Origin of the sequence: Tropicimonas aquimaris, assembly GCF_042676185.1 — a bacterium.
In the GTDB taxonomy this organism is placed as follows: domain Bacteria; phylum Pseudomonadota; class Alphaproteobacteria; order Rhodobacterales; family Rhodobacteraceae; genus Tropicimonas; species Tropicimonas aquimaris.
This window is the reverse complement of the sequence record NZ_JBHTJT010000007.1, coordinates 216,482-327,465: the sequence shown is the minus strand read 5'-3', so window position 1 is coordinate 327,465 and position 110,984 is coordinate 216,482. Positions and strand designations below refer to the sequence as shown.

The following is a 110,984-nucleotide window of genomic DNA, read 5'->3' as shown; positions in this document are numbered from 1 at the left end:
TCTCAAGCCGCCGTTCTGGCATGATGGCGCCGAGCCGGGCTACCTGCTGGGCACCGACGCCCTCGGGCGCGACTACCTCAGCCGCATGATCTATGGCGCGCGGATCTCCGTCGCGCTCGGCTTCGGCGCGATCCTGATTTCCGGGCTGATCGGCATCACGCTCGGCATGGTCGCGGGCTATTTCGGCGGCTGGGTCGACACCGCGATCTCCGCCCTCATCACCACGCGGCTTTCGCTGCCGGTCGTGCTGGTGGCGCTCGCCATCGTCTCCATCGTCGGCGGCTCGCTGACGGTGGTGCTGCTGGTCATCGGCCTGCTGCTCTGGGACCAGTTCGCGGTGGTCGCCCGAACCGCGACGATGAAGCTGCGCAATGCCGAATACGTTGCCTCGGCCCAGGCGATGGGCGCCTCGCGCTTCCACATCCTGACCGCCGAACTCCTGCCCAACATCTCCGCCCCCTTGATCGTGGTCGCCACCGTCGAGATGGCCAACGCGGTGCTGATCGAGGCGGCGCTGTCCTTCCTGGGCCTTGGCGTGCAGGCGCCGCTGCCGTCCTGGGGGCTGATGCTGTCGGAGGGCAAGAACTTCATGTTCTTCAGCCCCTGGGTCATCACCCTGCCGGGGCTCTGCCTTTTCTTCCTGACGCTCTCGATCAACCTGTTGGGCGACGGGCTGCGCGACATCCTGGGAGCCCGCCGATGACCCTCGACACAACTACCGCCGCTGGCGCCATTACCGTGCGCGACCTGCATGTGCGCATCGGCGAGGTCCATGCCGTGCGCGGCATTGAGTTCACGTTGTCCGCCGGCCGGACGCTCGCGTTGGTGGGCGAGAGCGGGTCCGGCAAGTCCATGACTGCGCTCGCGCTCATGGGGCTGAACCCGCCGGGCGCGCGGGTGACGGCCGAACGGCTGGCGCTGGACGACGGCACGGCGCCGCAGAACGCCCGCGGCGACCGGATCGCCATGATCTTCCAGGAGCCGATGACGGCGCTCAACCCCGTCTTCACCATCGGAGACCAGCTTTGCGCCGTCTATCGGCGGCACCGCGGCGGGTCGATGCGCGCGGCGCGGGAACGCGCGGTGGAGCTTCTGGACCGTGTCGGCGTCCCCTCGCCCCAAACCCGGCTCGGCCAATACCCGCACATGATGTCCGGCGGGCAGCGGCAGCGGGTGTTGATTGCAATGGCGCTGATGTGCGAGCCCGATTTCCTGATCGCGGACGAGCCAACCACAGCACTCGATGTGACGACACAGGTGAAGCTGCTGGATCTGCTCGCCGGACTCCGCGACGAGTTCGGACTCGGGATGCTGTTCATCACCCATGACCTCGGCGTCGTAGCCCGGATCGCCGACGATGTCGCGGTGTTGAAACATGGCGAGATCGTCGAGACCGGCCCCTGCACCCGAGTCCTGACCGCGCCAGACCATCCCTATACCCGGAGCCTGATCGACAGCCTGCCGCAGCCGGTTCCGCCCACGGCGCATGACGGCGCGGCGCCGGTCCTGTCGGCGCATGGGCTGGGCCGGGTCTATCCTCCCCGCGGCATGTTCGGCGGCACGCCTTTCCGGGCGCTCACGGACGCGTCGCTGAGCCTCTCGAAGGGCGAGGTTCTGGGCATTGTCGGGGAAAGCGGCTGCGGCAAGAGCACGCTCGCCCGCATCCTGATCGGGCTCGACCGCCCGACCGAGGGCCGGGTGGAGCTTGGCGGCGAGGACATGCGCAACTTGCCGCAAAAGCTGCGCGCCCGGCAGATCCAGCCGGTGTTCCAGGACCCGTTCGGCTCGCTCAACCCGAGCTGGACGATCCGGCGCATTCTCGACCTGCCGCTGCGCCTGCACACCGGTCTCGACGCCGCCGCACGCAAGGCTCAGGTGCTGGAACTGCTCAAGGACGTGGGATTGCCGGCACGGGCCGCCGAGGCCACGCCCCGCGCCCTGTCCGGCGGGCAGCGCCAGCGGGTTGCGATTGCCCGCGCGCTCGCCGCGGAACCCCACATCCTGATCTGCGACGAACCCACCTCGGCGCTCGACGTGTCGGTGCAGGCTCAGGTGCTGGAGTTGCTGCGCGGCCTGATCCGAGAGCGCGACCTGTCGATGGTCTTTATCAGCCACGACCTCGCGGTGGTGCAGGCGATCTGCGACCGGGTCATCGTGATGGACGCGGGCCGGATCGTCGAGGAAGGCGCGACCGACCGCCTTTTCGCGGCGCCCCGGCACGCGCGGACACAGGCACTCAAGGACGCAGTGCTGGAACTGCCGGACACCGGCACAACCTGAGACGGGAGAGACCAGATGGACATGGGGATTGCCGGCCGGCGCGCGCTGCTGACCGGAGCCAGCAAAGGCATGGGCCGCGCCTGCGCAGAGCGGCTGGCCCGCGAGGGCGTGGCGGTGACGCTGGTGGCGCGGGGCGCCGAGGCGCTAGAACGGACCGCCGCCGAGATTCGGGCCGAGACTGGCGCGGAGGTTGCCACCGTCGCGGCCGACATAACCACAGACGCCGGCCGCGAGGCTGCTCTGGCCGCTTGCCCGGAGCCGGACATCCTGCTCAACAACGGCGGCGGCAAGCCGCCCGGGGATTTCCGCGACTGGCGGCGCGAGGACTGGATCTCGGCGCTCGACATGATGATGCTGGCGCCGATCGAGATGATCCGGCTCACCTTCGACGGGATGGTGGCGCGTGGCTACGGACGGATCGTCAACATCGCCGCGCGCGGCGTGAAGATCCCGCAGGTCGAGCTTGGCCAGTCGAACGGCGCACGCACAGGGCTCGTGGGCTTCTGCGCCGGGCTGGCGCGCGAGGGAATCGCCCGGAACGTGACGATCAACACCATCCTGCCCGGCATCGTCGAGAGCGACGGCCAACGCCAGCACGTCGCCCGGCTGGCGGAGACCACGGGTCGCAGCTTCGACGAGATCTGGGAGAGCCGCGCGGCCTCCAGCCCCGCCAAACGGTTCGGCCGGCCGGAGGAGATCGCGGCGCTCTTCGCCTTTCTCGCCTCGGATCATGCCGGGCTGATGACGGGGCAGTCGATCCTGATGGACGGGGGCGACTACCCGGGCCTGCTCTGACCCGCTCCGGCGCCGAAGATTTCTGGCGCCGGGCTGATCTGGTTCAAGGACAAGCGCGCCCTGCGGGTGGAGCATGACGGCGGTCCGCCACCGGAATCGGTTCCCCGCATGACCCCGGAAATCGCCTTTGTCCTTGTGCTCTTCGTTGCCGCCGCGATCCTGCTGGCGACAGAACGCATCCCGCCCGACGCGGTTGCGCTCCTGCTGCTTGTGCTGCTGGTCGCCTCCGGGATCATGGACGTGACCTCGGCGCTTCAGGGGCTCGCCAGCGAAGCGATCCTGATCCTCGCATGCGTCATGGTGCTGTCGCGCAGGCTCTCCGACTCCGGGATCATGAGCCGCCTCACCACCCGCCTCGCAGGCAGCAGCGGGCGCTCGCCCCGGGGCATCATGGTGCGGTTGATGCTGGCCTCCGCCGGTCTTTCTACCGTGGTGAGCAACACCAGCACGACTGCGGTGATGATGCCGCTGGCGCAGGATGCGGCCCGCCGGGCGAAATGTCGGCCGGGGCTGCTTCTGATGCCGATGGCCTTCGCCTCCATCCTCGGCGGGTCGGCAACGCTGATCGGCACCTCGACCAACCTCGCGGCGAGCAGCGTGGTGACCAGGCTCGGCCTCGAGCCCTTCGGCCTGTTCGAGTTCTTCTGGGTGGGGCTTGCGGTGACGCTCGCCGGCGTGACGCTGATGGCGCTCCTCGGCGACAGGCTGATCGCGGCCGAACCCGGAGATGCCGCCGACGCGCCTCCGGAGCCGCTCTTCATGGCCACCATCGCGATCGACGAAGCCGTGGTCGGAGACGGCAAGGCGCTGTCGGAGCTGGGCCTCGAGGAACTCGGGGTGACGCCGCTCGCTGTCGACACCAGCAAGGGCCGGGTAGCCGCCCATCCCCGACGCAAGCTTCACGCCGGCGACAGGGTGATTGTCCATGCCGATGCCGAGGCGCTGGCCCATCTCACCGGCAGCGGACGATTCAGCCTGTTCGGGATCGGCGCCAAGCCGCCCGGACGCCAGTTCGCGCAGGCGGTGCTGCTGCCCGGCTCCCACTGGATCGGCGCCTCGGTGGCGCGGATGCGGCAGGAGATCGGCGACGACATCACCGTTGTGGGGCTGCGTCGGCTCGGGACCGAGCAGGTCGCCCGGATCGGTCGCATGCGCCTGCGCGTGGGGGACATACTGCTGTTGGCCGGCACCGGTCAGGCAGTCGAACGCGTCCGTGCGGATATCGACATCCACCTGCTCAGTCCCGACGCCCCGCCCCGGCCCACGCGCCGGGAGGGGTTGTTCACACTCGGGGCGATGCTGTCGGCGATCCTGCTCGGCGCCACTGGGGTGCTGCCACTCGGCATCGCGCTTCTCGCCGCGGTGCTCGGGCTGGTGCTGACCGACCGCTTCTCCACCCAGGACGTCTTCGGGATGATTTCCTGGCGCGTGCTGATCCTGATCGGAGGCATGTCGAGCTTCGGCGCCGCGATGCTGGAAACCGGAACCGCGGAATGGCTGGCGCACCTGATCCTCGACTGGGTCGCCCCGTTCGGGATGACCGCGGTGCTGCTGACGTTGTCGCTGCTGACGGTCGTGCTGACGCAACCGATGTCGAACGCGGCGGCCGCGCTGACGATCCTGCCGATCGCGCTGGCGCTGGCGCCAACGCTGGGGGTCGACCCGCGGCCGCTCGCCGTGGTGGTGACGCTCTCCGCTTCACTCTCCTTCATCGCGCCGCTGGAACCCGCCCTACTGCTGGTCTACGGCCAGAGCCGGTACAGGCTGCTCGACTTCGTTCGCGCTGGCCTGCCGCTGACGGCGCTCTCCGTTCTGATCGTCGTCGGACTCGTGCCGCGGATCTGGCCGCTCTGAAACCGGTCGTCAGCCCCTGCGGGTGATGTCGCGCATCGCCTCGAGCAGGCGCTCGACCTCCTCCAGCGAGTTGTAATGGCAGACCGAGACCCGCACGCAGGCCTCCAACCCCATCGGCGCGAGAATGTTGGCCGAGTAGTGGTCGGCCTTGCGGGTGTGGGTCCGGACACCGGCCTGGTTCAGCGCCTCGACGATCTCCGGCGCCTTCAGCCCGTCGACGGCAAAGGAGACCAGCCCCTCACGTAGCGGGTTCTCGACGCCGCCGACGATGGTCACACCCGGGATCTGCGCCAGCCCGGGCAGGTTGCCGGTACCGTGCAGCATGGCGTCGGTGAGCCGTTTTTCATGGGCGTGGATCGCTTCGCCAGCGGCGACGATCCGTTCGCGGGGGGCGTCGCTCTCGGTGAAATGGCTGCCCAGCCAGTCCAGATAGGCGACGACATCCGAGAAGGTGGCATAAGCGCCGGTGTCGCGCGTGCCCATCTCCCAGGACGCGCCTGGCGCATCGATCAGCGCGTCGCGCGGCAGCCCTGCGAGCCGGTCCGACACCCAAGCCACGCCGTAGCCGTGGCGCGAGAACGCCTTGTAGGGCGAGATCACGTAGCCGTCGACGCCATAGGCGGCAAGGTCCAGCCGACCGTGTGCGGCGTGCTGGATACCGTCGACGATGATGAAGCACTCGGGCGCCACCGCCCGGATGCCGGCTGCGATCTCGGCAACGTCGACGCCCATGCCCGTCACAGGCGAGGTGTGCAGGATGGTCGCAACCCGCGTGTCGGGCGTGATCTGCAGCCGGTAGGCGGCCAGATCCACGCTCCCCCGCGACACGTCATGTTCCACCAGAACATGCGCCTTGCCGCCGACCGGCGCATAGCGCGCGCAGGCGCTGCGGGAGGCGGGGTGCTCCAGCGTCGAGCCGAGGACGCTCCCGCCCTCCGGGGTGCCCAGGCAGGCCGTGCGGATCAGGCGGAACAGCAGCTCGGTCCCGCTCTCGCCCACGAAGAACTGGCCTCCCTCGGGGTTGAAGAAGCTCTGCATGTCCTCGCGCGACCGGGCGATGACGGCGACCAGCGCGCGCGAGGCGACGTTTTCGCGTCCCTGGTTGTCAGGGATCGCGGCATAATCCGCCGAGGTCTGGACCACGGACTTGAGCGTCAGCGCGCCGCCGGCATTCTCGAAGAACACCCGCTCGCCCTGGAAGGGATCGCTGTCGACATGGGCGAAACGGCTGCGGATCTGGTCCAGAAGACCGGGGATGGTATCGAACATGAAAGCTCCCGTCTGATGCGCCCGACCGGTTCCGGTGCGGACCGGAGCGACGATGACGGGCTTTTTCCGGCGTTATCGCATCGTGTCTCGCCGCGTCAACCGAGGCTGGCATCCGACCGGATGGCGCAGACACATCCGCCGATTGCACCGCGTGGCCCACTGGGCAATAGTCATAGGAAATTTTGGCACTGGTCCGGCCGGCAAAGGCCGGGCGCGCGCGGAAACGAGATTGAAAACCCTGCCTTCAGACCGACAGGTCGGGGGATGTGATAGGTGAACTTGGGAGCCGGACCGGGCATCCGGATCATGAAGCCAAGTGGCGAGTGCCCAGTTTCAGAGATATTTCAGGGAGATGAACACATGAGTCTGGTCAGCACATTGGCAAAGGTCGCCGCCGGCGTCGTGATCGCGAAGGGGGTCAAGGGCATGGTTTCGGGCGGTGGCAGCCAGACGGCGCAACCGACCGGGGCAGGACAGGCCTCCGCCGGGGGCGGAATCGAGGACATGCTCGGCCAGATCCTCGGAGGCGGCAGCGCGCCGGGAGGCGGGTCGGCCGGCGGGCTTCAGGACATGCTCGGGCAGGTTCTGGGCGGCGGGACCACCAGCCGTGGCGCAGCGCCCGGCGGCAGTATCCAGGACATGTTGGGTCAGGTCCTGGGTGGTGGTGCCGCACGTGGCGGAGCCTCCGGCGGGAGTCTTCAGGACATGATGGGCGCGATCCTCGGCGGCGGCGCGGGTGCGGCCGCCGGGCGTGGTGGCCTGGGCGGGGCGCTGAACGAGTTGAGCGAGCTCTCCCGGCCGGGCGGCGGAAGCGCCGGCGGTGGCTTCGGAGACAAGCTGAACCAGTCGCTGCAGAACTTCGGCGAACCCGACGAGCCTCCTACGGCGGCGGAAGAGGATCTCGCCGCGGTCATGCTCCGCGCGATGATCCAGGCCGCCAAATCCGACGGCACGTTAGACGACACGGAAAAGAAGCGGCTGCTGGAACGGCTCGGGCAGGTCAGCCAGGAAGAGGCCGATTTCGTGCAGGCCGAGTTGCAGCGCCCTGTCGATCCCACCGCGATCGCCCGGTCGGTTCCACGGGGTGCCGAGCATCAGGTCTACATGATGGCGGCCATGGCGATCGACCTCGACCACAAAAGCGAGGCGAGGTTCCTGCATGAACTGGCTCAAGGCATGGGCCTGAATGGCCAGGTCGCCAACGCGATCCACGACAAGCTCGGCCAGCCGCACCTCTACAGGTAGAACGCCGCAATCGGCACCGGGCGGGGCTTACCCTGCCCGGGCCATCCCCGGCTCACCAGGGAACAGCCTCGCCGGCCCAGTCGAAGAAGCCGCCGTTTTCGGCAGGCGTGAGGCCGTCGATGACCCGAAGCAGGTTATCCGCCGCCGCCTCCGGCCCGACATTTCGATGGCCGGGATAGGCCTGGGTAAAGGGCGTGGCGACCGTGCCGGGATGCAGGGCGACCACCACGGCCTCCTTGCGCTTACGTCCGATCTCGATGGCTGCGGTGTGGACGATCTGGTTCGCAGCCGCCTTCGAGGCGCGATAGGCGTACCATCCGCCCATGCCATTGTCCCCGATGGAGCCGACCCGCGCGGTCAGAACCGCGACCACGCATCGCCCTTCGCGCGGCAAAAAGCGCGGCGCGTGGCGAAGGATCAGAGCAGGGCCGATGGCGTTCACCGCCATCACTTCGGCCATTGCGTCCGCGTCGATCTGATCCAGCGTCTTTTCCGGCTGCCCACCTTCCGGGGCGAGGACACCGGACGCGACAAATACGAGACCAAACGGACCGTCCTGCCGATTCAGCACTTCATCCACGGAAGCCTGATCCGTTACGTCGAGCCCGTGCTCCCTGCGCGAGAGGCCCGTCACCGACACCCCGCGTGCCGCAAGGGACGCCGCAACGGCAGCTCCGATGCCACCCGAATTGCCGATGATCAATGCCCGTTCCACCTCACACCTCCACGTCTGCCCGCCGCCCTCGTCAGTTAAGCAACGCCTCGATACGCCGGGTGATCTTGCGGGATTCCGGCTTGGTAACGGAGCCCCAGGTCTCCACCACCGATCCGTCTGGCCCGACGAGGATCTTGTTGAAGTTCCAGTTAGGCACGAAACCCGTCTCCGCGCGGACCGACTGGTAGAACGGATGCGCGTCCGGACCGCGAACATGGGTGATATCGGCCATGGGTATATCGAGGCCAAAGGTTATCTCGCAGAAATCCTTTACCTCCTCGGAGGTCGACAGCTCCTGACGGAAATCGTTGGAGGGTACCGCCAGCACCACAAGCCCACGTTCGCGATAGCGGTCATAGAGTGCTTGCAACCCGTCATACTGGCCGGTGAAGCCGCAGCGGGAAGCCGTGTTGACCACCAGCACCGGCTGGCCGCGCCATTGCTCCAGAGAAATCTGCCCGCCGTCGATCGATGCAAAGGTGCCGCCCACCGTGCCGGCAGAGGCGATTTTTCCGAGGGAAATGAAAAAGGCCAAGAGAAGGATCCGTCCCATGTGTTTCTCCTGCATGTCTGAAAATGTTTACGTGCGCAGGACGGCACTGGATCACTCGGGCCCGGCGTCGCGCGCCTTGGTGAACGGATCAAGGAGCGGTCCCACCGCCACTCGCGCGCGCAGCCGTGTCGCCAGCAGGAAGATGCCACCGATCTTGCGTTGCAGGTAGAGCAGATCCATCGGAACCGCGGGCGGCGGCACGCGGTCCTCGGCCAACGCCTGTCCCTCGGACCGGAGGCGGGTGAGCAGGTCGCTGTCGCCGAAATCCAGCTCGTCGCGGCGCAACTCGTCAAAGACCATCCGGATCATGGCCAGGATGCGCGCCCGGTGTTGCCGCGGCATTTCGGCGGGAAGTGCCCCGAGTGCCTCGAAGGCCGCTTCGATCCCGCCGGAGTCATCCGCCAGCCCCGCGACAAGGATCTCACGGCACCGAGCGACGATCTCCGGGTCGAGCCGGCGGGTGGCGCCGAAGTCGAGCAGCACGACCCGCCCGCTCTCGGGATTGTAGCGGTAGTTGGCGAAATTCGGGTCGCTCTGGATCACGCCGAAGCGGAAGATCTCGTCGAGCAGCAGAGCGATCAGGTCTCGCGCCACCCTGTCGCGATCCGTCTGCGGCGCCTCGGCCAGCCAGTCGATGCTGCGGCTCGGATGGTAGCTCATCGCCAGCACCGAGCTGGTCGACCATTCCTCGGCCACGGTCGGGATCTCGAAGCGCGTGGTCTCGCCAAGGAGCCGCGCGTAGGCGGTAAGCTGCTCCGCCTCGAACCGGTAGTCCGCCTCCAGATGCAACTGGCGCTTCGCCTCGGCCAGGTAGGGCGAGATCTCGAAGCCGGCCGGCAGCAGGCCGGAAACCCGGATCAGCGTGCCGAGATTGTCGATGTCGCTGTCGATGCTGCGCGCGACGCCGGGATACTGGACCTTGATCGCCAGCTCGGTGCCGTCGCGCAGCTTTGCGCGATGCACCTGGCCGATGGAGGCGGCCGCGATGGGGCGCGTGTCGAACTGCCGGAAACTGCGCCGCCAGTCGCTGCCCCACGCGTCGCGGAGAACCGTCTTGAGCTGATGCGGCGGCATCGGGTCCGCAGCGGCGCGCAGCCGGGAGAGGATCGTGGCCAGCTCCGGCGAAAGCACGTCCCCGGCGTCCATCGAGAGCAGCTGGCCGACCTTCATGGCCGCGCCCCGCATCCGGGCGAGGTCATCGGCGATGCGCGTTGCGTTGGCCGGGGTGAGCAGGAGTTGCCGCAGGTCCGGCCGCTCTCCCCGGGCGACGCTGCGGGCACCGGCCGCCGCCATGTTCCCGGCGATCCCCGTGGCCATCATGCCCAGCCGATGCAGGCGCGCGGCGCGGCCGGCGGGCACCGGGTTGGGCAGGAATGGACGGCGAGATTGCATCGGGCGCTCCGGATCTGGGTCGGGCCGGGGCGTCACGCGCCCGCGGCCTCCACTCCCCAGATAGGGCGCAAGGCCGGGCCGAACAGCCCGGCCCGCCCGTTTACCAGGGGCGTCCCGCCACCGCGATCAGACGCGCTGCGTCAGCATCGGCGCGGTAAAGGCCGCCGCGTAGGCGCGTGCCGGCTCGAGGTAGGCGTGGACGCTTTCCATGCAGCGCGCGAAGTCCGGGTTGGCCTCCGATTGCTCGGCCATGACCTCGGCGACGGCCCCCTTCAGGGCCTCCATCACGTCGTCGGGGAAGGTCTTGAACTCCACCCCGGCTTCCTGAAGCGACTTGAACGCCATTGCGTTGAAATACTCGAACTGACTGACGGTCTCGGATTCCGCGGCGCCGGCGGCGTTACGCAGGATCGCCTGCAGATCCGGCGTCAGGCTGTCCCAAGCTTCCTTGTTGACCACCACGTGCAGGCCTGCGCCCGGCTCGTGGAAGGCCGGCGCGTAGCAATAGGGCGCAACCTTGTTCAGGCCGAACGCCTGGTCGAGCATCGGGCCAACCCACTCGGCGGCGTCAATGGCGCCGGACTGGAAGGCCGGGAAGATCTCGGTCGGCGGCATCAGCACCGCGTTCACGCCGAGCTTGCGCATGGCCTCGCCACCGAGGCCCGCGATCCGCATGTTCAGGCCCGACAGGTCGGCGACGCTGGTGATCTCGTTCTTGAACCAGCCCGCGGCCTGAACTGTGGAGTTGCCCGAGTAGATCGGGATCAGGTTCCGCTGGGCGTAGATCTCGTCGTAGAGTTCCTGCCCGCCCCCGTAGCGCAGCCAGCCGGAGAGCTCAGCGGCGGTGAAGCCGAAGGGGATGTTGGTGAAGATGTGCAACGCGGAGTTCTTGCCGGCGCTGTAATAGGGCGTGGTGTGGCCGATCTCGGCCGTGCCCTGTTGCACCGCGTCCTCGACAGCGAAGGGCGGGACCAGCTCGCCGCCCGAGTAGAGCTTGAGCTGCAACCGGCCCTCGGCCATGGCGTTCACCCGCTCGACGAAGGTCGCGCCGTTCGTGCCGACGCCGGGGGCCTGCGCCGGGAAGGAGGTCGGGCATTTCCACTCGATGATGCCCTGTGCGGTCGCGGGTGCCGCAAGCGCGGCGGCAGGAGCGGCAGCCCCGGCCTTGAGGAATGCACGACGTTTCATGGTTAGGTCTCCAGCTAAGTGTGTCGGAAGCGCGCGCCCCGGATTGGCTTGTCAGCCAAACAGCACATTCGGCAGCCAGGTCGCAAGCGTCGGCCACAGGAAAACGATGCCAAGCGTGAGAATCTGGATCAGGACGAAGGGGACGATCGCCTTGTAGATGGTCGAGGTCGCGATATCGGCCGGCGCGGCGGAGCGGTAATAGAACAACGCGAAGCCGAATGGCGGCGTCAGGAATGAGGTCTGGAGGTTGAGCGCCACCAGCACCGCGAACCAGACCGGATCTACATCCTGCAGCAGGATCGGCCCGACCAGCGGCACCACGATGAAGACGATCTCGACGAACTCAAGCACGAACCCCATGGCGAAGATCACCAGTAGGGTGAAGATCAGCATGCTGGTGTGATCGCCCGGCAGGCCGGTCAGAAGCTCGTGCACCCATTCGTCGCCCTCGAAGCCCCGGAACACGAGCGAGAGCATGGAGGCCGCGAGAATGATGCCGAAGATCATCGCCGAGGTCGTCACCGCCTGGGACAGCGCCGCACCAAAGACGCCCGCACGCACCAGGATCACCACCGCCAGCAGCAGCCCGGCCACCAGCAGCACGGTGAGCAGCAGCGCGAGGAGCGAGCCGGCGCCGAGGCTCACCTGGGCCGCCGAAAGATCGACCCGCCCCACCCCGGTCAGCCGCAGGGCCACCAGCGCGAAGCCTACCGCCGCGGTGGCGGACATGACGTGGCGCAGCCAGCGCGGCGCCGGAGGCGTGGACGGCTCGCGCTGTGGCGGCGCGTCGGGATCGACGTCCGGCCCGCCGGTGGCGCTCACGCGCGCCGCGGTGATCAGGAGCGTGCCCGCTACGCCGATGGCCGCTGCCTCGGTGGGGGTTGCGACGCCGGCAAGGATAGAACCAAGCACCGCGAGGATCAGCAGCACCGGCGGCAGCACCTCCCGCACCACGTCCCATGGCGAGACGTCCGGTTCGGTCTCGACCATCGGCGCGCCCTTGATGCCGGAAAGCCGGAAGGAGACGTAGATACCGTAGAGCAGAACGAGCAGCAGTCCGGGCACCAGCGCGCCCGCGAAAAGGTCGCCCACCGTAACCGCATCGGGTGCGAAATTCCCGGCGCGCTGTTGCGCGTCGAGATAGGCGTTGGACACCTGATCGCCGAGCAAGATCAGCACGATGGAGGGCGGAATGATCTGTCCCAGCGTACCTGAAGCACAGATCAGCCCGCTCGCCGTTGCGTCAGGCACGCCGACGCGGCGCATCGCGGGAAGGCTGATCAGTGTCAGCATCACGATGGTCGCGCCGATGATGCCCGTGGAGGCCGCGATCAGTGTCGAGATCAGCAGCACGGCAAGCGCCAGCGCCCGGGGCGTGCCGCCGAGCACGCGCCCGACCTGCATCAGCATCCGTTCGGCCACCCGCGAGCGTTCCAGCATCACCCCCATCAGCACGAAAAGCGGCACCGCGACGAGCAGCGAGTTGGTCATCACGCCATAGGCGCGCTGCGGATAGGCCCGGAGAAAGCTCAGGTCGAAGGCGCCGAAGCCGGAGGCGATGTAGGCCAGCACCACCGGAACGCCGGCGAGCACCAGCATCACCGGAATCCCGGAGAGAATGCCGGCCAGCAGGCTGAGGCCGAGCATGATCAGCCAGAAATGTTCAATCATGGGCGTGGCTCCCGAGGGACCGGGCCAGCTCCGCAAGGCCCTGCAGGATCATCAGGGCGCAGGCCAGCGGCAGCATCGACTTGACGAGATAGAGCCCCGGCAGCCCGCCCGTCTCGGCCGAGGCCTCGCGGATCGACCAGCTGTAGGCCACGTCGGGCCAGACCCACCAGATGGTGAGCGCAAAGACGGGGATCAGGAAGACCACGATGCCGAACCGGTCGAACCAGAGCTGGCCGCGCGGCGACTGCCCGGACCGGAACACATCGACCCGGACGTGGGAGTCGAGCGCCTGCGCCACCGGCAGGCCGAGCACGACGAGCGTGGCGAAACTGTAGGCGACAGCGTCCTGGAGCTCGATGAACCCAATGCCGAAGACATAGCGCAGTATCACCACGGCGAGCTGGCCGATGAAGATCATCCCGAGCAGAAGCTGGCAGATTCGGCGTGTCACCTCGTGAAATGTCGCGGCGCTCTGGATCAGTAGGTTCATACAATTCCCCTTGGCTGGCCGTCACTTGCCGAAAACCGCCCCGAACCGCAAGGCCGGAGCGGAGGGAATCTCGGCTGTGTGAAGGGAGCGGCTCCGGCGGTTCGGGGCGCGGGGGCAGGAAGCTCCCGAAACCGGTGGAGGGAGCGGCGGATTGCGTGGGCCGGGTCCTGCCCGGCCCCAGCAGGATCAGTGGTTGTTGCGCAGCGCTTTGGTGCGGGCGATGGCGCGGTATTCCGGTGCGCCGTCGAGCACCATGCCTTCGGCGAAGGGCCGCACCTTCTCGCGGAAGAGCGCCTGCCACGGGCTCTGGCTCTCCGGCGTTATGGCGTCAATGATGGTCTCCATCCCGGCACGCCGCGCCTCCCATTCGGCCGCGTCGACCAGAGCGTTCACGGTGCGGGCGTTGAGGTCGACCCGGATGGTGTCGCCATCCTTCAGCAGCGCCAGACCGCCGCCCGCCGCCGCTTCGGGCGAGGCGTTCAGGATCGAAGCCGAGCCGGAGGTGCCGGACTGCCTGCCGTCCCCGATGCAGGGCAAGGCGGTGATGCCCTGCTTGATCAGGTAGGAGGGCGGACGCATGTTCACGACCTCGGCACCGCCCGGGTAGCCGATCGGCCCTGCCCCGCGCATCACCAGGATGGTCCGGTCGGTGAGCCCGAGGCTCGGGTCGTCGATCCGGTGGTGGAAATCCTCCGGCCCGTCGAACACCGCGACGGGCCCCTCGAAGGCATTCGGATCGTCCGGGTTTTCGAGGTAGCGGGTGCGGAATTCCTCGCCGATGGCGGAGGTTTTCATGATCGCGCTGTCGAAGAGGTTCCCCGAGAAATTCAGGAAACCGGCATGCGCCACCAGAGGATTGGCCGGCGTCCGGATCACGTCGGTGTTGGTGATGGCGGAGACGCGATAGATTTCGCCGATGGTCTTGCCGGAGACGGTCAGCGCGTCCGGATGCGGCAGCATGTCGTTGCGCAGCAATTCCCCGATCACCGCCGGCACGCCGCCGGCATGGTGGAAATCTTCCCCGAGGTATTCGCCGACCGGCTGCATGTTCACCAGCAACGGCACCTCGTAGCCGAATTTCTCCCAATCGGCATTCGTCAGCTCCATTCCGAGATGCCGGGCGATGGCGTTGAGGTGGATCGGCGCGTTGGTCGAGCCGCCGAGGGCCGAACAGATGACGATGGCGTTCTCGAAGGACTTGCGGCTCATCACCTGGTCGGGGTTCAGCTCCTCGTGGACCATGTCGACGATCCGCCGCCCGGTCTCGTAGGCCATCTGGCCGCGCTCGCGATAGGGCGCGGGGATTGTGGCGGCGCCGGGCAGCTGCATTCCGAGCGCCTCGGCCAGGGAGTTCATCGTGCTGGCGGTGCCCATGGTGTTGCAATAGCCGTTGCTGGGCGCCGAGGAGGCCGCGATGCTGAGGAACTCGTCCCCGTCGATCCGACCGGCCGCCAGTTCCTGCCGCGCGTACCAGATGACACTGCCCGACCCGACCCGCTTGCCCTTGTACCAGCCGTTCAGCATCGGGCCGACCGAGAAGGCGATGGCTGGAATGCCCACGGTCGCCGCCGCCATCAGCAGCGCCGGCGTGGTCTTGTCGCATCCGATGGTCAGCACCACGCCGTCGATCGGGTAGCCGAACAGCGATTCCACCAAGCTCAGGTAGGCGAGGTTGCGGTCGAGCATGGCCGTCGGCCGCTTGCCCGTTTCCTGGATCGGGTGGACCGGCACCTCGAGCGGCACGCCGCCGGCGGCGATGATCCCGTCGCGGGTCCGCTTGGCCAGTTCGAGGTGATGCCGGTTGCAGGGGCTCAGGTCGCTGCCGGTCTGCGCGATCGCGATGATCGGCTTGTCGGAGCGCAGCTCCTCCTCGGTCAGCCCGTAGTTGAGATACCGCTCAAGGTAGAGCGCCGTCATCTCGAGATCGTCGGGATTGTTGAACCACTTGCGGGAGCGCAGGTCTTTTTTCTTCTCGGTCACGTCGGGATCCTCCGGGGATCTGGGAAATGCCAGGAAAGGCGACCCGGACATCGCCAGCGCTGTCTCGGCCGAACCGACGGCGCCTCTGGCGAGTTCGAGCGCGGGACCCTCCCCATGTCGGGCGGGGATCCCCACCCTTCGGCTGATGAGCTCCGGAGTAATGACAGCGCTGTCATTAGTCAAGCTTCCCCGGCTCCAAATTTGGTGCTAGACCATCCCCATGCCTGCGAAAACCAAGCATTCCAATCGGGTTACGCTCGATGATGTCGCCCGGGAAGCCGGTGTTAGCGCCATCACGGTTTCCCGCTGCATCCGTGCGCCCGAAAAGGTTGCCGCGCCCTCCCGGCTGCGAATCCAGGCGGCGATCGACAGGCTGGGCTATGTGCCCCACATGGCGGCCTCGGCGCTGGCGTCGCGGCGGACCAACGTGCTCGGGCTGATCGTGCCATCGGTGACCAACTCCGTTTTTTCCGACGTGCTTCTCGGCGTCTACGACGCGATCGAGACGACGGGCCTGTCGGTGCAGATCGCCAATTCGCGCTACAGCCCCAGCGAGGAGGAGACGCTGATCCGGACCTTCCTGGCCCAGCGGCCCGCCGGGCTGATCGTGTCCGGCGTGGACCAGACCCCGACCGGGCGAGCCTTGCTGGAAGCTGCCGACTGCCCGGTCGTGCAGATCATGGACGTAACGGACGATCCGATCGACATGCTCGTCGGTTTCTCCCATTTCGACTCGGCCGCCAGCGTCGTCCGGCACTTCATGGAACAGGGCTACCGGCGCCCGGCGATCCTCTCGGCCCGGATGGATCCACGCTCCCAGGTCCGCGTTTCCGGGTTCCGCCGCGAGGCAGAGCGGCTCGGTATCTTCGATCCCCGCCGGGTGGTGACCACGCAGGGCCGCTCCTCGGTCGGCACGGGATGCCAGCTCTTCGCCGACCTGATGGCCCGCGCCCCCGACGCCGATTGCGTGTTCTGCAACAACGACGACCTCGCGCTTGGAGTCCTGTTCGAGGCCGCGCGGCGCAACATCCGCGTGCCGGAAGCGCTCGGCGTCTGCGGCTTCAACGACCTCGAGATCAGCGCCTACGTGAACCCGTCGCTCACAACCGTCGCCACCCCGCGCTACCGGACCGGGCAGGAAGCGGTGCGCCTCGTCGCGGTCGCCCTTGGCCCCGGGGTGGAGGAGGCCGAGCGCCACCTGCGCCTTGAGGCCAAGCTCGTTGTTCGCGCCTCCAGCCAGCCCGGCTGGACAGGCCCGACCGCCCCCTGATCTTCCCGGCATCGAGGTGGGCCGACGTTGCCCGATGCGTACGAACTCGCCAAAAGACCTTGGGCAGGCTTCCGCAGGGTTGCTCCATTGGGGGTCCGACAGGGTCTCGTCATGTGGAATTCGCCCGATGGAGTGTGTTCAATGCCCCTCGACGAGGGAAGTTCGCCGGCCTGCCCGGCGCCGCAGGCCGACCGCACGCTTCGAGTGACCATCCGCGCCGCCTGCCCCTTCCCCGCCCGGCGCGGCAAACCGATCCGCGTGGAACGCCAGACCGAGGCCTTGGTCGCGCCAGGGCATGACGTCGAACTGGTGACCTACCACCTCGGCGAAACGGATCGGGCACAGACCTACCGCATTCTCGGCGGCCACTGGACCGGCACGCTGTCTCCTGGCCCGGAACCGAAAAAGCTGTTGTGGTACGATCCTTCCCTAGTCAAGGTCCTTCGACGCACGGACGCGGAACGGCCGCCCGACGCTGTCTAAGCGCACCATTTCGGGGGCGTGCTGGTTGCAGCGGCGGCTCGTGGCAAACGCTCGATCCAGCCACCCGGATCTGCGGATCAAGGTCTACTCGAACGCCAGCTTCGCCTCACATGGCCGGCCTGCCGGGTTCCTCGGGGTTGCCGAAGCTGAGGATGTGTAGTGTGATGAGTTCACCGCCCAGCCCGGCCACCTGGCCCGGTGCGCGCTGCCTCGGCCCCGTTATGATGACGGCATCCCCAAGAGACTTGCTCAACACACGGCCGCGGGCATATCCATCGTCGCACTCCAGGGCTCGGCGAAGGTGCTGGGCGACGGCCGCACCGGCATGGTCGTGCCGAATGGCAACGTCGACGCCTTTGCCGAAGCCCTTGTCACCCTCTCGAAGCAGCCCTAACTGGCCGAGCGCCCCGGCGCCAATGCGCGCGCGGATGTGCTGGGCAGGATGACCGGGAAAGCGGCTGCACCGCGATGCCAATCCGTCTTCGACAGCCCTCCAAACGGAGGTAGGCGTTGCTCTGCCCGAGCCGCCGGATCTCTCGCCACAGCCCCGGTGACGGGTCATTCCCCGTTCGCAAGCCCCCTGGCCAGCCTGTTCGCCTCGGCTGACACTTCGCGCGCGTCGGCGGTTGCCAGCTGACCGCCCGCGACAACGCGGCGCCCCTCGACCAGCAGGTCACGCACTCGGCGCGGCCCCGCAAGCAGCAGCGCGACCGGATCCCAAGAGCCCGCCGCGTCGAGTCCGGAGAGATCCCAGACCGCGACATCGGCCCGACGGCCGACCTCGAGCGCGCCGCAATCCGCCCGACCGAGCACGCCGGCCCCGCCAAGCGTCGCGACCTCCAGCGCCTCCCGCGCCGACATCGCATCCGCGCCGCGCGCCACCCGCTGCAGCAGCATCGCGGTCCGCGCCTCGCCCACGAGGTCGCCTGCATCGTTGCTCGCCGAACCGTCGACCCCGAGGCCCACAGGCACGCCCGCGTCCCGCATGGCCCGCACCGGGGCGATGCCGGAGCCGAGCCGGCAGTTGGAGCAGGGGCAGTGCGCGACGCCGGTGCGGGTCCGAGCGAACAGATCGATCTCCTTCCCGTCCAGCTTCACGCAATGGGCATGCCAGACGTCGTCGCCAGTCCAGCCCAGTTCCTCGGCATATTGCCCGGGCCGACAGCCGAATTGCGCGAGGGAATAGGCCACGTCCTCGTCGTTTTCCGCCAGATGGGTGTGCAGGCGCACGCCCTTCTCCCGGGCGAGGATCGCCGCGTCGCGCATCAGCTCCCGGCTGACCGAAAAGGGCGAACAGGGCGCAAGGCCGACGCGCACCATCGCGCCGTCAGACGGGTCGTGGAAGGCATCGACCACCCGTTCGCAATCGGCGAGGATCGCCGCCTCTCGCTCCACCAGGCTGTCCGGCGGCAGGCCGCCGGCGCTCTCGCCAATCGACATCGCCCCCCGGGTCGGGTGAAACCGCAACCCGATCTCCGACGCCGCCTCGATCGTGTCCTCGAGCCTGGCTCCGTTGGGGAAAAGGTAGAGATGGTCGGAACTCATCGTGCAGCCGGAGAGCGCAAGCTCTGCAAGGCCGAGCCGCGCCGAGGCGCGCATGTGCTCCGGCCCCATCCGGGCCCAGATCGGGTAGAGTGCGCGCAGCCAGCCGAACAGCAGCGCATCCTGCGCCGCGGGCACCGCTCGGGTCAGCGTCTGGAACAGGTGGTGATGGGTGTTGACCAGCCCCGGCGTGACGAGACAGCCCGACGCATCCAGCGTCTCCGCCCCGTCGAGGGGGAGCCCGGTGCCGATCTCCGCCACTACCCCGTCCCGAAGCCGCAGGTCCGCGCCCCGCAACACCCGCCGCCCGGCATCCATCGTCACCAAGTGGTCGGCGTTGCGGATCAGAGTGTGGGTCACATCAGCCTCCGTTCAGGACCGACAGCGCGGCGGCGTGGATCTCGGGGTTGGCCGCCGCGAGCACGCGGCCGCCGCCGTGGGCCGGACCGCCCTCCCAGTCGGTGACGACCCCACCCGACGCCTCGATCACGGCAATCGGCGCGCAGACGTCGTATGGATGCAGCCCCGCCTCGATCACGAGATCGATCTGGCCGAGCGCCACGAGGCCATAGGCATAGCAATCCAGCCCGTAGCGGGTCAGCCGTGCCTGTTTCGAGACCCGTTCGAAGGCGGCGCGTTCCTCGGGCGTGCCGACCTCGGGAAACGTGGTGAAGAGGGTCGCCTGATCCAGCGGCCGCGGCCCCCGCGCGCGCAACGCCTGCGTCGACCGCAGCCCTGTCAGCTGCGCCCGCCCGAGCCCGCCTTCCCAGCGTTCGCCGGTGTAGGGCTGGTCGATCACGCCATAGACCGGGCCGTCGGAATCGTTGAGCGCGATCAGCACGCCCCAGGTCGGCGCGCCGGAGAGGAAGGCGCGGGTTCCGTCGATCGGGTCGAGCACCCAGGTCAGACCGCTGGTGCCGGGCCTGTCGGCGAATTCCTCGCCGAGGATCCCATCCTGCGGACGCCGCTCCGCGAGCACAGCCCGCATCGCTTCCTCGGCGGCGCGGTCGGCCTGTGTCACCGGGTCGAAGCCCGCATCGTCCTTGTTGTCGGCGGCCAGTCCGGCGGAGCGAAAGAAGGGCAGTGTCGCATCGCGGGCGGCATCGGCCAGCGCGGCGGCGGCACCCCGGATCTCGGCGTCGAGCGCCGCGTCGCCCAAGGTTGTCCTGCCGGCGGCTTGCGGGTGATTGGGCTGGGTCATGCTGGCTCCCGAACTGATGTCAGACGCCGGTGTGACCTCCGGCAGAGGCGCGGTAGCCGTCCGTGGCCGGACGGTCAAGCGGCGCGCTCAGAACCCGCGCGAGATCGAAAAGCCGGCGCCGCTGGTTCTCTGGGATCGCGTAATACGAGCGCAACAATTCCAGCGCTTCCCGGTCGGACATCACGTCCGTCCCGGCAAAAGCCTCATCGGCAGTCCTCTCCATACCCTCGAAGAAGGACGACACCGGGACAGAAAGCGCGACCGCGATATCCCAAAGGCGCGAGGCGCTCACCCGGTTCGCGCCGGTTTCGTACTTCTGGATCTGCTGGAATTTGATGCCGACCTTCTCGGCCAATTGCTGCTGCGTCATCCCGGTCAGCCAGCGGCGGTGTCGGATACGTTTTCCAACATGAATATCGACTGGATGAGTCATGGCTCCTCCCCTAACCATCTGAATTTGCAAACTGCTCGCGTCAGCGCCCCCCCCCGGGATCGCGCGTCGCAGCAATCAGGACGGACTTCTCGTCCCAACCCGCTTCGAATGAACATATTCTTTTTTCAATCAGCCACAACTTTTGCGGGAGTGACGAAACCGATTGGCGGATCCTTGCCACTCACTCGTCTACCTTGGGCTGATCTTTGCAATCTGCAACTCAACCTGCCTTTGCAAACGGTTGCAAAGGCCTGCCTTGATGGCCCGCGATCAAAATGGCGGCAGCGACCGGACGCCGCGTCCCGAAAACCGGCGGTTTCGCAGGGGGCCGTCGCCGCCTAGTCTGCCGCGAGACTCGACAGGGAGCCCCGGATGCGCGCCTACCAGATCGCCAGCTACGACACGCCACCAGAACTGGTGGACATCGACCTGCCGCCGCCCGCGACGGGAGAGGTTCGCCTCGCGATCAAGGCCTGCGGCCTGAATTTCGCCGATCTCCTGCTGGCGCGGGGACGCTACCAGGAACGGCCGGAACCGCCTGTGACGCTTGGCATGGAGATGGCCGGCCGGGTCGAGGCGCTAGGCTCCGGCGTTACCACTCTTGCGGTGGGCGACCGGGTGGCTGTGTATAACGGACAAGGCGGACTGGCCGAGGCTGCGAATGTCCCGGCGGAGCGCTGCGTGCGCCTGCCCGATGCGATGAGCGCCAGCCATGCCGCGGCCTTTCAGGTGGCCTATGGCACGTCACATGTTGCGCTCGAGCACAAGGCCCGGCTGCAGGCCGGCGAACGGCTGGTGGTGACCGGCGCCGCCGGCGGCGTCGGCCTGACAGCGGTGGAGATCGGCGCGCTGATGGGGGCGGAAGTCATCGCCATCGCCCGCGGCGCCGAAAAGCTCGACATCGCGCGCAAGGCCGGGGCGCGCCACCTGATCGACTCCGAAAGCCCGGAGATCCGGGAGCAGATCAAGGCGCTCGGCGGCGCCGACGTCGTTTACGAGGCCGTCGGCGGCGATCTCTTCACCCAGTGCTTCCGCGCCACAAACCCCGATGGCCGCATCCTCGCCATCGGCTTCGCCAGCGGAGACGTGCCACAGATCCCGGCCAATCACCTGCTGGTCAAGAACCTCAGCGTCATGGGCCTCTACTGGGGCGGCTACCTCGCCTTCCGCCCCGAGGTACTGACCGGCTCGCTGGCCCGGCTGTTCGAGTGGTATTCAGAGGGGCGGCTGCACCCGCAGATCAGCCACCAATTGCCGCTGGAGCAGGCCGGCGAGGCGCTCGACCTGCTCAGGCAGCGGAAGTCGACAGGAAAGGTCGTTGTGACGATGTGACAAACCCGTCGCTGCGATAGGCCTGCCGCACCAGATCGACCAGCGCATCTTCCGCCCGCCCGCGTGCGAGTTCGGAAACATAGAGGTTGATCGAGTAGCTCGGCAGGTCCGGGAGCCCCCCATTGTGTTCGATCCGCTCCAGGAACGGCGGCTCGGTGCCTTCCAGCATCACCGAGACCGCGAGGTCCGCGCGGACCGTGGCCTCGATGGTGCGGTCCGATTCCGATTCGACGGCCATCTCCCAAGAGATCGCGCAGCGCTCCATGGCGCGGATCCCGGCCGCGCGGAACATGCATTGCCGCCCCGAGCCGAACCGCAGCGGCCGCTGGCGCCAGCAACTTCCACCCCGCGCCCCGATCCAGGTGAGCGGCTTTTCCGAAAGCACCTCGGCGCCCTCTCCATGGCCACGCTCCGTGGTGAGGATCAGCGCGAACTTGCCCTTCCCGAACTGGTCGAGCAGGTGCCGAGAGTAGGAGGAGACGAGGTTGACCCGGACCCGCGGGAAAGCGGCATTGAAGCGTCGCAGGATCTCGGGAACATGCGGGTAGACAATATCATGCGGCACGCCGAGCATGATCTCGCCGCCATAATCATGCGCCGTGAGCCGGTCCACCGCCTCGTCATTTATCGCCAGCATCCGCCGCGCGTAGGACAGCAACTGTTCACCGGAGGACGTCAGCGAGACGCCCCGGCCCGAGCGGTCCAGAAGCGACACATCCAGCGCCTCCTCCAGACGCTTCAACTGCATCGACACGGCCGATTGCGTCAGGTTCAGCACCCCGGCCGCGCGCGTCACGCCCCCCTTGTCGGCAACGGCCACGAAGGAGCGCAGGGAGGTCAGATCCAGGTTGCGAGGCATTCATCACGATCCTTGATGCATTCGTTCAAAAACATTCGTTTCACTAATGCACCACAGACTGCCATATGGATCAAGAGAATTGATAGCCCGACAGGCTGGGTTCACAAAATGTTAAGGAGACTGCGATGAGCACGCACAGCACGAACACGCCGTTCCTCGGCACCATCCGCCCCGAAGGCATGTTTCGCCAGATGATGAACATGTTCGCCTTGCACCGCCAGCGCCGCGATCTCGCAATGCTTGACGACCGCGCATTGGATGACATCGGCATCAGCCGTTACGAAGCCCAGATCGAAGCAGCGCGCCCGGCATGGGACGTGCCGCAGCACTGGCTGGGCTGAACCTGCAGAATCGGGCGATCCCCGACCATTCCGGTCGGAGAAAGACTTGAAATGCAGACACCGCGCGACGATATTTCCGTTTAAAGAGCGCTCGTCTGCCCGGCGGGCGCTTTTCGGGACATAAACGGAGGTACCAATGGCTCAATTCGACACGATCCGGACTGCGGGCGTCGCGGGCGCACGCGCGGCCCAGATCGACGAGGGTCTTCGCGCCCACATGAACAAGGTCTACGGCACGATGTCCGTAGGCATGATTATCACCGCCCTGGCGGCGTGGTCGATTTCCGGTCTGGCAGTCTCGTCGGTTCCGAGCGCCTATCAAATTGGCGCCGACACCTACCTGACCAGCTTTGGCGCCGCGATCTACGCTTCGCCGCTCAAGTGGCTGATCATGTTCGCGCCGCTGCTGTTCGTGTTCGGTTTCTCGGCAGGCATCAACCGAATGTCGGCCGGTGTGGCGCAGGTGGTGTTCTATGCCTTCGCCGCCGTGATGGGCCTGTCGCTGAGCTCGATCTTCCTGGTCTACACCTCGATGTCGATCGCCCAGGTCTTCTTGATCACCGCCATCGCCTTCGCAGGCCTGTCGCTCTGGGGCTACACCACCAAGAAAGACATTTCCGGTTGGGGCAGCTTCCTGATCATGGGCGTGATCGGCCTGATCGTGGCTTCGATCGTGAACATCTTCCTCGCCTCCTCGGCGATGATGTTCGCCATCTCCGTGATCGGCGTTCTCATCTTCGCGGGCCTGACCGCCTACGACACCCAGAACATCAAGAACACCTACATCCAGATGGCCGTGCATGGCGATCAGGAGTGGCTCGGCAAGGCCGCCATCATGGGCGCCCTGAGCCTCTACCTGGACTTCATCAACATGTTCATGATGCTGCTGACCCTGTTCGGCAACCGCGAGTAACGGCAAGCATATCGAAAATGACCAAAGGCCGGGCAGTTGTCCGGCCTTTTTCATTATGGGGATGCGCCGCCACTAGTGGCCGTTGAAACCTTTGGGCAGGAATCGCACCTTCGCACTTGGTCCGGGGGGATCGAGCGCGAACAGCTTGCCGCGCTGGACGAAGTACCTTCGCCAGGTGCGCTCGGGCAATTCGCTGATCTTCACTCCGAAATCCCGCGACATCCTTACACCCAGGGTCTTCAACTCCATGCCCTGTCCGCCAGTGCTGTTTGTGGCAATCAGGTCACGGATCTGCAGATCACGCTCCGAAGGGCCCTCCTCGCATTTCGGATTTGACCTGACGGGTTGCGCAAGGACAGGAGACCCGGCTTTTATCTCGTGAAACCTCGCGCAGGACCTCCGGAAGCTTTCGGGCGCCTTGGCCTCGCCGATCCCAAGAACGGCAACGCCCCGCTCGCGGAGATGCTGCGCGAGATGGGTGAAGTCCCCGTCCGAACTTACCAGGACCACCGTGCCGCAGACCCCGGCAAAGGCGATCTCCATCGCCTCGATGCAAAGCAGCATGTCGGTGGCGTTCTTGCCCCGGCCTGAGTGCACCATGCGCAGACCGGGGACGGCATCCCATTTCGGAAGCTTGCAGGCATCCCCGTAGACGCGCAGGATGCGCAGCTCTCCCGCCATTCGCGCAAGACGGAGGATCTCCGGCGCATGGTCGGCGGAGATGTTGTCGCCGTCGATCAGCAGGGCGACAGGGCCTGAATGGGATGAGACGGACACCATGCGCGGAGCCTGCTCGCCCAACGCGGCGGAAGTGTGGAAAAGCGGTGCAAAACGCAAGAAGCCGCCCGGTTGCCCGCGCGGCTCCATACGGCCTCGAAAGGGCAGATCTTACTTGATCTTGCCTTCCTTGTAGTCGACGTGCTTGCGCGCAACCGGGTCGTACTTACGAACGACCATTTTCTCGGTCATCGTGCGGGCGTTCTTCTTGGTCACGTAGAAGTGGCCGGTGCCGGCGGTCGAGTTCAGCCGGATCTTGATCGTGGTGGGCTTAGCCATCGCTTCGGTCTCCTGTAACGGACGGTCCCGCCCGTGAAATCTGAAGCTGGCTTTCTAAGCCTTACCGGGCGTCTGTCAAGCCGAATCAAGGCATAGCGCGCCCGGGCGGATGGCGATATCGAGCCGCCCGCCCGGGATGTCGGGTCAGGCGCTCTTCAGCGGGGCGATACCAAGCTTGGCGTGGATCGCGTCCCGCGCCTCATCGCTCAACTGAAGCGCAGCCGCGAGGTTGCGCAGGTAAGCACGCTCGGCCTCCGTGTCGATGCTGATCGCCGAGAGCGAGGTCGAATAGACGGTCTCGCGGGCGGAATCCGAGGTGGCCGAGGCTAGGCTCGCGATGTCGAGGGGTTTCTTCAGTTCTTCCAGCACGAAGGCGCGTTCGTCCTCGGAGGCGTCCTTGAGATGCTCCATGATCGCGGCCTGCTCGTCGGGGGTGATTTGGCCGTCCGCCTTGGCAGCCATGATCATGGCCTTGAGCATCAGCTTGGCCTGCTCTTCCATCAGCGGGCCGGCGGGTGTGTTGCCGAAGATCGCCTCCATCATTTCCGCCGATTGCTTGGAGCCGGCCTCGGCGGCGCCGCGCATGGTGTTCATCAGGCTGCCCAGCCCGGCGGTGGTCGCCTCGGTGGCCTGGGCGGTGGCGGTTCCCATCTGCCCGAGCATCTCCTTGACCCGCGCGGAGCCGCCCGGAATGCCGAATTGCTCCGCCATCTTGCCGAGCTGTTCGGCGGCCGGGCTGTCGCCGGCGCCCTTCAGCATGTCCTGCATCCCGGCCATGCCGCCGGATTTCTGGTATTTCTGGTAGCCTTTCGTGGCGGCGACACCGACAGCGACGGCGGCAAGCGTCTTGATGAAACTCATTTCTGGCTCTCCCTGATCTATGTGCTGAAAACCTAGCACCGGATTCGTGACAGGAGAACAACAAGCTGAGAGAGGCGCGCGGACGGCCTGTAAGCCGGATTCTGTCCGGGGGGCGAGCCCCCCTGGATGACCATTCCTCTCGGCCCGCCGTTGCCGACGGGCTCAAGCTGCCTACCCGACCTGCCTGGGGCTGAAGCGGCCCCGGGGACAAGCCCCGCGGAGGTCCTATGTGGCATTGCTCCCGGTGGGGCTTGCCGTGCCGGTGCTGTTGCCAGCCCCGCGGTGGGCTCTTACCCCACCGTTTCACCCTTGCCGCGCAAGCGCGGCGGTCTGTTCTCTGTGGCGCTTTCCGTCGGGTTGCCCCGCCCGGGCGTTACCCGGCACCGTTGCTTCAGGGAGTCCGGACTTTCCTCGTCCCCGGCTCGCACCGGGACCGCGGCCATCCAGCCATCCACGCCCAGCTGACCTATGCAGTCACCGGGGCGCGGTCAATGGGAAAGCGGTGGGCGAGGTCCATGGCCAGCGCCAGATCTGCCGCTTGGAACGATCCTGTGGCCCAGGGACGGAAGCGGCTTCGGAAGGCTGCGAGCAGCGGGGCCGTCTCGACCTCATCCGGGTAGCCGAAGGCCACCAGCGCCGCGCGGAAGGCCGCCTCCTGCGGCGCCGGGGCGCCTGCGTCGACGGCGGGGGGAGCGGCCACCTCGGGGGCACCGACCCCCTCGCCGGCCGCGCCGGCCTTCGGCCAGCAGGCCAGCCCACCGATCGCAAGCCGTCGCCAGTCGAACCGTGGGCCGGGATCGAGCTTGCGCGCCGGCGCCATGTCGGAATGGGCGATCACCCGGTGCGGCGCGATCCCCCATCGCTGGAAAATCTCCGGCAGCAGGCGCTCGAGCGTGGCCATCAACGGCTCCGAGAACGGGGCATCGCCAGGATTGTCGAGCTCGATCCCGATGGAATGGCTGTTGACGTCCGCCCTGCCGCCCCAGCTTCCGGCACCGGCGTGCCAGGCGCGTTCGGCCTCGTCCACCAGGCGCCAGCAGCGCCCGTCCCGCCCGATCAGGTAGTGACAGGAGACCTCCGCCTCCGGGTCACAGAGCCGCTCCAGCGCCGCCTCGGCGCTCGCCATCGCGGTGTAATGGAGAACGACCATGTCCGGCAGAACGCCGCCCCGGCGCGGGCCGACGTTGGGCGACGGCGCCTGCATGCAGCGCTCCACAGCCGCGCTCAGCGGCCGACGGCGCGGCGGAACGGCTCCGGGTTCCAGCCGCAGGCAAATCCGTCGCCGTCCGGGTCGATGCCGTAGCGGTCGCGCTCCGGTCCGCCGGCGTTAAGGAAGGCACGCTGGGCCACGTCGGGCGACGGGTACTTGGCACAGTTGCGCGTGGCCTTGCTCTGGCTCGGAAGCGTCCGCATGTAGGCCTGACGCCCGACCGGGTTGGTTGTCTGCAGGGCATAGGCGACGATGTCGGGCCCGGTATCGCCGGGCCGGCTCGGCACGGCCGCCGGTGCGACGACCTCGCGCTGTGCCCGCTGCTGGGCGATCCGATCCGCATCGCTCTGGATGCTCTCGCGGGAGGCGACGGCGCTGAAGTCCTGCTCGTCCGAAATCCCGGGGTTGCTTCCGCCCACATAGGCCGCGCCGGCGGCCGTTGCGGCCAGGGGCGCGCCCGGCGCAGGGGTGATGACCGCGCTGCCGGCCGGAGCAGGCGTGATGGCGGCGCTGCCGGGAGCTGTCTGCGCCGAACCGATCCCGGCGGCGGCGAGATCGGCGGAGGTCACGCCGGTCGAGGGCACCGCGGTCGGAGAGGGCGCGCCGGTGGCTTCCGGAGCGCGCACCGTGGTCGTGCCCGACAACTGCGCGTTCCGCGCGGCCCGCTCCTGGGCCATCTGGGATTGATACTCGGAGTAACTTCCGAAACCGACCCCGGCCCCACTGTCGGGAACCTGGGGTTCACATGCCGCAAGCGAGAGGATCGCCACGACCGGGAAGGCCATTCGCCTCATCTTTTCATACCGCCCGTCATTGCCTTTCGAGGCAGGCTACCACCAGCGTGCCGGTTTGGCCACAAACCCGGCCGCATCCTCGAGGGTCTGCGCAACATTGAGAAGCGCCCCCTCTTCCCACGGCTGGCCGATCAGCTGCAGCCCCAGCGGCAGGCCGGACGAATCCACGCCGGTCGGCACCGAGATGCCGGGCAGGCCGGCGAGGTTCACCGTCACCGTGAAGACGTCGTTGAGATACATCTGAACCGGATCGGCATCCGCCATCTCGCCCAGTCCGAAGGCCGCCGACGGCGTGGCCGGCGTCAGGATCGCGTCAACCCCACTCGCGAAGGCCTCGTCGAAGTCGCGCTTGATGAGTGCGCGCACCTTTCGTGCGCGGTTGTAATAGGCATCGTAGAAGCCGGCGGAGAGCACGTAGGTGCCGACCATCACGCGGCGCTGCACTTCGGCGCCGAAGCCCTCGGCGCGGGTTTTCTCGTACATCTCGGTGATGCCGTCGCCCTGCGCCAGCTTGGCCCGGTGGCCGAAGCGGACCCCGTCGTAGCGGGCGAGGTTGGACGACGCCTCGGCCGGCGCGATGACATAATAGGTCGGCAGCGCGTACCTGGTGTGCGGCAGCGAGATATCGACGATCTTGGCGCCGGCGTCGCGCAGCATGTCGGCACCGTCGGCCCAGAGCTTCTCGATCTCGGCCGGCATGCCCTCCATCCGGTATTCCTTGGGAATGCCGATGGTCTTGCCACGGATGTCGCCGGTGATCGCGGCCTCGAAATCCGGCACCGGGATGTCGGCCGAGGTGCTGTCCTTCGGATCGTGCCCGGCCATGGCGCGCAGCATGATCGCCGCGTCGCGGACCGACTTGGTCATCGGGCCGGCCTGGTCCAGCGACGAGGCGAAGGCGACAATGCCCCAGCGGGAACAGCGCCCATAGGTCGGCTTCAGCCCGGTGATGCCGGTGAAGGCGGCAGGCTGGCGGATCGAGCCGCCGGTATCGGTGCCGGTCGCCGCAAGGCAGAGATCGGCCGCAACGGCCGAGGCCGAACCGCCGGACGAGCCGCCCGGAGTCAGCGCGGTCTCTTCGTTGCCGCGCCGCCAGGGGTTCACCGCGTTGCCGTAGCAGGACGTCTCGTTGGACGAGCCCATGGCGAATTCGTCCATGTTGAGCTTGCCCAGCATGATCGCGCCGGCCTGCCAGAGCTGCGTGGTGACGGTCGACTCGTACTGCGGCTTGAAGCCCTCGAGGATGTTCGACGCGGCCTGGCTCGGCACACCCTGGGTGCAGAACAGATCCTTGATGCCCAGCGGAATGCCGCACATCGGGTTCTCCGCCCTGCCCTGGATGCGGGCATCGGCGGCAGCGGCCTGTTGCAGGGCCAGTTCCGGGGTCTTGTGCACGAAGGCGCCGAGCGCATCGGCTTTCTCGATCTCGGCGAGGCAGGCCTCGGTCAGCTCGGTCGCGGTCACGTCACCGGCGCGCAGCCTGTCGCGGGCCTCGGCAATCGTCAGCTTGGTCAGTTCGGACATCATTCAACCACCTTCGGCACGGCAAAGAAGCCCTCGCGGGCGTCGGGCGCGTTGGCGAGCACCTTCTCCTGGTATCCGCCGTCGGTCACCTCGTCGACACGACGCTTCAGCCGCATCGGCGTGACCGAGGTCATCGGCTCCACGCCGTCCACGTCCACTTCGTTCAGTTGCTCGATGAAGCCGAGAATGGCGTTGAACTCGCCGGCGAGCGCGGGCAGCGCGTCTTCCTCGACCTTGATACGGGCGAGCTTGGCCACGCGGCGCGCGGTTTCGGTGTCGATCGACATGGGGCCTCCGGGGTCGGGCGGATGATCGCGACGGGTTTATCCCCGGCCCGCGCGGGCCGCAAGCCGCAGACGCGCGAGCCCGCGCGCTTTCACCGCGCCGGCTTGCCTCAGAGCGCCCGGCAGCGCTAGCCTTGGCGGCAGGTATCGCACCGAGACCCGAAATGCTTGCCATCCTCGCAAACCGCACCTACCGCCACCTCTTCGCGGCCCAGGTCGTCGCGCTGCTCGGAACCGGGCTGGCCACGGTCGCGCTCGGCCTTCTGGCCTATGACCTGGCCGGGCCGCAGGCGGGCATGGTGCTGGGCACCGCTCTCACCATCAAGATGATCGCCTATGTGACGGTCGCCCCGGTCGCCGGCGCTCTCGCCGCCTGCTGGCCGCGCCGATGGCTGCTGGTGTCGCTCGACCTGCTCCGCGCCGCCGTGGCGCTGGCGCTGCCCTTCGTCTCCGAGATCTGGCAGATCTACCTTCTCGTCCTGGTGCTGCAAGCCGCCTCCGCGGCCTTTACCCCGAGCTTCCAGGCGACGATCCCCGACGTACTACCGGACGAGGCCGATTACACCCGCGCGCTGTCGCTCTCGCGCCTCGCCTACGACCTGGAGTCTCTGCTTTCCCCACTGCTCGCGGCCGCACTGCTGACGCTGGTGAGCTTCGACACGCTCTTTGTTGGCACGAGCGCCGGATTCGCCGCCTCCGCCATGCTCGTCCTCTCCGTGATCCTGCCCGCGCCGGCCCCGACCCGGCGCCGCAGCCTCTACGACGCCACGACCCGCGGCCTGAGGATCTACCTCAACACGCCCCGCCTGCGCGGACTGCTGGCGCTCAACCTCTCCGCCGCGGCGGCCGGCGCGATGGTGATCGTCAACACCGTGGTTCTCGTCCGCGGCCCGCTCGGACGCGGAGAGGGGGCAGTGGCCCTGGCGCTCGCCGTCTTCGGTGCAGGCTCGATGGTCGCCGCGCTGGCCCTGCCGCGCCTGCTGGACCGCCTTCCCGACCGCGGCGTGATGCGGGCGGGCGCCGGTTTGACGACCGCCACCCTTTTCCTTCTGGCACTGGCGGTTGCGGCGCGGGGCCTGTCCTGGCCCATGCTTCTTCTGGGGTGGCTGGCGATCGGCCTTGGCTACTCGGCCGTGCTGACGCCCTCCGGCCGGCTGCTGCGCCGCTCCTCCCACCCCGAGGACCGCCCGGCCGTTTTCGCCGCCCAGTTCGCACTCTCTCACGCCTGCTGGCTCGTCACCTACCCGTTGGCCGGCTGGCTGATGACCCGGTTCGGGGCGGTGACCGCCCTCCTCGTGCTCGCCACCCTCGCCGCCACAGGGCTGGCAGTCGCCAGCCGGATCTGGCGACCGCATGCCCCGCGCGACATCGCGCATAGCCACGACGACCTTCCTCCCGATCATCCGCATCTGCAGGGCGAAGGACCGCACCGCCACACCTACGTGATCGACGATCACCACCGCCACTGGCCCCAACCCGGCTGACGAACCGGGGAAAACCGCCCCGCGCGCGTCAGCGCGCGCCACGCCCAACAGGGCGAGACGCACCAGCGGCGCGCCCTGGCGGGAGCCCCCCCGGGCCGCCTCAGCCGCGCGCGCCGTGCCGCCGCAGCACTTCGATCATCCAGCCGAGCATCACTGCGTTGAGCAGGTGCCACAGGAAATGGGTCCCCCACGGGAAGCCGGCGCAGACCGCCTCGTCGACCGAACGGAACGCGAGCGAGACCACCAGCACACCGGCCCCGATCGCCAGTCCCCGCGCCGTCGCCGGAGCGCGCGACCGCAAGGCCACGGCATAGGCGGCGATCAGCAGCGGCACCGGCCAGTAGGCGGCGGACACCTCGAAGAACGGCAAGGACTGGAAGAGCGGCACGGTCAGAGCCGCGAACGGAAGAAACGCGGCCATGCCCAACAGGGACCAGGCCACAGGCAAGCCCCAGAACACCCGGTTCGCCGCATATATGTAGAGGAGGATGAATATCCCGATGGGGGTGGTGTCGGCAATCGCGCCCCAGACCGTCGCATGGGTATGAAACAGGTAGGACCCGATCCCGATCGCCGCCAGCACCAGAACCAGCGCCCGGGCAAGCGGCGCCTCCTCGCCTCGCAGCCGCCGCCACATGATCCAGGCCGCCAGCAGGAACGCCGCGTTCGTGACAGCATTCACCGGCTCCGACCAGTAGGTGAAATCGGTGCGCTCGCAATAGCCGTCTACCTGGCGCAACAAGTCTTCCATTCATCCCGCTCCCGAGTACCCTTGTCCCAGGCACATGGCGTCCATCGCGGGAGGAATCAAATGAAGATCACCTGGCTCGGCCATTCCGGCTTTCGCATCCAGATCGGGGACCAAGTGCTCCTGGTCGATCCCTGGTTCACCGGCAACCCGGTGTTTCCCGCCGACCGGCGGGCCGAGGCCATCGCCGGCGCAACCCACATCCTGCTCACCCACGGCCACGGCGACCACGCCGGCGACGCGCAGGGCCTTGCCACCGAACTTGGCATCCCGGTCTGCGCCATCCACGAACTGGCAAGCTGGCTCGGCGCCGAGGGGGTCGAGGCCATCGGCTTCGGCAAGGGCGGCACGATCTCGCTCGGCGATGTCCAGGTGACGATGGTCAACGCGGTCCATTCGGCCTCGATCGACTTCACCGGCAAGGGCCTCCTGCCCGCCGGCTCGGAAGCCGGCTTCATGATCTCGGGCGAGGGCCACAGGATCTACGTAACCGGCGACACCGACGTGATGGCGGACATGGCGGTGATGGCGGACCTCCACGCGCCCGACATCGGCATCCTCTGCTGCGGTGGCCATTACACGATGGACATGGCGCGCGCCGCCTATGCCGCGAAGAAGTTCTTCGATTTCAAGGTTGTCATCCCCTGCCACTACCGCACTTTCCCGCTGCTTGCCCAATCCGCCCAGCCGCTGGTGGACGCCCTGCCCGGCTTGGACGTCAGGACGCCCGAGGTGATGGAGACCCTCGACTTCTGATCCGACCGGGATCAGCGCCGGGCGGCAAAGAACGCCTTCAGCAGCTGCTCGGACTCTGCCGCCGCGATCCCGTCGTAGACCTCGGGCACGTGGTGGGCCTGCTCATGGGTAAAGATCCGCGGCCCCTGCGCCACGCCGCCCGATTTCGGGTCGGACGCGCCATAGTAGAGCCGCGCGATCCGGGCCGCCGAGATGATCGCCGCGCAGGCCGGACAGGGCTCCAGCGTCACATAGAGCGCGTGGCCCGGGAGCCGCTCCGACCCCGCCGCGGCACAGGCCGCCCGGATCGCCAGCACCTCGGCATGGGCCGAGGGGTCGTGTAGCTCCCGCATCCGGTTTCCGGCCCGCGCCACCACCCGGCCCGACGGATCGACCACCACCGCACCCACGGGCACCTCGCCGCGCTCTCCGGCAGCGCGGGCTTCCTGCAGGGCTGTCTCCATGTGGCTGGTAAAGCTCATGGACCTCCCCTGCCCTGTGCGTGCGCCCTTGTCCAGCCCGCCGCGCCAGCGTATCCGGAGCCATGACCGACACACCCCAGCCCCCGAAGGATGGCGAACGCATCGCCAAGGTGATCGCCCGCTCCGGACGCGCCTCCCGCCGCGAGGCCGAAACCCTGATTGCCGCCGGACGCGTTACGGTGAACGGCGCCACGATCACGAGTCCCGCCCTCAACGTCACTCCGTCCGACCGGGTCTCCGTCGACGGTCAGCCGCTCGCCGAAGCCGAACAGCCGCGCCTCTGGCTCTATCACAAGCCCGCGGGTCTGGTAACGACAGCCAAGGACGAGAAAGGCCGCCAGACGGTCTTCGATGCCCTTCCCGAAGGCATGCCGCGCGTGATGTCCGTGGGTCGGCTGGATATCAACTCCGAGGGTCTGCTTCTGCTGACCAACGACGGAGCCATCAAGCGCCGCCTCGAGCTGCCTTCGACCGGTTGGGTCCGCAAGTACCGTGTCCGGATGAAGGGCGCCCCGGACGACACAACCTTCGAGCCGCTGCGAAAGGGTCTGGTGATCGAGGGCGAACGCTTCCAGCCGATGACCGTCACGCTCGACCGCCAGCAGGGGGCCAATGCCTGGGTTACCGTCTCCCTCCGCGAGGGCCGCAACCGCGAGATCCGCCGCGCCATGGAAGCCGTCGGCATGGTGGTCAACCGGCTGATCCGTATCAGCTATGGCCCCTTCCGACTGGGCGACCTCAAGCCCGGCGAGGTCGAGGAAATCAAGGGCCGGGTCCTGCGCGACCAGCTCGGCCTCGACAAGGAGTTCAAGCCCGCCGCCGCTCCGAAGAAGAAACCGCAACGTCGCCGGACCTGACCGTTCGCCGGGGCGCCATCTGTCTGAAGATGTCCCCGCCGAAGGCACGATCTTTCGTCCGAAAGATCGCCCCGCGCGCTTTGCGCGCGGCCCGGCCCAACGGGAGGAGACGCATCCGCGATGCGTCGACGACGGGCGGGAGCCCCTAGCCCCCGCACTCCATAGCCGCGGCGAAGCCCGCACCGGTTGCCGGAAGACCGAGATCCCGAAGCACCAGTTGCCCACCGGCAAGGGTGGCCGTCACCACACGGGTCCAATCCGCCGACGCCAGCACCATCTCCGGCCCGTTGCCACAGTCACGCAGGCCGCCCGAGATACGGCTCTCGCCGATCCGGTGGTTGGTCACACCTTCGACCGCGGCGATCTGCTCCAGCCCGCCATCCTGATACCGCCAGACGCGCAGCACCCTCGCAAGGTGAGGACGGTCCACATAGGCCAGTTCCACCGCGCCGTCGCCATCGAGATCGGCGATGCCGACCGGCGCCAGCCAGCGGTTGCGCGTCCCGATCGGCGGCGTGGAGATTAGCCTGCGACTCGACAGCTCCAGCACCGCGAGCCGTGCGCCCCGACTGCGGTCGGAAATCACTATGACGACCTCCGGTGCCCCGGCGCCGTCCACCTGCGCGACCCGCGGCGCGATGTCCTCGATAATCTGACTCTCTGGAACGACCATCGAGATCGCGGTCTCGCCGAGCGCTGCACGCCCCCGCGGTCCAAGCTCGACCCGCAGCGTGTCCCACTCGGGCGTGCCGCCCAACACGTCATGTCCGTAGGCGGGTCGTCCAGGCTGGGTAACGTCGTAACAGGCGCGGGTCACCCAGGCGCCGTCGCCCTCGGCGCACCCCACAGCGGCCACCGAGGGGCCGGCAAGGACGAGCCCCGCGAGGGCAACGGAAAGGCAGAGGCCGATCCGGCCGGCCCGCATCAGATCTGCTTTTCGGGCAGCTGGACGACGAGCCCGTCCATGTCGTCGGTCACCTTGATCTGGCAGGTCAGGCGCGACAGGCCCGGCTTGGTCTCATAGGCGAAATCCAGCATGTCCTCTTCCATCGCCTCGACCGCCGGCAGGCGCTCGCTCCATTCGGCGGGGATATAGGCGTGGCAGGTGGAGCAGGCACAGGCGCCGCCGCAATCGGCGTCGATCCCGGGAACGCCATTGTCGCGCGCACCCTCCATCACGGTCAGGCCGCTGGCGACCTCCACGACATGCTCCTTCCCCGAATGCTCGATGTAAGTGATCTTGGGCACGAAACTGGTCCTTCTAGCTGCCGGTCGGTTGGCTTACGCCGCTGACATAGGCCATCCGCACCGGCAATGCCAGTCAGGACGCCGGCTGGACAAGCGGCACGAATGTTCGATACTTGTTCTCATGCCCGACCGCCTGCCGCACCCTCCCCCACCGCACCCGGACAGCTGGCCTCGCCCGCCCGCCTGCATTCCCGCGGCCGAACTCGTCCGCCCGCCGGACGGCGCGCGGGTCGCCGTCGCGGGGCTGGTGCTGGTGCGACAGCGGCCCGGCACCGCCAAGGGGGTGATCTTCCTCACGCTCGAGGACGAGACCGGCACCTGCAACGTGGTGGTCTGGGCCAAGCTCTACGAGCGCTACCGCCGCGCCGTGATCGCCGGGCGGCTGTTGCGGGTGACCGGGCGGTTGCAGAGGGAGCAGACGGTCGTTCACGTGGTCGCCGAGCAGATCGAGGACATCTCGCCGATGCTCGACCTCCTGCTGACACCGGGCTTCGATATCGATGCGCATGCCGGCACGCCCTGATCACGTCTGCGCCGCACCCGTCACGTTTTCTCGCCAGCGCCCGGAAACAGGCGCGCAATCGGCTTGCTCCCGGACGCCAAGCCGCTAGCCTTCCGCCCCGTCCTGATGCCGCCGCCGGGAGCCACGCGCCGCGCCCCATGTCCCAGCCCTTCCGCTTTCATATAGTCGGTGCCCTCTTGCTGGCGGCCTGCGCCCCGACCGGCCGGCAACCCGTGATCGACCCGCTGGACGGACCGCCACAGATCGCCTCCTTCGGTGCCGAGGGTCCGGAGAACGCCGCCCCCGGCACCTGTTGGGGCCTCGAGGAGATCCCGGCCATGTTGGAGACAATCACCGAAGAGGTCGTCCTCACCCCAGCAGAGCTTGGAGCCGACGGCGAGATCCTTGTCCCCGCTCGCACCGAGACGCGGAGCCGACAGAAGATCGCCGAACCACGCCGCGAAATCTGGTTCGAAACTCCCTGCCCCGCCTCCCTTACCCCGGACAACGTGGCGACGCTTCAGCGGGCCCTCGCCGCGCGCGGCCTCTACGAAGGACGGGCCACCGGGTCGCTCGACGCGGACACGCGCAACGCCATCCGCCGTTTTCAGCAACCGCTCGGCCTGGACAGCTCGGTCCTCTCGCTCGCCGCAGCCCGTCGCCTCGGCCTCGTCACCATCGATGCGCCTGAGGCCAAAGGAACAGCCGACTGAGATCTGTGCGAAAACCGCAGAAGCTGTCGCTCTGAGCCGGAAATCTGGCGCCACAAGCCCTCACCCGAGATAAAAAACCAGACACGTGCGCTCTCGGTTTCTTGAGGTCCCGTGGAGGAACCGCGGCCGGCAACCGACTGAAACACCTTATGTTCCCGCCATGGATTCCGGAAACCGCTCAGAAACATGGACCCTGTTCGCACAATGAGTCCGACAAGGGCAATCGAGCGTCCGTGATGTGCCCCCATGCACAGAAGTCTCTCAAATTTCTCAGACTTCCGAATTTTCATGGCGTCCCCCATCTCCGGTTCTCAGCCAGCGACGACACCGCCGGCGAAACTGAAACGAGAAACCTCTGACGACCCCAGGAAAGGGAACACAATGAAACGCTTTGCACTGACCACCGCCATCGCCCTCGCAATCGCCTCTCCGGTTCTGGCCTCCGACCAGCTGGCCGCTTCTGCCGGCGTGGAGCCCGGCGTCTACACGACCAACGAACTGATCACGCTGATCGCAGCCAAGGAGAAAGGCGACTGGACCGTCGTCAACGCGATCCTAGACGGCAACCTGACCGACAATTCCGGCGACGATCGGACCTCTGCCGGCCATGTGCAGCTGGCCGAGTCGCTGGGCGTGAACCCCGCTGCCTACGCGACGAACGAGCTGGTGGAACTGCGCAGGGCCACCGAAGAGCAGGACCAGAGCCGCGTCAATTACCTGAAGGACAATGGTGCCGACTCGAATGCTGGCAGCGCGACCTTCTCGACCCGCAACAGCTCCTTCTCCGCGGGCCATCTGCAGCTGGCAGAGGCGCTGGACGTGAACCCCGCCGACTTCTCCACCAACGAGCTGATCCAGCTCAAGCGTGCCAAGGAAGACGGTGACCAGGCCGAAGTGCGCTACATCCTGCAGAATGCCGGGTAATACCTCGGCCGCAAGACCCATATCCTTTCAACAGAGGGCGCTGGCAATGACTGCCGGCGCCCTTTCCTCATGTTCGCCCCGCATTTCCCGCCTGGAGGGCCGTCGCCGACCGCCACCCTTACGGCCTGGACGTCGAGGGCAGATGCGCCCGGAGCTGTCGCGCCCCGACCTCCGGTTCCCGGGCTGAGTCCGACGGCACTCAGCCCTGTCGTTCGGGACGGGCAAGCGCCGGGGTGATCTCACGCGATGCCGACCATTCGACCCCGCGCGGTTGCTCGACCTCTGTGGATTGACGGAAGAAAGCAGCTGCGGTCTTACCGGAGACCGCTCCAACGCACTACGACTGGCCAATCGGCAAACGGGCGAGAGCGACGTGATGCAACGCCCCCTCGCACAAGGAAAAGGGCGCCGGCATTGGCTGCCGGCGCCCTTGCGCTCCTCACTGCGTGGAGGCGGAACGGTTACTGTTCGACGTTGAGCGCGACGAACCGCGGCTCGCCTGCACGACGGACCAGAAGAAGGATCGACCGGCGCCCGGCATCGCGGGCTTCCTGAAGACGATCTTCCATGTCCTGGATCGAGGCGACCTCGATCTGGCCCGCCTGGGTGATGATATCGCCGGCGCGAAGGCCCTTTTCATAGGCCTCGCTCATCTCGTCGACTTCCTTGACAAGCAGGCCGGAGGCATCGCTCCCCAGGTCCATCTCGGCGGCCAGTTCATCGGTCACGGCCGTGATGGTCAGCCCGAGGATCTCCGCATCCTGCGGCTCGGCATCGGGTGCCTCGGCGATGGCCGGAACCGCGCCCTCGGCGGTCTCTCGGCGGCCAAGCGTCACCAGCAGGGTCTCGGTCTTGCCGTCGCGGTAGACCATCATCCGGACCGACTTGCCGATCTCGGAATTACCCACCTGGCGCACCAAACCCCGCGTGTCCGCCACGTCGACGCCGTCGAAGCTGACGATCACGTCACCGGACTGGACACCCGCCTCGGCCGCCGGCCCCTCGGGCACATCGGTCACGAGCGCACCGCGGGCTTCCTCGAGCCCCATGGCCTCCGCCACGTCTTCGGTCACATCCTGAATGCGCACGCCGAGCCAGCCACGGCGGGTCTCGCCATATTGCTCGAGCTGCGCGATGACGTTCTGGGCCACCCGGCTGGACATGGCGAAGCCGATGCCGATGGAGCCGCCGTTGGGCGACAGGATCGCCGTGTTCACACCGATCACATCCCCATCCATGTTGAACAGCGGGCCACCGGAGTTGCCGCGGTTGATCGCGGCGTCGGTCTGGATGAAGTCGTCATAGCTGCCCGAGAGCGCCCGGCCGCGAGCCGAGACGATCCCGGCAGAGACGGAGAACCCCTGACCGAGCGGGTTGCCCATGGCCATGACCCAGTCTCCCACGCGGGATTCGTCGGAATTGCCCCAGGAGACGAAGGGCAGCGGCTCGTCGGTCTCGACCTTGAGCAACGCCAGGTCGGTGTTCGGGTCGGTGCCGATCACTTCGGCCGGCAGCTCTTCGCCGGAGTAGAACTCGATGGTGATCTCGTCGGCCTGTTCGATGACGTGGTTGTTGGTGACGATGAAGCCGTCCTCGGAGATCACGAAGCCGGATCCGAGGGCCGAGGAGCGGCGCGGGCGGTTCGGGGCGTCGCCCGGACCGTTGCGCTCCATGAAGTCACGGAAGAAATCCTCGAAGGGCGATCCTTCGGGCACCACCGGAGCATCGCCGTGCGGGCCGCCGACCGTTGCAACCGTCGTCGCGGTGGTAATGTTCACGACCGCGGGACTGACCTTCTGGGCCAGGTCCGCGAAACTCTCCGGAGCGCCGCGCGCCTGGGCGCCGAGCGCTTGGGCTATCAGGAGCGTCAGGGCCAGAAGCACGCCGCCCGTGACTCGGGCGATGGCCATGCGGCCAGGCTCTCTGGAGGTGGAAATTGCAAGAGACGTCACTCGATTTTCCTTTTTCCTGTCAGCCCGCAGGTGAAGCGGGCAATTGGGGGGAACGGCTCAAAGGCGTTTCCTTGTGCCAGCAAACGTTGATGATCGGCGCCGAAACAGCAATTCAAAGTGCCGTCGCGCCGCGTCACGACCCTGTGTGCCAGCGGTGATACCTGCCCGTCCGTCTCCCCCGTTCATGCTCCGCATCAAAGTCTCTCAGGCAAAGGGGATTCTCGCAAGTCATTGACACGCGATCCGCCTGCGCGCCGGCGGCAGGCCGCCCGCTGTCCGCCTGCGCGCGTTATCCCGAAACCCAGGCTGCCAGCCAGAGCAGAATCCCGCCCAGCGTCATCGCCAGCAGCCCGATCAGCCGGCGTGTCTCCACCGGCATCTCCACCAGCATCCGCAGGACCTCCTCCATACGGGAAGGGGCCAGTGCAAGCACCAGCCCCTCCAGAACCAAGACCAGCCCGAAGGCCAGGATCAGGATTCCGATCACTCGACCGCAACTCCCCTCGAGGCACCGAAGTAGTTAAAGAATTCGCTGTCGGGAGAAATCACCAGCGACGAATTCTCACCTCTCAGCGATTGCTCGTAAGCAGAGAGCGAGCGGAAGAACTCGAAGAACTCCCGGTCGGCGCCGAAGGCTTCGGCATAGATCGTGGTGCGTTCGGCGTCGGCCTCACCGCGAACGATCTCGGATTCCTTGTTGGCCTCGGAGACGAGTTCCACCACGGTCCGATCGGCTTGCGCGCGAACACGCTGTGCAGCCTCGTTACCGCGGGCGATCTCGTCGGCGGCTTCCCGTTCGCGCTCCGCGCGCATGCGCTCGAAGGTGGCGTTCAGGTTCTGCTCGGGCAGGTTGGTCTGCTTGAGGCGCACATCGACCACGTCGAGACCGAGCGAGCGCGCTTCGGCGCGGGACTGGTCGCGAATGCGGTTCATCAGGATCCGGCGGTCTTCCGACAGGATGGTGTCGGAGGTCACCTGATCGGCACCGAGCACCTCCCGGATCTGCGCATTCAGGATCGAGCTCAGGCGGCTCTCGGCGGCGGGCAGCCCACCGACGCCAACGGCCTGGCGGAACCGGACCACGTCCGCGATCCGATAGCGCGCGAAGGCATCGACGACGAGACGGCGGTCATCCGACGGCGTGACCTCGATCGTGTCCGTGTCGAGCGCGAGGATCCGGTCGTCGTAGAAGACGACTTCCTGGATCAGCGGGATCTTGAACGCGAGGCCCGGCTCTTCCTTGACCCGCTTGATCTGGCCGAACTGCAGCACCAGCGCCTTCTCGCGCTCGTCGACGATGAAGATCGAGGCCAGAAGGCCGGCCACAAGGATGACGGCGATAGGCAGGAAATAGGTTACACGCTTCATCTCAGTTGCCTCCCTGCTCGGTGGCGGTCGTGTTGCGGCGCAGTTCGTTCAGCGGCAGGTAGGGCACCACGCCCTGGCCGCTTGCGCCGGTTTCTCCAAGGATCACCTTGTCGACATCGCCAAGCACCTTTTCCATCGTCTCGAGATAGAGTCGCTTGCGGGTCACCTCGGGCGCCTTGCGGTATTCGGTGAGAACGGCGGTGAAGCGGCTGGCCTCACCCTCGGCCTCGTTGACCACCCGGGCGCGGTAGCCTTCCGCCTCCTCGAGCACCTGCGCGGCCTCACCGCGCGCTCCGGCGAGGACGCGGTTTGCATAGGCGTCGGCCTGGCGTTCGAGCCGGTCGCGCTCTTGCTCGGCGGCCTGGACTTCGCGGAAGGCGTCGATCACCTCTCGCGGCGGGTCGGCCTTGTCGAGGTTGACACGGACGATGTTGATGCCGCTGTCGTAGCTGTCCAGCGTTGCCTGAATGCTCGATTTCACATTCTCCGCGATCAGGCCACGATCCCGGTTGAGGATCGGCGCAAGTTCGGAGGCTGCGATGATCTCGCGCATGGCGGATTCAGACACCGCGCGCACCGTGTCGCGGCCGTCACGCAGGTTGAACAGGAACTTGTCGGCGCTGTTGATGTTCCAGACCACCTGGAAGTCGATATCGACAATGTTGGCGTCAGTGGTCAGCATCAGGCCCGTATCGTTGCCGCGAGATGCGAAATCGTCGCCGATGTCCTCGGTACGTTCGGAGGTGACGTTGACGACCTCGGCGGTAACCAGAGGCCAGGGCGCAAAGTTGAGGCCTGGATTGCCGGTGGCGTAGAACTCGCCCAGGAACAGTTCGACCGACTGCTCTTCGGGTTTCACGGTGTAGAACGAGGCGAGGCCCCAGAGAACGACCACCGCACCCAAGCCAAGAAGCGCTGTGCCGCGGGTCAGCTTTGGCCCCTCGCCACCACCGCCACCGGGACGGCCGGGCTCGCGCGGGCCACCGCCGCGGCCGCCCATCAGGACGCGCAGCTGCTCCTGGCCCTTTTTCACGATCTCATCGATCTCGGGGATCTGGCTTTCCCCTCCGGGGCGGCGTCCACCGCCACCGCTACCACGATTTCCGCCACCCTGCTGGCCGCCGCCACCGGAGCCGCCGCCCCAGGGTCCGCCGCTGTTTCCTGCCATGAATTCTCTTCCCTCTCGGTTCTCGTCGGTCGGTCCCTTTGCCAAATGGTTGCCCCGGCGCGCATTTCAAGCGCCCCGTGCGCGGCGTCAGGCGGTCCGGACCGGCGTCTTCAGGGTCACCAGCTCTTCCGACATGGTCGGATGAACGGCAACGGTTCGGTCGAAATCTTCCTTGGTGGCGCCCATCTTCACCGCAACGCCGGCAAGCTGGATCATCTCGCCGGCGTGGTCGGACACGATATGGACGCCCAGCACCTTGCGGGTATCGGCGCAGACGATCAATTTCATCAGCACGCGGTCCTCGCGCCCTATGAAGCTCTTATGCATCGGCCGGAAGGCCGTCGAGTAGACCTCGATAGGGCCCTTCTCGCGCGCATCTTCCTCGCTCAGCCCGACGGTGCCGTATTCTGGCTGGGTAAAGACGGCCGAGGGGATCAGGTCGTGATCCGGTGCCGTGGGGTTGCCCTTGAACACCGTCTCGACGAAGGCCATCCCTTCGCGGATCGCCACGGGCGTGAGCTGGACGCGGTTGGTCACGTCGCCGATGGCATAGATCGAGGGCACCGAGGTCTGGCTGTACTGGTCCACCACGACCTCGCCGCGCCGACCGATCTCGACACCGACCTCCTCGAGCCCAAGCCCGGCGCTGTTCGGCGTCCGCCCGATGGCAAAGAGTACCTGGTCGAACGTGAAGGTATCGCCGGTGGTCGAGCGCACCTCGATACCGTCCTCGACTTTCTCCATCGACAGGATGTTGGTGCCGCAGTGAATGTCGATGCCGTGGCGCTGCATGTGTTCGGCGATATGGCCACGCGCCTCGCCGTCGAAGCCACGCAGGATCTGCGCGCCGCGGTAGAATTGCGTCACCTCCGTGCCGAGCCCGTTGAAGATGCAGGCCATCTCGCAGGCGATATACCCGCCGCCGACCACCAGCAGCCGCTTGGGCAGCTCATCGAGGTGGAAGACCTCGTTGGAGGAAATACCGAGTTCGCCGTTCTCGACCTCCGGGATCGAGGGCCAGCCACCGGTCGCGACGAGGATGTGCTTGGCGGTCCTCGTGGTGCCATCGGCCAGGCGCACCGTGTGGGCGTCCGCCACGGTGGCGCGCTGCGGAAAGACCGTCACGCCAGAGCCCTCGAGCAGCCGGTTGTAGACCCCTTCCAGACGGTCAAGCTCGCCCTCGAGCCGGGTGCGGAACTTGGTCCAGTCGAAGCCGCCGATCTTCACGTCCCAGCCATAGTCGACCGCCTCGTGCATCCCTTCGGCATATTCGGAGGCAAAGACCATCAGCTTCTTGGGCACGCAGCCACGGATCACGCAGGTGCCGCCCATTCGGCTTTCCTCCGCGAGCCCCACCTTCGCCCCGGCTTCTCCAGCTGCAACCCGTGCGGCGCGAACGCCGCCCGATCCGCCACCGATGACGAAAAGGTCGAAATCGAACTCCATGAAATGCCTCTCGCTGCGTGCCCCGGCCCGGCTCAGTCGGGACCGTCGGCGAAGATGTTGTCGCTGTCGAGCACATCAAGTTGCTCGTCGGCCGCCACCCCTGCGTTGAGGTCGCGCACCTCGACTCGCCCGTCGCTGTGGCCGATGACCACCGCGTCGCAAATGTCGATGAACAGGCCGTTCTCGACCACGCCCGGGATCTGGTTGAGCACCAGCGCGAGCTGCCTCGGGTTGCCGATCCGGTGCAGGTGCAGGTCGATGATGTAATTGCCCTCGTCGGTCACGAATGGCACATCATCGTTCATCCGCAGCGTCGCTTCCCGGCCCAGCACGTCCATGTTGACCAGCGTTTCCTCGACCAGCGCTTTCGTGGTCTGCCAGCCGAAGGGCACCGTCTCCACCGGCAACGGGAAGGCGCCGAGCGCGCGAACTTCCTTGGCGGCGTCGGCGATCACCACCATCCGGTCGGAGGCGGTGGCGACGATCTTCTCCTGCAGCAGCGCGCCGCCGCCACCCTTGATCAGGTTGAGGTTCTCGTCGAACTCGTCGGCGCCGTCGATCGTCACGTCGAGCCATTTCGCCTCGTCGAGCGAGACCACCGGCACGCCCACCTGGCGCGCCAGGTCGGCGGTGCGCGTCGAGGTCGGAACGCCGACAATGTCGAGCCCCTCCTCGCGGACCATTTCGCCGAGACACCGAACCATCCAGGCCGCAGTCGATCCGGTGCCAAGCCCGACCCGCATGCCGCTCTGGACGTAGTCGCAGGAGCGACGGGCGGCGATGTACTTGGCGCGGTCGATGGGCGAAAGATCGTTGGTCATGCGGCAAACTCCCAGGTTCCGCCCGGTTATAGGCCATGGACAGACCGGCTGCGAGCGGTTTTCTGCCAGATTGTGCCGACGAATTCGCGGCCCGGGCCAGCCGTTCCACGCCCACGGTGCGCGCGGGTTTTGGCGCCGATGGGTCGCAACCGGGCTATCGGGACGGCCCTACAGTGGCTATCGGAGAGAGGAGAGCAAGTGGGGATCCGATGTTTCTGAGCGTCTTCGACATCTTCAAGGTCGGCATCGGCCCATCGTCGTCGCACACGATGGGCCCGATGGTGGCCGCCGGCCGGTTCCTCGGCCAGCTGCGCGCCTCGCCCTTCCACGCCCACGGGCTGCGGGCCAGCCTGCACGGCTCGCTCGCCTTCACCGGCGTCGGCCACGCCACCGATCGGGCGGTGATCCTCGGCCTCGCCGGTTTTCGCCCCGAGAGCTACGATGCGGCGGCGGCGGAGCGGGCACTGGAGTCGATCCGGCAAACCGGGCGGATCGAGGCAGAAGGGCTGGGCACCCTGGCGTTCGCCCCCGAGACGGATCTCGTCTTCGACTACGGCCCGCCGCTGCCGGGTCACGCCAACGGCCTGATCCTGATGGCCCTCGACGCCCAAGGCGACGTGCTACTGCAGGAGACCTACTATTCCATCGGTGGCGGCTTCGTCGTTACCGAAGAGGAGCTCGGCGCGCCGCCCGTCACCACCGCCGCGCGCCCGGTGCCCTACCCCTTCGCCACCGCGGCCCAGATGCTGGAGATGGCCCGCTACTCGGGCAAGAGCATCGCGTCGATGAAGCGCGCCAACGAAGGCGTCCACCACCCGGCCGAGGCGCTCGACACCGGCATCAACCGGATCTGGCAGGTGATGTCGGACAGTATCGACCGCGGACTGGAAACCGGCGGTATCCTGCCCGGCGGGCTCCAGGTCCGACGCCGCGCCCCGGCGCTACACACCGCCCTGCAGGACGAGCGCGGGCTGAACCTCGGCGCCCCGCATACGGTGAACGACTGGATCAGCACCTATGCCATGGCGGTCAACGAGGAGAACGCCGCCGGCGGACAGGTGGTCACAGCGCCCACCAATGGCGCGGCCGGGGTGCTGCCGGCGGTCATCCGCTACTGGCTCGGGCATGTCCCCTCGGCCAGCTCCGCCCGCCTGCCCGATTTCCTGCTCACCGCCGCCGCGATCGGCGGGCTGATCAAGACAAACGCTTCGATCTCGGGCGCGGAAGCCGGCTGCCAGGCGGAAGTCGGCAGCGCTTCGGCGATGGCGGCGGCGGGGCTCGCGGCCGTCATGGGCGGGACGCCGGAGCAGATCGAGAACGCCGCCGAGATCGCCCTGGAGCATCACCTCGGCATGACCTGCGATCCGGTGCGCGGGCTGGTCCAGGTGCCGTGCATCGAACGCAACGGGCTCGGCGCGATCAAGGCGGTCAGCGCCGCCTCCCTCGCCCTGCGGGGCGACGGCCACCACCTCGTGCCGCTCGACGCCTGTATCGAAACCATGCGCCAGACCGGCGCCGACATGTCGGACCGCTACAAGGAAACGTCTCTGGGCGGCCTCGCTGTCAACGTGCCGAACTGCTGAACCGATGCCACCGCGCCGAAGGCGCGGCCCGGCCCAACTGGCAGGGGCGCATCTGTGATGCAGCGCTGCCGGACGGGAGGGCTCCCGCCGGGGCGCATCGCTGACGCGCGCGGATCACGCCCCTGACGACAGTGCGTCGATCACTGCCGACAGCGCCTTTCGCGGCAGGATAAGCAGCATCCCGCTTCCCTCGAAAGACAACTCTACCGGCCCCTCATGCCTCTGCGCTACACGATTGGATGTGCCAATCACGCCCGCAGGCGTCATCTCCAACCCGTCGATCGGCCAATGCAGACCAACAGACCGCCCCGCGCAGCTTGCCATCGGAAACAGCGAGACCCGGCTTCCGGGCGCCAGCTCCAGCGATATCCGGCGCGGCGCCGCCAGCACGACCTCCCGCTTGCCGACCAGCACGCAGGGCTGGGTTGCGCGCCGTACCAGCACGTTGAAATTGGCGAGCAGGTGATCGATCCGACGGCCGAGGAAGCCGACGCCGAGCACGAGCGGCGCGCGGACCGACCGCAGCGCCTTGTCGAAATCGGTGCTGTCCTGCTCCGTGATCGCGTGCAACCGCTCCCGCGGCAGCCGCTCCCTCGCCTCGGGACGCAGCGAATCCATGTCGCCGATCACCGCCTCTGGTACCCGTCCTGTCGACAGCACGAAGCCAGCGCCGCCATCCGCGGCGACGAGGCACGGCGCATGAGCCAGCGATTCGTCAAGATCCTCCGGCCGCGCCGCTCCGCCGCCGACCAGTGTTATGCCGACCGAAGAGCGGACAATTGGCTGTTCCATGCTAAGATTGTCCAGTTTTCCACACGAAGACCATATTCTCGCCCGGAATTGATACCTTAAATTTGGTGAGGTCGAGCGCATACGAGCATCCGTGCGCAATTAACCGTGTGGCAGGAATAGAAAGAGAGAGAGCGCGAAGACGATGGTAGGCTCCAACAAGATTCTGACCGTATCCTACGGCACCTTCTCTTGCACCCTCGAAGGGTTCGAGGATTCCTTCGGCACGATGAAGGCGATCGCGGAATACTTCCGCGACCTCGCCGCAGAGGACCGCTACTTCGGCGCAGAGCCGCCGACGCCCGACGCCGAGATGCTGCAACGCATCGTCGAAAAGGAAATCCGCCGCCGTGTCGAGGCGCGGGTCGGCGAGAACGGAATCACCCTGCGCGCCGGCGACGAAGTGGCACCCGCGCATCCGCAGCCTCTCGCCCCCGCAGCGACCGCCACAGAGCCGGCGCCTGCCGAAGCGCCTGCGCAGCCTGCTCCCGCGCAGCCCGCCGTTGCCGAAACGCCGGCGGTCGAGCCCGAGCCTGCGCCGCAGCCCGAACCGGCCAAGCCGGCAATCGCTCCGAACGAGAGCATCGCCGCCAAGCTCGCCCGCATCCGTGCCGTGGTTTCGCAGAACATTGCCGCGGAGACCGCAGCCACCGTCGCGACGGCAGCCGCTGCCACCGCAGTCGCTGCTCCCATCGCAGCGGTGGAAGAAGCCCAAGACGCGGCGCAGGACGTGCTTCCCGAAGCATCTCAGGAACTGGCCGAGCTAGCCGAAGTCGAGGCGCCGCAGCCCGAAGAAGCCGTCGAGCCGATGGCGGCTCAGGACGACAGCTATGTCGAGCCGGACTTCGCGGCCACGTCCGAGCCCGAGGACGCCCCGGCCTACGAACCGGAAACCGAGGATTTCGCGTCCGACCTTGCCCCGGCCGAAGACATGGCTTTCCCGGCGGACATGATCGCGATGGCCGATGAGCCCGAGGCCGCGCTCAGCTTCGATGTGCCGGTCTACGGCGAGATGCCGGGTGCCCTGATGGATGCCCTCGAGGACGAAGCTCCGGTCGCAGATCAGGCAACAGACATGAGCGCGCCCGAGCCGGAAATCTTCGAGGCGGAGGCCACGGAGGCCTTTGGAGAATCGGAGTCCTCCGAGCCCGGGATCCCGGTTGAGGCCGAGATCAACGTTGAGGAAACGTCTTTCACGGAAGAGGCCACGGAGCACTTCGCTGACTTGGAGACGCCGGCGCAGGAGATCGCGGGCGAATTCCAGGCTGAGGCTGAGATCCTTGTCGAGGAACCGTCTTTCGAGGCGCCGGTTTACGACCTGGCTCCCGAAGCCGAGCCGGACACGGTCTCGGTCACGGACGAAATGCCGGTGAGCGAAGAGACCCAAGAATCAGAAGAGTTCGACGCCCTCGCCGCCGAAGAAGCCGCCTGGAGCAGCGCGGAAGCCGAGGTCGCCCAGACCGAGAGCGCCTGGACGATCGAGCCAATGGCGCAGAATGAGATGGGCTGGCAAGAGCCCGAGGCTGCGGCCGAGGACGGTTTCACTCCGGTGGAGACCCAGCCGACCGATGCCGACGCAGAATCCTTCGCTGAAGACGAGGTCATGTCTCAGGATGAGATGAATGCCGAGTTCGCATCCGAAGTCGAGCAGAACGCCGCCGACTTCGAAGCGGCGACGGTGCCGGCCGACGAGTTCGCGCCCTACGAAACCACGTTCGCGCCCTACGAGACCACGCAGGAGACACAGACCTTTGACGCCCCTGCACCGTCAGCCTGGGACCAGCCCGACACCGAAGTGCAGGAACAGCCAGTCTCCTTCGCCGAAGCCGCCGAGGATGCGCCCCTGACCGAGACCGAAGCGGTTGACAAAGAGGAGACCGTCTTCGAGCCCGCCGCAGAGGATACCTACACCGAGACCTCCGCATGGGATGCGCCCGCACCGATCGAAGCCCCTGAGGCGATCGACGCGATCGAAGAGACCGTAGATCTCGCCGGGGATCCGGTCGCGATCGACGAAGGTGACGCTGCCTCGGTCCTGTCCGACTGGAGCATCACCGACGAGACCGAGGACGACGCAGTCGAAGCGGTCGCCGAGACCGACGTGATGGCCGACGAGGAAACGTCGCAGCCCGTTGCCGAGGACGCGCCCTTCGGCTTCGAAGCCCCCGAGGGTGAGACAGCCCTGGAGAGCGACGTCGCCTTCACGCCGGAGTTCGTGGAGGCTGAGGCTGAGGCTGAGGCTGAGGCTGAGGCTGAGGCTGAGGCTGAGGCTGAGGAAGTGGTGGCGGAAGACGATTTCGCTGCAACCGAGGTTCTCACCCAAGAGGTCGCGGAGGAGGCGGTCGCCACGGACGAAAGCGACGTTCCGACGATGCATGACGTGCTCGACGCCCTGGATGAGGAATTGGCCCTTCGCGATGACGAGACAGTCGAAAGGGAACAGGAAGAAGCAGCTGAATTTGCCGCCGAATCGGCTGACGCCGAGTTCGCGAGGGAGTTCGTGGCCGAAGAGACCGAGGTCGAACTGGCCGACGCCGTCGCCGAGGACACCGAAACCGTCGCAGAAGAGACCGTGGAAGACACTTCCGAGACGGCCTCGGAAGAGCCTGCCGAGCAACCCGAAGGCCGCGTGATCCGGGTCCGCAAGACCTCGCTGATGGCGTCGATCAAGGCGGCCCTCACGGGTGCCGGCCGGAAGGCCGAGAAGGCTCCGGAGACGACCGTAACCGTGGAGCCGGAGTCTCCGGCCGCGCCCGAGGAAAAGGTTGCGGAAGTGGCCGAGGTCGAGGCCGAGACCAAGGTGACCGAGGTCGCTGACCTGCCCGAGGCAGAGGTCGCGGAAGCCGAGGAACCGGTGACCGACGCCACCCTGATGTCGGACGAGGACGAGGCCGAACTGCTTCGCGAACTCGAAGAGGTAGAGCGCGAAATGGCCGAGGATATGGCCGAGGTCGCCGCGCTGGAAGCTGGTGACGCGGACGAGGCGATGGGTACGCGAGCCGACGATAGCGAGCGCGCCCCGACAACTGCCGAGCAGGAAGACGACAGCGACATCGTCGCGGCACTCTCCCAGGTCGATTTCGCCGCCCACGCCACCCCGACGGACACGATCCATGCGTCCGACTTCGAGATGCAGGACGAAGACGCCAACGCGGCGTCTGTCTCCGAGGAAGAGGATGTGCTCGCGGAGGCCCCGTTCGAACCGGAAGAGGCACCGCAGGAGATCGAGTCTCGCGACGAAGAGTTCGATGACGAGGTTGCTGCCGCGACCGAAGAGATAGCCGCTCGGGATGAGGCAGAGGAGGAGGCACCGGCTCTCGAAGCGCTGATCCTGCGGGCCTCCGACGCGATCACCGACGACGAGGAAAACGACACGCTCGACCTCGCCATCGAGAGCACGATCGCCCAGCTTGCCCAGGAGACCGAGGAGGCCAATCGTGCCGAGGCGGTCGCCGAACGCCGGGCCCGCGCCCTGTCGCAGACCGACGGCGAGGACGACAAGCTGAACCGCCTGCTCGACGAGACCAACACGAAACTCGCTGGCCCCGAACTTCGCCGCCGCCGCTCGGCCATCGAGCACCTTAAGGCCGCGGTCGCAGCGACCAAGGCCGAAGGGACCGCCAAGCGCGACACCAGCGAGACCGAATCGGAGCCCTACCGCAAGGATCTGGCCAAGGTGGTTCGCCCGCACAGCATTCCGCTTGCCGCCTACGAAGCCGGTGAAGCCGCGGAGAAGCCGTCTGAGCGGGCGCCGATCGCTGATGAGACCCTCGCCTCCGAGCCCATGCAGGACGCAACGGGCGCGACGCGCGAAGACGTCGGGTCGGCCGAGCGGACCGCGCCGGTGCGCCCGCGCCGCCCGGTTGCCAGCTCCGGCGAGCGCAGCGAAGGCGAAGGCCGCGAACGTCCGCGGATCGCACCGCTGATGCTGGTCTCCGAGCAGCGGGTCGACGCGCCTGACGCGCGCCGCCCCGAAGAGGATCGCCCGGTCGCGCCGGTGCGTCCGCGCCGCGTCTCCGTGGCTCGCTCCGAGATGTTCGACGACGCCGAAGCCGAATCGCCGATGGCCAGCCGCACCGAAGACGCCGCCGGCATCCTCGCCGACAGCACGACCTTCGACGAATATGCCGAGCGCATGGGCGCCAGTGGCCTGGAAGAACTCCTGGAATGCGCAGCGGCCTATACGTCCTATGTCGAGGGACGGCCGCACTTCTCGCACCCGCAGATCATGAACGTCGTGCGCCAGCTCGACGGTCAGGAAGCGCTGCGGCGGGAAGACAGCCTGCGGACCTTCGGGCAACTGCTGCGCCAAGGCAAGATCCGCAAGCTCGACCGGGGCCAGTTCACCCTTTCTCAAAGCTCTCGCTATACCCCGGAGGAACGCCGGGCGGTTCTCTGACCGCCCCGCACCACCGGGTGTAACGAGTATCGGACGAGGCCGCCTTCAAGCGCCTCGTCCTTTTACTTTCCGGAGAGAGGCGCCGTGGCGCCACTCACCTGTCGCCGGGCGTGTCCGGCGCACGGGGGGGCCTGGTCACGCGCGCCTCGGGTTCCGCGTCGGGATCGGGCTTGCCGATCCCGCGGAATACAAAGCGGAACGGCAGGACCCAGGCGACCCCAAGCACCACGTAGACCAGGAACTCGACAAGGATCGATGGCCGCTCCAGCGCATTCACGATGGTGACGGCGCCCACCACATAGGCGGGCATGCCGATCAGCAGAATGAAGAGGGACCAGCGCCGCCGCGCCTTGTAGCTCAGGGTCATGTCAGTCCGCGAAAGGATCGGTGACGAGGATCGTGTCGTCACGCTCGGGCGAGGTGGAAAGTAGCGCGACCGGACACTCGATCAACTCCTCGATCCGGCGAACGTATTTCACAGCCGCGCCGGGCAGGTCAGCCCAGCTGCGCGCGCCGGCCGTGCTCTCGCTCCAGCCTTCCATGGTCTCGTAGACCGGGGTCACGCGCGCCTGCTGATCGGCCGCGGTCGGCAGGTAGTCCAGCCGCTCGCCATCGAGTTCGTAGCCGGTGCAGATCTTCAGCTCCTCGAGCCCGTCGAGCACGTCCATCTTGGTCAGCGCGATACCGTTCACGCCGGAGAGCGCACAGGTCTGCCTCACGAGGACCGCATCGAACCAGCCGCAGCGGCGCGAACGGCCCGTCACGGTGCCCTTCTCGCGGCCCACGGTCGCCAGGTGCTCGCCCACCTTGTCGAAGAGCTCGCAGGGGAACGGGCCTTCCCCGACGCGGGTGGTGTAGGCCTTGACGATCCCGAGCACGAAATCGATCGAGCCCGGCCCCATGCCGGTGCCTGCGGCGGCGCTGCCCGAAAGCGTGGTGGAGGAGGTCACGTAGGGATAGGTGCCGAAATCGACGTCGAGCAGGCTGCCTTGCGCGCCTTCGAAGAGGATTCGCTTGCCGGCCTTGCGGGCGATGTTCATCTCGCGCCAGACCGGTTTTGCAAAGGGCAGCACCCTGGGAGCAATCTCGCGCAGGTCAGCCAGCAACTTCTCTGAATCGACCGGCGGCAGGCCCAGCCCCTTGCGCAGCGCATCGTGGTGCACGAGCAGCCGTCCGATACGGGTCTGAAGCGTCGCCTCGTCGGCGAGATCGGCGACGCGGATCACCCGCCGGCCGACCTTGTCCTCATATGCCGGGCCGATTCCGCGACCGGTGGTGCCGATCTTGGCCACCGAGTTCTGCGCCTCGCGGCCCCGGTCCAGCTCGCCGTGCAGCGGCAGAATCAGCGGCGTGTTCTCGGCGATCATCAGGTTGTCGGGCGTGATGTCGATGCCCTGCGCGGCCAGCTTCTCGACCTCGGACACCAGCGCCCACGGATCCAGCACGACGCCGTTGCCGATGACGCTGATCTTACCCTTGCGCACGATTCCCGACGGCAGCAGCGACAGCTTGAACACCTCGCCGTCGATCACCAGCGTGTGGCCGGCATTGTGTCCGCCCTGAAAGCGGGCGATCACATCGGCGCGCTCCGACAGCCAGTCGACGATCTTGCCTTTTCCTTCGTCACCCCATTGGGCGCCGACAACGACGACGTTGGCCATTTCCATCTCCTTGGCTGGCAGAAAACCCGCGCCGGTATAGCCGCACCCGGGCGACGCGGAAACCTCCATTCTGCCGCATCGGACATGGCAACCCCTTTCGACGGGTCCAAGGGGTTGCGGGCAGGAGGGCTTCCCATTAGATACCGCCCATCCGAATTCGAGGCTCCGTGCATGGAAAATGTCATCCTGATCGTCCACCTGATCCTGGCCCTGTGCCTGATCGGCATCGTGCTGCTGCAGCGTTCCGAAGGCGGCGGCCTGGGCATGGGCGGCGGTGGCGGCGGTGTCATGTCGGGCCGTGCCGCGGCGACCGCGCTCGGCAAGATGACGTGGCTCTTCGCCATTGCCTTCATCATCACCTCGATAACGCTCACGATTCTCGCCGCCGCGAATTCCGACACCGCATCGGTCGTCGACCGGATCACCGACGCGCCCGCGCCGGTTCAGGCTCCGGTTACCGAGACCCCGTCGGCCAGCGATCTGCTGCCGCCCGCACCGTCCGGCAACACGCCGCTGGTGCCGCAGGCCGCGGAGTAAGGCGTAACCAACAAGCCACTAGGCTTTGCATTTATCCAGAATTCGACAACAGCATCTAGAGGTGCTGTTGCCCTGTCACGGCGAATCCTCTAAAATCCGAGTCCCGTGATGGTGCGTTTCTCGGAACGCATTCTTGCTGCTGAAACCGGCGCGCTCCAAGGCCAGGAACCGCGCCCAGATCACGGGGGTCGGCCACCTATGGCACGCTTCATCTTCATTACAGGCGGCGTCGTTTCGTCCCTCGGCAAGGGGCTGGCATCCGCCGCCCTCGGCGCGCTGCTGCAGGCGCGCGGGTTCAGTGTAAGGTTGCGCAAGCTCGACCCCTACCTGAACGTCGATCCAGGCACGATGAGCCCCTTCGAGCACGGCGAGGTGTTCGTCACCGACGATGGCGCCGAGACCGACCTCGACCTCGGCCATTACGAGCGCTTCACCGGCGTCGCGGCACGGCGCACAGACTCGGTCTCCTCCGGGCGGATCTATTCCAACGTGCTGGAGAAGGAGCGCCGCGGCGACTACCTCGGCAAGACGATCCAGGTGATCCCGCACGTCACCAACGAGATCAAGGAATGGATCGCCATCGGCGAGGACGAGGTCGACTTCATGCTCTGCGAGATCGGCGGCACCGTCGGCGACATCGAGGGCCTGCCCTTCTTCGAGGCAATCCGCCAGTTCGCACAGGACAAGGGGCGCGGCCAGTCGATCTTCATGCACCTGACGCTGCTGCCCTTCATCAAGGCCTCCGGCGAACTCAAGACCAAGCCGACGCAGCACTCGGTCAAGGAACTGCGCTCCATCGGCCTCGCGCCCGACCTGCTGGTCTGCCGCTCCGAGATGCCGATTCCCCAGAAGGAACGCGACAAGCTCGCGCTGTTCTGCAACGTGCGCCCGGAGGCTGTGATCGCCGCCCAGGATCTCAAGTCGATCTACGACGCGCCGCTGGCCTATCACCGTGAGGGGCTGGACCAGGCGGTCCTAGACGCCTTCGACATCTCTCCCGCACCGAAGCCGAATCTGGAACGCTGGGAAGACGTCTCCGACCGCATCCACAATTCCGACGGCGAGGTCCGGGTGGCAATCGTCGGCAAGTACACTCAGCTCGAAGACGCCTACAAATCCATCGCCGAGGCGCTGACCCACGGCGGCATGGCCAATCGGGTCAAGGTCAATGCGGAGTGGATCGACGCCGAGATCTTCGAGAAGGAAGACTGCGTCCCGCATCTCGAGCCCTACCACGCGATCATCGTGCCCGGCGGCTTCGGCGAACGCGGCACGGAAGGCAAGATCAAGGCCGCCGAGTTCGCCCGCACCCGCAAGGTGCCCTACCTGGGCATCTGCCTCGGCATGCAGATGGCAGTGATTGAGGCCGCGCGCCACCTCACCGACATGGCAGACGCCGGCTCCGAGGAATTCGACCACGAGGCGGGCAAGAAACGCTTCACGCCGGTGGTCTATCACCTCAAGGAATGGGTGCAGGGCAACGCACGGGTCGAGCGCAAGGTCGACGACGACAAGGGCGGCACCATGCGCCTCGGCTCCTACGACGCCGTGCTCACCCCGGGCAGCCGCGTGGCCGAAATCTATGGCCGGACCGCGATCGACGAGCGCCACCGCCACCGGTATGAGGTCGACATCCGCTACAAGGACAAGCTCGAGGAGCACGGGCTCAAGTTCTCCGGCATGTCGCCGGACGGTCGCCTGCCGGAGATCGTCGAGGTAGCGGACCACCCCTGGTTCATCGGCGTTCAGTTCCACCCCGAGCTGAAGTCCAAGCCCTTCGACCCCCACCCCCTGTTCCGCGACTTCATCCGTGCGGCCAAGGACAACAGCCGGCTGGTCTGACCTGCCGCCTGTCTTCTTGGCGGAAATACACCCGCCGGAGGCACGATCTTTCGTCCGAAAGATCGCCCGCGCGCGCCTCGCGCGCGCGGCTACGCCTAACGGGAGAGTTGGCATCCACGATGCGGCCTCTCCCGGCGGGAGCCTTCCGCCGCCGGTTTACAGCACGGGAAGGATGGATCACGCTCCGACCATCCCAAAACCGTCCGGGAGGTCCGCTTGACCGACACACTCCCCTTTCACACGCTCGATGTCTTCACCGACACGCCGTTTGCCGGCAACCCGCTCGCCGTGGTGCTCGGGGCCGACGGGCTGGAGACCGCGCAGATGCAGACCATCGCGCGGGAGTTCAACCTCTCGGAGACGATCTTCGTGATGGCGCCGCGCGAGGCACGCCACGCGGCGCGCGTCCGGATCTTCTTTCCGACCGCCGAGATCCCCTTCGCCGGTCATCCGACGCTCGGCTGCGCGGCGCTGCTCGCCGAACTTCAGCACGGGACGGGCGATTTCGACGCCGAGCTGGTCCTCGAGGAAGAGGCCGGACTGGTTCCGGTCACGCTGCAACGGCGCGCAGGGCTGACCTCCGGCCGGTTCGAGGCCCCGGTCCTGCCGGTGCCGCATCCGGGCCGCGCGCCCAGCGATCTGATCGCCTCGGCGCTCGGCCTCCCGCAGGAGAGCGTCGGTTTCGACGCCCATGTGCCCGGCGCCTTTCAGGGCGGGCCGGCCTTCCTGTTCGTCCCGCTGGCCGACAGATCGGCACTCGCCGCGGCCCGCCCGATCGAACCGCATTGGTCCGAGCTCATGACCGCCGCCCAGGTCGATTCCGCCTATCTCTATACGCGCGGCAGTGACGAGGGTGCGGAAGCCGTCGATTTCCGGATCCGCATGTTCTCGCCCACGGCCGGCATCCCCGAGGACCCGGCAACCGGGTCGGCCAGCGCCATCCTCGCCGCGCCGCTGATGCAGGCCGGCGTTCCCGGCGAGGGCGTCACCCGGTTCCGTCTGCTGCAGGGCGACGAGATGGGCCGGCCCAGCCGGATCGAGCTGGAGACAACGGTCGAGACCAGGCGGCTGACCCGGGTCCGGATCGGCGGCAGCGCGGTCCGGATCGGCGAGGGCCGCATCAGGCCGCCGCGCGCAAGCGAGGGCTGATGATGCGACGGTTCGGCTGGCTGCTCGGGCTCGTCCTCGGCACCGCAGCGACGGCCGGCGATGTCGAGAACGCGGACTACCGCGTCTTGCTTGACGACCTCGACGGGCGGATTGACTTCGAGCGGCTGCCGCCCCGGGCGGAGCCCGGCTTCAACCTCGACCGCCCGGTCTATTCCTCCGGCGCATGGATCGGCGAGCGTTTCGTCGGGCAGCAGCTCTCCCCCACGAGCACCGGACACGACGCGGTCACCGGCGCTCCGGGCGGCCCCTGGCTCCGCATTGCGGGCGGCGTGCCGGGGCAGAACCTGAGCGTTGCGTCGCACCGCGGCTTCGGATCCAACGCCCTGTTTCCGCTCGGCCCTGCCGGCTTCCCGGCGCTCGAGGCACGCGGGGAGGGGGCGGTGGCGATCCTCTTCGACACCGATCAGCCCGCGACCGGGTTCCGCATCCATACCGACTACGCCGCCCCGCTCGGCACGGGCCCGGCGGCGCAGGGGAGCGTCGAGGTCTCGCTTCTGGCCCGCGACGGCCAGCGCCTCGGCCATTTCAGCCATCACCCCGGCACCGGAATCACCGAACTCGGCTATCGCCTGCAGGGGGCAGGCCCCGGCATCGCCGGGGTACTGATCGTCAACACCGACCCGGGCGGAATCGCCATCGACGACATCCTCTTTGCCAAGCCTCGACCGCTTGGATAAGCCTGTAAGGAGCGGAGGAGACTGACGATGCTCAAGGGATATTGGGTGGCCCATGTAGACGTGAAGGACCAGCAGGCCTTCGAGGAATACAAGCAGGCCGCCGCCAAGCCTTTCGCGCGATACGGCGCCCGGTTCCTTGTCCGGGCCGGGCAGTATGACGTGCGCGAGGGCGAGTTGCGCCCGCGAACAGTGGTCATCGAGTTCCCGACCTTTGCCGACGCGATGGCCTGCTACGACGATCCCGACCACCTTGCGGCCAAGGCGATCCGCGACCCGATCGCGGATGGCGACCTTGTGATCGTCGAGGGCTATGACGGCTGACGCCACCGCACCCCGACGCTTGATGCAGGCGCTGCAACGCGGCATATCTGGATCATGTTCACCGATCTGCTGAATCGCCTGTTCTCTCCTTCCCCGGCCCCTCTGCCGGAACTCGACGGCCGCCATGCTATGGCCGGCCTTCTGGTGCGCACCGCCAAGAGCGACGGGCGCTATGCCGTGGAGGAGATCCGCCGGATCGACAGGATCCTGGCTGCGACCTACGACCTCAACCCCGTGCAGGCCGCCCGGTTGCGGGCGGAAAGCGAGAAGCTTGAGCACCTGGCGCCGGAAGACGGTCGGTTCGCCGCCGCGGTACGCGAGCGGCTGGACGACGAACACCGGGAGGCCGTGCTGATCGCGATGTGGCGTGTCGCGCTGTCCGATGGCGAGGAAAAGGAGGTCGAGGGCGCCTATCTTGCCCGCGCCGCGGAGCGCCTCGGCCTCGATGCGGACGCCGCGAGCCGTGCCCATGCCGCGGCGCTCGCCGCCGACCCGCTGGACCCGCCCCCGGCCTGACCTGCCTCGCACTCCGCCATTGGCCCTGCTCGGCAAAGCTCCTATATCGATCTCATGTTCGCTGACCTGATCCGAATATTGACCGATTCCACGCCGACCACGCTTCCGGACCCGGACGCGCGGCTGGCGCTCACCGCGCTGCTCGTTCGGGTCGCCCGCTCGGACGGCGACTATGCCGAGGCGGAGATCGACCGGATCGACCGGATCGTGGCCCGACGCTATGGCCTGTCCCCGTTCGAGGCGACCAGCCTGCGCAGCCAGGCGGAGGAGCTTGAGCGGCAGGCGCCCGACACCGTGCGCTTCACCCGCGCCATCAAGGAGGCCGTCCCTTACGAGGACCGCAGCGGCGTCGTCGAGGCGCTCTGGGCGGTGGTTCTGGCGGACGGCGTGCGGGATGACGAGGAAGATGCCCTGATCCGTCTGGTCGCCAACCTGCTTGGCGTCAACGACCGGGACAGCGCACTCGCCCGCCAGCGGGTGGAAACGCCCCGCTGACATGATCGCCACCCTGCCGATGTACGACCACCCCGGGGTCCGGGAGGCGACGGATGCGCTCTGGGCCGCGATCCGGGAGCGGCTGCGCGCCGAGGGCATCGCGGCGCCGGAAGAACTCTCCCGCAGCGACGACCTCTTCGCGCTCTGGCGCAGCCCGAACCTGCTGCTTGGCCAGATCTGCGGCCTGCCTGTTCGGACCGAGTTCCACGCCAGCGTCACCCTGCTCGGGGCGATCGATTACGGCCTCGAAGATACGCCTCCCGGCCACTATCATTCGCTCTTTGTGGTCCGTGACAGCGATCCGCGCTCGGAGTTGTCGGAGTTCGAGGGCGCGAGCATCGTCTACAACGAGGCAGTCTCACATTCCGGCTGGGCTGTCGCCGCCTTTGCGCCGGTGCGGTTCCAGATCTGCCGGGAGACCGGCAGCCACCGCGACAGTGTGCGCGCGCTCGGCGACGGCGAGGCCGAGATCGCCGCCATCGACGCCATCAGCTGGCGGCTGCTCCAGGCCCATACCGACCTGGCCAGCGGCCTGAAGATCGTCGGGCGCAGCCCGGCTACACCCGGTCAGGCGCTCGTCACGGCGCAGTCCGAGCTTGCCTGCGCCCTGCGCAGGGCCATCGCGGGGGGAATCGCGGACCTGGCCGAACAGCATCGCACGGCTCTCGGGGCGCGCGGCTTCGTCGAGATCCCGCTGAGCGATTACATGGCCGTCCCGATTCCGCCCGATCCTGAAGCATATGCCCTTGAATATGCATGATCGCGCCTGATCACGCAGGGTCACACTGCCTTTCCGCGTTGCAATCGCCCGTTATTTGCGCCCTACTCTGCGACTGAAATAACCAAGAGCCGCCCACCAGTGACCGCAAGCCCACCGCCCGTTATCGAGATTCACGACCTTCACAAGACCTATGGGGCGCTGGAAGTGCTCAAGGGCGTGGACATGGTGGCCCGCAAGGGCGAGGTGGTTTCGCTGATCGGCTCCTCGGGCTCCGGCAAGTCGACCCTCCTGCGCTGCGCCAACCTTCTGGAAGACAGCCACCAGGGTGAAATCCGTTTCGAGGGCGAACCCGTGAAATGGAGCGGGACCGGCATGAATCGCCGCCCCGGCGACCACAAGCAGCTGATCCGCATCCGCACCAACCTGTCGATGGTGTTCCAGCAGTTCAACCTGTGGGCACACATGACGATCCTCGAGAACGTGATGGAAGCGCCGGTCACCGTCCTCAAGCGCGACAAGGCCCAGGTCGAGGCGCTCGGCCGCGAACTGCTGGCCAAGGTCGGCATCGGCGACAAGTGCGACGTCTACCCCGCGCAGCTCTCGGGCGGCCAGCAGCAGCGCGCGGCGATCGCGCGGGCGCTGGCGATGGAGCCCAAGGCGCTGCTGTTCGACGAACCCACCTCCGCGCTCGACCCCGAGCTCGAGCAGGAGGTGGTCAAGGTCATCAAGCAGCTCGCCCAGGAAGGGCGCACCATGCTGCTGGTCACTCACGACATGCGGCTTGCCGCGGACGTGTCCGACCACGTGGTCTTTCTCCACAAGGGAAAGATCGAGGAGGAAGGCCCGCCGGAGACCTTGTTCCGCAGCCCCAAGACGGATCGCTTAATGCAGTTCCTGTCGCACAGCATCGAGCTCTGATCCGGACACCAGACCAACAACAGATCATCAACCGGGAGACCAAGACCAATGAAGAAAGTGATCCTTTCCACCGCGGTGCTGGCACTGTCCGCCAGCTTCGCCATGGCTCAGGACGTTGTGCGTATGGGTACCGAGGGCGCTTACCCTCCGTGGAACTTCATCAACGATTCCGGCGCAGTGGACGGCTTCGAGCGCGAGTTGGGCGACGAGCTGTGCAAGCGCGCCGAGCTGACCTGCGAGTGGGTCACCAATGACTGGGATTCGATCATCCCGAACCTGACCTCGGGCAACTACGACACGATCATCGCCGGCATGTCGATCACCGACGAGCGCGATGCGGTCATCGACTTCACCCAGCCCTACACGCCGCCGGACCCGTCGCTCTATGTCGGAATGCACGAAAGCATCGACCTGACGAGCGCCGTCGTGGCCGCCCAGACGGGCACCATCCAGGCCGCGCATGTCGCCGAGAGCGGCGCCACGCTGGTCGAGTTCGCCACGCCGGACGAGACCGTCGCCGCGGTGCGTAACGGCGAGGCCGACGCGGTGCTGGCCGACGCCTCCTTCCTCCAGCCGATCGCCGATGCCGAAGCCGAGATGATGATCATCGGCGACCCGGTTCCGCTTGGCGGCGGTGTGGGCATGGGCCTGCGCGAATCCGATGGCGAGCTGAAGGCCAAGTTCGACGCGGCCATCCAGTCCATGAAGGACGACGGCACCCTGAACGAGCTGATTGCCAAGTGGGAAGTCAGCTCCCAGTGGTAATGCCGCTTGCCGGGGCGGGTCTGCTCCCTGCCCCGGCACTTTCGTCCAACAAGGCGGGCCGTACCGGCCCGACCCGGAGGTAGAGCGCCATCTTCTCTTTTTGCTCCGATCCATCCACGCTCGAAGGCATCGCCTGGCTGTCCTGCTATCTGACCAGCGGGAAGCACATGCTGTTCTACCAGTCCTTCGGGACGGTGCTGCTGCTGCTGGCGATCACCGCGCCGGTCTCGCTGGCCTTCGGCTTTGGCGGCGCCATGGCCTCGCGCTCGCATTTCCTGCCGCTTTCCTGGTTCGGCAAGCTCTACACCTCGATCGTGCGGGGCGTGCCCGACATCGTCTTCTTCCTGTTCTTCGTGATCGCGCTCGACCAGGGCATCGAGTGGCTGCGCCATCAGGCGCTCTGCCCCGACTGGACCGATCCGATCCGCCAGGGCAACGACTTCCTTGTCTGCCCCGAGGCCAAGATGCCGCTCTCGACCGCGCCGCAATGGGTGCACGAGACCTACAACTTCTCCATCGCGGTCTTCACCTTCGCCATCGTCTTCGGCGCCTTTGCCGCCAACGTGCTATATGGCGCGATGAATGCCGTGCCCAAGGCGCAGCTGGAGACCGCCCATGCCTACGGCATGTCGAACCGGCAGACCTTCTGGCGCATCCTGGTGCCGCAGATGTGGATCTATGCCCTGCCCGGGCTCGGCAACCTGTGGATGATCCTGATCAAGGCGACGCCGCTGCTGTTTCTGCTAGGGGTGCGCGACATCGTCTACTGGGCGCGCGAACTCGGCGGCTCCAAGACCGCAATCTACGACTACCCGCACCCTGACTGGCGGCTCTACTATTTCCTGTTCCTGCTGGTCTTCTACCTGGCCTTCACCCGGGTCTCCGAGATCGTCATCGAGCGGCTGACCCGCCGCCTCTCTCACGGTCAGGCCACTGCGGCCGGCGAAGCCATGAGGCGCGAGGCATGACCTGCTGGGAGACCTTCCAGGCCTACGGGCTGCGCTCGCTGGGCTACGGCGAACGGCTACTGCCAAAGGCCGACATCACGCTCTGCGACCAGGTGGTGCTGATCGGCTCGGGTCTGATCTGGAACATCTACTTCGCCGCGATCGCGCTGATCCTCGGCTTCTTCCTCGCCACGGGGCTGGCCGTGGCCAAGAACACGCCGAACCGCTGGATCCGCAAGCCGGCCGAGTGGTTCATCTTCCTGTTCCGGGGCTCGCCGCTCTTCATCCAGTTCTTCCTGGCTTACGAGGCCTTCGTGCTTCTGCCCAAGATCGGGATCGAGTTCAGCTTTCTCGGGGTGGAGTTCAGCGCCACGACCGGCTGGCTGACCCGCGCCTGGCTCGGCGCGGTGATCGTGCTGTTCCTGAACACGGCCGCCTATTCCGGCGAGATCTTCTATGGCGCGCTGCGCTCGGTGCCCAGGGGCGACCTCGAGGCTGCGGACGCCTATGGCCTGACCGGCTGGCACAGGTTCCGCCGCATCACCTGGCCGACCATGCTGCGGCTTGCCTGGCCCTCCTATACCAACGAGGCGATCTTCCTGTTCCACGCCACCACGTTGGTCTTCTTCTCCGGCTTCCCGGCCTGGAAGCAGATGGGCGATGCGCTCTATTACGCGAGCTATTTCGCGGACAAGACATTCAACCCCTTCATCCCCTACCCGATCGTGGCGGGCTACTTCGTGGTCATGACGCTTGTGATCATCACGGTCTTCGGATTGATCAACAAACGGCTCAACAGGCACCTGCCACAGGCAAAGCGCCGCAAAATAGCCTTGCGCATGAACCTCATCAGGTAGTAGCAATTTGATCATATTTCGGAGACAATCGTGATACGCGATCAATTGCTGATGAAGAACTGGCTGCGGAAGAACCCGCACGTCCAGGCAATCCGGGTGGCTGCGGCCGACCTGAACGGACAACCGCGTGGCAAGCGCGTGCCGGTACGTTTCGCCGACAAGGTGATCGAGGGCGGCACACGCTTTCCGATGTCGGTGCTCAACCTCGACATCTGGGGCGAGGATATCGACGACAGCCCGCTGGTGCTGGCCACCGGCGACCGGGACGGTGTGCTGCTGCCGACCGAGCGCGGCTTCCTGCCGATGCCCTGGCTCGACACCCCCACCGGCCTGCTGCCGATCTGGATGTTCCACGAAAATGGCGAGCCCTATGGCGGTGACCCAAGGCATGCGCTGGCAAATGTGGTCGCGCGCTACAACGACCGCGGCCTGACGCCGGTCGTTGCGGTGGAGCTGGAGTTCTTCCTGATCGACGACAGTGGCCGGCAGCTGCGCGTGCCGCCGTCGCCAAGCACCGGCAAGCGGCGGAAGATGGGCGAGATCCTGTCGCTTCGCGCCCTTGACGTCTTCGACAGCTTCTTCACCGAGCTCTACGACGCTTGCGAGGCGATGGACATTCCAGCCGACACCGCGATCTCCGAAGCCGGCCTCGGCCAGTTCGAGATCAACCTGATGCACCAGGAGGATGCGCTGCGCGCCGCCGACGACGCGTGGCTGTTCAAGATGCTGGTCAAGGGCCTTGCCCGGCGCCACGGCTTCGCCGCGAGCTTCATGGCGAAGCCCTACGACGACTATGCTGGCTCCGGGCTGCACATGCATTTCTCGGTGCTCGACAAGAACGGCAACAACATCTTCGACGACGGCACCGACCAGGGCAGCAACCTTCTGCTGCACGCGATCAATGGCTGCCTCAAGGCCATGCCGGGCTGCACCCTGATCTTTGCGCCGCACGCCAACAGCTATGACCGCATGGTGCCCGGCGCCCATGCGCCCACCGGCATCTGCTGGGCCTACGAGAACCGTACCACCGCGGTACGCGTGCCCAGCGGCGACCACCGCGCGCGGCGCATCGAGCACCGGCTCTCCGGGGGCGACGTGAATCCCTACCTGACGATCGCGGCGGTTCTGGGCGCGGCCATGAACGGTATCGAAGACGGCACGCTGCCGCCCGAACCGATCACCGGCAACGCCTACAACCTCGATCTGCCGAGCATTCCGACCGACTGGAAGGACGCGATCGACACATTCGAGAGTTGCCCCGAAACGGCGCGAATCTTCGCTCCTCAACTGGTCCAGAACTATGTGATGACCAAGCGGCAGGAACTGCACTACATGGAGGCGACCTCCAAGGAAGAGCAGATCGAGCTCTATATCGACACCGTCTGACGCGATCATCGCGGCGGACGCATATCGCTTCAGCAGGACGACGGAAGACATGCGCATCGGCATCCTTCAGGCAGGACATTTCCCCGACGAACTGGTTCCGGAAAGCGGCACCTATTCCGATCTCTACGCCCGCATGCTGGACGGGCACGGCTTCGATTTCATGACCTGGTCCGTGGTCGACGACGTCTTTCCCGACAGCCCGGAGGAGGCCGACGGCTGGCTGATCTCGGGCTCCCGGTATGGCGCATACGAAGACCTGCCGTGGATTCCCAAGCTCGAAGAGTTTGTCCGCGACGTCAAGGACAGCGGCCAGCCGCTCGTCGGCATCTGCTTCGGCCACCAGGTTATCGCCAAAGCCCTTGGCGGCACCGTCGAGAAGTTCGACGGCGGCTGGTCTGTCGGGCAGCAGGTCTACGATTTCGAAGGTGAGGACGTGGTGCTCAACGCCTGGCACCAAGACCAGGTCACCCGTCGCCCGCCCGAGGCCAGGCTCGTCGGCTCCTCCGAGTTCTGCGAGAATGCCGCCCTGCTCTATGGCGATAGCATCTATACCATCCAGCCGCATCCCGAGTTCTCGTCCCGCGAGATCGAGGGGCTGATCCGCACCCGCGGCAAGAACCTGTCGGACGAGATTAAGCAGGGGGCCGCGTCGACACTGACGCAGCCGGACAGCAACGCCGCCTTTGGCCACCGGATCGCGCAATTCTTCCTGAACTCCCGAAAGGAGTGACCGATGGTCCGCAGCCTCCTCGACAAACTGCCCGCAGCCGCCCAGGCCTACCTGGAGAAAGGCAAGATCGACGAGGTTGAATGTGTGATCGCAGATCTTGCCGGCGTGGCGCGCGGCAAGGCGATGCCGGGGCCGAAGTTCGCCGAGCAGACGCATTTCTACATGCCGAACTCGGTCTTTCTGCAAACCATCACCGGCGACTGGACCAACATTCCGGGCATGCCCTACACCGAGCCGGACATGGTGCTGACGCCCGACTTCAGCACTGCGACCGCGGCCCCCTGGACGGCCGACTGGACGCTCCAGGTGATCCACGACATCCACGATCAGGAAGGCAACCCCGTCGGCACCGCCCCGCGCAACGTGCTCAAGCGCGTGGTCGGCCTGTTCGAGGCGCAGGGCCTGACGCCGATCGTGGCGCCGGAGATGGAGTTCTACCTCGTCGCGCCCAACACCGACCCCGCCAAGGAAGTCGAGCCGCCGATGGGCCGCTCTGGCCGAAAGGCGGCCGCCAAGCAGGCCTATTCGATGTCGGCGGTGGACGAATACGGCCCGGTGATCGATGACATCTACGATTTCGCCGAGGCCCAGGGTTTTGAGATCGACGGCATCATGCAGGAGGGCGGCGCCGGTCAGATCGAGCTCAACATGCGCCACGGCGACCCCGTGCGGCTGGCCGACGAGATCTTCTTCTTCAAGCGAATGATCCGCGAGGCGGCGCTGCGGCACAATTGCTATGCCACCTTCATGGCGAAGCCGATCCAGAACGAGCCCGGCAGCGCCATGCACATCCACCACTCGGTGGTCGAGACCAAGGGCGGACGCAACATCTTCACCGACGAGCAGGGGGAGGACTCGGAAGCCTTCCTGCATTTCATCGGCGGGATGCAGCGGCACCTTCCCTCCGTCGTAGCGCTGCTCGCGCCCTACGTGAATTCCTATCGCCGCTACGTTCGCGACTTCGCCGCCCCGATCAACCTCGAATGGGGCCGGGACAACCGCACCACCGGCCTCCGGGTGCCGGTTTCCAGCCCGCATTCACGGCGGGTCGAGAACCGGATCGCCGGCATGGACTGCAACCCCTATCTCGCCATCGCCGGGTCGCTGGCCTGCGGCTGGCTGGGGATGGAGGAGAGACTCCCTCCTGCCCCGGCCTTCGACGGCGACGCCTACGACAGCGACGAGGGCATCCCGCGCACGTTCGGCGAGGCGCTGCCGCTCTTTGCCGAGGCAACAGCTGTCCGCGACGTGCTGGGCGGAGAATTCTGCAAGGTCTACGAGGCGGTCAAGGAAGCCGAGTACACCGAATTCCTGCAGGTCATCAGCCCCTGGGAACGCGAACACCTTCTGCTCAACGTCTGAGCCCGGCGGCGAGATCACGCCGTCGCGTCGGCATGCCCGGATTTTTCTTTCACGCTTCCTGAAAGTATTCTACAGCTTTCGCGAATAAGCAGCGAAAGAAGGCCACCCCATGACCCAGGCGCTCGCCCCCAACGTCTATGACGCGGAACCCATCCCGGAGGCCGCCCGGGCCGAAATCGACCGGCTTCTGCAATCGGGGGACCTGTTTCGCTACACCGCCTCGCAGGATGCGCCCGTCACCCTGCTCGAGCGCGAATTCGCGGAGATGATGGGCAGCACCTATGCACTGGCGGTGTCATCCTGCTCGGCGGCGCTCTTCCTGTCGCTCAAGGCGCTCGATCTGCCGCGCGGCGCCAAGGTGCTGATCCCCGCGTTCACCTTCGCCGCCGTACCCTCTGCGGTGATCCATGCCGATTGCCAGCCGGTGCTCGTGGAAGTGGGCGCGAACTACCGCGTCGACATGGCCGATTTCGAGGCCAAGCTGACCGACGAGATCGGCGCGGTCCTCATCAGCCACATGCGCGGGCACACCTCCGACATGGACGCGATCATGGCGCTGGCCGATGCGCGCGGCGTCCCGGTGATCGAAGATGCGGCCCATTCGCTCGGCACCGTCTGGTCCGGCCGCAAGATCGGCACCATCGGCAAGATCGGCTGCTTCTCTTTCCAATCCTACAAGCTGGTCAATGCGGGCGAAGGCGGAATCATGATCTCGAACGACGCCGACCTGATCGCACGGGCGATCATCATGTCCGGCGCCTACGAGCACAACTGGAAGAAGCACGACGTGCTGGCCGAGGCCGTCGCACGCTGGCAGAACCGCCTGCCCCTTTACAACCTGCGCCTGCAGAACCTCTCCGCCGCGATCATCCGCCCGCAACTTGCCGAGGTTCCGCGGCGCGTGGCGGACGGGCGGGCCAACCACGATTACGTCGCAGCGCGTCTCAATGCTTCGCCCTGGCTCGACGTGCCGCCACCGCTCGCACAGGAGTTGCGGGCCCCGGATTCGATCCAGTTCAACCTCGTCGGCATGTCCGACGCGCAGGTTGCTGGCTTTGTCGAGGCCGCCTACGCCGGCGGCGTGAAGGTGCAGGTCTTCGGCATGAGCACCGACAACGCACGCGCCTTCTGGAACTGGCAGTTCATCGAAGGTGGTGTGCCGGAGCTACCCAGGACGCGGGCGATGTTGATGCGGGCGTGCGACGTGCGGCTGCCGGCTCGACTGACTCGCGCGGAGCTGGATTTCATCGCAGACGCTCTTGTCGCGGCCGCGGACCGGGCAATGGAAGCAGAACTCGCCTACGGCACCTGATGGCCGCGCCTAGAGAACCCGAAGCGCCCCTTCGAGCCACGGGGTCCGCGCGATCGCGGGCTCCACGATCATCTCTTGCAGCAAGGGCTTGAGCCGCTCGCTCAGCCGGCTCGGCATGTCCTGCAGGGCTTCGCTGCGCGCCGACAGCAGGATGCGCCGCTTGAGCGGCTCGATCGGCAGCGGCAGCAACTCGGCCTCGTCGCGGAACCGGCGGGCATGGAGGTATCCGAGCGGCGTCAGGATCGTCCAGCCCGCACCGGAGGCCACCATGGCCATGATCGCGTGGTAGGAGTCGAGCTCGAACCGATGGTCCAGTTCGACCCGGTGCCGCGTCAGGTGAGCCACGATCTGCCGGCCCATCAGGTGACGTTCGGTGTACTGGATCAGCGGCAATGCGCGGAGGCCGGCCAGTACGTCCGGCCCCGGATCGAAACCGCGCGGAACTGCCGCCACGAAGGGCTCCTCCATCAACGGGTGCAGTTCCATCCACTCCGCCCGCGCCCCTTCCAGCTCGGCCGTCACGACGACGTCGAGCGCGTTGCTCTCGAGCTGGTCCAGCAGGCGATGGCTCGGCCCGGTCTCGAGCAGGAACTTGCACTCCGTCAGTTCGTCCGCCATGTCCGACAGGAGCCGGGGCGTCACATCGGCGTCAAAATCCTCGATCATGCCGAGACGCAGGGCCGTCAGGTTACGCAGATCGCCCGACAACAGTTCCGCACGGGCCTGCATCGCCTCGTTCCAGATCCGCTGGGCCCGCCTGCGAAAGATGGCTCCGGCCGCGGTCAGCCGTGCCGGCCTGCGAGCGCGGTCGATGAGCTGACGGCCGAGTGCGGTTTCGAGGTTGCTGAGCTGCTGGCTGACGCCGGAGGGGCTGGCGCCCAGCCTGCGGGCCGCGGCCGACACGGATCCATCCTCGGCCACCGCCAGAAAGACCTCAATCCCCCATAGGGTTACCCGGCCGGTCGCGTCGGTCATCCGTCCGGTCATCCGCGATCTTTCCGTGGCAAGGCGATCCCTCGGGTCGTCGCGGGGCGGCGGCGGGGCCGGCCCGACTGCAACCGTTTACTTGTTGATCCGTGCCAGCTTTGCCTGCAGATCGGCAAGCTGGCTCTTGATCTCGTCGAGATCCTCGCCACTGCCTTCGCGCCCTTCCGCCTCGGAAGCACGCGGCGGCCAGTTGCCGATGCCGCCCGTCATCGCCTTCATGAAGGCCGTCTGCTGCGCCTTCATGGCCTCGAACCCGGGCATGGTGGACATCGGGTTCATCTTTTCCATGTTCTCCATCATCTTCGACTGCCCGTCGCGGAGCATCTCGAAGGACATGGCCAGGAACTGAGGTACGACCGATGTGGCGGAGGTCGAATAGCTACGCACGAGATCGGTCAGAACATTGATCGGCAGGACGCTTTCGCCCTTGCTCTCGTGCTCGGCAATGATCTGCAGCAGATACTGGCGGGTCAGGTCGTCACCGGATTTCAGATCAACGATCTGAACCTCGCGCCCCTCCCGGATAAAGCCGGCAATATCCTCAAGCGTCACATAGTCGCTTGTCTCGGTATTGTAGAGCCGACGGCTCGCATAGCGCTTGATCAGAAGCGGTGAATCTCCGGCCACGCAGAACCCTCCCTTTTGCGGTGCAGCATAGCGTAGACCACAGTGAAACAAAAAGAAAGAGCGGGCTTGCCAGTGGCAAGCCCGCCCGCAGCCCCATGCCACTCAGGGAGGAGGACAATGGCACGGAAGCTTAACGACCGCGATTACTTGGCGGCGGTCGTGGCCTTCTTCGCAGCGGTGGTCACATCTGCGGTGGCCTTCTTCACGGCGGCGGTGGCATCTTCAGAGATGTCCTTGCCCGCAGCCAGCATCAGCTCGACGGTTTCCATCTGCACTTTCTTGGCAACCTCGGCGAAGGCAGCCATGGTCTCGGCAACCATCTCGGCCTGGGCGGAGGCGTAGTCGGTCATGGCCTTCTGGTAGTCAGCCGGCTCGTCCTTGAGCTTGGTGACTTCGGTCAGCTTGGCCAGGGTGTCCTTGGTCCACTTCGAGGAAATCTCGGTCGACTTCTCGGCGGCTTCGATGGCGACTTTGGAAAGCTTCTCGCCCAGAGCGGCCTGGGTCTTGAAGGCGTCTTGCATGGCAGTGGCGTCGACCGGGAAGGCGGCCATCATGTCTTGCATCATCTTGGTGATTTCGTCGGTCTTGGTCATGGTCTTGCTCCTGATTGGTGCGACCGGACCCGCCGGACGCCCTGAATTTCCATGACCGAGATATACATGCTGCAGCGCAGCATTTCAAGGTTTTTGCTGCACTGCAGAAAAATGAGGCATTCAGAATACCTTAGAGGCTCTTTTCTGCCTTTACGTAAGCTCCGGGCGCATCGGCGAGCGGCGGATGCTTCGAATCTCCTGGCTCGCGCGCCTGAATCCGGGCCCCCGAACGCCGCTTCAACCAGGCTTCCCACCGCGGCCACCAGGAGCCCTCGGTGTATTCCGCCCCGTCCAGCCAGGCCTCCGGCTCCAGCGACAGGTCCTCATTGGTGTAGTGGCCATACTTCATCTTCGAGGGCGGATTCACGATCCCGGCGATATGGCCGGATTCCGAGAGAATGAACGTCTTCTTGCGCGAGCCCATCTTGCGCACCCCGCGATAGGAGGACCTCCAGGCGGCGATATGATCCGTTTCGCAGGCGATCGCGCAGAGCGGCACGTCCACATCGGCGATCGAGACCGTCTCGCCGCAAATCTCGAATCCTGCGCCGCCCGCAAACTCGTCGCGTTGGCAGAGCCCGCGCAGGTATTCCACCGCCATCCGGGCCGGCAGGTTGGTGCCATCGCCGTTCCAGTAGAGCAGGTCGAAGGCGGGCGGCGCCTCGCCCATCATGTAGCTGCGGATCGCCGGGGCGTAGATCAGGTCGTTGCTGCGCAGGAAGGAGAAGGTGCGCGACATGAAGAAGCTGTCGAGCATGCCATTGCGGTTCACCTCCTCCTCGATGCCATCGACGAAATCGTCTTCGAGGAACACGCCCACCTCGCCCTGATCGGAGAAATCGGTCAGCGTGGTGAAGAAGGTGGCCGAGCGGATCGACTTGTCGCCGCGCTTCTTCATCAGCGCCAGGGTGAGGCTGAGGGTGGTGCCTGCGATGCAATAGCCGATCGCGTTTATCTTCGGCTCGCCGGTGATCTGCTTCACCTGCTCGATGGCCGTCAGGTAGCCCTCTTCGACATAGTCATCCATTCCCACATCTGCGTAGGAGGGATCGGGATTGACCCACGAGACAACGAAGAGCGTGTAGCCCTGATCGACGATCCACTTGATGAGCGAGTTCTTCTCCTTCAGGTCGAGGATGTAGAACTTGTTGATCCAGGGCGGGAAGATCAGCAGCGGCGTGCGGGCCACTATCTCGGTGGTGGGCGCATACTGGATCAGCTCGAACAGCCGGTTTCGAAAGACGACCTTGCCTGGCGTGGTTGCGAGGTTCTCGCCAACGCGGAAGGCGTCCTTGTCGGCCAACGTGACCACGAGGTCGCCGCCGTTGGCTTCGAGGTCACGCACCAGATTCTCCAGCCCGTCCACCAGCGACTGGCCCTCTGTGTCTACCGCTCGCTGAAGCGCCTCGGGGTTGGTGGCGAGGTAATTGGCGGGGCTCATCATGTCGACGATCTGGCGGGTGAAGTACTCCAGCCGCTTCTTGTCGCGGGGATCGAGGTGATCGAGATCGGCCACCGCGCTGTTGATGGCCTCGCTGGTCAGCAGGTACTGCTGCTTGATGTAGTTGAAATAGGGATGGGTCTGCCAGAGCTCCCCGGCGAAGCGGCGATCCTTGGGCGTGGCGTCCTCCGGCGCGCGGAGTTGGCCGGATGTCAGAACATGCTGGGCATCGATATAGTGCTTCAGCGTCTTGCCCCAGTAGTTCACCTGGTGCTCGAAGACCTTCGACGGGTTGCGCATGAACTCGGTCATGTAGGCGGAAGCGGCTTTCATGTAGAGTTCGTGGCTCGGCCCCTGGAGCGACGGATCGATCTGCCGCTGCCTGGAAAGGGCCGCGACGAGGCGTTGCGAAAGTGCCTCGATCTTTGCGAGATTCGAGTTCAGCACGTCCTGGTTCGCGTCGTTCTCATGATCTGTTGTCATGTGAGGCCCTTTTCCAGTAGTTTCGCTGCGGTGCATATAATTACTGCAAGAGGCCGGCAAAGCGACTATTTGTTCCGGACAGGATCCAAGGAGTGAGTGACGAATGAAGTACATGGCCACCTACGACCTGATGGAAAGCATCCGCGTCACCAACGAGTGGCTCGGATCGACCGCGAAGGCCGTGTGCTCCTATCCGGCGTTCGGGTTGTCGATGAACCCGATGATCCAGATGACGGCTGCCTGGGGTGAAGTCACCGAACGCAGCTTCGCACGGATGGTCGCGAAGCCGGACTGGAACATCCATTCCGTCGTCGGCACCGACGGGCGCGATCACCTTGTCGACGTGATCACCTCCGTGAAGAAGCCGTTCGGCGACCTGATCCATTTCGAGGTTCAGGGCCGCACGCAGATGCCCCGCAAGGTGCTGCTGGTGGCACCGATGTCGGGCCACTATGCGACCCTGCTGCGCTCGACTGTGGTATCCCTGCTGCCCGATTGCGAGGTCTACACCACCGACTGGCACAATGCCCGAGACATTCCCGTTTCGGAGGGCAAGTTCGACATCGAGGATTACGTCCTCTACCTCGTGGAATTCATGAAATACCTAGGGCCCGATACCCATGTGATCGCGGTCTGCCAGCCTGCGCCGCTCGCGCTGGCCGCCACGGCCTACCTCGCCGAAGACGATCCCGCCGCCCAGCCCAACTCGCTGACCCTGATCGGCGGGCCGATCGACCCGGGCGCTGCGCCCACCGAGGTGACCGACTTCGGACGCACCGTGACCATGGGCCAGCTCGAGCAGCATGTGGTTCAGCGGGTCGGCTTCAAATACGCCGGGGCCGGTCGCATGGTCTACCCGGGCCTGCAGCAGCTTGCCTCCTTCATCGCGATGAACTCCGAGACCCACGCCACCGCCTTCTTCGACCAGATCGTGCGGGTGGCGCGCGGCGAGTCTGGAGAGCACGACAGGCACAACCGGTTCTACGACGAATACCTCGCCGTCATGGACATGACCGCTGAATTCTACCTGTCCACCGTGGAGCGAAACTTCAAGAACCGCGAGATCGCACGGGACATCTTCGAGGTCGAGGGCAAGCGGGTCCATATCGGCGCGATCACCGATGTCGCGGTGATGACGGTCGAAGGCGCGAACGACGACATCTCGGCGCCCGGCCAATGCGTTGCCGCGCTGAACCTTCTGACCGGCCTGGAGGACAGCAAGAAGGCCAGCCATCTGGAGCCCGGCGCGGGGCATTACGGGATCTTTGCGGGCAAGTCCTGGCGCAACAACATCCGTCCGCTGGTGCTGGAGTTCATCGACAACAACATGACCCACGACCGGCGCAAGATGAAGTTCGCCAACATCAAGTCGCTGCACGCACGATGAGTGCGGGACGGGGGGCTGTCTGCCCCCCGCGCGGTCCGAAGCGGGCCGCTCCCCCCGAGGATATTTTCAGACAGAAGAAGCGGCGGGCCTGCGGATTTCTGGGCCGGCCTTGCGGACGAGATCCGAGAGAACGACGTCCTCGCTCGCGAGCAGGTCGAGCAATTGCAGGCGCATGCGCGGTTCCCAGAACTGGTTGATATGGGCGGCCACGGCCTCCACCGCCTCTGGCTCGGGCCTGGTGGCGAAGGCGGTGGCGATCTGGTTGGCCATGTAGGCGATCTTTTCCTGGCTCATCGGGACGACGGCTCCTTCAGGCGCGACGGGTGAGCAAGGACGCGGCCTTCCCCACCCTTGAGATTGGTGATCAGCGTCAGCCCTGCGTCCTGCGCCATGCGGGCCGCCAGCGTCGTGGGCGCGGAGACAGCGAGGATCGCCTCCGCGCCGAGCGCCGCGGCCTTCTGCACCATCTCCACCGAGACGCGCGAGGTCAGCACCACCGCCGCCCCTGCCCCGGTCTCGCCCGCCGTGAGCGTGGCGCCGAGGAGCTTGTCGAGCGCATTGTGCCGGCCGACATCTTCGCGCAGGCGGACAAGGCCCTGGCCTGGACGCCAGAGCCCGGCGGCATGGGCGGCGCCGGTGGCGTCGTGCAAGGGTTGGGCGCGGCGCAGCGCGGCGGGGGCGTCACGCAAGTCGGCGGAGGTGAGTTCAAGGTTACGGGTTGCGACCGGCGCCGCTGGGCGCAGCGCCGCCTCGATCGAGTCGATCCCGCAGAGGCCGCACCCGACTGGACCAGCCATGGCGCGACGGTGATCGGCAAGGCGCGCGGCGAAGGGCTCTTCGAGCCACATCCGCAACTCCACGCCTTCAGCCTGCGGCACAATCTCGATCTCGCCGAGGTCGGCGACGCGCTCCACGATCCCCTCGGAGATCGAGAAGCCGGCCGCGAAATCCTCCAGATCGGCCGGGGTGGCCATCATCACCGCATGGGTGGTGCCGTTGTAGACTAGCGCCACCGGAACCTCCTCGACGAGGAGGCGGCCGGTCTGGCCTGTCACCGGGATGGGCATGTGCCGGCCCATCTCACTCGGCCACGGGCGGCAGGATTCGGCGCGAATGCGCGGCCTGCGCGGCATAGTCGGTCTGCCAGTCGGTCGGCCCGTTTGAGAGGCCCACCTGCACGGCGGTCACCTTGTATTCCGGGCAGTTGGTGGCCCAGTCGGAATAGTCGGTGGTGATCACGTTGGCCTGCGTGTCCGGGTGATGGAAGGTCGTGTAGACCACGCCGGGCGCCACCCTTTCGGTGAGCGTGGCGCGCAGGGTGGTCTCGCCGGAACGGCTGGCCAGCCGGACCCAGGCACCCTCGGTGACGCCGCGCTGCTCGGCGTCGTGCGGGTGGATCTCCAGCACATCGCCCTCGTGCCAGACCACGTTGCGGGTTCGCCGGGTCTGGGCGCCGACGTTGTACTGGCTGAGGATGCGTCCGGTCGTCAGAAGGAGCGGAAAACGCGGGCCGGTGCGCTCGTCGGTGGCCACGTAATCCGTCAGCACGAACAACCCCTTGCCGCGCACGAAACCGTCCGTGTGCATGATCGGCGACCCCTCGGGCGCCGCGTCGTTGCAGGGCCACTGGACCGAGCCGCGCTGCTCCAGCATGTCGTAGGAGACATTGGCGAAGCCCGGGGTGGTGGCCGCGATCTCGTCCATCACTTGCGCGGGGTGGGTGTAGCCCCAGTCGGCCCCGAGCGAACGGGCCAACTCCTGCGTCACCTCCCAGTCCGCCAGCCCGTTCTTCGGTGCCATGACCTTGCGGACGCGGTTGATCCGCCGCTCGGCGTTGGTGAAGGTCCCGTCCTTCTCGAGGAAGGTCGAGCCGGGCAGGAAGACATGGGCGTAGTTCGCCGTCTCGTTCAGGAATAGGTCGTGCACGATCACGCAGTCCATCGCGGCGAGGCCGGCGGCCACGTGCTTGGTATTGGGGTCCGATTGCAGGATGTCCTCACCCTGGATGTAGATACCCCGGAAAGTGCCATCGACCGCGGCGTCGAGCATGTTGGGAATGCGCAGGCCGGGCTCGTCCTGGATCTTCACGCCCCAGGCGCGCTCAAAGATCGCGCGGGTGTCCGCATCATGCACATGCCGGTAGCCGGGCAATTCGTGCGGGAAGGAGCCCATATCGCAGGAGCCCTGCACGTTGTTCTGGCCCCTGAGCGGGTTCACCCCAACGCCGGGCCGGCCGATGTTGCCGGTCGCCATGGCGAGGTTGGCGATGGCCATGACGGTGGTGGAGCCCTGGCTGTGCTCGGTCACGCCGAGCCCATAATAGATTGCCCCGTTGCCGCCGGTCGCGAAGAGGCGCGCTGCGGCGCGCAGCTCGGCGGCCGGAACACCGGTGACGGCTTCCGTCGCCTCGGGGCTGCGGCTTTCCTCGGAGACGAAGGCGGCCCAGTCCTCGAAGGCGTCGAGATCGCAGCGCTCGCGGACGAAATCCTCGTCGACCAGCCCTTCCGTCACGATCACATGGGCGAGCGCCGTCATCACCGCGACATTGGTCCCGGGGGTCAGGGCCAGGTGATGCGCGGCCTCGATATGCGGCGTGCGCACAAGGTCTATGCGGCGCGGGTCGATCACGATCAGCTTCGCCCCCTGCCGCAGCCGCTTCTTCAGCCGCGAGCCGAACACCGGGTGGCCGTCGGTCGGGTTGGCGCCCATCACGATCACCACGTCGGTCTGCTCGACCGAGTCGAAGTTCTGGGTGCCGGCCGAGGTGCCGAAGGTCGTCTTGAGGCCGTAGCCGGTGGGCGAGTGGCAGACCCGGGCGCAGGTGTCGACGTTGTTGTTGCCGAAGACCTGTCGGATCAGCTTCTGGACGAGGTAGGTCTCCTCGTTGGTGCAGCGCGAGGAGGTGATGCCGCCGATCGCACCGACGCCGTGGCGCGCCTGGATGTTCCGCAGCTTGAGCGCGGCAAAGGCGAAGGCCTCGTCCCAGCTGACTTCGCGCCAGGGCTCGTCGATGCGGTCGCGGATCATCGGGTTCAGGATGCGCTCGGCGTGATTGGCATAGCCCCAGGCGAAGCGGCCCTTCACGCAGGAATGCCCGCGGTTGGCCTCGCCATTCTTGAAGGGCACCATGCGGACCAACTCGTCGCCCCGCATCTCGGCCTTGAAGGAGCAGCCGACGCCGCAATAGGCGCAGGTGGTGACGACCGAGCGGGTCGGCGTGCCGATCTCGAAGACCGACTTCTCCTGCAGCGTCGCCGTCGGGCAGGCCTGCACACAGGCACCGCAGGAGACGCAGTCGGAGGTCAGGAAGCTGTCCTCGCTGGTGCCCGCCGAAACGCGGCTGTCGAAACCGCGCCCCTGGATGGTCAGCGCGAAGGTGCCCTGCACCTCCTCGCAGGCGCGCACGCAGCGGGAGCAGACGATGCACTTGGAGGGATCGTAGGTGAAGTAGGGGTTGCTCTCGTCCTTCGGCAGGTAGCGCGGGTTGGCCTCGCCGTTCTGCCGGGCGCTGACGTGGCTTTCGCCCTCGTGGCCGTAGCGCACGTCGCGCAGGCCGACGGCGCCCGCCATGTCCTGCAACTCGCAATCGCCGTTGGCGGCGCAGGTCAGACAATCGAGCGGGTGGTCGGAGATGTAGAGCTCCATCACCCCGCGCCGCAGCTTCTTCACCGTTTCGGTCTGGGTGTGCACCACCATGCCCGGCGCAACCGGCGTCGTGCAGGAGGCCGGTGTGCCCTTGCGGCCCTCGATTTCCACGAGGCAGAGCCTGCAGGAACCAAAGGCCTCGACGCTGTCGGTGGCGCAGAGCTTGGGGATCGAGAGCCCCGCCTCGGCGGCGGCCCGCATGACCGACGTGCCCTCCGGCACCGTCACCTCGAAGCCATCGATGATGAGTGTGACCGGGGCGCCGTCCTTCGCGGGCGTGCCCATGTCGCGGTCGTCCTGCCAGGGGATGATGAAGTCCTTCATTCGGCGGCCTCCGTCGTGGTCGCGAAGTCATCGGGGAAACGGGTGAGCGCGGAGAGCACCGGGTATGGCGTGAAGCCCCCGAGCGCGCAAAGCGACCCACCGCGCATGGTCTCGCAGAGGTCTTCCAGGAGTTCGACCTGGCCGGGCTCGCCGGCGCGGATCTTGTCCAGCGTCTCGACGCCGCGCACCGCGCCGATCCGGCAAGGCGTGCACTTGCCGCAGCTTTCGATGGCGCAGAACTCCATCGCGAAGCGCGCCTGTTCCAGCATGTCGACGGTGTCGTCGAAAACGACGATCCCGGCGTGGCCCACCAGCCCGCCCTCGCCGTCGAAGGCCTCGTAGCAGAAGGGCGTGTCGAACTGGTCGGGTCGGAAATAGGCGCCGAGCGGCCCGCCGACCTGCACCGCCTTCACCGGACGCCCGGTGGCGGTGCCGCGCGCGACCTTCTCGACCAGGTCCCCCAGCGACATGCCGAAGGCCGTCTCGAACAGCCCGCCATGCTTCACGTTGCCGGCGACCTGGATCGGGATCGTGCCGTGGGAGCGGTTGTGCCCGAGTTGGCGGAAACCCTTCGCGCCCTTGTCGAGGATCACCGGCACCGTGGCGAGCGAGATCACGTTGTTGACCACCGTGGGCCTGCCAAGGAAGCCCTCGAGCGCCGGCAGCGGCGGCTTGGCGCGAACCACGCCGCGCTTGCCTTCGAGCGAGTTGAGCAGGCTCGTCTCCTCGCCGCAGACATAGGCGCCCGCGCCGACGCGGATCTCGATCTCGAACGCCCGCCCGCTGTCGATCACCGAAGGCCCGAGCAGCCCGGCGCGCCGTGCCAGCCCGACCGCCTCGCGCATCGTGGCGATGGCATGCGGATACTCGGAGCGCAGGTAGACGTAGCCCTTGTCCGCCCCGGTGCCGAGGCCCGCGATCACCATGCCCTCGATCAGGCAGAAGGGATCGCCCTCCATAAGCATCCGGTCGGCAAAGGTGCCGCTGTCGCCCTCGTCGGCGTTGCAGACGATGTACTTGCGGTCCCCCGGCGCCTTGCGCACCGTTTCCCACTTGATGCCGGTCGGAAAGCCCGCCCCGCCCCGTCCCCGCAGGCCGGACTCGGTGACCTCGGCCGTGATCTCCTCGGGCGACATGGCCAGCGCACGCCGCAGGCCGGACAGGCCGTCGTTTACCTCGTAATCGGCGAGCGAGAGCGGATCGATCAGGCCGCAGCGCGCGAAAGTGAGCCGGGTCTGAGCGGCGAAGAAGGGGATCTCCTCCACAGGGCCGAGCGCCTTGGCGTGGCTGCGGAACCCGCCGTCGAACAGCGCGGGCACGTCGTCGGGCGTCATCGGGCCGAAGCCCATGCGGGTCTCGCCGTCGAGCACCTCGACCAGCGGCTCCAGCCAGATCATGCCGCGGCTGCCGTTGCGGACGATCTCCACCGCCTCGCCACGGGCTTCCGCCTCGCGCGAGATCGCCTGCGCCACCGCGTCGGCACCAAGCGCCAGCGCCGCGGCATCCCGGGGTACGAAAATCGTCCTCACGCCGTGTCCTCCCCGGCCGCACGCAACACCGCCGCCGCATCGGCCCGGCCGATCAGCGTGTCCCCCACCATCGCCGTCGGCGCGCATGCGCAAAGCCCAAGGCAATAGACCGGCTCGAGCGTGGCGCGTTCGTCGGCGCTGGTCTCGTGCCAGCCGAGCCCCATCCGCTCCTGCACCTCGGCCGCGAGCGCATCGCCGCCCATAGCCTTGCAGGCTTCGGCACGGCAGATCTTCACCACCATCCGTCCGGCCGGCGCGGTGCGAAAATCGGGGTAGAAGGACATCGTCCCATGCACTTCAGCCGCCGTCAGGTTCAGCACATCGGCAATCGCCGGCAGCGCCGAGGCGGGCACATGGCCAAAGGTCTCCTGCACCTCGTGCAGGATCGGCAGAAGCGGCCCCTCCAACGGCTTCAGGCGGGTCGCAATCTCTCGCGCCCGGGCAATCGTCTCGGTATCGGCGACATCCAGTGCCATGGCGGCCTCCTCCCAAAGGTTCGACCATGGGAGCAAGAAAGCGACCCCAAGATCAATATTGATTTTTCGTCATTCGATAGAGATCATCTATCAAGCGCGCCTGCCGCATCGATGGCCCCGTCGATCAGTGCCTGCAGCACCGGGCTGTGCGGCTCGCGCGGCTCTGCGATCAGACCGATCCGGTGCCCGGCGCTGTCGGCCTCCACCGGGATGGCGGAGAGCCCGGACCCGCTGCCGAACAGTGCCGCGGTGGATTGTGGCAGAACCGTCTCCCAACCGCCCGCGCGAACATGGGCGATAAGCGCCAGCACCGAATCCGACGCCAGCCGCGGCGCCGGGCGCGCGCCGGCCTCCGCCATGTGCTGGTTGATGATGCGCCGGTTCTGCATGTCCTCGGTCAGCAGGCAGAGCGGCCGCTCCGCCACTTCCGCCCAGGTGACCGAACCCCGCCCCGCCAGCGGGGAGCCCTCGGACACCACCATGAGATAGCGTTCGCGGTAGAGCGGCACGGTCATCAGCCGCCCCAGCGGATCGCCGTCGAGGTAGGTGATGCCGGCGTCGGCCTCGAGCCCTTCGACCATCGACCGCACCGCGCCGGAATTGCGGGAATGGATCACCACGAAGAGGTTCGGGTGCCGCTCCATCAGCGGGCGGGTCAGCGTGGCGACCATCGCCAACGCGGTCGGCACCACCGCCAGGCGCAGCTTGCCCGACAGCCCCTCCTTCGCCATCCGCATCTCGGCCCGCATGATCCGGGCGTCTCCGGCAATACGGTGCGCCCATTCGAGCGCCCGCACGCCCTCCGGCGTCAGCCCCTGGTAGCGGGAGCCCCTCCGCACGAGTTGCACGCCGAGTTGGTCCTCCAGCTGCCGGATCGCCGCCGAGAGCGTCGGCTGGGTTACGCCGCAGGCCTCCGCCGCGCGGCCGAAATGCTGCTCGTTGGCCAGCGCGATGAACATTTCCAGCTTGTCGATCATGCGCGCCACCCCCCTGCCCCCGCCTCGCGGAGTCTAGGAAGCCTGAGACCGGGAGGCGACACCTATTCCGGTACGCAGATCTCGTTGCGCCGGATCGCCAGCAGCGTCCGAGCGATCAGCGCGGCCATGATCATCAGCAGCACGAGGTAGAGCAGCCCTCCCAGGATCGCGTGGAACCCGGAGCCGGTCAGGGCCGCATAGCGGAAGGTGGCGATCGTCAGGGCGGCGGTGGGAAAGCTCAGCGCCCACCAGCTCATCGCGAAGGGGATCACCCGGAATTTCCAGGATTGCACGACCACGATGGCGGCAAAGACGTAGCCGAGGTTGACCAGGATCCGCGCCAGCGCGTCCACCTGCCCGCCGTTGAGCTGGATCCAGGCAAGGAAGGAGACCGCCGGCGGCGCGATCAGGATGGTGAGCGTCGGCAGCAGCTTGCCCGGCAGCGGATCGTGAAAGATCAGCCGGTTCATCACCAGCGTCAGCAGCACCACCCAGAACAGGATGCCGGCGGAGAAGAACAGCCATGACAGCTCCACGAACCCGAGCCCGACCCCGGCCACCGGCGCCACGACGTTGCCGACGGCGGGGATGAACCATGCGGGCGAGATGTGCATCGGCTGGAACGGTCGGTGCCCGATCCAGCCCGAGACCACCGCCAGCATCAGCACCGCCTGAAGCGCCGCTCCGCTCCCCCAGACGAGCCGCGCCAGCCCGGGCGCGGCCGGCGCCAGGGCCGTCGCAATAAGCAGCAGCGAGATCGAGATCGCCGGGAAGAAGGCCTTCTTCACCGGATGCATCCACTCGGCAATGAAATGCGCCTTGTAGCGCCGATACTTCGCGATCATCACCGACGAAATCGCTCCGAAGGCCAGGATCGTGGCCGCCAGGAAGAGCCAGGAGAGGAGCGCCGGCAGACCCCAGGCCTGCTCGACGACATCAGTGGCGAGCGTCAGCCCCGCCAGCCCCATCACAGCAGCGAAGAAGGTCACCGGGAAATGCGCCAGTCTGGGTTCGATGGCGGTTGCTGTCTCGCTCATGGCTCTCGCTTTCCGGCATTCTGGGACCGTCGAGGATCGGCGGGCCATTTCCTCCCGCCAATCCGATCAGCATCGGCGCGCCAACGTCAAGCGACGTCGCGCAGCCCGGCGCGCGTCAATCCTCCTCGGCGAGCGCCCGGTCCTCCTGCATCTCGACCCACATCGCGTTGAGGACGGCCAGCAGGGCGGCCAGCGGCAATCCGAGAAGCCAGGCAAAATACCACATGTCTCGTGCTCCTTAGTAAACGGTTTCCGAATTGTCCTCGATGTCCTCCACGGTGACCTTGCCCCAGAGCACGCTGTAGACCCAGGCCGTGTAGGCAAGAATCAGCGGCATGAAGATCGCCGTGCAGACCAGCATGACAAAGAGCGTCATGTGCGAGGAAGAGCTGTCCCAGACGGTCAGCGAGGCATTGGGATCGACGCTGGAGGGCAGGATGAAGGGGAACATCGTCAGCCCGACCGTCGAGATCACCCCGAAGATGCCGAGCTTGGACCACAGCAGCGGGGAGAGGTCGCCGTGGCCACCGAAGGAGCGGGCGGCCATCAGGATGCCGACAAAGCCCATCAGCGGGGCAGTAGCGATCCAGGGGCGGTCGCCGTAGGCGTCGAGCCAGCTGCCGCCGCGGATGACCTCGGAGAGCAGCGGGTTGGACGGGCCGTCCGTCACGACCTCGCCGGCAAAGGCGAAGCCGTCGATCCCGACGGCCAGCCACACACCGGCCAGTGCGAACCCGACCGCCGCGAGATAGCCGAAGAACGGGCCGAGGCGCCGGGCGCGGGTCTCGACCATGCCGTCTGTCTTGAGCGCCAGCCAGGCCGCGCCGTGTTGGAGCAGCATCGCGAGGGAGATCAGACCGGCCAGCAGCGAGAACGGGTTCAGCAGGCCGAAGAACTTGGCGTAGAACGGGCCGTCATACATCGGGATCAGCTCCGGCGTCAGGTGGAACGGCACGCCCACGAGGATGTTGCCCACCGCCACGCCAAAGATCAGCGCCGGCACCGCGCCGCCGACAAACAGCGCCCAGTCCCAGGCCGACCGCCACGCGGTGCTCTCGCGCTTGGAGCGGTACTTGAAGCCCACGGGGCGCAGGATCAGCGCCGCGAGCACCGTGAACATGGCGAGGTAGAAGCCGGAGAAGCTCACCGCGTAGAGCGGTGGCCAGGCGGCAAAAATCGCGCCGCCGCCGAGGATGAACCACACCTGGTTGCCCTCCCAGACCGGGCCGACGGTGTTGATCGCCTGCCGGCGCTCGAGGTCCGTCCGGGCGACGAAGGGCAGCAGCGCGCCCACGCCCATGTCGAACCCGTCGGTCAGGGCGAAGCCTATCAGCAGCACGCCCAGCAGGAGCCACCAGATCACCCGCAGGATCTCGAAGTCGATAAGTTCGTAGAGGATCATTGTCGTTCACTCCGCCGGGGTGGTGATGCCGGGAACGCGGCCGTCATGGGTCCGCAGGCGATGCTCGTGTTTTTCCATCCAGGCATCGGTTTCGGCCACGTCCATGTAGGGGCCCTTGCGGATGTATTTCAGCATCAGGCCGATCTCGACCACGAAGAGGATCGTGTAGAAGGTGATGAAGCCCGCCAGCGTAATGAGCAGGTCGGCAATGGTCAGGTGACTGACCGACATCGCCGTCGGCAAGACCCCGTCCACCGTCCAGGGCTGACGCCCGTATTCGGCCACGAACCACCCGAGTTCCGCGGCGATCCAGGGCGTCGGGATCATCCAGACGGCGAGATGCAGCGCGGGCCGTGGGAACGTCATGCCCTTCCAGTTGGCGCGGTAGAAGAAATAGACCATGAGACCGATGAAGGCGAAGCCGAGCCCGACCATGATCCGGAACGCCCAGAACAGCGGCCAGACGGTCGGCACCGTGTCGTTCGCGGCCATTGCGATCTGTTCTTCGGTGGCCTCGCGGGGATCATCGACGTAGCGCTTGAGCAGAAAGGCATAACCCAGATCGTCGCTGTGCTCCTCGAATTGCGCGGTGAGGTTTGCCGGCGCCGACTCCTTCAGTTCGCGGATCTGCACCAGGGCGTCATAGGCCAGGATACCGGACCGGATCCGCTCCTCGGCCGCCTCGACAAGTTCGGTTATGCCAGGGATCTCCTCGGTCAGGGACCGGGTGCCGATCAGACCCATCATCCAGGGAATGTGAATCGCGTAATGCGTCTCGCGCGCCTCGCTGTCCGGGAAACCGACCAGTGTGAAGGAGGCCGGCGCGGGCTCGGTGTGCCACATGCCCTCGATCGCGGCGAGCTTCATCTTCTGGTTCAGCGTCGCCTCGTAGCCGGACTCGTCGCCGAGCACCACGACCGAGAGCGCCGAGGCCAGCCCGAAGGAGGCCGCCACCGCGATCGACCTGCGGGCCAGGTCGATGTGCCGCCCCTTCAGCAGGTACCAGGAGGAAACCCCCAGCACGAAGACCGAGGCCGTGACGTATCCGGCCGAGACCGTGTGCACGAACTTGGCCTGCGCGACCTCGTTGAACACGACCTCGAAAAAGCTCGTCATCTCCATGCGCATGGAGACCGGGTTGAACTCCGCGCCCACCGGGTTCTGCATCCAGCCGTTGGCGATCAGGATCCAGAGGGCCGAGAAGTTGGAGCCGATGGCGACCAACCAGGCGACGACCAGGTGCGCACGCTTGCTGAGCTTGTCCCATCCGAAGAAGAACAACCCGACGAAGGTCGCCTCCATGAAGAAGGCCATCAGCCCCTCGATCGCCAACGGCGCGCCGAAGATGTCTCCCACGTAGTGGCTGTAATAGGCCCAGTTCATGCCGAACTGGAACTCCATCGTGATGCCGGTGGCCACGCCCAGCACGAAGTTAATGCCGAAGAGCGTGCCCCAGAATTTCGTCATCTGGCGCCAGATCGGACGGTTGGTCATCACATAGACTGTCTCCATGATCGCCACGATGATCGACAGACCGAGCGTGAGCGGCACGAAGAGGAAGTGATACATGGCCGTCATCGCGAATTGCAGGCGCGACAACTCCACTACGTCGAGTTCCATGAAGGGCCTCCGTCAGTGTTTAAATGCGTATCTTTCAGATAGCTTTATAAACCGGCTTTTGCATTCAGTTTGCTGAATGCACCTTGATACAGATCAATAAGATACGACTTCCTTCACGGACGTATGAGAGGCAAGGCGCGATTGGCCCAGTCGCGTTCAACTTCGCGATGGGCTGAAAGGAGGATCGCGGCGTCCGGACAGGCGCGTCGCACGCCTTGCAGAACCCGGATTGCGGTCTCCCGGTCCAGCCCCTCTGTCGGTTCGTCGAGCAGCAGGATCCGGGGCCGCCGGAGCAGGACGCGGGCCAGTTGCAGCCGGCGCGCCTCGCCTCCCGAGAGGCCCTTGCCGCCCTCCCCGAGCCGCGCGCCGAGTCCGCCCACCCGGCGCGCCACGCCGTCGAGCGCCACATCGGAGAGCACCGCGTGCAACGCCGCGTCCCCGGCATCGGGCGCGCCAAGCGTCAGGTTCTCCGCGATCGTGCCGCTGATCAGGGCGGATCGCTGTGGGAGATAGCCCAACACGGTCCGCAGGTCCGGCTCCGGCCAGTCGCCGACCGGCCTTCCACCGATCAGGATACGCCCGCCCTGCACGGCACTGAGGCCGGCAACCGCGTTCAGAAGCGTGGACTTCCCGATCCCGCTCGGCCCGGTCAGCGCCACCGTCTCTCCCGGAGCCACGGAGAGGTTCACTCCGGCAATCAGTGGCTGCCGGGACCCCGGCGAAGCGAGCGTCACGGTGTCGAGTTGCAACCCCGGCGCAATGTCTGGTTGGGGTCCGGCGGGCACCGGACGCGGGTCGGGCGTGGTCTGCAGTATCCGGTTCACCCGCCGGGCGGCATCCCGCATCGCCCCGATCTCCGCCGCGCCCCGCCGCAACGGCGCGACGGTCTCGGCCAGCGCCAGTACCCCCAGCACCCCGAGCGCCACGCTGGGTGCCGTAATCACCTCGCTGCGGGCAAGTTCCGACCCGAGCAGGAGTGCGCCAGCCGCCGCAATTGTCACCGCCACCGAGACAAGCACCCCGGCCCGCCGCTCCACCAGCGCGACCTGAAGCCCCGCACGTCGGGCTCTCGCATCAGCATCCAGAACGGAGGCAAGCGAGCTGTCGAGCTGCCCGGCAAAGGCCAGCATCGCCCGCCCGCGCAGGTGGTCGATCACCCGCACGCGGAACGCCTGATCCGCCGCCGCCGCCAACCGCGAGGGCCGGGCACTCGCCCGCACGGCCCAGCCCAAGGCCAGCGCCGATCCGGCCGCCAGACCGAGCACAGACCAGGACGCGACCCTCGGATCGACAAGCCAGGCCAGCACGGCCCAGGCCCCGGCCAGCGTCACGCTACCGGCGAGCAGCGGGATCACCAGCCGCAGCGCGACCCCGTCCAGCGCGTCGACATCGGCGGTCAGCCGGCCAAGCACCTGCGCGCCGCGATACCGGCTCATAGCCTCGAACGGCGTGGCGGAGATCCGTGCCAGCAGACGCACTCGCAGCAGCGCCAGCGCCCGGAGCGTGGCATCGTGGGTGAGCAACCTCTCGCCATAACGCGCCGCGGTTCGGCCGAGCGCCAGGAACCGGACGGCGGCACTGGGGCGAAACACGTCGAAAACTGCGCCGGTGCCGGCCAATCCCGCCGCCCCTGCCGCGACGATGAACCAGCCGGACAGTCCGAGCAGCGTCACCCCCATCGCCAGCACAATGACCGACAGTGCAATTCCACGGGCCAGGGCCCAGCTTTCCGACCGAAGGATCACCGCGAAGACCGAGAGCAGGTGCCGGGTCATGCCGTCGCCTCCAGCCTGATCTGTTGATCCATACGCGCGGCGAGAGCCGGGTCGTGGGTTGCCACCACCAGCGTCGCGCCGCCGCCGGCGAGCGCCAGCAGGCTGTCGGTCACGGCCTCGGCCGTCTCGGCATCGAGGTTCGACGTGGGCTCGTCCGCCAGGATCACATCGGCCGCGCCAAGTGCTGCGCGGGCCAGCATCAGGCGCCGCGCCTCGCCGCCCGAAACCCCGGCGCCGGTCTCGCCCAACCGGGTCAGCAAGCCGCGCGGCATCCGCTGCAAAATGTCTTCCGCCCGCGCAACGGCCAGCGCCTCGAGAACCTCCTCCGCGCTCGCTCCGGGTGCGCCGAGACGCAGGTTGGCCCCGAGCGAGGCCGTGAAGAAATGCGGCGCCTGCGGCACCCAACCAATACGCATCCGCCAGGCATCGGCGGTCTGGTCCCCCAGCACATGCCCGGCAACCCGGATTTCGCCCCCGGCAACCGGCACCAACCCCGCGAGCGCGGCCAGCAGGGTGGATTTCCCCCGCCCGCTAGCCCCGACCAGCGCACAGGTCCCTCCGGCCGGCACCGTGAAATCCGGGAACGTCAACCTACGCCCGGGCGCCGCAAGCACCTCCACGCCAACCGTCTGCAGGGACGGCGCCCCCGGCAAGGACACGGCAGTCACACCCGCGCCGACCAGCGCGACAGAAATCTCGGCCTCGACCTCCACAAGTTCCGCGGCAACCGCCGTCGCCGCTGCCTTGTCGTGCCAGGCCGCCGCCACATCCCTCAAGGGCTGGAAGAACTCTGGCGCCAACAACAACAAGAATATCCCCTGTCCCAACGTCAATGGTCCGGTCCACGCGCCGAAAGAAATCGTACCGAGCAGCGAGAACCCGACGTAGACCGCGACCATCGCGACCCCGAGCGCCGAGAACAGCTCCAGCACGGCCAAGGAAAGGAAGGCGATTCGAAGCACCTCCATCGTGCGCGCGCGCAACGCCTCCGCGCGCTCCGCAAACCCTTCCAGAACCTGCGTCCGCCCGTCGAGCAGTCGAATGTCAACCAGCGCCTGCAACCGTTCCAGCAACAGGGTGTTGAGGCTCCCGATCTCCTCCATCTGGCGCGCGCTGGCATCGCGGGCCGCCATCCCCACCAGAGCCATGAAGACGGGGATCAACGGCCCCGCGACCAGCAGAACCAAAGCGACCGCCCAGGAGTACCAGGCCGAGACCGCGAGGATCACCAGCGGCACCACCGCCGCGCGCAGCCAGGCCGGCCGGTACCGCGTGAGATAAGGCGAAAGCGCCGCCAGCTTCTCGGAGGCCAGCGCCGCGACCGCCGCGGACCCGGGGCCGCCGGCCATGGGTGAACGCCGCCCTTCCCTTCGGACCAGGGCAGATCGTTCGACCGCGAGCACCTCGTCCGCCGCCTCGACCGAGAGCCTGTCCGACAGCGCCTGCAGCCACGCGCGCAGCGTGCCCAGAGCGGCAAACCCTACCGCCCCCGTCAAGCTGGCGCTGATCGTCGCCCGACCGTGCACCAGTTCGGACAACAGCCACGCAACCGCGCTGGCCTGCGGCAACCACAGCAAGGCCGCGACGACCGAAACCCAGCCAGCCCGGTCCAGCCGCGCCTTCACCGGCGTCACCGCGTCCAATAGCCTCAAGCCGGCCGGACTCGCGTCTTTTCCGCTCAATGGACTTCCCATAGATTCATTCTCGATGCATTTATACAGGTATCGGTGTAAGGTACGTGACCTGTATAAAGACAGGGCCGGCCCTGATGCCCGAGCGGCCCTGCATTGGAAAGGATGTGCTCGACATGCGTTTGACCGTTCGCACCAACCTGGCGATGCGCGCACTCATGTTCTGTGCGATCAACACGGACAGGACGGTGCGGAAATCCGAGATCGCCGAAGCCTGCAACTCATCGGAAAACCACCTCGGCGTGGTGATCAACATGCTGGGCCAGACCGGGTTCATCGAAACGGCGCGCGGCCGCAACGGCGGCGTTCGTCTCAAGGTGGCGCCGGAATCGCTCAGCGTGGGCCAGGTCTTTCGCGTGTTCGAGGCGAACGTTCCCTTCGCCGAATGTTTCGCGGGCTCGGACAACCATTGCCCGCTGACCGCAAGCTGTCGGCTGCGTGGCCACCTTTCAGTGGCGCTCGAGGCCTTCTACCACGCGCTCGACGACGTAACGCTGGCCGATCTGGTCAAGGGCAATGCCGGTCTGCACTCCTTGCTGCAGATCGAAAGCGTCTGAGGGCAGGCACCTCATCTTGCTTTACAGTCGCCACGACCGAAAGGCGCTGCTAATCTTTCCCGCGTCCAGCCTATGCCGGGCCACCTAGGCCTTGCAGCCGGTCCGTACTCGAGGGAGATTTCAATGCGTCCGATTTTTCTTGCCCTCCTGGTCTTGCTCGGAGCGCCTGTACCAGCCGTAGCCGAAACCCTGACCGGGACGGTCACCTACCTGCAGCGCATGATGTTGCCGCCCGCGGCCGAAGTCGAGATCTCGTTTCAGGACGTCTCCCGCGCCGATGCGCCGGCCCAGGTCCTGGCGACCTACCGGATTCCCGAGCCGGGCGCCCCGCCCTATCGCTTCGCCTTTGCCTACGACCCCGCCCGCATCGATCCCGCGCGGAGCTACACCCTAATGGCCCGCGTCCTCGAGGGGGACAGGCTTCTCATGATCACAGACACGGCCTATCCCGTGCTGACCCGGGGCGGCGGCACCGAGTTGGAGATGATCCTCAAGATGGTAAACGACACCCCGCCGCCGATGCCCGACGTCGATTTCATCAACACCTACTGGAAGATCCTGACCCTCGGCGGTACCCCGGTAGAAGTGCAGGACAACGCGCGCGAGCCCCATGTCATCCTGCGCTCGGACGGCAGCTACAACGCGACCGTCGGCTGCAACATGATCCGCGGCGGCTACGAGCTGGACGGTCCATCCGTCCGCTTCCTGCCCGGGGCTGCGACGATGATGGCATGCCCGCCGCCCCTCGACGCGCTGGAACGCTCGCTCGGCGAAATGCTCGAGGCCGCGTCGGAGCACCGCGTGAGCGGCGAGCAGATGGAGCTTCTCGGACCCGAAGGCGAGATCCTCGCGACCTTCCAGGCGGTCTATTTCTGACGCGTCGGCTTCACCCGTCCTCATGTATCCCCACCGGAGGCGCCGCGCGCTTGCGCGCGGCCGCGCCCAACGGGAGGAGCGCATCTTTGATGCGTCGACGACCGGCGGGAGCTCCACGGTGCCGGTCAATCGGTCGGAGGAAATCCGAAGCTCGGCCAGTGGTCCCGTTCGAGCGATGGCAGGACAGCGACCGCCGCCGGAAAGGCCATGCCTTGTGGTGAATGCGCCGAAGGCGTGACGACGACAGGGATTCCCGCCTCAACGGCCGCGACATACCCGACCGGGCTGTCCTCGAAGACCAGTGCCTCTTCCGCCGCGATCCCCAGCCCGGCCAGCGCCAGGAGATAGCCCTCCGGGTCCGGCTTCTTGGCCGATACGTCGTTGCCGGTAATCACATGATCGAACAGCCCCGATGCCGGGCCGGGCAGGCACCCCTGCGCCAGCGCCTCGAAGCTCTCCGCGCTCGCAGCCGTGACCACCGCCCGACCGATCCCCGCGTCGCGCGCCGCCCCGATCAGGTCGGCCACGCCGGGCCGCAGCCCAAGCGCCCCACCTGCCAGCATTCGGGCATAATGCCCACGCTTGCCTTCGTAGACCCGTCCCAGCGCTGCCGCGCCCAGCCGCTGCCCAATCGGCAACCGCTCCTGAAAAGACCGCATCCGCTCGATGCCGCCCGAAACGGCCAGCAACTCCCGGTTGAGCGCATCGTCCCAGTGCCAGTCGAGGCCCGCCTCGACAAAGGCGACGTTGAAGGCGTGCCGGTGCAGATCCTCGGTTTCGGCGAGGGTCCCGTCGACGTCGAAGATCAGCGCCTTCATTCGGCTGCGGTCTGTCGCGCCACGGCCTCGATCACGATCCCCTGCAGCCGGTCGAAATGGTCAAAGCTCCAATCATGCGGCATCGCTGCAATCGGGGACTTGCGATACCCCTCGGTGTAGAGCGCGAAGGGGATGTCGGCGCGGCGGGCGGTTTCGGCGTCGATCTCGCTGTCGCCCACGTAGAGCGTCGCGCCGCCGCCCATGTCCTCGACCGCCTTCAACAGCATGTCCGGCTCGGGCTTGCGGCTGTCGATCATCCCGGCGGCGACCACGGCATCGAAGGTCGGCTCCAGCCCCATGTGCCGGATGACCGCCCGTGCCGGCAGTTCCGGCTTGTTGGTGCAGAGCCCCATCCGATGCCCCGCCGCCTTCAACACCGCAAGCGCATCGACGACGCCGGGGTAGAACACGGCCTTCTCCACCGCGTATTCGTACTGCGCGACGAAATCGCCGTAGATCCGCGCGTGGCTTTCCGGCGTTTCTTCGATCCCCCGCGCCGCCATCATCCGACTCACCAGAACCTTCGCGCCCTCGCCGACGAAGCTGCGGGTCTCCTCGATGGTCAGCGCCTCCTTGCCCAACTGCCCGAGAATGATCTCCGACACGGCCTGGATGTCCGGCGCGCTGTCGATCAGGGTTCCGTCGAGGTCGAATACGATGTTCATGCCGCTTTCCATTTGATCGAACAGCCCATGGAGGCCACCTGCTCCTGCGGGCCGCGTCCGGTTTCTGCAATCTGTTTCATCGCCTCGAAGAGGTCGCGCCGCAGATCCGTCGGGGCGGCCTTGTTGCGCGCGGCATCGAGCCGCCCGCGGTACTGGAGTTCCCGATCTGAATTCAGGCCGAAGAAATCGGGCGTGCAGGCCGCATCATAGGCCCGCGCCACATGCTGGCTCTCGTCATGCAGGTAGGGAAACGGAAGGCTCCATTCCTGCGCCTTGATCTTCATCTGCTCGAAGCTGTCGGCCGGATAGCTGATTGCGTCATTGGAACAGATCGCAGCAACACCGATGCCGAGACCCTGCAGTTCTCGACCGTCCCGCACGATCCGGTCGATCGCGGCAAGCACGTAGGGGCAATGGTTGCAGATGAACATGATAAGCGTGCCCTTCGGACCCGCGATCTCCGACAGGGCGTGGTCGCGCCCGTCGGTGCCAGGCAGGGTGAAGTCCGGGGCCTTCCAGCCGAAATCGCATACCGGGGGAACGGCGGGCATTTTCTGCACCTCCTGTCAATGCCGCGGTGCAGGGCATGCCACCCCGCCCGCGTCGTTAGCTGTGGACTTATGCCTCCTCGGCAACAAAACGATATGACGATCCGTCGCGCTCCGCACGCCCGAGACCACCCGGCAGGTGAAAGCCGACGAAGCGCATCTGTTCCGATGCCAACCGATCCATCAGTGCGCTGCGCGTTGCCGCAGCCGTGGGCTGATCCTGATCGGAGCCCGACAACCAGTCAGGCCGGGCAAAGGCCACATGGTGATTGCCGATCGCATCGCCAATCACCATGACGCTCTCGTTGCCGGCGCGGATCTCGAAGGACATGTGGCCCGGCGTGTGGCCGGGGGTCATGTGCGCGGCCACACCGGGCAGGATTTCCTCGCCATCCCCGAAGAAGGTCATCGCATCCTCCATCAGCGCCAGCCGCCGCTGCGCGCCCACGGCAAATGCGGTGCGGCCCTGGTCGATGCTCTCCACCGTCTTCGGATCGATCCAGTAGTCCCATTCGGCCTTGCCGATCAGGTGCTGCGCCTCGGAGAAGAATGGCTCGTCGAAATCGTCCAGCACCCCCCAGAGGTGATCTGGATGGCCGTGGGTAAAGACGACATGGGTGATCTCCTCCGGTGCCACCCCTGCCGCGTCGAGCGCCTCGCCCAGCCGGCCCGCGCTGTCCTGGAAGGTCGCTCCGGCGCCGGCATCGAACAGCACCACCATGTCGTCCTTGCGTAGCAGCGTCACGTTGCACTCCGGCATCAGCGCCGCACCCGGCTCCATCCCGAAGGGCTGCAGCACGCCGGCCAACTCGTCCCCGGGCATCGGGCCGAAGATAAAGTCGGCCGGCAGCATGAGGTGGCCATCGCTCAGCACCTCCACCGTTGCGCCGCTGAGCTCGAGTGCCGCCCGCGCCCATCCTGTCTGCAAACCAAGTGTTCCAACGGTTGCGCCCGCCAGGGCGCCCCGCAGCATCCCGCGTCGAGTCAGTTCCATCAGATCTCCTCCCCTGTCTCCGAGGAAACCATGCTCGCATTCAATTTTATGAATGACAATATCCGGAACCCGCGAAACCGACACGCGCTCGCGCCTCCCGACGGGAAATCACGCCGTGTCGATCACCTTCCAATGCAGCATTTCCGTCTCGACCACCCGGCGCGCGAAGGGCGCCATGCCGGCTGGCCCAGACAACCTGTCCTTGAAATGGATGCACAGATCGGGCCGCCGGGAGGCGATAACCCCGACGAGGTCGCCCCGCACCGCATCGTCCAACCCCGCGCCGACAACCACGCTCCGAATGTTCGGCTCCGCCTCCAGCTGCGCGATCACCTCCTCGCGGCTGTGAGCGCCAAGCCACTGGATCGGCAGGTCCTCCAGCTCCCGCGCGACGGTGTTCACCACGTCCGGCAGACGCCCGACAAGAAGAACCACAGGTCTCATGTTTGCCTCCCTCACGTTCGCACATCGAGGGATCGCCGCCGTTCGCGGCGGTCCGCTCGAAGGATAGCACGATTCGCCCTCCCCGACCTTGACCGCGCCCCGGGTCAGGCGCCGGGCTGCGCCGCCTCGGCGGCTGCCCGGATCGCCCTGATGTTCTCGCCGTAGGGCGCCGGATTCTCGACGGACCCGCCCTCGAACACCGCCGACCCGGCCACCAGAACGTCCGCCCCGGCCTCCGCCATCAGCGGCGCGGTCTCGGGCGTGATGCCGCCGTCGATCTCGATATGGATCGGACGGTCGCCGATCATCTCCCGCAGGCGGCGCACCTTCTCCACCTGGGAATGGATGAACTTCTGACCGCCAAACCCTGGGTTCACCGTCATCACGCAGACTAGGTCGACCATGTCCAGCAGGTATTCCACGTCCTCGATGCCGGTCCCCGGGTTCAGCGCCAGCCCGGCCCTGCAGCCCGCAGCCCGGATCGCCTGCAGCGTGCGATGGATATGCGGTCCCGCCTCGAGATGGGCGGTGATCACGTCGCTGCCGGCCTCGGCGAAGGCGTCGATATAGGGATCGACCGGCGCGATCATCAGGTGCACGTCCATCACCGTTTTCACATGCGGGCGGATCGCCTTCACCAGCGGCGGGCCAAAGGTCAGGTTCGGCACGAAATGGCCGTCCATCACGTCCACATGGACCCAGTCGCAGCCCTGCGCCTCGATGGCCCGGATCTCCTGCCCGAAATTCGCGAAATCGGCCGACAGGATCGACGGCGCGATCTTGATGGAACGGTCGAAGGTCATTGCTGGTCTCCCTGTTGTCTCGAACGGCCCCCAAAGGGAGCGCTGCCGGCCTCGCCTCCCCTGCAAAAGGGCCGAGGCCCCCTGCCGGCATGGTCGGAAAACTCGATAGGCCCTGCGCTTCGGGAACGGAAGCCCCGCATTGGCGAAAATCGCGACGTCAGATCGCCCGCCGGCCAGCCGGCCCGAAACCGTGTCGCCCACGACGCCCACACCGGAACAGGAACGGCGCCCCCGGGAAAACCGGGAGCGCCGCATGTCGTTCAGCAAGGGTGGCGCCTCCTCCCGTTCCAAGCCGCGCAGGTCGTGAAACGCCGCGACCAGGTCAGGGAGCGGGAGGCGCCCTCCGGTCAGATCCTCAGATCAGTTTCCCCATCGCGACGGCGGTGTCGGCCATGCGGTTGGAGAAGCCCCATTCGTTGTCATACCAGGACAGGACAGAGCAGAGCGTGCCGTCCATGACCTTGGTCTGATCCATGTGGAAGATCGACGAATGCGGGTCGTGGTTGAAGTCGACGGAGACGTTCGGCAGCGTGGTGTAGCCCAGAACGCCCTTCATCGGGCCATCGGCCGCGGCCTTCACGGCGGCGTTGATCTCTTCCACGGAGGTCTCGCGCTTGGCGATGAACTTCAGGTCGACGACCGATACGTTCGGGGTCGGGACGCGGATGGCGAAACCGTCCAGCTTGCCGGCGAGGTCGGGCAGCACGAGGCCCACGGCCTTGGCGGCGCCGGTCGAGGTCGGGATCATCGACATCGCCGCGGCGCGGCCGCGGTAGAGGTCCTTGTGCAGCGTGTCCAGCGTCGGCTGGTCGCCGGTGTAGGAGTGGATCGTCGTCATCATGCCCTTCTCGATGCCGATGGCGTCGTTGATCGCCTTGGCAAACGGGGAGAGGCAGTTGGTGGTGCAGGAGGCGTTGGAGACGACGAGGTCCTCGGAGGTCAGCACGTCATCGTTGACGCCGAACACGACCGTCTTGTCGGCGCCGGCGCCGGGGGCGGAGATCAGAACGCGCTTGGAGCCGTTCTCAAGGTGCAGGGCGGCCTTGTCGCGGGCGGTGAAGATGCCGGTGCATTCCATCGCGATGTCGACGCCGTCCCAGGGCAGTTCCTTCGGATCGCGGATGGCGGTGACCTTGATCGGGCCGCGGCCGACGTCGATGGTGTCCTCGGTCGTGGTCACGGTGCCGGGGAAGCGGCCGTGCACGGAGTCGAAGCGGATGAGGTGTGCGTTGGTCTCGACCGGTCCCAGATCGTTGATCGCCACAACTTCAATATCGTCACGGCCGTTCTCGACGATCGCGCGAAGCACGTTGCGGCCGATCCGTCCGAAACCGTTGATGGCTACTTTCACTGTCATGGTCAGTTCCTCATTTCAGAGTAGGGACATTGCGGCATCGCCTACGGACTCGGCCGTATTGCCGAAATGCGGTAATGGTCCTTGCCGGGGACGAAGCCCCGAACGTGGTCATACCCACATAGGCACTGTTGTCACCCGGCAAATCCCCCCACCCCTGACGATTGTGCATGGCCGACCCCAGGTCCGTTATCGCCAGGCCGGCCGCCTGCGGTCCGGCAAAACTCGGCCTTCTGACGGCAGGGGCGTGACGGAAGCGGACCGGACTCAAGCCACCTCCTTCGCACCTGCAGCAACTCCGCAGCCCCCAATGCCACAACGATTTCCCGCCGTTTTCGCGGTTGCGCCAAGGGCCGCAGAACCCGACTTCCCGGCCCCTTCCAGCACCCGCCGACGATCCGGTTTTCAGGCTCCGGAAGCGCCCGAACGCGGCCGTTTTTCGCCTCTGAGAGGCCGAAACCGGCCGGGTTAGCGCTCGCACTGGCGGCAATGTGCCACGCCTCCCGAGCCCCGATCTGGCGCCCCAAACGGCCCTTGAACGGCCTCCCGATGGCGTCGGGCGCGGCGACCGGCCGGATCGTGAAGTGAGTCGGGCCGCCGGGGACACGCCCGGCACCTCCACGAGACATGAGCCAGGTGACTGGCAGACCCTACAAATTTGAAAACCTCGCCTCCGACGATCCAGCGCCCGACGTGCCGCAAGGCGCGCGCCATGGGGCAAATTGCCACCCGATCGGGTGGCGACTTCGTCAGCGCTACAGATCGCGAAAAACCGGCCAGTCCGCGGCGGGACCGGCAGACCGGCCTTCAGACTTGTCCCGAGCAAGGGAAACGCCGCCCCGCCATCGAAGGCAGGGCGGCGGCCAGGAGTGCGGTTCATTTCGGCGATAAGCGCGTGCCGCCCCTTTCGGGCCCTCCCCGACACACGCGCCGAAGGCAGCGATCAGCTGCCGCTCGAACGACCTGTCACCTCGTCCAGCGCCGCCCGGTTCATACGAACCAGTTTGCCCGTCTCGGCACTGTACTGTTCAAAGGCCGTCTTCAGATACCGCCCCTGGATCTCGCGAAATGCGACCGGGTCGCAGCATTGCAGGATCTCGCCCTGGAACCGGATCCCCTCCCGAATCCGGTCTGAGCTGAACTGCATCATTTCGTTGCCCATCTCCGTCATGCTGCGAACCCATACCGGGTTCATCCAGGCGAGCGCCCCCATACCGGCCCTCTGCCAGTCCGAAAGCAGTTCGGCCATGCGGTCTGCATTGGCCATGGTTGCGACCCCTGGAGCCTCGTTCATATCCCGCCCCTCCCCAAGCGCGATTCGTCCGTAGACACCTCGGAAACTGACGCCGGGTCAGTACAATGTCCTTGATTGAGGTCAATGTGCCGGTAAACAGGCCGTGCTTTGCCGGTCGGGCGCACCGGCAGGAGGGGGTCAAGCCATGCACGCCACCGACCGCCCGACGGGGCTGACCTCGGACGAGGTGGAGCGACGTCGCGCCGAACACGGTTGGAACACCCTGCCCGAGCAGAAACCGACCTCGCCCTGGGCCGTGCTCGCGCGCCAGTTCACCTCCGTCCTCGTGCTGATCCTGATCGTCGCCGCCGGCGTCGCGCTGTTTCTCGGAGAGACGGTGGACGCCATTGCGATCGGGCTGGTGGTGGCTCTGAACGGCGTGCTCGGCTTCGTGCAGGAATGGCGCGCAGAGACGGCGATCCAGGCGCTGCGCTCCATGCTCTCGCCGATGACCCGCGTGGTGCGCGACGGGCGCGAGCAGCCTGTCGAGGCCCGGACCCTGGTGCCGGGCGACCTCGTTGTGCTCGACGCGGGCGACAACGTCCCCGCCGACCTTGGCCTCGTCACGGCACTGAACCTGAGGATCGACGAGAGCGTCCTTACGGGCGAATCCTTACCGATCGAGAAACGCGCAGGTCGAAAGGCCGCGGCACCCGCGGACGACACGGCCACCCGCGCCTTCATGGGCACCTCCGTTGCCGCGGGCCGCGCCGAGGGGCTGGTGACGGCCATCGGCGGCGCCACCGAGTTCGGTCGGATCGCCGGGCTGACCGGCGAGGCGGAGCAACTTCCGACGACGCTCCAGATCGGTATCGGACGGCTGGCGCGCCAGCTCGGCGTGGCCGCGGTCGGGATCGCCGCCGCCGTCGCCGTGGTCGGTGTGCTGACCGGGCGGGCGCCGATAGAGATGGTCCTGACGGGGCTCTCGCTGGCCGTGGCGATGGTGCCCGAGGGGCTGCCGGCCGTGGTGACCATCACGCTGGCGCTCGGGGCCTCCGCGATGGTGCGGCAGAAGGCGCTGGCGCGGCGGCTCCAGGCGGTGGAGACGCTCGGCGCCGCCTCGGTGATCTGCACCGACAAGACCGGCACCCTGACCGAGAACAAGATGACAGCCACCCGGGTCTGGACCCCGGCGGGCAGCTACGAGGTCACCGGCACGGGCTATGACCCCGCAGGCCGCATCGAAAGCCAGGACGGCCCGGTCCGCGGCAACGACGATCCGCTACTAGGCGCACTTCTCGAAACCGCGATCACCTGCAACCACGCCCATGTCGACCACACCGGCGACGGCTGGGAGATGACCGGCGATCCAACCGAGGGCGCGCTTGTCACGCTTGCGATGAAGGGTTGGATCGCGCCTCCCGCCCCCGCCACCATCCGCGGCGAAATCCCGTTCGACAGCGAGCGCAAGCGCATGTCGGTGATCGCCGAAGGGCCGCATGGCGGGGTGCTGCATGTGAAGGGCGCGCCGGAACAGGTGCTCGAGGTCTGCACGAGCCTCGTCGCAGCGGAGGGGCTGCAACCACTGGGGCTGGCGAGCCGCCGCCTGATCCGCAACGCCTACGAGACCATGGCAGCCGAAGGGCTGAGGGTCATCGCGCTTGCCCGCGCCGGAACCGAACCGGGCGCTGTCCATGCCGAGGAGCGGGAGCTGACGTTCCTCGGCCTCGTGGGCCTGATCGACCCGCCCCGCCCGGAAGTGCGCGACGCCATCGCCGGTGCCCGTCGGGCCGGTATCCGGGTGATCATGATCACCGGCGACAGCCCTCTGACCGCCACCGCCATCGCCCGCGAACTGGACCTGCCGGCCAGCCACGCCATTACCGGCGCGGAACTCGAGAGGATGAGCGACGAGGCGCTCGACACCGCGCTGCAGGGCGAGGTGATCTTTGCCCGCACCGCGCCCGCCAACAAGATGCGGATCATTCGCACCCTGCAGGCACGCAACCAGGTCGTGGCGATGACAGGCGACGGGGTGAATGACGCCCCGGCGCTGGAGCAGGCGGATATCGGCATCTCGATGGGCCAGCGCGGAACCGACGTGGCCAAGGGCGCCTCGGACCTGGTGCTGCTCGACGACAATTTCGCCACCATCGTCCGGGCGATCCGCGAGGGACGGCGCCAGTTCGACAACGTGAAAAAGTTCGTGCGCTACCTGCTTGCCTCCAACGCCGGCGAGGTCATCGCGATCCTCGCCAACCTGCTCATCGGCGGGCCGCTCATCTTCCTCGCAACGCAGATCCTGTGGATGAACCTGATCACCGACGGCGTCACCGCCATCGCGCTCGGGCTGGAAAAGGCCGAGCCTGGCCAGATGAAGCGCCCGCCCCGCGACAAGGGCGAGCCGATCCTCGACCGGGCGGGGCTGCTCCTGTTGGTGCTGTTCGGCCTCTATACCGGCGGGGCTAGCCTGTGGATCTTCTACACGATGCTGCCGCAGGGAGAGGTGCTGGCCCGCACCGCCGCCTTTACAGCGATGGTCCTGTTCGAGAAGAGCAGCGTCTTCGCCTTCCGGTCGCTCCGCGATCCCTGCTGGCGGATCGGCTGGTTCTCCAACCCGCTCCTGCTCGTCGCCATCGTGTCGATGGTGGGCCTGCAACTAGCGGCGATCTACTGGCCGCCGCTGCAGACGTTGCTGCGCACCGAGGCGCTGTCGCTCGCACACTGGCTGATGATCGGCGCACTGACGCTGCCGTTGATCATCGTGCCGGAACTGGTCGCGACCGTCACCCTGCGGAAACGGACGGCCTGATCCGGCCGTCTGGTTCGCAGGTCGGCATTTCCAGCGGGTGGGCGATCGAGGATCAGCGCGCCCGCAAACGCCGCCGCCCCCGGGCGAGGGCCGATTCCCCCTTCCCATCAAGGCGAATCGCGCCTATACGGCACGCTTCGACACACTTGGGCATACACCCTTGGAGGATGCCCGCAACTCAGGAGAATACCAATGGCTGGTGAGATTCCCGATCTTCACGCCGAGGTACGTACGGGGACAGGCAAGGGGGCCGCTCGTCAAGCTCGTCGTGAGGGCCTCGTGCCCGGGATCATCTATGGCGGCGGCGAAGAGCCGGTTGCCATCAACATCCCCTTCAACAAGCTGCGGCAGCACCTTAAGGCAGGCCGCTTCCTGTCGACCCTCTTCAACATGAAGGTCGAGGGCCTGGAAGATGTCCGCGTGATCTGCCGCGGCGTTCAGCGCGACGTGGTGAAGGACCTGCCGACCCATGTCGACTTCATGCGTCTGCGCCGCACCTCGAAGGTCAACCTGTTCATCCCCGTCGAGTTCACCGACGAAGCCAAGAGCCCCGGCCTCAAGCGCGGCGGCGTGCTGACCGTGGTGCGTCCGGAGATCGAACTGGTGGTGACCGCCGGCGACATCCCCGAGAAGGTGGAGATCTCGCTCGAAGGTCTCGACATCAACGACCACGTCTCGATCTCGATGGTGAAACTGCCGGAAGGCGCCAAGCCGACCATCGACCGCGACTTCAACATCGCCTCGATCTCGGCCCCGTCGGGCCTGCGCTCTGGCGGCGACGAGGAAGAAGACGCCGAGGAAGCCGTCGAGGAATGATCGACGCCACCGGGATCGCGCCAGTCGCCGATCCCACGGCAATCGAACGGAACGGGGCTCCGCAGGCTATTCGCCAGCGGGGCCCCTTTCCTTTAAAGCCGGCCGCACCGGCCATGGACCTGACCGCAGACGAGGCTCCGACATGCTCAATTACCTGACGCTGATCTTTCTGTGCCAGTTGCTTGGAGAAATCGGTGTCGGGCTGCTCGACCTTCCGATCCCCGGGCCGGTGCTGGGCATGGTCCTGCTGTTCCTGTTTCTACTGGTGCGGGGCCGGGTGCCGGCCCCCCTCGGCGAGGTCGCCGGTGGCCTGCAAGGCGCGATGTCGCTCCTGTTCGTCCCCGCTGGTGCCGGCGTGATCCTGCATTTCGAACTCCTCGGCACGGCCCTCGCCCCACTGGGCGCCGCACTGGTGGTCAGCACGCTGCTTACGATCGCGGTCACCGGCCTGCTGATGCAGTGGCTCGGGCGGAGCGACGAGACGGAGGCAAGCGATGACTAACCTCCAGGAAACCTGGGTCTATCTCAGCGCCTCTCCCCTCTTTCACCTGACGCTCACTCTGGTCGCCTTCCAGGCCGCGTCCTGGGTTTTTATCAAGGGCGGCCGCAATCCCCTGCTCAACCCGGTGCTCGGCGCGGTGATCCTCGTGGTCGTCGTTCTCAAGACCACCGGAACCGACTACGCGACCTATTTCGAGGGCGCGCAATTCGTGCACTTCCTGCTTGGCCCGGCAACGGTTTCACTCGCGGTCCCGCTTTACCGGCAGTGGCACCGGGTCCGCGCCTCGGCGCTGGCGATCACGGTCAGCCTGCTCTGCGGCTCGCTCACCGCCATCGCTTCGGCCATCGGCATCGCCTGGGCGCTCGGCGGCACGTCGGAAGTGCTGGCCTCGCTCGCCCCGAAATCCGTCACCGCGCCGGTCGCAATGGCCATCGCCGAAGAACTCGGCGGCCTGCCCTCCCTGACCGCCGTGCTTGTGATCGTAACCGGCATCTTCGGCGCCATGTTTGGCCCGTTGTTGCTGACGCTCCTGCGGGTGCGCAACTGGGGCGCCCGCGGGCTGGCGATGGGCACGGCAAGCCATGGCATCGGCACGGCCCGGGCGCTGCAGGTCAACGAGACGGCCGGCGCTTTCTCCGGCCTCGCGATGGGGCTCAACGCCCTGGCCACCGCGCTGCTGCTGCCGATCCTCTGGGGGCTCTTTTCCTAGAGCCCCTCGCCGATCGCCTGAACGGATTCGAAGATCTCCAGGTCCGGCGGCCCGAAGTAGATGTCGCGCGTTCCCCCTGCCCCGGCATGGGCCTTGCGGAAGGCTTCGGACTTCGTCCAGTCGGTAAAGGCCTGCTCGCTCTCCCACATCGTGTGCGAGGCGTAGAGCCGATAGCCCTCCCGCTCCGGCCCCTTCATCAGGTGGAAGGCCACGAACCCGGGCACCTCCGGCAACTGGCTCTCGCGGCCCTTCCAGACCTGCTCGAACTCCTCCTCGCAGCCCGGCTTCACCTTGAACCGGTTCATCGTCAGGTACATGGCACTCTCCTGCTGTCGCCGCCGGGACCACGGGCTGGCAATCCGCGGCAGTTCACGGCATGACAAGGGCAACGTCAACCGGATCGCAACAGGACGCTCGCCTTGCAACTCTTCGTCGGACTCGGCAACCCGGGCGCGAAATACGCCCAGAACCGCCACAACATCGGATTCATGGCGGTGGACCGGATCGCCGAAGATCACGGTTTCGGGCCCTGGCGCAGCAAGTTCCAGGGCCAGCTTTCGGAGGGCCGGCTGGGGTCGGACAGAGTCCTGCTGCTCAAGCCCGAGACCTTCATGAACCGTTCCGGCCAGTCCGTCGGCGAGGCGATGCGCTTCTTCAAGCTCGAGCCCGGCGACGTGACCGTCTTTCATGATGAACTCGACCTCGCCCCCGGCAAGGTGCGGGTCAAGCAGGGCGGCGGCCATGCCGGACACAACGGGCTGCGCTCGATCCATGGCACGATCGGGCCGGAGTATCGGCGTGTGCGGCTAGGCATCGGCCATCCGGGCCATAAGGACGCGGTGGCGGGCTACGTGCTGCGCGACTTCGCCAAGGCCGAGGCGGGCTGGCTCGACGACCTGCTGCGCGGCATCGGAGACGGCGCGCCCGCGTTGGCCGACGATGATTCAGCGAAGTTCCTCAACGCCATCGCCCTGCGCGTGAACCCGCCCCGTTCCTCCCCCACCAAACCCGATACCGCAGACGCGCTAGCGCCCGAACCCGAAGAGACGCCAGAAGAAGCACCGCGCAGCCCCCTGCAGCGCCTTGTGGACAAGTTTCGCTAAAACAGGCCCCCGCCGGCGGACCTTTCGCCGCAAGCCCCTCGACAGGGCGGGACACCCGGCTATCCTGCAGTAGGAGCCAGTCGCGAGGCCCGCATGAAAAAAGATCCGTCCATCAACGTCCTCGGCAGCGCCCTGCAGCCGTGCTCGACCGATCCGCTGACCGGCTTCTTCCGCGACGGGGCATGCAACAGCTGCGCCGAGGACCGCGGCAGCCACACGGTCTGTGCGATCATGACGGCCGAGTTCCTGGCCTATTCGAAATACGTCGGAAATGACCTCTCCACGCCGCGGCCCGAGTTCCGCTTCCCCGGCCTGAAGCCCGGAGATCGCTGGTGCCTCTGCGCGGGGAGATTCCTGCAGGCGCACGACGAGGGCTGCGCTCCGAGGGTGAACCTTGCCGCCACCCACCGTCGCGCGCTCGAAACCGTTCCGCTGGAGATCCTCTACGAACACGCGGTGCCGGAAACGGAAGAGTGAGCCCCGGGCCCGGCGCGGTCGCGTCAGGCCCGGTGGACGGGATGCCGCCTAGTCGGAATCACTCATGTCGAAGCCCAGGGCGCGCGCGACCGTGAAGATATCCTTGTCGCCCCGCCCGCACATGTTCATGCAAATGATGTGATCCTTCGGCAGCTCCGGGGCGATCTTCATCACATGGGCCAGCGCGTGGGACGGCTCCAGCGCGGGGATGATCCCCTCCTGCTGGCAGCAGAGCTGGAAGGCGGCCAGCGCCTCGTTATCGGTGATCGAGACATATTCCGCGCGGCCCGTGTCATGCAGCCAAGAATGCTCCGGTCCGATCCCGGGATAGTCGAGCCCGGCCGAGATCGAGTGACCCTCGAGGATCTGCCCGTCCTCGTCCTGCAGCAGGTAGGTCCGGTTGCCATGCAGCACGCCGGGCCGCCCGCCGGTGAGCGAGGCGCAATGCTCCATCTTCTCGTTCACGCCCTTGCCGCCGGCCTCGACGCCGATGATCTTCACGTCCTTGTCGTCGAGGAACGGGTGGAACAGCCCCATCGCGTTGGAGCCGCCGCCGATGCAGGCGATGATCGTGTCGGGCAGGCGCCCTTCGCGCTCCAGCATCTGCGCCTTGGCTTCCTTGCCGATGATCGACTGGAAGTCGCGCACCATCGCCGGATAGGGGTGCGGCCCGGCCACCGTGCCGATGCAGTAGAAGGTGTCGCGCACATTGGTCACCCAATCGCGCAGCGCGTCGTTCATCGCGTCCTTCAGCGTGCCCCGGCCGCTCGTCACCGGAACGACCTCGGCGCCCAGCAGCCGCATGCGGAAGACGTTCGGTGCCTGCCGCTTCACGTCGGTCGCGCCCATGTAGACCACACATTTCAGGCCGAACTTGGCGCAGACGGTGGCGGTGGCCACGCCGTGCTGGCCGGCGCCGGTCTCCGCGATGATCCGTGTCTTGCCCATGCGCCGCGCCAGCAACAGCTGGCCGAGCACGTTGTTGATCTTGTGCGCCCCGGTGTGGTTGAGCTCGTCCCGCTTCATGTAGATCTTTGCGCCGCCCAGATGCGCGGTCAGGCGATCGGCAAAGTAGAGCGGCGACGGCCGGCCTACGTAGTGCTTCCACAGGTCGTCCATCTCCGCCCAGAAGCTCTCGTCGGTCTTGGCGTGCTCGTATTGCGCCTCGAGCTCCAGGATCAGCGGCATCAACGTTTCCGACACGAACCGTCCGCCGAACTTGCCGAAGCGCCCCTTCTCGTCGGGCACGTTCATGAACGAATTGATCAGATCCTCGGGCATCGCCATCCTCATTGCTTGCGCGCCGCCCTGCCGGACAGCCTGGCGATCCTATACCGGCACCGAAGGGGCGAAAACCACCCCCGCTTCTTCTGTCCGGAAATATCCCCGCCGGAGGCACGATTTTTCGTACGAAAAATCGTCCGTCGCGACACATTCCGCCGCGCCTCAGTCCAGGCTCTTCTTGAAACCGACATGCGAGGCGACGTAGCCGAGCCCCTCGTAGAACGCGTGCGCCCGCGTTCGGGCACTGTTCGTGGTGAGCTGCATCAATCCGCATCCTGCGTCCCGCGCCCGGCGCTCCGCATCGGCGAACATCTCCGCACCGATCCCCTGGCCCCGTGCCTGCGACGCCACCCGGACGCTCTCGATCTGGGCACGCCGCGTCGCCTTGAGAGACAGGCCGGTGATAATGGTCAGCTGGTAGGTCGCAACCACTTCCCCCGCGCGTTCGCCCACGATGAGCCGGTTGCCGCTCTCGGCCTGCATCGCTTCGAACGCCGCGACATAGGGCGCCAGATCGCAGCTCTCCCGCCCCTGTCCAAGCGCGTCATCCGCCAGCATGGCGACGATTGCCGGGACGTCCTCGCGCCGCGCCTCGCGCCACATGAGGTTCATGCCTGCGCCGCGTCGATGAAGGCCCCGATCCTGGGCGCGTCCTTGACACCGGGCGCGCTTTCCACACCGGAGGACACGTCGACCTGCCGCGCTCCGGTCAACCGGATCGCCTCGGACACGTTCTCCGGCGTCAGCCCGCCGGCGAGCATCCAGGGCACCGGCCAGCGGCGGCCGGCGATCAAGCGCCAGTCGAAGGCCAGCCCGTTGCCGCCTGGCAGCTCCGCGCCCGTTGGCGGCTTGGCATCGACCAGAAGCTGATCCGCCACCCGGCCGTAGTCCACCAGCGCCGGCAGATCCGCCTCGGTCGCGACGCCAATCGCCTTCATCACCGGCAAGCCGTAGCGGGCGCGCAGTTCGGCCACCCGCTCGGGGCTTTCCGCTCCGTGAAGCTGCAGCATGTCGAGCGGCACCGTCTCTACGATCGGGTCCAGTTCCGCGTCACTGGCATTGACGGTCAACGCGACCTTAGCCAGCCCCACCGGCGCCTCGAGCGCCAAGGCGCGGGCCGTCTCGATGTCCAGATGGCGCGGGGATTTCGCGAAGAACACGAAGCCGGCATAGGCGGCCCCGGCCTTGGCGACGGCCTGCACGTCCTGCGGCCGTGTCAGGCCACAGATCTTGACCCTGATGTCGGACGGCATGGCGCGATCAGCTGGCCTTGCGGGTTGCGGCGTCGTCCAGGATGGCGAGGACCTCGTCCTTGCCCTGGTTGGTCTCGACCTTCAGGCGCGAAACTTCGCGGTTGAGCGACTTGACCTGCTTCTGACGCTTGGCGACCTCCGCCCGGTGCTTGCTCTCGCGGATCCACTCCAGCACGTAGCCGAGCAGCAGCCCCACGGCCACGCCGCCGAGCACCACCACGAAGAGCGGCAGATCGATCGAGTAGTTCCAGGCGGCCAGATCGGCAAGGCCGGTCGGCAGCACGGTCAGCGTGACCAGCTGGCGATTGGCCATCGCGCCGATCACGAGGGCGACGAGGATCAGGGCAACAAACAGGTAACGGATGTAACGCATCGCGGGTCGAACCTCTCAGGTCTCCAGTCCATTCAACCGGTCGCGCAGCAGCTTCCCGGTTTTGAAGAAGGGGACGTGCTTCTCGTCCACATCGACCGCTTCGCCGGTGCGCGGGTTTCGTCCCGTCCTCGCATCCCTCTTCTTCACGGAAAAGGCGCCGAAACCGCGCAGTTCGACCCTGTCGCCCTGCGCCATGGCACCGATGATTTCCTCGAAGACCGTGTTCACGATACGCTCGACATCCCGTTGATAGAGGTGAGGGTTCTCCTCCGCGAGGATCTGTATGAGTTCCGATCGGATCATGTTTCTCCCCCTCTTTCGACAAAAAGCCGTCGGCCCCGCCAGCCGTCCCGCTTCTCCGGACTATACGGGCATTTTTCGGAGCGCGGAACGGAAAAGGCAGGGTCGAGCGCCAGAATCTGCCGACTAAAGCTAGGAAATCAGGCGAGAAATCTCGCGATCGCCCGGTGCTCCGGCGGTTCGCCGGAACTTCAGTGGCCCGGCTTGCATCGTTCCGGGGACGAAAATGGCCTCGATTCGCACGCATGAACGACGTTCTGGAGCATGTGGTCCGCCCCGAGAAACGGAAAGCCCCCCGCGACGGGCGCGGGGGGCTCTTTGGTCTCTGCGAAGGTCTCGCGAAGGCGTCAGTCGTCGCCCTTGAGCGCGGCACCGAGGATATCACCCAGCGACGCACCCGAATCGGAGGAGCCGAACTGCTCGACCGCTTCGCGCTCTTCGGCGATCTCGCGCGCCTTGATCGACAGGCCCAGACGACGGGTCTTGCTGTCGATGTTGGTCACGCGCACGTCCACGTGGTCGCCCACCTGGAAGCGCTCGGGACGCTGTTCGCCACGGTCGCGGCTGAGATCGGAGCGGCGGATGAAGGACTTCATGCCCTCGTATTCCACCTCGATGCCGCCGTCCTCGATCGCGGTGACCGTTACGGTGATGACCGAGCCGCGCTTCACGCCGCCAACGGCTTCCGCGAACTTGTCGCCGCCTAGGGCCTTGATGGAGAGCGAGATGCGCTCCTTCTCGACGTCCACCTCGGTGACCACGGCCTGAACCACGTCACCCTTGCGATACTGCTGGATAGCCTCTTCGCCGCGCTGGTCCCAGCTGAGGTCGGAGAGGTGCACCATGCCGTCGATCTCGCCTTCGAGGCCGATGAACAGACCGAATTCGGTGATGTTCTTGACCTCGCCCTCGACCACGGTCCCTTCCGGGTGGGTCTCGGCGAAGACATCCCACGGGTTGCGCATCGTCTGCTTGAGGCCGAGCGACACGCGACGCTTCGCGGTGTCGATCTCGAGCACCATGACTTCCACTTCCTGGGAGGTGGAGACGATCTTGCCCGGGTGGACGTTCTTCTTGGTCCAGGACATCTCGGAGACGTGCACCAGGCCCTCGACGCCCGGCTCCAGCTCGACGAACGCACCGTAGTCGGTGATGTTCGTGACACGGCCGGTGTGAACCGACTCGAGCGGGAACTTGGCTTCGACGGAATCCCACGGATCGGCCTGCAGCTGCTTCATGCCGAGGCTGATGCGGTGGGTATCCTTGTTGATCTTGATGACCTGGACCTTGATGGTCTCGCCGATCGACAGGATCTCCGAGGGGTGGTTCACACGGCGCCAGGCCATGTCGGTCACGTGCAGCAGGCCATCGACGCCGCCGAGGTCGACGAATGCGCCGTACTCGGTGATGTTCTTGACAACGCCGTCAACCGCATCGCCTTCGGTCAGCTTGCCGATCACCTCGGCGCGCTGCTCGGCGCGGGACTCTTCGAGAATCGCACGACGCGAGACAACGATGTTGCCACGGCGACGGTCCATCTTGAGGATCTGGAACGGCTGCTTGAGACCCATGAGCGGGCCGGCATCGCGCACGGGGCGCACATCGACCTGCGAGCCGGGCAGGAAGGCCACGGCGCCGCCGAGATCGACGGTGAAGCCACCCTTGACGCGGCCGAAGATCGCGCCCTCGACGCGGGCTTCGTCGGCGTAGGCCTTCTCCAGACGGTCCCAGGCTTCCTCGCGGCGGGCCTTGTCACGGCTGATTACGGCTTCGCCACGGGCATTCTCGACGCGGTCGAGGAACACCTCGACCTCGTCGCCAACAGCGATCTCGGGCGCTTCGCCGGGGTTTGCGAATTCCTTGAGGTCGACGCGGCCTTCCATCTTGTAGCCGACGTCGATGATGGCCTGACCGGCCTCGACCGCGATCACGCGGCCTTTGACAACGCTGCCCTCGGCCGGCGTGTCGATCTCGAAGCTTTCTTGAAGGAGGGCTTCGAATTCCTCCATGGATGCATTAGCGGACATTCAGTCGGTTTTCCTTACATTTCGCTTTTACTGGCCGAGCGGTTGTCTCCGCCGGTCTTTGGATTGGTCCGAAAGGCGCCCCTCTTACGAGAGCCGGGAAAGACAATCAGGGCCGGAGGTTTCCCCGACCCTGCCCGTATCCCGACGTTGACCGCCTTTTGTGTGACAGCGCGCTCTATACGCGGTTCCGGACCATGAAACAAGAGTGTGGCGCCGGTTGGACGTGAGGCCCATGCCGAGACGGTTTCCGCAACGGCAATTTGTGCCGTATCAGCAGTAGCGCTCCGGCCCCTGCCACTGGGCGGCGTTGTACCGGTCCCCGTGGCACCACCCGACCGGAAGGGCCGCCTCGATCCGGGCCACGTCCTCCGGAGATAGGGTCAGGCGCGCTCCGGTGAGCAGTTCCCCGAAATGGGCCACCGACCGCGTGCCCGGAATCGCGATCACATGCTCGCCCCGCGACAGCACCCACGCGATGGCGAGCGACGCCGCCGGCTGGCCCATCTCGGCGGCCAGCGCGCGGAACGGCCCGGTCGCGGCCAGGTTGGCGGCCAGGTTGGGCGCCATGAACCGCGGGTTTCCAGAGAGGAACGGCAAGGCCGCCACGCGCTCGGCGGTGGGCGGCGTGTCGGTCAGCAGGCCACGCCCGACCGGGCAGAAGGCCACCAGTGCGGTGCCCAGCTCGGCGCAGGCCTGGACAAGTCCGAGCTCCGGCGAGCGTGTGGAGAGGGAGTATTCCGATTGCACCGCCGCAACCGGATGGACCGCCGCCGCCCGCCGGAGTGAGCTGGGCGCGATTTCGGAGAAGCCGAAAGCGCGGGTCTTGCCGGCCTTGACCAGCCCCGCGAGCGTCTCTGTCACCTCCTCGATCGGGATCTCGGGGTCCCGGCGGTGCACATAGAACAGGTCGACGCAATCGGTGCCGAGCCGGGCGAGGCTGGAGTCCAGTTCCTCGGCAAGGTAGCCGGCCGAATTGTCGAAACGGTTCGCGCCGGCACCGAGCTGGCCGCTGCGCAGAATGCCGGCCTTGGTCGCGATGTGGAAATGCTCGCGCGCGGAGGCGCCGCGGGCCTTGAGGAAACGACCGATGGTGGCTTCCGAAAGACCACCCCCATAGACGTTCGCCGTGTCCAGATGGGTGACGCTCTGCTCCATCGCGACGTCGAGAATGGCGTGGGAGGCGGTCTCGTCGGTCGGCCCATAGAAATCTGAGAAAGACATTGCGCCGATCCCGAGCGCAGACACCTGCGGCCCGTCCGGGCCCATCCTGCGAAGCTGCATTCTCGTCTCCTGTCTGGTGTGTCGCCCGCGCCGGGTCAGGACACGGCGCTCTGGCCGGTCCTGCGAAGTGCGTCGCCGACCACAGCAAGCGCCGTCTCGACGGCGGTCTCGATGGTCATGGTGCTGGTGTCGATGCGCACCGCATCCGGCGCGGCGGTGAGCGGCGCGGTGGCGCGGGCCGCGTCGCGGCGGTCGCGCTCGGCCAGATCCGCCGCAACCGCCGCCAGCGTCACCGCATGGCCCTTGCCGGAGAGTTCCCTGAATCGGCGCTCCGCCCGCACCACATCGGAAGCGGTGACAAAGAGCTTCACGTCGGCATCGGGGCAGATCACCGTGCCGATGTCGCGACCATCGAGAACCGCACCGCCCATGCGCCTGGCGAAGGCGCGCTGGAAATCCACCAGGGCGGCGCGCACCTCTGGCATCGCGGCCACGCGGCTCGCCGCCTGGGCGACATCGGGCGCGCGCAGCGCATCGGCGTCGGCAACCTCGGCCGCCGTCAGCGCCTCGGCCGCCTCAAGCGGGTCCATGCCCTGAAGCGTCCGCCGACCGACCGCGCGATAGAGCAGCCCGGTGTCCAGATACCGGTAGCCCAGCCGCTCCGCGAGCGCCCGGGCGATGGTGCCCTTGCCGGATGCCGCGGGCCCGTCGATGGCAATGGTCAGACTCATTGCGCCCTCCCTCCTGTCCGGATTCCGTCCAGCGGTCTTAACGCAGGAACCGCTGCGGGTGAAGGCGGCTGTGCCGCCGGTGGCTCAGGCGTTCGGGCGCAACAGCGTTGCGCCGAGCTCCCGCATCAGGGCCTCGAAGATCGGAAAGGAGGTGGCGATGGGCCCCGCGTCGTCGACGCTCACGGGCTGTTTCGCGGCCATCCCGCAGATCAGGAAAGACATCGCGATCCGGTGGTCGAGCCGCGCCGCCGCCGTCGCCCCGCCAAGCACGCCCCCCGCACCAAGGCCGTGGACGGTGAAGCTGTCCTCGGTCTCGTCGACCTCGACACCACAGGCGCGCAGCCCCACGGCCATCGCGTCGATCCGGTCGCTTTCCTTCACTCGCAGTTCGTGGACGCCGGGCATGTAAGTGCTGCCCTCGGCGAAAGAGGCGACGACCGACAGGATCGGGTATTCGTCGATCATCGAGGGCGCGCGCTCGGCCGGAACCTCGATGCCCTTCATGTCGGGCGAGAAGCGGGCCCGCAGATCGGCCACCGGCTCGCCGCCCTCCTCGCGCTCGTTCTCGTAGCTCAGGTCGGCCCCCATCTCGCGCAGCGTGGTGAACAGCCCCGCGCGCGTCGGGTTGAGCCCGATGTTGGGCACCAGCACGTCCGATCCGGGCACGATCAGCGCAGCGCAGACGGGGAAGGCCGCCGAGGACGGGTCGCGCGGCACCGCGATGGTCTGGGGCTTCAGCTCCGGCCGGCCGGTCAGGGTGATCCGGTAGCCCTCGCCGGTCTGCTCGGTCACCACCTCGGCGCCGAACCCGCGCAGCATCCGCTCGGTGTGGTCGCGGGTGGCAGAGCGCTCGGTCACCACCGTCTTTCCCGGCGCGTTGAGCCCGGCCAGCAGCACCGCCGACTTGACCTGCGCAGAGGCCATCGGCGTCACGTAGTCGACCGGGACCGGGTCCGCCGCGCCGACGATCGTCATCGGAAGCTTGCCGCCGTCGCGCCCAACTGCCCTCGCCCCGAAGAGCGCCAGCGGATCGGTGACCCGCCCCATCGGGCGGGAGCGCAGGCTGGCGTCGCCGGTGAAGGTCGCGGTGATCGGCGTGGTGGCCATGGCCCCCATAACCAGCCGCACGCCGGTGCCGGAATTGCCGCAGTCGATCACGTCCTCCGGCTCGGCAAAGCCGCCAACGCCGACACCGTTTATCGACCAGTCTCCCTCACCATGCCGGGTCACCTCGGCGCCGAAGGCGGCCATCGCCTTGGCGGTGTCGAGCACGTCCTGCCCTTCGAGCAGCCCGGTCACCCGCGTCTCGCCCACCGCGAGCGCGCCGAGGATGAGCGAGCGGTGCGAGATGGACTTGTCGCCCGGCACATGCGCGATGCCCTTCAACGGGCCGCCGGCGCGGGCTGTCATCTTCTGGGCGGGTCCGTGTGACGACATGCGCGGCTTCCTCCTGTGTCGGGCCTTTGTCCGGATGCCGGTTACCGCAGCGCGCCGCCAGCGTCCAGCGACCGCCGGGGGTTTTGCATCCCGGCCGGGATCGCGTTAGCCAGTGCCAAGATCCGCGTCATGCATCGAGGAGCCCCCCATGACCGATGTTCCCACCCTCCCCCTCAACGACGGCCATTCGATCCCGCAGCTCGGCTTCGGCATTTGGCAGTTGCCGGCCGGCACCGCCACCGACACCATCCGCAGCGCGCTGGAGGTCGGATACCGGCTGATCGACGGCGCCTATATCTACGGCAACGAGGCCGAACTCGGCGAGGGACTGCGCAGCTCCGGCGTCCCGCGCGAGGAGGTCTTCATCACCACCAAGGTCTGGAACCGCGACCAGGGCCGGGCGGCGACCCGCGCCTCGGTGGAACGCAGCCTCGCCTCCATCGGGGTCGAGCAGCTCGATCTCGTGCTGATCCACTGGCCGGTGCCGAGTCGCGATCTCTATGTCGAGACCTGGCAGGCGCTGATCGAGATGCGCGACGAGGGGCTTATGCGTTCCATCGGCGTGTCGAACTTCAATGCCCAACATCTGGAGCGCATCATCGCCGAAACCGGCGTCGTGCCCGCGCTGAACCAGATCGAGGTGAACCCGAAACTGCAGCAGCCCGAGCTGCGGGCGGTGAA

111 protein-coding genes and 1 other RNA gene (2 of these 112 running past the window's edge) are annotated in these 110,984 nt (G+C 66.8%); 45 read left to right on the top strand and 67 right to left on the bottom strand.

Features of this window, described 5'->3' with window-relative positions; all coding sequences use genetic code 11:
* From ACFQ2S_RS05365 to ACFQ2S_RS05350, 4 genes are all read left to right on the top strand, one after another.
* Positions 1-703 carry the 3' portion of an ABC transporter permease gene (locus ACFQ2S_RS05365; protein ID WP_386073325.1) on the top strand. It extends 176 nt beyond the left edge of the window, so the window shows 703 of its 879 coding nt (coding positions 177-879); its start codon lies beyond the left edge, outside the window; it ends in the stop codon at positions 701-703.
* Positions 700-2,280 (top strand): dipeptide ABC transporter ATP-binding protein, encoded by a 1,581-nt coding sequence (locus tag ACFQ2S_RS05360; RefSeq protein ID WP_386073324.1) that lies wholly within the window; start codon positions 700-702, stop codon positions 2,278-2,280. Before ACFQ2S_RS05365 ends, ACFQ2S_RS05360 begins: the two co-directional genes overlap by 4 nt.
* A gap of 15 nt (positions 2,281-2,295) precedes the next feature.
* Complete coding sequence (locus ACFQ2S_RS05355; protein WP_386073322.1) at positions 2,296-3,075, top strand: SDR family oxidoreductase; 780 nt, start codon at positions 2,296-2,298, stop codon at positions 3,073-3,075.
* 108 nt (positions 3,076-3,183) lie between these two features.
* Positions 3,184-4,929, top strand: coding sequence for an SLC13 family permease (locus tag ACFQ2S_RS05350; protein WP_386073321.1), 1,746 nt, complete (start codon positions 3,184-3,186; stop codon positions 4,927-4,929).
* 9 nt (positions 4,930-4,938) lie between these two features.
* Here the strand turns inward: ACFQ2S_RS05350 and ACFQ2S_RS05345 are convergent, their stop codons facing one another.
* Positions 4,939-6,198, bottom strand: coding sequence for an aminotransferase class V-fold PLP-dependent enzyme (locus tag ACFQ2S_RS05345; protein WP_386073319.1), 1,260 nt, complete (start codon positions 6,196-6,198; stop codon positions 4,939-4,941).
* Positions 6,199-6,558: 360 nt separating this feature from the next.
* Between ACFQ2S_RS05345 and ACFQ2S_RS05340 the strand changes: the two genes are divergently transcribed.
* The gene (locus tag ACFQ2S_RS05340) at positions 6,559-7,443 is read left to right on the top strand and encodes a DUF533 domain-containing protein (protein WP_386073317.1); all 885 of its coding nucleotides are present in this window, start codon (positions 6,559-6,561) and stop codon (positions 7,441-7,443) included.
* Positions 7,444-7,495: 52 nt separating this feature from the next.
* Here ACFQ2S_RS05340 and ACFQ2S_RS05335 read toward each other — a convergent pair whose 3' ends face one another.
* The 7 genes from ACFQ2S_RS05335 to ACFQ2S_RS05305 all read right to left on the bottom strand — a co-directional run bounded on the left by ACFQ2S_RS05335 (position 7,496) and on the right by ACFQ2S_RS05305 (position 15,369).
* Positions 7,496-8,158: an SDR family NAD(P)-dependent oxidoreductase gene (locus tag ACFQ2S_RS05335; RefSeq protein WP_386073316.1), complete on the bottom strand. Its 663-nt coding sequence runs from the start codon at positions 8,156-8,158 to the stop codon at positions 7,496-7,498.
* A gap of 31 nt (positions 8,159-8,189) precedes the next feature.
* The gene (locus tag ACFQ2S_RS05330) at positions 8,190-8,711 is read right to left on the bottom strand and encodes a glutathione peroxidase (RefSeq protein WP_386073314.1); all 522 of its coding nucleotides are present in this window, start codon (positions 8,709-8,711) and stop codon (positions 8,190-8,192) included.
* A gap of 51 nt (positions 8,712-8,762) precedes the next feature.
* Positions 8,763-10,103, bottom strand: coding sequence for an ABC1 kinase family protein (locus ACFQ2S_RS05325; RefSeq protein WP_386073312.1), 1,341 nt, complete (start codon positions 10,101-10,103; stop codon positions 8,763-8,765).
* Between the two features lie 126 nt (positions 10,104-10,229).
* Positions 10,230-11,291 (bottom strand): TRAP transporter substrate-binding protein, encoded by a 1,062-nt coding sequence (locus tag ACFQ2S_RS05320; protein WP_386073310.1) that lies wholly within the window; start codon positions 11,289-11,291, stop codon positions 10,230-10,232.
* 51 nt (positions 11,292-11,342) lie between these two features.
* Positions 11,343-12,962, bottom strand: a complete 1,620-nt coding sequence (locus ACFQ2S_RS05315; RefSeq protein WP_386073308.1) for a TRAP transporter large permease — start codon at positions 12,960-12,962, stop codon at positions 11,343-11,345.
* Positions 12,955-13,452, bottom strand: a complete 498-nt coding sequence (locus tag ACFQ2S_RS05310; RefSeq protein WP_386073307.1) for a TRAP transporter small permease subunit — start codon at positions 13,450-13,452, stop codon at positions 12,955-12,957. Before ACFQ2S_RS05310 ends, ACFQ2S_RS05315 begins: the two co-directional genes overlap by 8 nt.
* A gap of 186 nt (positions 13,453-13,638) precedes the next feature.
* Positions 13,639-15,369, bottom strand: coding sequence for an IlvD/Edd family dehydratase (locus tag ACFQ2S_RS05305; protein ID WP_386073635.1), 1,731 nt, complete (start codon positions 15,367-15,369; stop codon positions 13,639-13,641).
* Between the two features lie 283 nt (positions 15,370-15,652).
* On the opposite strand from ACFQ2S_RS05305, the gene ACFQ2S_RS05300 reads away from it, so the two are divergent.
* The 3 genes from ACFQ2S_RS05300 to ACFQ2S_RS05290 all read left to right on the top strand — a co-directional run bounded on the left by ACFQ2S_RS05300 (position 15,653) and on the right by ACFQ2S_RS05290 (position 17,579).
* Positions 15,653-16,702: a LacI family DNA-binding transcriptional regulator gene (locus ACFQ2S_RS05300; protein ID WP_386073305.1), complete on the top strand. Its 1,050-nt coding sequence runs from the start codon at positions 15,653-15,655 to the stop codon at positions 16,700-16,702.
* Positions 16,703-16,843: 141 nt separating this feature from the next.
* Positions 16,844-17,185 (top strand): hypothetical protein, encoded by a 342-nt coding sequence (locus ACFQ2S_RS05295; RefSeq protein WP_386073303.1) that lies wholly within the window; start codon positions 16,844-16,846, stop codon positions 17,183-17,185.
* Positions 17,186-17,375: 190 nt separating this feature from the next.
* The gene (locus ACFQ2S_RS05290; protein ID WP_386073634.1) at positions 17,376-17,579 is read left to right on the top strand and encodes a glycosyltransferase; all 204 of its coding nucleotides are present in this window, start codon (positions 17,376-17,378) and stop codon (positions 17,577-17,579) included.
* A 164-nt stretch (positions 17,580-17,743) separates the two neighbouring features.
* On the opposite strand, the gene ACFQ2S_RS05285 is transcribed toward ACFQ2S_RS05290, so the two are convergent.
* Genes ACFQ2S_RS05285 through ACFQ2S_RS05275 form a run of 3 tightly spaced genes read right to left on the bottom strand, consistent with a single transcriptional unit; the run spans position 17,744 to position 20,361 of the window.
* A complete protein-coding gene (locus ACFQ2S_RS05285; RefSeq protein ID WP_386073302.1) occupies positions 17,744-19,087 on the bottom strand; it encodes an 8-oxoguanine deaminase in 1,344 nt (447 codons plus the stop codon).
* A 1-nt stretch (position 19,088) separates the two neighbouring features.
* Positions 19,089-19,928 (bottom strand): histidinol-phosphatase, encoded by an 840-nt coding sequence (gene hisN / locus ACFQ2S_RS05280; RefSeq protein ID WP_386073301.1) that lies wholly within the window; start codon positions 19,926-19,928, stop codon positions 19,089-19,091.
* Between the two features lie 19 nt (positions 19,929-19,947).
* Positions 19,948-20,361, bottom strand: coding sequence for a helix-turn-helix domain-containing protein (locus ACFQ2S_RS05275; protein WP_386073633.1), 414 nt, complete (start codon positions 20,359-20,361; stop codon positions 19,948-19,950).
* A 372-nt stretch (positions 20,362-20,733) separates the two neighbouring features.
* Between ACFQ2S_RS05275 and ACFQ2S_RS05270 the strand changes: the two genes are divergently transcribed.
* Entirely contained in the window at positions 20,734-21,693 is a 960-nt protein-coding gene (locus tag ACFQ2S_RS05270; protein WP_386073300.1) for an NADPH:quinone oxidoreductase family protein, read from the top strand.
* Here ACFQ2S_RS05270 and ACFQ2S_RS05265 read toward each other — a convergent pair.
* Positions 21,650-22,552 (bottom strand): LysR family transcriptional regulator, encoded by a 903-nt coding sequence (locus ACFQ2S_RS05265; RefSeq protein WP_386073298.1) that lies wholly within the window; start codon positions 22,550-22,552, stop codon positions 21,650-21,652. The two genes, ACFQ2S_RS05270 and ACFQ2S_RS05265, sit on opposite strands and share 44 nt — an antisense overlap.
* Before the next feature lie 125 nt (positions 22,553-22,677).
* On the opposite strand from ACFQ2S_RS05265, the gene ACFQ2S_RS05260 reads away from it, so the two are divergent.
* Complete coding sequence (locus tag ACFQ2S_RS05260; RefSeq protein ID WP_386073297.1) at positions 22,678-22,893, top strand: DUF1127 domain-containing protein; 216 nt, start codon at positions 22,678-22,680, stop codon at positions 22,891-22,893.
* Positions 22,894-23,029: 136 nt separating this feature from the next.
* On the top strand, positions 23,030-23,806 hold the full coding sequence (locus tag ACFQ2S_RS05255; RefSeq protein WP_386073295.1) for a Bax inhibitor-1/YccA family protein: 777 nt from the start codon (positions 23,030-23,032) through the stop codon (positions 23,804-23,806).
* A 72-nt stretch (positions 23,807-23,878) separates the two neighbouring features.
* Here the strand turns inward: ACFQ2S_RS05255 and ACFQ2S_RS05250 are convergent, their stop codons facing one another.
* The 8 genes from ACFQ2S_RS05250 to gatC form a co-directional block, all read right to left on the bottom strand.
* Complete coding sequence (locus ACFQ2S_RS05250) at positions 23,879-24,586, bottom strand: NYN domain-containing protein (protein WP_386073294.1); 708 nt, start codon at positions 24,584-24,586, stop codon at positions 23,879-23,881.
* A 108-nt stretch (positions 24,587-24,694) separates the two neighbouring features.
* On the bottom strand, positions 24,695-24,862 hold the full coding sequence (gene rpmG, locus ACFQ2S_RS05245) for a 50S ribosomal protein L33 (protein ID WP_068113852.1): 168 nt from the start codon (positions 24,860-24,862) through the stop codon (positions 24,695-24,697).
* Between the two features lie 144 nt (positions 24,863-25,006).
* Positions 25,007-25,723, bottom strand: coding sequence for a DUF533 domain-containing protein (locus ACFQ2S_RS05240; RefSeq protein WP_386073292.1), 717 nt, complete (start codon positions 25,721-25,723; stop codon positions 25,007-25,009).
* A gap of 74 nt (positions 25,724-25,797) precedes the next feature.
* An RNA gene (gene rnpB / locus ACFQ2S_RS05235) (RNase P RNA component class A) lies at positions 25,798-26,178 on the bottom strand.
* Positions 26,179-26,189: 11 nt separating this feature from the next.
* Positions 26,190-26,927, bottom strand: a complete 738-nt coding sequence (locus tag ACFQ2S_RS05230; RefSeq protein WP_386073290.1) for an N-acetylmuramoyl-L-alanine amidase — start codon at positions 26,925-26,927, stop codon at positions 26,190-26,192.
* 20 nt (positions 26,928-26,947) lie between these two features.
* Positions 26,948-27,718, bottom strand: a complete 771-nt coding sequence (locus ACFQ2S_RS05225) for a hypothetical protein (RefSeq protein ID WP_386073289.1) — start codon at positions 27,716-27,718, stop codon at positions 26,948-26,950.
* 45 nt (positions 27,719-27,763) lie between these two features.
* The gene (gene gatA / locus ACFQ2S_RS05220; RefSeq protein ID WP_386073287.1) at positions 27,764-29,251 is read right to left on the bottom strand and encodes an Asp-tRNA(Asn)/Glu-tRNA(Gln) amidotransferase subunit GatA; all 1,488 of its coding nucleotides are present in this window, start codon (positions 29,249-29,251) and stop codon (positions 27,764-27,766) included.
* A complete protein-coding gene (gatC, locus tag ACFQ2S_RS05215; protein WP_089231002.1) occupies positions 29,251-29,538 on the bottom strand; it encodes an Asp-tRNA(Asn)/Glu-tRNA(Gln) amidotransferase subunit GatC in 288 nt (95 codons plus the stop codon). The genes gatA and gatC overlap by 1 nt, the downstream gene beginning before the upstream one ends.
* Positions 29,539-29,699: 161 nt before the next feature.
* Here gatC and ACFQ2S_RS05210 point away from each other — a divergent pair, with 161 nt between their 5' ends.
* A complete protein-coding gene (locus tag ACFQ2S_RS05210) occupies positions 29,700-31,019 on the top strand; it encodes an MFS transporter (RefSeq protein ID WP_386073286.1) in 1,320 nt (439 codons plus the stop codon).
* A gap of 100 nt (positions 31,020-31,119) precedes the next feature.
* Here ACFQ2S_RS05210 and ACFQ2S_RS05205 read toward each other — a convergent pair whose 3' ends face one another.
* A complete protein-coding gene (locus ACFQ2S_RS05205) occupies positions 31,120-31,770 on the bottom strand; it encodes a ceramidase domain-containing protein (RefSeq protein WP_386073285.1) in 651 nt (216 codons plus the stop codon).
* Positions 31,771-31,830: 60 nt separating this feature from the next.
* Between ACFQ2S_RS05205 and ACFQ2S_RS05200 the strand changes: the two genes are divergently transcribed.
* Entirely contained in the window at positions 31,831-32,523 is a 693-nt protein-coding gene (locus ACFQ2S_RS05200) for a metal-dependent hydrolase (protein WP_386073283.1), read from the top strand.
* 11 nt (positions 32,524-32,534) lie between these two features.
* On the opposite strand, the gene ACFQ2S_RS05195 is transcribed toward ACFQ2S_RS05200, so the two are convergent.
* Positions 32,535-32,984: a nucleoside deaminase gene (locus ACFQ2S_RS05195; RefSeq protein WP_386073281.1), complete on the bottom strand. Its 450-nt coding sequence runs from the start codon at positions 32,982-32,984 to the stop codon at positions 32,535-32,537.
* Positions 32,985-33,046: 62 nt separating this feature from the next.
* Here ACFQ2S_RS05195 and ACFQ2S_RS05190 point away from each other — a divergent pair, with 62 nt between their 5' ends.
* The gene (locus tag ACFQ2S_RS05190; RefSeq protein WP_386073279.1) at positions 33,047-33,841 is read left to right on the top strand and encodes a pseudouridine synthase; all 795 of its coding nucleotides are present in this window, start codon (positions 33,047-33,049) and stop codon (positions 33,839-33,841) included.
* Between the two features lie 145 nt (positions 33,842-33,986).
* Here the strand turns inward: ACFQ2S_RS05190 and ACFQ2S_RS05185 are convergent, their stop codons facing one another.
* Complete coding sequence (locus tag ACFQ2S_RS05185; protein WP_386073278.1) at positions 33,987-34,766, bottom strand: VCBS repeat-containing protein; 780 nt, start codon at positions 34,764-34,766, stop codon at positions 33,987-33,989.
* Positions 34,766-35,089, bottom strand: a complete 324-nt coding sequence (locus tag ACFQ2S_RS05180) for a 2Fe-2S iron-sulfur cluster-binding protein (RefSeq protein ID WP_089230991.1) — start codon at positions 35,087-35,089, stop codon at positions 34,766-34,768. The genes ACFQ2S_RS05185 and ACFQ2S_RS05180 overlap by 1 nt, the downstream gene beginning before the upstream one ends.
* 121 nt (positions 35,090-35,210) lie before the next feature.
* On the opposite strand from ACFQ2S_RS05180, the gene ACFQ2S_RS05175 reads away from it, so the two are divergent.
* From ACFQ2S_RS05175 to ACFQ2S_RS05165, 3 genes are all read left to right on the top strand, one after another.
* Positions 35,211-35,612 (top strand): OB-fold nucleic acid binding domain-containing protein, encoded by a 402-nt coding sequence (locus ACFQ2S_RS05175; RefSeq protein WP_386073275.1) that lies wholly within the window; start codon positions 35,211-35,213, stop codon positions 35,610-35,612.
* A 137-nt stretch (positions 35,613-35,749) separates the two neighbouring features.
* Complete coding sequence (locus ACFQ2S_RS05170; RefSeq protein ID WP_386073273.1) at positions 35,750-36,304, top strand: peptidoglycan-binding domain-containing protein; 555 nt, start codon at positions 35,750-35,752, stop codon at positions 36,302-36,304.
* 381 nt (positions 36,305-36,685) lie between these two features.
* Complete coding sequence (locus tag ACFQ2S_RS05165) at positions 36,686-37,228, top strand: hypothetical protein (RefSeq protein WP_386073271.1); 543 nt, start codon at positions 36,686-36,688, stop codon at positions 37,226-37,228.
* Positions 37,229-37,689: 461 nt separating this feature from the next.
* On the opposite strand, the gene ACFQ2S_RS05160 is transcribed toward ACFQ2S_RS05165, so the two are convergent.
* From ACFQ2S_RS05160 to rpiA, 6 genes are all read right to left on the bottom strand, one after another.
* The gene (locus tag ACFQ2S_RS05160; RefSeq protein ID WP_386073269.1) at positions 37,690-39,138 is read right to left on the bottom strand and encodes a Do family serine endopeptidase; all 1,449 of its coding nucleotides are present in this window, start codon (positions 39,136-39,138) and stop codon (positions 37,690-37,692) included.
* A gap of 331 nt (positions 39,139-39,469) precedes the next feature.
* Positions 39,470-39,667: a DUF2065 family protein gene (locus ACFQ2S_RS05155; RefSeq protein WP_386073267.1), complete on the bottom strand. Its 198-nt coding sequence runs from the start codon at positions 39,665-39,667 to the stop codon at positions 39,470-39,472.
* On the bottom strand, positions 39,664-40,548 hold the full coding sequence (gene hflC / locus ACFQ2S_RS05150; protein ID WP_386073266.1) for a protease modulator HflC: 885 nt from the start codon (positions 40,546-40,548) through the stop codon (positions 39,664-39,666). Before hflC ends, ACFQ2S_RS05155 begins: the two co-directional genes overlap by 4 nt.
* Position 40,549: 1 nt before the next feature.
* Positions 40,550-41,716, bottom strand: a complete 1,167-nt coding sequence (gene hflK / locus ACFQ2S_RS05145; RefSeq protein WP_386073265.1) for an FtsH protease activity modulator HflK — start codon at positions 41,714-41,716, stop codon at positions 40,550-40,552.
* 87 nt (positions 41,717-41,803) lie between these two features.
* A complete protein-coding gene (gor, locus tag ACFQ2S_RS05140; RefSeq protein WP_386073263.1) occupies positions 41,804-43,162 on the bottom strand; it encodes a glutathione-disulfide reductase in 1,359 nt (452 codons plus the stop codon).
* A gap of 32 nt (positions 43,163-43,194) precedes the next feature.
* A complete protein-coding gene (gene rpiA, locus ACFQ2S_RS05135) occupies positions 43,195-43,983 on the bottom strand; it encodes a ribose-5-phosphate isomerase RpiA (protein WP_386073261.1) in 789 nt (262 codons plus the stop codon).
* A 209-nt stretch (positions 43,984-44,192) separates the two neighbouring features.
* Here rpiA and ACFQ2S_RS05130 point away from each other — a divergent pair, with 209 nt between their 5' ends.
* The gene (locus ACFQ2S_RS05130) at positions 44,193-45,566 is read left to right on the top strand and encodes an L-serine ammonia-lyase (RefSeq protein WP_386073259.1); all 1,374 of its coding nucleotides are present in this window, start codon (positions 44,193-44,195) and stop codon (positions 45,564-45,566) included.
* Positions 45,567-45,680: 114 nt separating this feature from the next.
* Here the strand turns inward: ACFQ2S_RS05130 and ACFQ2S_RS05125 are convergent, their stop codons facing one another.
* A complete protein-coding gene (locus tag ACFQ2S_RS05125; protein ID WP_386073258.1) occupies positions 45,681-46,358 on the bottom strand; it encodes a thiamine diphosphokinase in 678 nt (225 codons plus the stop codon).
* Between the two features lie 142 nt (positions 46,359-46,500).
* Between ACFQ2S_RS05125 and ACFQ2S_RS05120 the strand changes: the two genes are divergently transcribed.
* Positions 46,501-50,754 (top strand): hypothetical protein, encoded by a 4,254-nt coding sequence (locus tag ACFQ2S_RS05120; RefSeq protein ID WP_386073257.1) that lies wholly within the window; start codon positions 46,501-46,503, stop codon positions 50,752-50,754.
* A gap of 94 nt (positions 50,755-50,848) precedes the next feature.
* On the opposite strand, the gene ACFQ2S_RS05115 is transcribed toward ACFQ2S_RS05120, so the two are convergent.
* Both ACFQ2S_RS05115 and ACFQ2S_RS05110 read right to left on the bottom strand, forming a co-directional pair.
* On the bottom strand, positions 50,849-51,121 hold the full coding sequence (locus ACFQ2S_RS05115) for a DUF2842 domain-containing protein (RefSeq protein ID WP_386073255.1): 273 nt from the start codon (positions 51,119-51,121) through the stop codon (positions 50,849-50,851).
* Between the two features lies 1 nt (position 51,122).
* Entirely contained in the window at positions 51,123-52,415 is a 1,293-nt protein-coding gene (locus ACFQ2S_RS05110; protein ID WP_386073253.1) for an adenylosuccinate synthase, read from the bottom strand.
* A 171-nt stretch (positions 52,416-52,586) separates the two neighbouring features.
* Between ACFQ2S_RS05110 and secG the strand changes: the two genes are divergently transcribed.
* From secG to ACFQ2S_RS05030, 16 genes are all read left to right on the top strand, one after another.
* On the top strand, positions 52,587-52,952 hold the full coding sequence (secG, locus tag ACFQ2S_RS05105; protein WP_386073252.1) for a preprotein translocase subunit SecG: 366 nt from the start codon (positions 52,587-52,589) through the stop codon (positions 52,950-52,952).
* A 198-nt stretch (positions 52,953-53,150) separates the two neighbouring features.
* Positions 53,151-54,794 carry a CTP synthase gene (locus ACFQ2S_RS05100; RefSeq protein WP_089230972.1) on the top strand — a complete coding sequence of 548 codons (1,644 nt, stop codon included), beginning with the start codon at positions 53,151-53,153 and terminating at the stop codon, positions 54,792-54,794.
* A gap of 216 nt (positions 54,795-55,010) precedes the next feature.
* Positions 55,011-55,943, top strand: coding sequence for a PhzF family phenazine biosynthesis protein (locus ACFQ2S_RS05095; RefSeq protein ID WP_386073250.1), 933 nt, complete (start codon positions 55,011-55,013; stop codon positions 55,941-55,943).
* On the top strand, positions 55,943-56,641 hold the full coding sequence (locus tag ACFQ2S_RS05090; RefSeq protein WP_386073248.1) for a hypothetical protein: 699 nt from the start codon (positions 55,943-55,945) through the stop codon (positions 56,639-56,641). The genes ACFQ2S_RS05095 and ACFQ2S_RS05090 overlap by 1 nt, the downstream gene beginning before the upstream one ends.
* Positions 56,642-56,668: 27 nt before the next feature.
* Entirely contained in the window at positions 56,669-56,962 is a 294-nt protein-coding gene (locus ACFQ2S_RS05085; protein ID WP_089230967.1) for a DUF1330 domain-containing protein, read from the top strand.
* 54 nt (positions 56,963-57,016) lie between these two features.
* Entirely contained in the window at positions 57,017-57,478 is a 462-nt protein-coding gene (locus tag ACFQ2S_RS05080; RefSeq protein WP_089230965.1) for a tellurite resistance TerB family protein, read from the top strand.
* A gap of 54 nt (positions 57,479-57,532) precedes the next feature.
* Positions 57,533-57,973 carry a tellurite resistance TerB family protein gene (locus ACFQ2S_RS05075; protein ID WP_089230964.1) on the top strand — a complete coding sequence of 147 codons (441 nt, stop codon included), beginning with the start codon at positions 57,533-57,535 and terminating at the stop codon, positions 57,971-57,973.
* A 1-nt stretch (position 57,974) separates the two neighbouring features.
* The gene (locus tag ACFQ2S_RS05070) at positions 57,975-58,733 is read left to right on the top strand and encodes a phosphate/phosphite/phosphonate ABC transporter substrate-binding protein (protein WP_386073246.1); all 759 of its coding nucleotides are present in this window, start codon (positions 57,975-57,977) and stop codon (positions 58,731-58,733) included.
* A 99-nt stretch (positions 58,734-58,832) separates the two neighbouring features.
* A complete protein-coding gene (locus tag ACFQ2S_RS05065; RefSeq protein WP_386073245.1) occupies positions 58,833-59,612 on the top strand; it encodes an ABC transporter ATP-binding protein in 780 nt (259 codons plus the stop codon).
* A gap of 48 nt (positions 59,613-59,660) precedes the next feature.
* Positions 59,661-60,377, top strand: coding sequence for a transporter substrate-binding domain-containing protein (locus ACFQ2S_RS05060; protein WP_386073244.1), 717 nt, complete (start codon positions 59,661-59,663; stop codon positions 60,375-60,377).
* Between the two features lie 89 nt (positions 60,378-60,466).
* Entirely contained in the window at positions 60,467-61,345 is an 879-nt protein-coding gene (locus ACFQ2S_RS05055) for an ABC transporter permease (protein WP_386073632.1), read from the top strand.
* On the top strand, positions 61,342-62,181 hold the full coding sequence (locus ACFQ2S_RS05050; RefSeq protein WP_386073243.1) for an ABC transporter permease: 840 nt from the start codon (positions 61,342-61,344) through the stop codon (positions 62,179-62,181). Before ACFQ2S_RS05055 ends, ACFQ2S_RS05050 begins: the two co-directional genes overlap by 4 nt.
* Before the next feature lie 51 nt (positions 62,182-62,232).
* The gene (locus tag ACFQ2S_RS05045) at positions 62,233-63,567 is read left to right on the top strand and encodes a glutamine synthetase family protein (RefSeq protein WP_386073631.1); all 1,335 of its coding nucleotides are present in this window, start codon (positions 62,233-62,235) and stop codon (positions 63,565-63,567) included.
* 49 nt (positions 63,568-63,616) lie between these two features.
* The gene (locus tag ACFQ2S_RS05040) at positions 63,617-64,297 is read left to right on the top strand and encodes a type 1 glutamine amidotransferase (RefSeq protein WP_386073241.1); all 681 of its coding nucleotides are present in this window, start codon (positions 63,617-63,619) and stop codon (positions 64,295-64,297) included.
* Positions 64,298-64,300: 3 nt separating this feature from the next.
* On the top strand, positions 64,301-65,659 hold the full coding sequence (locus tag ACFQ2S_RS05035; protein WP_386073239.1) for a glutamine synthetase family protein: 1,359 nt from the start codon (positions 64,301-64,303) through the stop codon (positions 65,657-65,659).
* 109 nt (positions 65,660-65,768) lie between these two features.
* A complete protein-coding gene (locus ACFQ2S_RS05030; protein WP_386073237.1) occupies positions 65,769-66,971 on the top strand; it encodes a DegT/DnrJ/EryC1/StrS family aminotransferase in 1,203 nt (400 codons plus the stop codon).
* A gap of 9 nt (positions 66,972-66,980) precedes the next feature.
* Here ACFQ2S_RS05030 and ACFQ2S_RS05025 read toward each other — a convergent pair whose 3' ends face one another.
* From ACFQ2S_RS05025 to phaC, 4 genes are all read right to left on the bottom strand, one after another.
* On the bottom strand, positions 66,981-67,958 hold the full coding sequence (locus tag ACFQ2S_RS05025) for a LysR family transcriptional regulator (RefSeq protein WP_386073235.1): 978 nt from the start codon (positions 67,956-67,958) through the stop codon (positions 66,981-66,983).
* 75 nt (positions 67,959-68,033) lie between these two features.
* Positions 68,034-68,585, bottom strand: coding sequence for a polyhydroxyalkanoate synthesis repressor PhaR (phaR, locus tag ACFQ2S_RS05020; RefSeq protein WP_386073233.1), 552 nt, complete (start codon positions 68,583-68,585; stop codon positions 68,034-68,036).
* A 143-nt stretch (positions 68,586-68,728) separates the two neighbouring features.
* The gene (locus ACFQ2S_RS05015) at positions 68,729-69,178 is read right to left on the bottom strand and encodes a Phasin (protein ID WP_386073231.1); all 450 of its coding nucleotides are present in this window, start codon (positions 69,176-69,178) and stop codon (positions 68,729-68,731) included.
* Positions 69,179-69,308: 130 nt separating this feature from the next.
* The gene (gene phaC, locus ACFQ2S_RS05010) at positions 69,309-71,102 is read right to left on the bottom strand and encodes a class I poly(R)-hydroxyalkanoic acid synthase (RefSeq protein ID WP_386073229.1); all 1,794 of its coding nucleotides are present in this window, start codon (positions 71,100-71,102) and stop codon (positions 69,309-69,311) included.
* A gap of 103 nt (positions 71,103-71,205) precedes the next feature.
* On the opposite strand from phaC, the gene phaZ reads away from it, so the two are divergent.
* A complete protein-coding gene (gene phaZ, locus ACFQ2S_RS05005; protein ID WP_386073227.1) occupies positions 71,206-72,489 on the top strand; it encodes a polyhydroxyalkanoate depolymerase in 1,284 nt (427 codons plus the stop codon).
* A 66-nt stretch (positions 72,490-72,555) separates the two neighbouring features.
* On the opposite strand, the gene ACFQ2S_RS05000 is transcribed toward phaZ, so the two are convergent.
* The 12 genes from ACFQ2S_RS05000 to cydD all read right to left on the bottom strand — a co-directional run bounded on the left by ACFQ2S_RS05000 (position 72,556) and on the right by cydD (position 86,956).
* Positions 72,556-72,783 carry a formate dehydrogenase subunit delta gene (locus ACFQ2S_RS05000; protein WP_386073225.1) on the bottom strand — a complete coding sequence of 76 codons (228 nt, stop codon included), beginning with the start codon at positions 72,781-72,783 and terminating at the stop codon, positions 72,556-72,558.
* Complete coding sequence (gene fdhD, locus ACFQ2S_RS04995; RefSeq protein WP_386073223.1) at positions 72,780-73,556, bottom strand: formate dehydrogenase accessory sulfurtransferase FdhD; 777 nt, start codon at positions 73,554-73,556, stop codon at positions 72,780-72,782. The genes ACFQ2S_RS05000 and fdhD overlap by 4 nt, the downstream gene beginning before the upstream one ends.
* A gap of 13 nt (positions 73,557-73,569) precedes the next feature.
* On the bottom strand, positions 73,570-76,458 hold the full coding sequence (gene fdhF / locus ACFQ2S_RS04990) for a formate dehydrogenase subunit alpha (protein WP_386073221.1): 2,889 nt from the start codon (positions 76,456-76,458) through the stop codon (positions 73,570-73,572).
* Positions 76,455-77,987, bottom strand: coding sequence for an NADH-ubiquinone oxidoreductase-F iron-sulfur binding region domain-containing protein (locus ACFQ2S_RS04985; RefSeq protein WP_386073219.1), 1,533 nt, complete (start codon positions 77,985-77,987; stop codon positions 76,455-76,457). The genes fdhF and ACFQ2S_RS04985 overlap by 4 nt, the downstream gene beginning before the upstream one ends.
* Positions 77,984-78,463: a formate dehydrogenase subunit gamma gene (locus tag ACFQ2S_RS04980; RefSeq protein WP_386073217.1), complete on the bottom strand. Its 480-nt coding sequence runs from the start codon at positions 78,461-78,463 to the stop codon at positions 77,984-77,986. Before ACFQ2S_RS04980 ends, ACFQ2S_RS04985 begins: the two co-directional genes overlap by 4 nt.
* Positions 78,464-78,546: 83 nt before the next feature.
* The gene (locus ACFQ2S_RS04975; RefSeq protein WP_386073215.1) at positions 78,547-79,440 is read right to left on the bottom strand and encodes a LysR family transcriptional regulator; all 894 of its coding nucleotides are present in this window, start codon (positions 79,438-79,440) and stop codon (positions 78,547-78,549) included.
* A gap of 62 nt (positions 79,441-79,502) precedes the next feature.
* Entirely contained in the window at positions 79,503-80,477 is a 975-nt protein-coding gene (locus ACFQ2S_RS04970; RefSeq protein ID WP_386073213.1) for an SLAC1 anion channel family protein, read from the bottom strand.
* A 115-nt stretch (positions 80,478-80,592) separates the two neighbouring features.
* Positions 80,593-80,703, bottom strand: a complete 111-nt coding sequence (gene cydX, locus ACFQ2S_RS04965) for a cytochrome bd-I oxidase subunit CydX (protein WP_089230933.1) — start codon at positions 80,701-80,703, stop codon at positions 80,593-80,595.
* 12 nt (positions 80,704-80,715) lie between these two features.
* A complete protein-coding gene (cydB, locus tag ACFQ2S_RS04960; RefSeq protein WP_386073210.1) occupies positions 80,716-81,879 on the bottom strand; it encodes a cytochrome d ubiquinol oxidase subunit II in 1,164 nt (387 codons plus the stop codon).
* Positions 81,880-81,885: 6 nt separating this feature from the next.
* Positions 81,886-83,499 carry a cytochrome ubiquinol oxidase subunit I gene (locus tag ACFQ2S_RS04955; RefSeq protein ID WP_386073208.1) on the bottom strand — a complete coding sequence of 538 codons (1,614 nt, stop codon included), beginning with the start codon at positions 83,497-83,499 and terminating at the stop codon, positions 81,886-81,888.
* Positions 83,500-83,612: 113 nt separating this feature from the next.
* A complete protein-coding gene (locus ACFQ2S_RS04950) occupies positions 83,613-85,274 on the bottom strand; it encodes an amino acid ABC transporter ATP-binding/permease protein (RefSeq protein ID WP_386073206.1) in 1,662 nt (553 codons plus the stop codon).
* Positions 85,271-86,956, bottom strand: a complete 1,686-nt coding sequence (cydD, locus tag ACFQ2S_RS04945; RefSeq protein ID WP_386073204.1) for a thiol reductant ABC exporter subunit CydD — start codon at positions 86,954-86,956, stop codon at positions 85,271-85,273. The genes ACFQ2S_RS04950 and cydD overlap by 4 nt, the downstream gene beginning before the upstream one ends.
* Positions 86,957-87,081: 125 nt before the next feature.
* On the opposite strand from cydD, the gene ACFQ2S_RS04940 reads away from it, so the two are divergent.
* Together ACFQ2S_RS04940 and ACFQ2S_RS04935 are read left to right on the top strand one after the other, a co-directional pair.
* Positions 87,082-87,522: an Rrf2 family transcriptional regulator gene (locus ACFQ2S_RS04940; protein ID WP_386073202.1), complete on the top strand. Its 441-nt coding sequence runs from the start codon at positions 87,082-87,084 to the stop codon at positions 87,520-87,522.
* 123 nt (positions 87,523-87,645) lie between these two features.
* On the top strand, positions 87,646-88,398 hold the full coding sequence (locus tag ACFQ2S_RS04935; protein WP_386073200.1) for a YbaY family lipoprotein: 753 nt from the start codon (positions 87,646-87,648) through the stop codon (positions 88,396-88,398).
* Positions 88,399-88,523: 125 nt separating this feature from the next.
* On the opposite strand, the gene ACFQ2S_RS04930 is transcribed toward ACFQ2S_RS04935, so the two are convergent.
* The 8 genes from ACFQ2S_RS04930 to ACFQ2S_RS04895 all read right to left on the bottom strand — a co-directional run bounded on the left by ACFQ2S_RS04930 (position 88,524) and on the right by ACFQ2S_RS04895 (position 95,273).
* Entirely contained in the window at positions 88,524-89,216 is a 693-nt protein-coding gene (locus ACFQ2S_RS04930) for an HAD-IA family hydrolase (RefSeq protein ID WP_386073198.1), read from the bottom strand.
* Positions 89,213-89,881 (bottom strand): phosphoglycolate phosphatase, encoded by a 669-nt coding sequence (gph, locus tag ACFQ2S_RS04925; protein ID WP_386073196.1) that lies wholly within the window; start codon positions 89,879-89,881, stop codon positions 89,213-89,215. The genes ACFQ2S_RS04930 and gph overlap by 4 nt, the downstream gene beginning before the upstream one ends.
* Positions 89,878-90,432, bottom strand: coding sequence for a thioredoxin family protein (locus tag ACFQ2S_RS04920; protein WP_386073194.1), 555 nt, complete (start codon positions 90,430-90,432; stop codon positions 89,878-89,880). Before ACFQ2S_RS04920 ends, gph begins: the two co-directional genes overlap by 4 nt.
* A gap of 67 nt (positions 90,433-90,499) precedes the next feature.
* Entirely contained in the window at positions 90,500-91,423 is a 924-nt protein-coding gene (locus ACFQ2S_RS04915) for an MBL fold metallo-hydrolase (protein ID WP_386073192.1), read from the bottom strand.
* Between the two features lie 108 nt (positions 91,424-91,531).
* A complete protein-coding gene (locus tag ACFQ2S_RS04910; RefSeq protein ID WP_386073190.1) occupies positions 91,532-91,867 on the bottom strand; it encodes a hypothetical protein in 336 nt (111 codons plus the stop codon).
* 104 nt (positions 91,868-91,971) lie between these two features.
* Positions 91,972-92,670: a ribulose-phosphate 3-epimerase gene (gene rpe / locus ACFQ2S_RS04905; protein WP_386073188.1), complete on the bottom strand. Its 699-nt coding sequence runs from the start codon at positions 92,668-92,670 to the stop codon at positions 91,972-91,974.
* 355 nt (positions 92,671-93,025) lie between these two features.
* Positions 93,026-94,027, bottom strand: a complete 1,002-nt coding sequence (gap, locus tag ACFQ2S_RS04900) for a type I glyceraldehyde-3-phosphate dehydrogenase (protein WP_386073186.1) — start codon at positions 94,025-94,027, stop codon at positions 93,026-93,028.
* 940 nt (positions 94,028-94,967) lie between these two features.
* Complete coding sequence (locus tag ACFQ2S_RS04895) at positions 94,968-95,273, bottom strand: phasin family protein (protein ID WP_176442740.1); 306 nt, start codon at positions 95,271-95,273, stop codon at positions 94,968-94,970.
* A 190-nt stretch (positions 95,274-95,463) separates the two neighbouring features.
* On the opposite strand from ACFQ2S_RS04895, the gene ACFQ2S_RS04890 reads away from it, so the two are divergent.
* The 4 genes from ACFQ2S_RS04890 (at position 95,464) to ACFQ2S_RS04875 (ending at position 100,097) form a co-directional block, all read left to right on the top strand.
* The gene (locus tag ACFQ2S_RS04890; protein ID WP_386073184.1) at positions 95,464-98,070 is read left to right on the top strand and encodes a cation-translocating P-type ATPase; all 2,607 of its coding nucleotides are present in this window, start codon (positions 95,464-95,466) and stop codon (positions 98,068-98,070) included.
* 192 nt (positions 98,071-98,262) lie between these two features.
* Positions 98,263-98,886 (top strand): 50S ribosomal protein L25/general stress protein Ctc, encoded by a 624-nt coding sequence (locus ACFQ2S_RS04885; protein WP_386073182.1) that lies wholly within the window; start codon positions 98,263-98,265, stop codon positions 98,884-98,886.
* Positions 98,887-99,028: 142 nt separating this feature from the next.
* Positions 99,029-99,388, top strand: a complete 360-nt coding sequence (locus ACFQ2S_RS04880; RefSeq protein WP_386073180.1) for a CidA/LrgA family protein — start codon at positions 99,029-99,031, stop codon at positions 99,386-99,388.
* A complete protein-coding gene (locus ACFQ2S_RS04875) occupies positions 99,381-100,097 on the top strand; it encodes an LrgB family protein (protein WP_386073178.1) in 717 nt (238 codons plus the stop codon). Before ACFQ2S_RS04880 ends, ACFQ2S_RS04875 begins: the two co-directional genes overlap by 8 nt.
* Here the strand turns inward: ACFQ2S_RS04875 and ACFQ2S_RS04870 are convergent.
* Positions 100,094-100,414, bottom strand: coding sequence for an antibiotic biosynthesis monooxygenase family protein (locus ACFQ2S_RS04870; RefSeq protein WP_386073176.1), 321 nt, complete (start codon positions 100,412-100,414; stop codon positions 100,094-100,096). The genes ACFQ2S_RS04875 and ACFQ2S_RS04870 overlap by 4 nt on opposite strands.
* Positions 100,415-100,516: 102 nt before the next feature.
* Between ACFQ2S_RS04870 and pth the strand changes: the two genes are divergently transcribed.
* Positions 100,517-101,200 (top strand): aminoacyl-tRNA hydrolase, encoded by a 684-nt coding sequence (pth, locus tag ACFQ2S_RS04865; RefSeq protein WP_386073174.1) that lies wholly within the window; start codon positions 100,517-100,519, stop codon positions 101,198-101,200.
* Positions 101,201-101,293: 93 nt separating this feature from the next.
* On the top strand, positions 101,294-101,677 hold the full coding sequence (locus ACFQ2S_RS04860; protein WP_089230912.1) for a DUF2237 family protein: 384 nt from the start codon (positions 101,294-101,296) through the stop codon (positions 101,675-101,677).
* Positions 101,678-101,725: 48 nt separating this feature from the next.
* On the opposite strand, the gene trpB is transcribed toward ACFQ2S_RS04860, so the two are convergent.
* The 9 genes from trpB to aroA all read right to left on the bottom strand — a co-directional run bounded on the left by trpB (position 101,726) and on the right by aroA (position 110,303).
* On the bottom strand, positions 101,726-102,958 hold the full coding sequence (gene trpB / locus ACFQ2S_RS04855) for a tryptophan synthase subunit beta (RefSeq protein WP_386073172.1): 1,233 nt from the start codon (positions 102,956-102,958) through the stop codon (positions 101,726-101,728).
* Positions 102,959-103,123: 165 nt separating this feature from the next.
* Positions 103,124-103,573, bottom strand: coding sequence for a GNAT family N-acetyltransferase (locus tag ACFQ2S_RS04850; RefSeq protein ID WP_386073170.1), 450 nt, complete (start codon positions 103,571-103,573; stop codon positions 103,124-103,126).
* Positions 103,570-104,214: a phosphoribosylanthranilate isomerase gene (locus tag ACFQ2S_RS04845; RefSeq protein ID WP_386073168.1), complete on the bottom strand. Its 645-nt coding sequence runs from the start codon at positions 104,212-104,214 to the stop codon at positions 103,570-103,572. Before ACFQ2S_RS04845 ends, ACFQ2S_RS04850 begins: the two co-directional genes overlap by 4 nt.
* A 7-nt stretch (positions 104,215-104,221) precedes the next feature.
* Positions 104,222-104,587 (bottom strand): lipopolysaccharide assembly protein LapA domain-containing protein, encoded by a 366-nt coding sequence (locus tag ACFQ2S_RS04840; RefSeq protein WP_089230908.1) that lies wholly within the window; start codon positions 104,585-104,587, stop codon positions 104,222-104,224.
* A 15-nt stretch (positions 104,588-104,602) separates the two neighbouring features.
* Positions 104,603-104,890 (bottom strand): integration host factor subunit beta, encoded by a 288-nt coding sequence (gene ihfB, locus ACFQ2S_RS04835; RefSeq protein ID WP_386073166.1) that lies wholly within the window; start codon positions 104,888-104,890, stop codon positions 104,603-104,605.
* A 344-nt stretch (positions 104,891-105,234) separates the two neighbouring features.
* Positions 105,235-106,914 (bottom strand): 30S ribosomal protein S1, encoded by a 1,680-nt coding sequence (rpsA, locus tag ACFQ2S_RS04830; protein WP_386073164.1) that lies wholly within the window; start codon positions 106,912-106,914, stop codon positions 105,235-105,237.
* 270 nt (positions 106,915-107,184) lie between these two features.
* Entirely contained in the window at positions 107,185-108,195 is a 1,011-nt protein-coding gene (locus ACFQ2S_RS04825; RefSeq protein ID WP_386073162.1) for an aldo/keto reductase, read from the bottom strand.
* 35 nt (positions 108,196-108,230) lie between these two features.
* Positions 108,231-108,866 carry a (d)CMP kinase gene (locus tag ACFQ2S_RS04820; protein ID WP_386073160.1) on the bottom strand — a complete coding sequence of 212 codons (636 nt, stop codon included), beginning with the start codon at positions 108,864-108,866 and terminating at the stop codon, positions 108,231-108,233.
* Positions 108,867-108,950: 84 nt separating this feature from the next.
* Positions 108,951-110,303 (bottom strand): 3-phosphoshikimate 1-carboxyvinyltransferase, encoded by a 1,353-nt coding sequence (gene aroA, locus ACFQ2S_RS04815; RefSeq protein WP_386073158.1) that lies wholly within the window; start codon positions 110,301-110,303, stop codon positions 108,951-108,953.
* Between the two features lie 148 nt (positions 110,304-110,451).
* Here aroA and ACFQ2S_RS04810 point away from each other — a divergent pair, with 148 nt between their 5' ends.
* Positions 110,452-110,984, top strand: partial view of an aldo/keto reductase gene (locus tag ACFQ2S_RS04810; RefSeq protein WP_386073156.1) — the 5' portion only. It continues 298 nt past the right edge of the window; 533 of the gene's 831 nt are visible here — the first part of the coding sequence; the start codon lies at positions 110,452-110,454; the stop codon falls past the right edge of the window.

Bases quoted from the DNA above. Each gene is read 5' to 3' on its own strand.
- ACFQ2S_RS05360 (WP_386073324.1), top strand. From the start codon at position 700: ATGACCCTCGACACAACTACCGCCGCTGGCGCCATTACCGTGCGCGAC.
- ACFQ2S_RS05355 (WP_386073322.1), top strand. From the start codon at position 2,296: ATGGACATGGGGATTGCCGGCCGGCGCGCGCTGCTGACCGGAGCCAGC.
- ACFQ2S_RS05350 (WP_386073321.1), top strand. From the start codon at position 3,184: ATGACCCCGGAAATCGCCTTTGTCCTTGTGCTCTTCGTTGCCGCCGCG.
- ACFQ2S_RS05345 (WP_386073319.1), bottom strand. From the start codon at position 6,198: ATGTTCGATACCATCCCCGGTCTTCTGGACCAGATCCGCAGCCGTTTC.
- ACFQ2S_RS05340 (WP_386073317.1), top strand. From the start codon at position 6,559: ATGAGTCTGGTCAGCACATTGGCAAAGGTCGCCGCCGGCGTCGTGATC.
- ACFQ2S_RS05330 (WP_386073314.1), bottom strand. From the start codon at position 8,711: ATGGGACGGATCCTTCTCTTGGCCTTTTTCATTTCCCTCGGAAAAATC.
- ACFQ2S_RS05325 (WP_386073312.1), bottom strand. From the start codon at position 10,103: ATGCAATCTCGCCGTCCATTCCTGCCCAACCCGGTGCCCGCCGGCCGC.
- ACFQ2S_RS05320 (WP_386073310.1), bottom strand. From the start codon at position 11,291: ATGAAACGTCGTGCATTCCTCAAGGCCGGGGCTGCCGCTCCTGCCGCC.
- ACFQ2S_RS05315 (WP_386073308.1), bottom strand. From the start codon at position 12,962: ATGATTGAACATTTCTGGCTGATCATGCTCGGCCTCAGCCTGCTGGCC.
- ACFQ2S_RS05310 (WP_386073307.1), bottom strand. From the start codon at position 13,452: ATGAACCTACTGATCCAGAGCGCCGCGACATTTCACGAGGTGACACGC.
- ACFQ2S_RS05305 (WP_386073635.1), bottom strand. From the start codon at position 15,369: ATGACGGCGCTCTACCTTGAGCGGTATCTCAACTACGGGCTGACCGAG.
- ACFQ2S_RS05300 (WP_386073305.1), top strand. From the start codon at position 15,653: ATGCCTGCGAAAACCAAGCATTCCAATCGGGTTACGCTCGATGATGTC.
- ACFQ2S_RS05295 (WP_386073303.1), top strand. From the start codon at position 16,844: ATGCCCCTCGACGAGGGAAGTTCGCCGGCCTGCCCGGCGCCGCAGGCC.
- hisN (WP_386073301.1), bottom strand. From the start codon at position 19,928: ATGACCCAGCCCAATCACCCGCAAGCCGCCGGCAGGACAACCTTGGGC.
- ACFQ2S_RS05275 (WP_386073633.1), bottom strand. From the start codon at position 20,361: ATGACTCATCCAGTCGATATTCATGTTGGAAAACGTATCCGACACCGC.
- ACFQ2S_RS05270 (WP_386073300.1), top strand. From the start codon at position 20,734: ATGCGCGCCTACCAGATCGCCAGCTACGACACGCCACCAGAACTGGTG.
- ACFQ2S_RS05265 (WP_386073298.1), bottom strand. From the start codon at position 22,552: ATGCCTCGCAACCTGGATCTGACCTCCCTGCGCTCCTTCGTGGCCGTT.
- ACFQ2S_RS05260 (WP_386073297.1), top strand. From the start codon at position 22,678: ATGAGCACGCACAGCACGAACACGCCGTTCCTCGGCACCATCCGCCCC.
- ACFQ2S_RS05255 (WP_386073295.1), top strand. From the start codon at position 23,030: ATGGCTCAATTCGACACGATCCGGACTGCGGGCGTCGCGGGCGCACGC.
- ACFQ2S_RS05250 (WP_386073294.1), bottom strand. From the start codon at position 24,586: ATGGTGTCCGTCTCATCCCATTCAGGCCCTGTCGCCCTGCTGATCGAC.
- rpmG (WP_068113852.1), bottom strand. From the start codon at position 24,862: ATGGCTAAGCCCACCACGATCAAGATCCGGCTGAACTCGACCGCCGGC.
- ACFQ2S_RS05240 (WP_386073292.1), bottom strand. From the start codon at position 25,723: ATGAGTTTCATCAAGACGCTTGCCGCCGTCGCTGTCGGTGTCGCCGCC.
- ACFQ2S_RS05230 (WP_386073290.1), bottom strand. From the start codon at position 26,927: ATGCAGGCGCCGTCGCCCAACGTCGGCCCGCGCCGGGGCGGCGTTCTG.
- ACFQ2S_RS05225 (WP_386073289.1), bottom strand. From the start codon at position 27,718: ATGGCCTTCCCGGTCGTGGCGATCCTCTCGCTTGCGGCATGTGAACCC.
- gatA (WP_386073287.1), bottom strand. From the start codon at position 29,251: ATGTCCGAACTGACCAAGCTGACGATTGCCGAGGCCCGCGACAGGCTG.
- gatC (WP_089231002.1), bottom strand. From the start codon at position 29,538: ATGTCGATCGACACCGAAACCGCGCGCCGCGTGGCCAAGCTCGCCCGT.
- ACFQ2S_RS05210 (WP_386073286.1), top strand. From the start codon at position 29,700: ATGCTTGCCATCCTCGCAAACCGCACCTACCGCCACCTCTTCGCGGCC.
- ACFQ2S_RS05205 (WP_386073285.1), bottom strand. From the start codon at position 31,770: ATGGAAGACTTGTTGCGCCAGGTAGACGGCTATTGCGAGCGCACCGAT.
- ACFQ2S_RS05200 (WP_386073283.1), top strand. From the start codon at position 31,831: ATGAAGATCACCTGGCTCGGCCATTCCGGCTTTCGCATCCAGATCGGG.
- ACFQ2S_RS05195 (WP_386073281.1), bottom strand. From the start codon at position 32,984: ATGAGCTTTACCAGCCACATGGAGACAGCCCTGCAGGAAGCCCGCGCT.
- ACFQ2S_RS05190 (WP_386073279.1), top strand. From the start codon at position 33,047: ATGACCGACACACCCCAGCCCCCGAAGGATGGCGAACGCATCGCCAAG.
- ACFQ2S_RS05185 (WP_386073278.1), bottom strand. From the start codon at position 34,766: ATGCGGGCCGGCCGGATCGGCCTCTGCCTTTCCGTTGCCCTCGCGGGG.
- ACFQ2S_RS05175 (WP_386073275.1), top strand. From the start codon at position 35,211: ATGCCCGACCGCCTGCCGCACCCTCCCCCACCGCACCCGGACAGCTGG.
- ACFQ2S_RS05170 (WP_386073273.1), top strand. From the start codon at position 35,750: ATGTCCCAGCCCTTCCGCTTTCATATAGTCGGTGCCCTCTTGCTGGCG.
- ACFQ2S_RS05165 (WP_386073271.1), top strand. From the start codon at position 36,686: ATGAAACGCTTTGCACTGACCACCGCCATCGCCCTCGCAATCGCCTCT.
- ACFQ2S_RS05160 (WP_386073269.1), bottom strand. From the start codon at position 39,138: ATGGCCATCGCCCGAGTCACGGGCGGCGTGCTTCTGGCCCTGACGCTC.
- hflC (WP_386073266.1), bottom strand. From the start codon at position 40,548: ATGAAGCGTGTAACCTATTTCCTGCCTATCGCCGTCATCCTTGTGGCC.
- hflK (WP_386073265.1), bottom strand. From the start codon at position 41,716: ATGGCAGGAAACAGCGGCGGACCCTGGGGCGGCGGCTCCGGTGGCGGC.
- gor (WP_386073263.1), bottom strand. From the start codon at position 43,162: ATGGAGTTCGATTTCGACCTTTTCGTCATCGGTGGCGGATCGGGCGGC.
- rpiA (WP_386073261.1), bottom strand. From the start codon at position 43,983: ATGACCAACGATCTTTCGCCCATCGACCGCGCCAAGTACATCGCCGCC.
- ACFQ2S_RS05130 (WP_386073259.1), top strand. From the start codon at position 44,193: ATGTTTCTGAGCGTCTTCGACATCTTCAAGGTCGGCATCGGCCCATCG.
- ACFQ2S_RS05125 (WP_386073258.1), bottom strand. From the start codon at position 46,358: ATGGAACAGCCAATTGTCCGCTCTTCGGTCGGCATAACACTGGTCGGC.
- ACFQ2S_RS05120 (WP_386073257.1), top strand. From the start codon at position 46,501: ATGGTAGGCTCCAACAAGATTCTGACCGTATCCTACGGCACCTTCTCT.
- ACFQ2S_RS05115 (WP_386073255.1), bottom strand. From the start codon at position 51,121: ATGACCCTGAGCTACAAGGCGCGGCGGCGCTGGTCCCTCTTCATTCTG.
- ACFQ2S_RS05110 (WP_386073253.1), bottom strand. From the start codon at position 52,415: ATGGCCAACGTCGTCGTTGTCGGCGCCCAATGGGGTGACGAAGGAAAA.
- secG (WP_386073252.1), top strand. From the start codon at position 52,587: ATGGAAAATGTCATCCTGATCGTCCACCTGATCCTGGCCCTGTGCCTG.
- ACFQ2S_RS05100 (WP_089230972.1), top strand. From the start codon at position 53,151: ATGGCACGCTTCATCTTCATTACAGGCGGCGTCGTTTCGTCCCTCGGC.
- ACFQ2S_RS05090 (WP_386073248.1), top strand. From the start codon at position 55,943: ATGATGCGACGGTTCGGCTGGCTGCTCGGGCTCGTCCTCGGCACCGCA.
- ACFQ2S_RS05085 (WP_089230967.1), top strand. From the start codon at position 56,669: ATGCTCAAGGGATATTGGGTGGCCCATGTAGACGTGAAGGACCAGCAG.
- ACFQ2S_RS05080 (WP_089230965.1), top strand. From the start codon at position 57,017: ATGTTCACCGATCTGCTGAATCGCCTGTTCTCTCCTTCCCCGGCCCCT.
- ACFQ2S_RS05075 (WP_089230964.1), top strand. From the start codon at position 57,533: ATGTTCGCTGACCTGATCCGAATATTGACCGATTCCACGCCGACCACG.
- ACFQ2S_RS05070 (WP_386073246.1), top strand. From the start codon at position 57,975: ATGATCGCCACCCTGCCGATGTACGACCACCCCGGGGTCCGGGAGGCG.
- ACFQ2S_RS05060 (WP_386073244.1), top strand. From the start codon at position 59,661: ATGAAGAAAGTGATCCTTTCCACCGCGGTGCTGGCACTGTCCGCCAGC.
- ACFQ2S_RS05050 (WP_386073243.1), top strand. From the start codon at position 61,342: ATGACCTGCTGGGAGACCTTCCAGGCCTACGGGCTGCGCTCGCTGGGC.
- ACFQ2S_RS05045 (WP_386073631.1), top strand. From the start codon at position 62,233: ATGAAGAACTGGCTGCGGAAGAACCCGCACGTCCAGGCAATCCGGGTG.
- ACFQ2S_RS05040 (WP_386073241.1), top strand. From the start codon at position 63,617: ATGCGCATCGGCATCCTTCAGGCAGGACATTTCCCCGACGAACTGGTT.
- ACFQ2S_RS05035 (WP_386073239.1), top strand. From the start codon at position 64,301: ATGGTCCGCAGCCTCCTCGACAAACTGCCCGCAGCCGCCCAGGCCTAC.
- ACFQ2S_RS05030 (WP_386073237.1), top strand. From the start codon at position 65,769: ATGACCCAGGCGCTCGCCCCCAACGTCTATGACGCGGAACCCATCCCG.
- ACFQ2S_RS05025 (WP_386073235.1), bottom strand. From the start codon at position 67,958: ATGACCGGACGGATGACCGACGCGACCGGCCGGGTAACCCTATGGGGG.
- ACFQ2S_RS05015 (WP_386073231.1), bottom strand. From the start codon at position 69,178: ATGACCAAGACCGACGAAATCACCAAGATGATGCAAGACATGATGGCC.
- phaC (WP_386073229.1), bottom strand. From the start codon at position 71,102: ATGACAACAGATCATGAGAACGACGCGAACCAGGACGTGCTGAACTCG.
- phaZ (WP_386073227.1), top strand. From the start codon at position 71,206: ATGAAGTACATGGCCACCTACGACCTGATGGAAAGCATCCGCGTCACC.
- ACFQ2S_RS05000 (WP_386073225.1), bottom strand. From the start codon at position 72,783: ATGAGCCAGGAAAAGATCGCCTACATGGCCAACCAGATCGCCACCGCC.
- fdhD (WP_386073223.1), bottom strand. From the start codon at position 73,556: ATGCCCATCCCGGTGACAGGCCAGACCGGCCGCCTCCTCGTCGAGGAG.
- fdhF (WP_386073221.1), bottom strand. From the start codon at position 76,458: ATGAAGGACTTCATCATCCCCTGGCAGGACGACCGCGACATGGGCACG.
- ACFQ2S_RS04980 (WP_386073217.1), bottom strand. From the start codon at position 78,463: ATGGCACTGGATGTCGCCGATACCGAGACGATTGCCCGGGCGCGAGAG.
- ACFQ2S_RS04975 (WP_386073215.1), bottom strand. From the start codon at position 79,440: ATGATCGACAAGCTGGAAATGTTCATCGCGCTGGCCAACGAGCAGCAT.
- ACFQ2S_RS04970 (WP_386073213.1), bottom strand. From the start codon at position 80,477: ATGAGCGAGACAGCAACCGCCATCGAACCCAGACTGGCGCATTTCCCG.
- cydX (WP_089230933.1), bottom strand. From the start codon at position 80,703: ATGTGGTATTTTGCCTGGCTTCTCGGATTGCCGCTGGCCGCCCTGCTG.
- cydB (WP_386073210.1), bottom strand. From the start codon at position 81,879: ATGATCCTCTACGAACTTATCGACTTCGAGATCCTGCGGGTGATCTGG.
- ACFQ2S_RS04955 (WP_386073208.1), bottom strand. From the start codon at position 83,499: ATGGAACTCGACGTAGTGGAGTTGTCGCGCCTGCAATTCGCGATGACG.
- ACFQ2S_RS04950 (WP_386073206.1), bottom strand. From the start codon at position 85,274: ATGACCCGGCACCTGCTCTCGGTCTTCGCGGTGATCCTTCGGTCGGAA.
- ACFQ2S_RS04940 (WP_386073202.1), top strand. From the start codon at position 87,082: ATGCGTTTGACCGTTCGCACCAACCTGGCGATGCGCGCACTCATGTTC.
- ACFQ2S_RS04935 (WP_386073200.1), top strand. From the start codon at position 87,646: ATGCGTCCGATTTTTCTTGCCCTCCTGGTCTTGCTCGGAGCGCCTGTA.
- ACFQ2S_RS04930 (WP_386073198.1), bottom strand. From the start codon at position 89,216: ATGAAGGCGCTGATCTTCGACGTCGACGGGACCCTCGCCGAAACCGAG.
- gph (WP_386073196.1), bottom strand. From the start codon at position 89,881: ATGAACATCGTATTCGACCTCGACGGAACCCTGATCGACAGCGCGCCG.
- ACFQ2S_RS04920 (WP_386073194.1), bottom strand. From the start codon at position 90,432: ATGCCCGCCGTTCCCCCGGTATGCGATTTCGGCTGGAAGGCCCCGGAC.
- ACFQ2S_RS04915 (WP_386073192.1), bottom strand. From the start codon at position 91,423: ATGGAACTGACTCGACGCGGGATGCTGCGGGGCGCCCTGGCGGGCGCA.
- ACFQ2S_RS04910 (WP_386073190.1), bottom strand. From the start codon at position 91,867: ATGAGACCTGTGGTTCTTCTTGTCGGGCGTCTGCCGGACGTGGTGAAC.
- rpe (WP_386073188.1), bottom strand. From the start codon at position 92,670: ATGACCTTCGACCGTTCCATCAAGATCGCGCCGTCGATCCTGTCGGCC.
- gap (WP_386073186.1), bottom strand. From the start codon at position 94,027: ATGACAGTGAAAGTAGCCATCAACGGTTTCGGACGGATCGGCCGCAAC.
- ACFQ2S_RS04895 (WP_176442740.1), bottom strand. From the start codon at position 95,273: ATGGCCGAACTGCTTTCGGACTGGCAGAGGGCCGGTATGGGGGCGCTC.
- ACFQ2S_RS04890 (WP_386073184.1), top strand. From the start codon at position 95,464: ATGCACGCCACCGACCGCCCGACGGGGCTGACCTCGGACGAGGTGGAG.
- ACFQ2S_RS04885 (WP_386073182.1), top strand. From the start codon at position 98,263: ATGGCTGGTGAGATTCCCGATCTTCACGCCGAGGTACGTACGGGGACA.
- ACFQ2S_RS04880 (WP_386073180.1), top strand. From the start codon at position 99,029: ATGCTCAATTACCTGACGCTGATCTTTCTGTGCCAGTTGCTTGGAGAA.
- ACFQ2S_RS04875 (WP_386073178.1), top strand. From the start codon at position 99,381: ATGACTAACCTCCAGGAAACCTGGGTCTATCTCAGCGCCTCTCCCCTC.
- ACFQ2S_RS04870 (WP_386073176.1), bottom strand. From the start codon at position 100,414: ATGTACCTGACGATGAACCGGTTCAAGGTGAAGCCGGGCTGCGAGGAG.
- ACFQ2S_RS04860 (WP_089230912.1), top strand. From the start codon at position 101,294: ATGAAAAAAGATCCGTCCATCAACGTCCTCGGCAGCGCCCTGCAGCCG.
- trpB (WP_386073172.1), bottom strand. From the start codon at position 102,958: ATGCCCGAGGATCTGATCAATTCGTTCATGAACGTGCCCGACGAGAAG.
- ACFQ2S_RS04850 (WP_386073170.1), bottom strand. From the start codon at position 103,573: ATGAACCTCATGTGGCGCGAGGCGCGGCGCGAGGACGTCCCGGCAATC.
- ACFQ2S_RS04845 (WP_386073168.1), bottom strand. From the start codon at position 104,214: ATGCCGTCCGACATCAGGGTCAAGATCTGTGGCCTGACACGGCCGCAG.
- ACFQ2S_RS04840 (WP_089230908.1), bottom strand. From the start codon at position 104,587: ATGCGTTACATCCGTTACCTGTTTGTTGCCCTGATCCTCGTCGCCCTC.
- ihfB (WP_386073166.1), bottom strand. From the start codon at position 104,890: ATGATCCGATCGGAACTCATACAGATCCTCGCGGAGGAGAACCCTCAC.
- rpsA (WP_386073164.1), bottom strand. From the start codon at position 106,914: ATGTCCGCTAATGCATCCATGGAGGAATTCGAAGCCCTCCTTCAAGAA.
- ACFQ2S_RS04825 (WP_386073162.1), bottom strand. From the start codon at position 108,195: ATGCAGCTTCGCAGGATGGGCCCGGACGGGCCGCAGGTGTCTGCGCTC.
- ACFQ2S_RS04820 (WP_386073160.1), bottom strand. From the start codon at position 108,866: ATGAGTCTGACCATTGCCATCGACGGGCCCGCGGCATCCGGCAAGGGC.
- aroA (WP_386073158.1), bottom strand. From the start codon at position 110,303: ATGTCGTCACACGGACCCGCCCAGAAGATGACAGCCCGCGCCGGCGGC.